At 32.0% G+C, this 115,343-nt stretch carries 113 protein-coding genes (2 of these 113 cut by a window edge); 79 read left to right on the plus strand and 34 right to left on the minus strand.

Features of this window, described 5'->3' with window-relative positions; all coding sequences use genetic code 11:
* The 8 genes from mnhA2 to AC3WQX_RS00600 all read left to right on the plus strand — a co-directional run.
* Nucleotides 1-1,084, plus strand: partial view of a Na+/H+ antiporter Mnh2 subunit A gene (gene mnhA2 / locus AC3WQX_RS00565; protein ID WP_049326448.1) — the 3' end only. Its footprint begins 1,319 nt before the window's first position; only the last 1,084 of its 2,403 coding nucleotides appear in the window; the start codon falls outside the window, past its left edge; it ends in the stop codon at nucleotides 1,082-1,084.
* Nucleotides 1,071-1,496 carry a Na+/H+ antiporter Mnh2 subunit B gene (mnhB2, locus tag AC3WQX_RS00570; protein ID WP_002433258.1) on the plus strand — a complete coding sequence of 142 codons (426 nt, stop codon included), beginning with the start codon at nucleotides 1,071-1,073 and terminating at the stop codon, nucleotides 1,494-1,496. Before mnhA2 ends, mnhB2 begins: the two co-directional genes overlap by 14 nt.
* Nucleotides 1,493-1,837 (plus strand): Na+/H+ antiporter Mnh2 subunit C, encoded by a 345-nt coding sequence (gene mnhC2, locus AC3WQX_RS00575; protein WP_002433087.1) that lies wholly within the window; start codon nucleotides 1,493-1,495, stop codon nucleotides 1,835-1,837. The genes mnhB2 and mnhC2 overlap by 4 nt, the downstream gene beginning before the upstream one ends.
* Nucleotides 1,827-3,326, plus strand: coding sequence for a Na+/H+ antiporter Mnh2 subunit D (gene mnhD2, locus AC3WQX_RS00580; protein WP_023350719.1), 1,500 nt, complete (start codon nucleotides 1,827-1,829; stop codon nucleotides 3,324-3,326). The genes mnhC2 and mnhD2 overlap by 11 nt, the downstream gene beginning before the upstream one ends.
* Nucleotides 3,327-3,809 carry a Na+/H+ antiporter Mnh2 subunit E gene (gene mnhE2, locus AC3WQX_RS00585; RefSeq protein WP_016898376.1) on the plus strand — a complete coding sequence of 161 codons (483 nt, stop codon included), beginning with the start codon at nucleotides 3,327-3,329 and terminating at the stop codon, nucleotides 3,807-3,809.
* Nucleotides 3,806-4,108, plus strand: coding sequence for a Na+/H+ antiporter Mnh2 subunit F (mnhF2, locus tag AC3WQX_RS00590; protein WP_002433104.1), 303 nt, complete (start codon nucleotides 3,806-3,808; stop codon nucleotides 4,106-4,108). The genes mnhE2 and mnhF2 overlap by 4 nt, the downstream gene beginning before the upstream one ends.
* Nucleotides 4,083-4,553, plus strand: a complete 471-nt coding sequence (gene mnhG2, locus AC3WQX_RS00595) for a Na+/H+ antiporter Mnh2 subunit G (protein WP_023350718.1) — start codon at nucleotides 4,083-4,085, stop codon at nucleotides 4,551-4,553. The genes mnhF2 and mnhG2 overlap by 26 nt, the downstream gene beginning before the upstream one ends.
* 488 nt (nucleotides 4,554-5,041) lie before the next feature.
* Nucleotides 5,042-7,081, plus strand: coding sequence for a cation:proton antiporter (locus tag AC3WQX_RS00600; protein ID WP_002452630.1), 2,040 nt, complete (start codon nucleotides 5,042-5,044; stop codon nucleotides 7,079-7,081).
* 608 nt (nucleotides 7,082-7,689) lie between these two features.
* On the opposite strand, the gene mntC is transcribed toward AC3WQX_RS00600, so the two are convergent.
* From mntC to AC3WQX_RS00615, 3 genes are read right to left on the minus strand one after another with little or no spacing between them, the layout of a single operon-like run.
* A complete protein-coding gene (mntC, locus tag AC3WQX_RS00605) occupies nucleotides 7,690-8,619 on the minus strand; it encodes a manganese ABC transporter substrate-binding lipoprotein MntC (RefSeq protein ID WP_492739687.1) in 930 nt (309 codons plus the stop codon).
* Entirely contained in the window at nucleotides 8,616-9,452 is an 837-nt protein-coding gene (locus AC3WQX_RS00610) for a metal ABC transporter permease (RefSeq protein WP_002433425.1), read from the minus strand. The genes mntC and AC3WQX_RS00610 overlap by 4 nt, the downstream gene beginning before the upstream one ends.
* Nucleotides 9,453-10,205: a metal ABC transporter ATP-binding protein gene (locus AC3WQX_RS00615; protein ID WP_002432979.1), complete on the minus strand. Its 753-nt coding sequence runs from the start codon at nucleotides 10,203-10,205 to the stop codon at nucleotides 9,453-9,455.
* A 121-nt stretch (nucleotides 10,206-10,326) separates the two neighbouring features.
* Here AC3WQX_RS00615 and AC3WQX_RS00620 point away from each other — a divergent pair, with 121 nt between their 5' ends.
* Entirely contained in the window at nucleotides 10,327-10,974 is a 648-nt protein-coding gene (locus AC3WQX_RS00620) for a metal-dependent transcriptional regulator (RefSeq protein WP_023350716.1), read from the plus strand.
* Between the two features lie 52 nt (nucleotides 10,975-11,026).
* On the opposite strand, the gene AC3WQX_RS00625 is transcribed toward AC3WQX_RS00620, so the two are convergent.
* Nucleotides 11,027-11,773 (minus strand): M50 family metallopeptidase, encoded by a 747-nt coding sequence (locus AC3WQX_RS00625; protein WP_023350715.1) that lies wholly within the window; start codon nucleotides 11,771-11,773, stop codon nucleotides 11,027-11,029.
* Between the two features lie 228 nt (nucleotides 11,774-12,001).
* Here AC3WQX_RS00625 and tarA point away from each other — a divergent pair, with 228 nt between their 5' ends.
* On the plus strand, nucleotides 12,002-12,763 hold the full coding sequence (gene tarA / locus AC3WQX_RS00630; protein ID WP_002433311.1) for an N-acetylglucosaminyldiphosphoundecaprenol N-acetyl-beta-D-mannosaminyltransferase TarA: 762 nt from the start codon (nucleotides 12,002-12,004) through the stop codon (nucleotides 12,761-12,763).
* A gap of 444 nt (nucleotides 12,764-13,207) precedes the next feature.
* Here the strand turns inward: tarA and AC3WQX_RS00635 are convergent, their stop codons facing one another.
* The 3 genes from AC3WQX_RS00635 to tagH all read right to left on the minus strand — a co-directional run bounded on the left by AC3WQX_RS00635 (nucleotide 13,208) and on the right by tagH (nucleotide 15,809).
* Nucleotides 13,208-14,233: an NAD-dependent formate dehydrogenase gene (locus tag AC3WQX_RS00635; protein ID WP_002433219.1), complete on the minus strand. Its 1,026-nt coding sequence runs from the start codon at nucleotides 14,231-14,233 to the stop codon at nucleotides 13,208-13,210.
* Between the two features lie 217 nt (nucleotides 14,234-14,450).
* The gene (locus AC3WQX_RS00640; protein WP_030059007.1) at nucleotides 14,451-14,810 is read right to left on the minus strand and encodes a Na-translocating system protein MpsC family protein; all 360 of its coding nucleotides are present in this window, start codon (nucleotides 14,808-14,810) and stop codon (nucleotides 14,451-14,453) included.
* Nucleotides 14,811-15,014: 204 nt separating this feature from the next.
* Nucleotides 15,015-15,809, minus strand: a complete 795-nt coding sequence (gene tagH, locus AC3WQX_RS00645; RefSeq protein WP_002433506.1) for a teichoic acids export ABC transporter ATP-binding subunit TagH — start codon at nucleotides 15,807-15,809, stop codon at nucleotides 15,015-15,017.
* Nucleotides 15,810-16,133: 324 nt separating this feature from the next.
* On the opposite strand from tagH, the gene tagG reads away from it, so the two are divergent.
* The 16 genes from tagG to AC3WQX_RS00725 all read left to right on the plus strand — a co-directional run bounded on the left by tagG (nucleotide 16,134) and on the right by AC3WQX_RS00725 (nucleotide 33,470).
* Nucleotides 16,134-16,946, plus strand: a complete 813-nt coding sequence (gene tagG / locus AC3WQX_RS00650) for a teichoic acids export ABC transporter permease subunit TagG (protein ID WP_030059008.1) — start codon at nucleotides 16,134-16,136, stop codon at nucleotides 16,944-16,946.
* A 170-nt stretch (nucleotides 16,947-17,116) separates the two neighbouring features.
* Nucleotides 17,117-18,211, plus strand: coding sequence for a teichoic acid glycerol-phosphate primase TarB (gene tarB / locus AC3WQX_RS00655; protein ID WP_002433353.1), 1,095 nt, complete (start codon nucleotides 17,117-17,119; stop codon nucleotides 18,209-18,211).
* Nucleotides 18,208-19,275, plus strand: coding sequence for a glycosyltransferase family 2 protein (locus AC3WQX_RS00660; RefSeq protein ID WP_023350714.1), 1,068 nt, complete (start codon nucleotides 18,208-18,210; stop codon nucleotides 19,273-19,275). Before tarB ends, AC3WQX_RS00660 begins: the two co-directional genes overlap by 4 nt.
* A gap of 125 nt (nucleotides 19,276-19,400) precedes the next feature.
* Nucleotides 19,401-19,799 (plus strand): glycerol-3-phosphate cytidylyltransferase, encoded by a 399-nt coding sequence (gene tagD / locus AC3WQX_RS00665; RefSeq protein ID WP_002433252.1) that lies wholly within the window; start codon nucleotides 19,401-19,403, stop codon nucleotides 19,797-19,799.
* Nucleotides 19,800-20,154: 355 nt separating this feature from the next.
* A complete protein-coding gene (locus AC3WQX_RS00670) occupies nucleotides 20,155-21,882 on the plus strand; it encodes an ABC transporter ATP-binding protein (RefSeq protein ID WP_023350712.1) in 1,728 nt (575 codons plus the stop codon).
* A 299-nt stretch (nucleotides 21,883-22,181) separates the two neighbouring features.
* Complete coding sequence (locus AC3WQX_RS00675) at nucleotides 22,182-23,411, plus strand: NupC/NupG family nucleoside CNT transporter (protein ID WP_002433332.1); 1,230 nt, start codon at nucleotides 22,182-22,184, stop codon at nucleotides 23,409-23,411.
* Nucleotides 23,412-24,284: 873 nt separating this feature from the next.
* The gene (locus AC3WQX_RS00680) at nucleotides 24,285-25,118 is read left to right on the plus strand and encodes a YitT family protein (protein ID WP_002433225.1); all 834 of its coding nucleotides are present in this window, start codon (nucleotides 24,285-24,287) and stop codon (nucleotides 25,116-25,118) included.
* A 248-nt stretch (nucleotides 25,119-25,366) separates the two neighbouring features.
* Nucleotides 25,367-26,164, plus strand: a complete 798-nt coding sequence (locus tag AC3WQX_RS00685; RefSeq protein WP_002433244.1) for an ABC transporter ATP-binding protein — start codon at nucleotides 25,367-25,369, stop codon at nucleotides 26,162-26,164.
* A 27-nt stretch (nucleotides 26,165-26,191) separates the two neighbouring features.
* The gene (locus tag AC3WQX_RS00690; RefSeq protein WP_023350711.1) at nucleotides 26,192-27,196 is read left to right on the plus strand and encodes a FecCD family ABC transporter permease; all 1,005 of its coding nucleotides are present in this window, start codon (nucleotides 26,192-26,194) and stop codon (nucleotides 27,194-27,196) included.
* Entirely contained in the window at nucleotides 27,193-28,209 is a 1,017-nt protein-coding gene (locus AC3WQX_RS00695; RefSeq protein ID WP_023350710.1) for a FecCD family ABC transporter permease, read from the plus strand. The genes AC3WQX_RS00690 and AC3WQX_RS00695 overlap by 4 nt, the downstream gene beginning before the upstream one ends.
* 263 nt (nucleotides 28,210-28,472) lie before the next feature.
* Nucleotides 28,473-29,441 (plus strand): dihydroxyacetone kinase subunit DhaK, encoded by a 969-nt coding sequence (gene dhaK / locus AC3WQX_RS00700; protein WP_002433253.1) that lies wholly within the window; start codon nucleotides 28,473-28,475, stop codon nucleotides 29,439-29,441.
* Between the two features lie 41 nt (nucleotides 29,442-29,482).
* Nucleotides 29,483-30,058, plus strand: coding sequence for a dihydroxyacetone kinase subunit DhaL (gene dhaL / locus AC3WQX_RS00705; protein ID WP_023350709.1), 576 nt, complete (start codon nucleotides 29,483-29,485; stop codon nucleotides 30,056-30,058).
* A 2-nt stretch (nucleotides 30,059-30,060) separates the two neighbouring features.
* Nucleotides 30,061-30,438 carry a dihydroxyacetone kinase phosphoryl donor subunit DhaM gene (gene dhaM / locus AC3WQX_RS00710; RefSeq protein WP_002433105.1) on the plus strand — a complete coding sequence of 126 codons (378 nt, stop codon included), beginning with the start codon at nucleotides 30,061-30,063 and terminating at the stop codon, nucleotides 30,436-30,438.
* Nucleotides 30,439-30,501: 63 nt separating this feature from the next.
* Complete coding sequence (locus tag AC3WQX_RS00715) at nucleotides 30,502-31,002, plus strand: hypothetical protein (protein ID WP_002433134.1); 501 nt, start codon at nucleotides 30,502-30,504, stop codon at nucleotides 31,000-31,002.
* Nucleotides 31,003-31,176: 174 nt separating this feature from the next.
* The gene (locus tag AC3WQX_RS00720) at nucleotides 31,177-32,244 is read left to right on the plus strand and encodes a YkvI family membrane protein (RefSeq protein WP_002433414.1); all 1,068 of its coding nucleotides are present in this window, start codon (nucleotides 31,177-31,179) and stop codon (nucleotides 32,242-32,244) included.
* A 176-nt stretch (nucleotides 32,245-32,420) separates the two neighbouring features.
* Nucleotides 32,421-33,470 (plus strand): alpha/beta hydrolase, encoded by a 1,050-nt coding sequence (locus tag AC3WQX_RS00725; RefSeq protein ID WP_049326447.1) that lies wholly within the window; start codon nucleotides 32,421-32,423, stop codon nucleotides 33,468-33,470.
* Nucleotides 33,471-33,682: 212 nt separating this feature from the next.
* Here AC3WQX_RS00725 and AC3WQX_RS00730 read toward each other — a convergent pair whose 3' ends face one another.
* Nucleotides 33,683-34,189: a GNAT family N-acetyltransferase gene (locus AC3WQX_RS00730; RefSeq protein ID WP_002433205.1), complete on the minus strand. Its 507-nt coding sequence runs from the start codon at nucleotides 34,187-34,189 to the stop codon at nucleotides 33,683-33,685.
* Nucleotides 34,190-34,309: 120 nt separating this feature from the next.
* On the opposite strand from AC3WQX_RS00730, the gene graX reads away from it, so the two are divergent.
* From graX to AC3WQX_RS00765, 7 genes are all read left to right on the plus strand, one after another.
* On the plus strand, nucleotides 34,310-35,233 hold the full coding sequence (gene graX / locus AC3WQX_RS00735; protein WP_023350707.1) for an auxiliary protein GraX/ApsX: 924 nt from the start codon (nucleotides 34,310-34,312) through the stop codon (nucleotides 35,231-35,233).
* 16 nt (nucleotides 35,234-35,249) lie between these two features.
* Nucleotides 35,250-35,924, plus strand: coding sequence for a response regulator transcription factor GraR/ApsR (graR, locus tag AC3WQX_RS00740; RefSeq protein ID WP_002433229.1), 675 nt, complete (start codon nucleotides 35,250-35,252; stop codon nucleotides 35,922-35,924).
* Nucleotides 35,917-36,957: a histidine kinase GraS/ApsS gene (graS, locus tag AC3WQX_RS00745; RefSeq protein ID WP_002469826.1), complete on the plus strand. Its 1,041-nt coding sequence runs from the start codon at nucleotides 35,917-35,919 to the stop codon at nucleotides 36,955-36,957. Before graR ends, graS begins: the two co-directional genes overlap by 8 nt.
* A gap of 144 nt (nucleotides 36,958-37,101) precedes the next feature.
* Complete coding sequence (vraF, locus tag AC3WQX_RS00750; protein WP_002433512.1) at nucleotides 37,102-37,863, plus strand: ABC transporter ATP-binding protein VraF; 762 nt, start codon at nucleotides 37,102-37,104, stop codon at nucleotides 37,861-37,863.
* Nucleotides 37,853-39,742 carry an FtsX-like permease family protein gene (locus AC3WQX_RS00755; protein WP_023350706.1) on the plus strand — a complete coding sequence of 630 codons (1,890 nt, stop codon included), beginning with the start codon at nucleotides 37,853-37,855 and terminating at the stop codon, nucleotides 39,740-39,742. Before vraF ends, AC3WQX_RS00755 begins: the two co-directional genes overlap by 11 nt.
* A 602-nt stretch (nucleotides 39,743-40,344) precedes the next feature.
* The gene (locus tag AC3WQX_RS00760) at nucleotides 40,345-40,962 is read left to right on the plus strand and encodes a DUF47 domain-containing protein (protein WP_002433514.1); all 618 of its coding nucleotides are present in this window, start codon (nucleotides 40,345-40,347) and stop codon (nucleotides 40,960-40,962) included.
* 14 nt (nucleotides 40,963-40,976) lie between these two features.
* On the plus strand, nucleotides 40,977-41,987 hold the full coding sequence (locus tag AC3WQX_RS00765) for an inorganic phosphate transporter (RefSeq protein ID WP_002433186.1): 1,011 nt from the start codon (nucleotides 40,977-40,979) through the stop codon (nucleotides 41,985-41,987).
* A gap of 295 nt (nucleotides 41,988-42,282) precedes the next feature.
* Here the strand turns inward: AC3WQX_RS00765 and AC3WQX_RS00770 are convergent, their stop codons facing one another.
* Nucleotides 42,283-43,092: a LysM peptidoglycan-binding domain-containing protein gene (locus AC3WQX_RS00770; RefSeq protein ID WP_002433301.1), complete on the minus strand. Its 810-nt coding sequence runs from the start codon at nucleotides 43,090-43,092 to the stop codon at nucleotides 42,283-42,285.
* A 429-nt stretch (nucleotides 43,093-43,521) separates the two neighbouring features.
* Between AC3WQX_RS00770 and AC3WQX_RS00775 the strand changes: the two genes are divergently transcribed.
* The 9 genes from AC3WQX_RS00775 to AC3WQX_RS00815 all read left to right on the plus strand — a co-directional run bounded on the left by AC3WQX_RS00775 (nucleotide 43,522) and on the right by AC3WQX_RS00815 (nucleotide 52,337).
* Nucleotides 43,522-44,181: a Bax inhibitor-1/YccA family protein gene (locus tag AC3WQX_RS00775; RefSeq protein WP_002433380.1), complete on the plus strand. Its 660-nt coding sequence runs from the start codon at nucleotides 43,522-43,524 to the stop codon at nucleotides 44,179-44,181.
* A gap of 282 nt (nucleotides 44,182-44,463) precedes the next feature.
* Nucleotides 44,464-46,623, plus strand: a complete 2,160-nt coding sequence (locus AC3WQX_RS00780) for a helix-turn-helix transcriptional regulator (protein ID WP_492739692.1) — start codon at nucleotides 44,464-44,466, stop codon at nucleotides 46,621-46,623.
* A 125-nt stretch (nucleotides 46,624-46,748) separates the two neighbouring features.
* Nucleotides 46,749-47,108 (plus strand): transcriptional regulator, SarA/Rot family, encoded by a 360-nt coding sequence (locus AC3WQX_RS00785; protein WP_002433103.1) that lies wholly within the window; start codon nucleotides 46,749-46,751, stop codon nucleotides 47,106-47,108.
* A gap of 302 nt (nucleotides 47,109-47,410) precedes the next feature.
* Nucleotides 47,411-48,127 (plus strand): YebC/PmpR family DNA-binding transcriptional regulator, encoded by a 717-nt coding sequence (locus AC3WQX_RS00790; protein WP_002433248.1) that lies wholly within the window; start codon nucleotides 47,411-47,413, stop codon nucleotides 48,125-48,127.
* Nucleotides 48,127-48,594 carry a cupin domain-containing protein gene (locus AC3WQX_RS00795; protein WP_023350703.1) on the plus strand — a complete coding sequence of 156 codons (468 nt, stop codon included), beginning with the start codon at nucleotides 48,127-48,129 and terminating at the stop codon, nucleotides 48,592-48,594. The genes AC3WQX_RS00790 and AC3WQX_RS00795 overlap by 1 nt, the downstream gene beginning before the upstream one ends.
* Nucleotides 48,595-49,008: 414 nt before the next feature.
* Nucleotides 49,009-49,614 (plus strand): ribonuclease FAU-1 family protein, encoded by a 606-nt coding sequence (locus AC3WQX_RS00800; protein ID WP_002433428.1) that lies wholly within the window; start codon nucleotides 49,009-49,011, stop codon nucleotides 49,612-49,614.
* 93 nt (nucleotides 49,615-49,707) lie between these two features.
* Nucleotides 49,708-50,562: a LysR family transcriptional regulator gene (locus AC3WQX_RS00805; RefSeq protein WP_002433389.1), complete on the plus strand. Its 855-nt coding sequence runs from the start codon at nucleotides 49,708-49,710 to the stop codon at nucleotides 50,560-50,562.
* A gap of 122 nt (nucleotides 50,563-50,684) precedes the next feature.
* Nucleotides 50,685-51,842: a sugar efflux transporter gene (locus AC3WQX_RS00810; protein WP_162837217.1), complete on the plus strand. Its 1,158-nt coding sequence runs from the start codon at nucleotides 50,685-50,687 to the stop codon at nucleotides 51,840-51,842.
* Between the two features lie 6 nt (nucleotides 51,843-51,848).
* Entirely contained in the window at nucleotides 51,849-52,337 is a 489-nt protein-coding gene (locus AC3WQX_RS00815) for a DUF456 domain-containing protein (protein ID WP_023350701.1), read from the plus strand.
* Between the two features lie 69 nt (nucleotides 52,338-52,406).
* On the opposite strand, the gene AC3WQX_RS00820 is transcribed toward AC3WQX_RS00815, so the two are convergent.
* The gene (locus tag AC3WQX_RS00820; protein ID WP_023350700.1) at nucleotides 52,407-53,096 is read right to left on the minus strand and encodes a DUF1129 family protein; all 690 of its coding nucleotides are present in this window, start codon (nucleotides 53,094-53,096) and stop codon (nucleotides 52,407-52,409) included.
* 143 nt (nucleotides 53,097-53,239) lie between these two features.
* Between AC3WQX_RS00820 and AC3WQX_RS00825 the strand changes: the two genes are divergently transcribed.
* From AC3WQX_RS00825 to AC3WQX_RS00840, 4 genes are all read left to right on the plus strand, one after another.
* Entirely contained in the window at nucleotides 53,240-53,695 is a 456-nt protein-coding gene (locus AC3WQX_RS00825) for a GNAT family N-acetyltransferase (protein ID WP_049307064.1), read from the plus strand.
* A 57-nt stretch (nucleotides 53,696-53,752) separates the two neighbouring features.
* A complete protein-coding gene (locus AC3WQX_RS00830) occupies nucleotides 53,753-54,190 on the plus strand; it encodes an SA0632 family lipoprotein (protein ID WP_023350698.1) in 438 nt (145 codons plus the stop codon).
* Nucleotides 54,191-54,331: 141 nt separating this feature from the next.
* Nucleotides 54,332-54,628: a hypothetical protein gene (locus AC3WQX_RS00835; protein ID WP_002433439.1), complete on the plus strand. Its 297-nt coding sequence runs from the start codon at nucleotides 54,332-54,334 to the stop codon at nucleotides 54,626-54,628.
* A 121-nt stretch (nucleotides 54,629-54,749) separates the two neighbouring features.
* The gene (locus tag AC3WQX_RS00840) at nucleotides 54,750-55,310 is read left to right on the plus strand and encodes a GNAT family N-acetyltransferase (RefSeq protein ID WP_002432980.1); all 561 of its coding nucleotides are present in this window, start codon (nucleotides 54,750-54,752) and stop codon (nucleotides 55,308-55,310) included.
* Between the two features lie 273 nt (nucleotides 55,311-55,583).
* Here the strand turns inward: AC3WQX_RS00840 and AC3WQX_RS00845 are convergent, their stop codons facing one another.
* The 4 genes from AC3WQX_RS00845 to AC3WQX_RS00860 form a co-directional block, all read right to left on the minus strand.
* Complete coding sequence (locus AC3WQX_RS00845) at nucleotides 55,584-56,150, minus strand: LOG family protein (RefSeq protein WP_030059132.1); 567 nt, start codon at nucleotides 56,148-56,150, stop codon at nucleotides 55,584-55,586.
* Between the two features lie 13 nt (nucleotides 56,151-56,163).
* On the minus strand, nucleotides 56,164-56,610 hold the full coding sequence (locus AC3WQX_RS00850; protein ID WP_023350697.1) for a YaiI/YqxD family protein: 447 nt from the start codon (nucleotides 56,608-56,610) through the stop codon (nucleotides 56,164-56,166).
* Between the two features lie 6 nt (nucleotides 56,611-56,616).
* The gene (locus tag AC3WQX_RS00855) at nucleotides 56,617-57,303 is read right to left on the minus strand and encodes a hypothetical protein (protein WP_492739696.1); all 687 of its coding nucleotides are present in this window, start codon (nucleotides 57,301-57,303) and stop codon (nucleotides 56,617-56,619) included.
* 339 nt (nucleotides 57,304-57,642) lie between these two features.
* Complete coding sequence (locus AC3WQX_RS00860; protein ID WP_002433118.1) at nucleotides 57,643-58,515, minus strand: undecaprenyl-diphosphate phosphatase; 873 nt, start codon at nucleotides 58,513-58,515, stop codon at nucleotides 57,643-57,645.
* A gap of 225 nt (nucleotides 58,516-58,740) precedes the next feature.
* On the opposite strand from AC3WQX_RS00860, the gene AC3WQX_RS00865 reads away from it, so the two are divergent.
* Together AC3WQX_RS00865 and cydC are read left to right on the plus strand one after the other, a co-directional pair.
* Nucleotides 58,741-60,369, plus strand: a complete 1,629-nt coding sequence (locus AC3WQX_RS00865; protein ID WP_023350696.1) for an ABC transporter ATP-binding protein/permease — start codon at nucleotides 58,741-58,743, stop codon at nucleotides 60,367-60,369.
* Between the two features lie 2 nt (nucleotides 60,370-60,371).
* Nucleotides 60,372-62,063: a thiol reductant ABC exporter subunit CydC gene (cydC, locus tag AC3WQX_RS00870; RefSeq protein WP_023350695.1), complete on the plus strand. Its 1,692-nt coding sequence runs from the start codon at nucleotides 60,372-60,374 to the stop codon at nucleotides 62,061-62,063.
* 106 nt (nucleotides 62,064-62,169) lie between these two features.
* Here the strand turns inward: cydC and mgrA are convergent, their stop codons facing one another.
* The gene (mgrA, locus tag AC3WQX_RS00875; RefSeq protein WP_002433445.1) at nucleotides 62,170-62,610 is read right to left on the minus strand and encodes a global transcriptional regulator MgrA; all 441 of its coding nucleotides are present in this window, start codon (nucleotides 62,608-62,610) and stop codon (nucleotides 62,170-62,172) included.
* Between the two features lie 224 nt (nucleotides 62,611-62,834).
* Between mgrA and AC3WQX_RS00880 the strand changes: the two genes are divergently transcribed.
* From AC3WQX_RS00880 to AC3WQX_RS00900, 5 genes are all read left to right on the plus strand, one after another.
* Nucleotides 62,835-63,761, plus strand: coding sequence for a CobW family GTP-binding protein (locus AC3WQX_RS00880; protein WP_492739698.1), 927 nt, complete (start codon nucleotides 62,835-62,837; stop codon nucleotides 63,759-63,761).
* A gap of 17 nt (nucleotides 63,762-63,778) precedes the next feature.
* A complete protein-coding gene (locus AC3WQX_RS00885) occupies nucleotides 63,779-64,063 on the plus strand; it encodes a hypothetical protein (protein WP_002433193.1) in 285 nt (94 codons plus the stop codon).
* A 142-nt stretch (nucleotides 64,064-64,205) separates the two neighbouring features.
* A complete protein-coding gene (gene mdh, locus AC3WQX_RS00890; protein WP_023350692.1) occupies nucleotides 64,206-65,147 on the plus strand; it encodes a malate dehydrogenase in 942 nt (313 codons plus the stop codon).
* Between the two features lie 203 nt (nucleotides 65,148-65,350).
* A complete protein-coding gene (locus AC3WQX_RS00895) occupies nucleotides 65,351-66,907 on the plus strand; it encodes an SLC13 family permease (protein ID WP_002433438.1) in 1,557 nt (518 codons plus the stop codon).
* Nucleotides 66,908-67,047: 140 nt separating this feature from the next.
* On the plus strand, nucleotides 67,048-68,421 hold the full coding sequence (locus AC3WQX_RS00900) for a cryptochrome/photolyase family protein (protein WP_023350691.1): 1,374 nt from the start codon (nucleotides 67,048-67,050) through the stop codon (nucleotides 68,419-68,421).
* A gap of 90 nt (nucleotides 68,422-68,511) precedes the next feature.
* On the opposite strand, the gene AC3WQX_RS00905 is transcribed toward AC3WQX_RS00900, so the two are convergent.
* The 3 genes from AC3WQX_RS00905 to AC3WQX_RS00915 all read right to left on the minus strand — a co-directional run bounded on the left by AC3WQX_RS00905 (nucleotide 68,512) and on the right by AC3WQX_RS00915 (nucleotide 69,968).
* Nucleotides 68,512-68,790 carry a hypothetical protein gene (locus AC3WQX_RS00905; RefSeq protein WP_002433221.1) on the minus strand — a complete coding sequence of 93 codons (279 nt, stop codon included), beginning with the start codon at nucleotides 68,788-68,790 and terminating at the stop codon, nucleotides 68,512-68,514.
* Nucleotides 68,787-69,404, minus strand: coding sequence for a DUF1361 domain-containing protein (locus AC3WQX_RS00910; RefSeq protein WP_002433397.1), 618 nt, complete (start codon nucleotides 69,402-69,404; stop codon nucleotides 68,787-68,789). The genes AC3WQX_RS00905 and AC3WQX_RS00910 overlap by 4 nt, the downstream gene beginning before the upstream one ends.
* A 417-nt stretch (nucleotides 69,405-69,821) precedes the next feature.
* On the minus strand, nucleotides 69,822-69,968 hold the full coding sequence (locus AC3WQX_RS00915) for a hypothetical protein (RefSeq protein ID WP_153227382.1): 147 nt from the start codon (nucleotides 69,966-69,968) through the stop codon (nucleotides 69,822-69,824).
* A 240-nt stretch (nucleotides 69,969-70,208) separates the two neighbouring features.
* Here AC3WQX_RS00915 and norA point away from each other — a divergent pair, with 240 nt between their 5' ends.
* The 10 genes from norA (at nucleotide 70,209) to AC3WQX_RS00965 (ending at nucleotide 81,956) form a co-directional block, all read left to right on the plus strand.
* A complete protein-coding gene (gene norA, locus AC3WQX_RS00920; protein ID WP_002433129.1) occupies nucleotides 70,209-71,378 on the plus strand; it encodes a multidrug efflux MFS transporter NorA in 1,170 nt (389 codons plus the stop codon).
* Nucleotides 71,379-71,636: 258 nt separating this feature from the next.
* Nucleotides 71,637-72,116 (plus strand): hypothetical protein, encoded by a 480-nt coding sequence (locus tag AC3WQX_RS00925; protein WP_002433156.1) that lies wholly within the window; start codon nucleotides 71,637-71,639, stop codon nucleotides 72,114-72,116.
* Nucleotides 72,117-72,255: 139 nt separating this feature from the next.
* Nucleotides 72,256-72,738 (plus strand): Cys-tRNA(Pro) deacylase, encoded by a 483-nt coding sequence (gene ybaK / locus AC3WQX_RS00930; protein ID WP_002433340.1) that lies wholly within the window; start codon nucleotides 72,256-72,258, stop codon nucleotides 72,736-72,738.
* A gap of 219 nt (nucleotides 72,739-72,957) precedes the next feature.
* A complete protein-coding gene (locus AC3WQX_RS00935; protein WP_002433491.1) occupies nucleotides 72,958-73,716 on the plus strand; it encodes a DeoR/GlpR family DNA-binding transcription regulator in 759 nt (252 codons plus the stop codon).
* Complete coding sequence (gene pfkB, locus AC3WQX_RS00940) at nucleotides 73,713-74,633, plus strand: 1-phosphofructokinase (protein ID WP_002433113.1); 921 nt, start codon at nucleotides 73,713-73,715, stop codon at nucleotides 74,631-74,633. Before AC3WQX_RS00935 ends, pfkB begins: the two co-directional genes overlap by 4 nt.
* Nucleotides 74,634-74,638: 5 nt before the next feature.
* Nucleotides 74,639-76,621, plus strand: coding sequence for a PTS fructose transporter subunit IIABC (locus tag AC3WQX_RS00945; RefSeq protein WP_492739700.1), 1,983 nt, complete (start codon nucleotides 74,639-74,641; stop codon nucleotides 76,619-76,621).
* A 200-nt stretch (nucleotides 76,622-76,821) separates the two neighbouring features.
* Nucleotides 76,822-78,003, plus strand: coding sequence for an N-acetylglucosamine-6-phosphate deacetylase (nagA, locus tag AC3WQX_RS00950; RefSeq protein ID WP_023350686.1), 1,182 nt, complete (start codon nucleotides 76,822-76,824; stop codon nucleotides 78,001-78,003).
* A 236-nt stretch (nucleotides 78,004-78,239) separates the two neighbouring features.
* The gene (locus AC3WQX_RS00955) at nucleotides 78,240-79,592 is read left to right on the plus strand and encodes a hemolysin family protein (RefSeq protein WP_002432987.1); all 1,353 of its coding nucleotides are present in this window, start codon (nucleotides 78,240-78,242) and stop codon (nucleotides 79,590-79,592) included.
* A gap of 199 nt (nucleotides 79,593-79,791) precedes the next feature.
* Nucleotides 79,792-80,631 (plus strand): aldo/keto reductase, encoded by an 840-nt coding sequence (locus tag AC3WQX_RS00960; RefSeq protein ID WP_023350685.1) that lies wholly within the window; start codon nucleotides 79,792-79,794, stop codon nucleotides 80,629-80,631.
* A 215-nt stretch (nucleotides 80,632-80,846) separates the two neighbouring features.
* Nucleotides 80,847-81,956: a glycosyltransferase family 2 protein gene (locus tag AC3WQX_RS00965; protein ID WP_023350684.1), complete on the plus strand. Its 1,110-nt coding sequence runs from the start codon at nucleotides 80,847-80,849 to the stop codon at nucleotides 81,954-81,956.
* A gap of 52 nt (nucleotides 81,957-82,008) precedes the next feature.
* On the opposite strand, the gene AC3WQX_RS00970 is transcribed toward AC3WQX_RS00965, so the two are convergent.
* The 8 genes from AC3WQX_RS00970 to queC form a co-directional block, all read right to left on the minus strand.
* On the minus strand, nucleotides 82,009-83,058 hold the full coding sequence (locus AC3WQX_RS00970; RefSeq protein ID WP_023350683.1) for a sensor histidine kinase: 1,050 nt from the start codon (nucleotides 83,056-83,058) through the stop codon (nucleotides 82,009-82,011).
* Nucleotides 83,059-83,060: 2 nt separating this feature from the next.
* Nucleotides 83,061-83,750, minus strand: coding sequence for a response regulator transcription factor SaeR (gene saeR, locus AC3WQX_RS00975; protein WP_030059105.1), 690 nt, complete (start codon nucleotides 83,748-83,750; stop codon nucleotides 83,061-83,063).
* Nucleotides 83,725-84,198 carry a DoxX family membrane protein gene (locus AC3WQX_RS00980; RefSeq protein ID WP_002433139.1) on the minus strand — a complete coding sequence of 158 codons (474 nt, stop codon included), beginning with the start codon at nucleotides 84,196-84,198 and terminating at the stop codon, nucleotides 83,725-83,727. Before AC3WQX_RS00980 ends, saeR begins: the two co-directional genes overlap by 26 nt.
* 51 nt (nucleotides 84,199-84,249) lie before the next feature.
* Nucleotides 84,250-84,687 (minus strand): DM13 domain-containing protein, encoded by a 438-nt coding sequence (locus tag AC3WQX_RS00985; RefSeq protein ID WP_049326443.1) that lies wholly within the window; start codon nucleotides 84,685-84,687, stop codon nucleotides 84,250-84,252.
* A gap of 280 nt (nucleotides 84,688-84,967) precedes the next feature.
* Nucleotides 84,968-85,567 (minus strand): hypothetical protein, encoded by a 600-nt coding sequence (locus tag AC3WQX_RS00990; protein WP_002433459.1) that lies wholly within the window; start codon nucleotides 85,565-85,567, stop codon nucleotides 84,968-84,970.
* 99 nt (nucleotides 85,568-85,666) lie between these two features.
* The gene (queE, locus tag AC3WQX_RS00995) at nucleotides 85,667-86,380 is read right to left on the minus strand and encodes a 7-carboxy-7-deazaguanine synthase QueE (protein WP_002433181.1); all 714 of its coding nucleotides are present in this window, start codon (nucleotides 86,378-86,380) and stop codon (nucleotides 85,667-85,669) included.
* 3 nt (nucleotides 86,381-86,383) lie between these two features.
* The gene (gene queD, locus AC3WQX_RS01000; RefSeq protein WP_002433142.1) at nucleotides 86,384-86,803 is read right to left on the minus strand and encodes a 6-carboxytetrahydropterin synthase QueD; all 420 of its coding nucleotides are present in this window, start codon (nucleotides 86,801-86,803) and stop codon (nucleotides 86,384-86,386) included.
* A 1-nt stretch (nucleotide 86,804) separates the two neighbouring features.
* Nucleotides 86,805-87,476, minus strand: coding sequence for a 7-cyano-7-deazaguanine synthase QueC (gene queC, locus AC3WQX_RS01005; protein ID WP_023350679.1), 672 nt, complete (start codon nucleotides 87,474-87,476; stop codon nucleotides 86,805-86,807).
* Nucleotides 87,477-87,781: 305 nt separating this feature from the next.
* On the opposite strand from queC, the gene AC3WQX_RS01010 reads away from it, so the two are divergent.
* From AC3WQX_RS01010 to ltaS, 6 genes are all read left to right on the plus strand, one after another.
* Nucleotides 87,782-88,369 (plus strand): anthranilate synthase component II, encoded by a 588-nt coding sequence (locus AC3WQX_RS01010; protein ID WP_023350678.1) that lies wholly within the window; start codon nucleotides 87,782-87,784, stop codon nucleotides 88,367-88,369.
* Nucleotides 88,359-89,513: an aminodeoxychorismate synthase component I gene (gene pabB, locus AC3WQX_RS01015; protein ID WP_037560676.1), complete on the plus strand. Its 1,155-nt coding sequence runs from the start codon at nucleotides 88,359-88,361 to the stop codon at nucleotides 89,511-89,513. The genes AC3WQX_RS01010 and pabB overlap by 11 nt, the downstream gene beginning before the upstream one ends.
* 1 nt (nucleotide 89,514) lies before the next feature.
* Nucleotides 89,515-90,123 carry an aminotransferase class IV gene (locus tag AC3WQX_RS01020; RefSeq protein ID WP_023350676.1) on the plus strand — a complete coding sequence of 203 codons (609 nt, stop codon included), beginning with the start codon at nucleotides 89,515-89,517 and terminating at the stop codon, nucleotides 90,121-90,123.
* Between the two features lie 270 nt (nucleotides 90,124-90,393).
* Nucleotides 90,394-91,104: a 5-oxoprolinase subunit B family protein gene (locus AC3WQX_RS01025; RefSeq protein ID WP_002433099.1), complete on the plus strand. Its 711-nt coding sequence runs from the start codon at nucleotides 90,394-90,396 to the stop codon at nucleotides 91,102-91,104.
* A complete protein-coding gene (locus AC3WQX_RS01030; protein WP_023350675.1) occupies nucleotides 91,088-92,092 on the plus strand; it encodes a 5-oxoprolinase subunit C family protein in 1,005 nt (334 codons plus the stop codon). The genes AC3WQX_RS01025 and AC3WQX_RS01030 overlap by 17 nt, the downstream gene beginning before the upstream one ends.
* 588 nt (nucleotides 92,093-92,680) lie before the next feature.
* On the plus strand, nucleotides 92,681-94,621 hold the full coding sequence (gene ltaS / locus AC3WQX_RS01035) for a polyglycerol-phosphate lipoteichoic acid synthase LtaS (protein ID WP_002433215.1): 1,941 nt from the start codon (nucleotides 92,681-92,683) through the stop codon (nucleotides 94,619-94,621).
* A 177-nt stretch (nucleotides 94,622-94,798) separates the two neighbouring features.
* On the opposite strand, the gene AC3WQX_RS01040 is transcribed toward ltaS, so the two are convergent.
* Nucleotides 94,799-95,614 (minus strand): ZIP family metal transporter, encoded by an 816-nt coding sequence (locus AC3WQX_RS01040; protein WP_002433109.1) that lies wholly within the window; start codon nucleotides 95,612-95,614, stop codon nucleotides 94,799-94,801.
* Nucleotides 95,615-95,735: 121 nt separating this feature from the next.
* Here AC3WQX_RS01040 and AC3WQX_RS01045 point away from each other — a divergent pair, with 121 nt between their 5' ends.
* The 6 genes from AC3WQX_RS01045 to AC3WQX_RS01070 all read left to right on the plus strand — a co-directional run bounded on the left by AC3WQX_RS01045 (nucleotide 95,736) and on the right by AC3WQX_RS01070 (nucleotide 104,074).
* Nucleotides 95,736-97,625 carry an ABC-F family ATP-binding cassette domain-containing protein gene (locus tag AC3WQX_RS01045; RefSeq protein ID WP_171817101.1) on the plus strand — a complete coding sequence of 630 codons (1,890 nt, stop codon included), beginning with the start codon at nucleotides 95,736-95,738 and terminating at the stop codon, nucleotides 97,623-97,625.
* Nucleotides 97,626-97,635: 10 nt separating this feature from the next.
* A complete protein-coding gene (gene recQ / locus AC3WQX_RS01050; RefSeq protein WP_492739923.1) occupies nucleotides 97,636-99,417 on the plus strand; it encodes a DNA helicase RecQ in 1,782 nt (593 codons plus the stop codon).
* Between the two features lie 292 nt (nucleotides 99,418-99,709).
* Nucleotides 99,710-100,687 (plus strand): ABC transporter ATP-binding protein, encoded by a 978-nt coding sequence (locus AC3WQX_RS01055; protein WP_037560675.1) that lies wholly within the window; start codon nucleotides 99,710-99,712, stop codon nucleotides 100,685-100,687.
* Nucleotides 100,680-102,194, plus strand: coding sequence for an ABC transporter permease/substrate-binding protein (locus AC3WQX_RS01060; RefSeq protein WP_023350670.1), 1,515 nt, complete (start codon nucleotides 100,680-100,682; stop codon nucleotides 102,192-102,194). Before AC3WQX_RS01055 ends, AC3WQX_RS01060 begins: the two co-directional genes overlap by 8 nt.
* 146 nt (nucleotides 102,195-102,340) lie before the next feature.
* The gene (gene hisC / locus AC3WQX_RS01065; protein ID WP_023350669.1) at nucleotides 102,341-103,396 is read left to right on the plus strand and encodes a histidinol-phosphate transaminase; all 1,056 of its coding nucleotides are present in this window, start codon (nucleotides 102,341-102,343) and stop codon (nucleotides 103,394-103,396) included.
* A gap of 144 nt (nucleotides 103,397-103,540) precedes the next feature.
* Nucleotides 103,541-104,074, plus strand: a complete 534-nt coding sequence (locus tag AC3WQX_RS01070) for a 5' nucleotidase, NT5C type (protein WP_002433463.1) — start codon at nucleotides 103,541-103,543, stop codon at nucleotides 104,072-104,074.
* Nucleotides 104,075-104,248: 174 nt separating this feature from the next.
* Here AC3WQX_RS01070 and AC3WQX_RS01075 read toward each other — a convergent pair whose 3' ends face one another.
* The 4 genes from AC3WQX_RS01075 to AC3WQX_RS01090 form a co-directional block, all read right to left on the minus strand.
* Nucleotides 104,249-105,175 (minus strand): diacylglycerol/lipid kinase family protein, encoded by a 927-nt coding sequence (locus AC3WQX_RS01075; RefSeq protein WP_002433375.1) that lies wholly within the window; start codon nucleotides 105,173-105,175, stop codon nucleotides 104,249-104,251.
* Nucleotides 105,176-105,318: 143 nt separating this feature from the next.
* Nucleotides 105,319-106,824 (minus strand): peptide MFS transporter, encoded by a 1,506-nt coding sequence (locus AC3WQX_RS01080; protein ID WP_002433276.1) that lies wholly within the window; start codon nucleotides 106,822-106,824, stop codon nucleotides 105,319-105,321.
* A 319-nt stretch (nucleotides 106,825-107,143) separates the two neighbouring features.
* Nucleotides 107,144-107,644 (minus strand): preQ(1) synthase, encoded by a 501-nt coding sequence (queF, locus tag AC3WQX_RS01085; protein ID WP_002433157.1) that lies wholly within the window; start codon nucleotides 107,642-107,644, stop codon nucleotides 107,144-107,146.
* A 14-nt stretch (nucleotides 107,645-107,658) separates the two neighbouring features.
* Nucleotides 107,659-108,525, minus strand: coding sequence for a DMT family transporter (locus tag AC3WQX_RS01090; RefSeq protein WP_002433090.1), 867 nt, complete (start codon nucleotides 108,523-108,525; stop codon nucleotides 107,659-107,661).
* A 787-nt stretch (nucleotides 108,526-109,312) separates the two neighbouring features.
* Here AC3WQX_RS01090 and nrdI point away from each other — a divergent pair.
* From nrdI to nrdF, 3 genes are all read left to right on the plus strand, one after another.
* Entirely contained in the window at nucleotides 109,313-109,711 is a 399-nt protein-coding gene (gene nrdI, locus AC3WQX_RS01095) for a class Ib ribonucleoside-diphosphate reductase assembly flavoprotein NrdI (protein WP_023350668.1), read from the plus strand.
* A complete protein-coding gene (nrdE, locus tag AC3WQX_RS01100) occupies nucleotides 109,674-111,779 on the plus strand; it encodes a class 1b ribonucleoside-diphosphate reductase subunit alpha (RefSeq protein WP_023350667.1) in 2,106 nt (701 codons plus the stop codon). Before nrdI ends, nrdE begins: the two co-directional genes overlap by 38 nt.
* Nucleotides 111,780-111,891: 112 nt before the next feature.
* On the plus strand, nucleotides 111,892-112,860 hold the full coding sequence (gene nrdF / locus AC3WQX_RS01105) for a class 1b ribonucleoside-diphosphate reductase subunit beta (protein WP_002433452.1): 969 nt from the start codon (nucleotides 111,892-111,894) through the stop codon (nucleotides 112,858-112,860).
* 156 nt (nucleotides 112,861-113,016) lie between these two features.
* Here the strand turns inward: nrdF and AC3WQX_RS01110 are convergent, their stop codons facing one another.
* The 3 genes from AC3WQX_RS01110 to AC3WQX_RS01120 form a co-directional block, all read right to left on the minus strand.
* Nucleotides 113,017-113,331, minus strand: a complete 315-nt coding sequence (locus AC3WQX_RS01110; protein ID WP_002433075.1) for a CHY zinc finger protein — start codon at nucleotides 113,329-113,331, stop codon at nucleotides 113,017-113,019.
* A gap of 24 nt (nucleotides 113,332-113,355) precedes the next feature.
* Nucleotides 113,356-114,288: a UDP-N-acetylmuramate dehydrogenase gene (murB, locus tag AC3WQX_RS01115; protein ID WP_002433388.1), complete on the minus strand. Its 933-nt coding sequence runs from the start codon at nucleotides 114,286-114,288 to the stop codon at nucleotides 113,356-113,358.
* 131 nt (nucleotides 114,289-114,419) lie between these two features.
* The gene (locus AC3WQX_RS01120) at nucleotides 114,420-114,938 is read right to left on the minus strand and encodes a GrpB family protein (RefSeq protein WP_023350666.1); all 519 of its coding nucleotides are present in this window, start codon (nucleotides 114,936-114,938) and stop codon (nucleotides 114,420-114,422) included.
* Between the two features lie 120 nt (nucleotides 114,939-115,058).
* Here AC3WQX_RS01120 and AC3WQX_RS01125 point away from each other — a divergent pair, with 120 nt between their 5' ends.
* A protein-coding gene (locus tag AC3WQX_RS01125; RefSeq protein WP_030064715.1) for an EMYY motif lipoprotein crosses the window boundary here: on the plus strand, nucleotides 115,059-115,343 show its 5' portion. Its footprint extends 606 nt past the window's final position; the window shows 285 of its 891 coding nt (coding positions 1-285); its start codon is at nucleotides 115,059-115,061; the stop codon falls past the right edge of the window.

Consider the following 115,343-nt stretch of genomic DNA (forward strand, 5'->3'; position numbering starts at 1 on the left):
TATTTTTACTTTTACTTATGCACTTTACATGATTAAAGAAACATTTTGGGGACAATTTAATACTGAAAAGTTTACTAAGAAAAGTATTCACGAACCATGGTTGTTTAGTTTACCTGCTATGATTCTTATGGTACTTATACCAATTGTATTCTTTATACCTAACGTTTTCGGACATAATATACTTATACCAGCATTAAGATCGGTATCTGGTGTTGGAACTCAAGTAGACAGCGTAGCACCTCACATTTCACAATGGCACGGTATCAACCTTCCATTAATATTAAGTGTCATCGTTATTGTGTCAGGAATTATTTTAGCACTTGCTATAAATTGGAAATCATTGACACATCGAATGATTAAACAAGCTTCAATCACAGATACTTATCGACGTGTTTATAGAGAGTTTGAATCTTATTCAGGTTATGGAATAAGAAGCTTAATGAGTGCTAAACTCAATTATTATATTATGATTACGTTACTCATATTTGTAGCAATTATTGCATATGGCTATCTTTCGGTTGGTTTCCCTAAAGTTCATGATTTACATGTTTCATCTTTTGGACCGCTCGAGATTATCTTATCAATCGTTACAGTAATCATCGGTATTTCTCTTATATTTATACGTCAACGCTTAACGATGGTTATTTTAAACGGTATTATCGGGTTTGCAGTGACGCTTTACTTCATTGCAATGAAGGCGCCTGATTTAGCTCTCACACAATTAGTGGTTGAAACCATTACGACGATATTGTTTATCGTGAGCTTTTCAAGATTACCAAATATTCCAAGAGCAAAAGCAAACTTGAAGAAGGAAACGCTTAAAATTGTAGTTTCACTTATAATGGCTGTTTCTGTTGTTTCTCTAATTTTTATCGCTCAGCAAGCGGATGGTATGCCATCGATTTCAAAATTCTATGAAGATGCCTATAAATTAACAGGTGGCAAAAATATTGTTAATGCTATATTAGGTGATTTCAGAGCGTTAGATACTTTATTTGAAGGATTAGTATTAATCATTGCAGGTTTAGGTATTTACACACTACTTAATTACAAAGATAGGAGGGGACAAGATGAAAGAGAATGATGTGGTATTAAAAACGGTCACTAAGATTGTTGTTTTCATTCTATTAACATTTGGATTTTATGTTTTCTTTGCAGGACATAATAATCCAGGTGGTGGATTTATTGGCGGCCTTATCTTTAGTTCAGCTTTTATCCTTATGTTCCTTGCCTTTGATGTTAAAGAAGTATTGATTAGTTTACCTATAGATTTTAAGAAATTAATGATTATTGGATCATTAGTATCTGTGTGTACGGCAGTAGTTCCTATGTTCTTTGGTAAACCAATCTTATACCAAACTGAAGCTAATGTGGCTTTTCCATTATTAGGACATGTGCACGTTACGACTGTAACGTTATTTGAATTAGGCGTATTACTTACAGTGGTAGGTGTTATTGTGACAGTTATGTTGTCAATAAGTGGTGGTAAGTCATGAACTTGATACTTTTACTGGTGATAGGATTTTTAGTATTTATAGGAACGTACATGATTCTATCCATTAATTTAATACGTATTGTTATTGGTATTTCTATTTATACTCATGCAGGTAATTTAATTATTATGAGTATGGGCAAATATGGTCCACAAATGTCTGAACCATTAATTCAAAATAATCATTCGAATTTTGTAGATCCATTACTACAAGCCATTGTACTTACTGCGATTGTAATTGGATTTGGTATGACTGCATTCTTACTCGTATTAATTTACCGAACATATCGCGTGACGAAAGAGTATGAAATTAGTGCATTGAGGGGTGAAGAAGATGATGAGTAACTTATTGATTATGCCAATGCTTCTTCCTTTTTTATGTGCTTTGATTCTAGTTTTTATAAAAAATAAAAATCAAACATCGAAAATACTCTCAATTACGACTATGATTGTTTCAACTTTAATTTCTTTAGCATTGCTTATCTATGTTGTGAACCATAAGCCAATCACATTAGATTTTGGTGGTTGGAAAGCACCATTTGGTATTCAATTCCTTGGCGATTCACTAAGCTTACTCATGGTTACAGTATCGTCATTTGTTGTGACGCTAATTATGGCTTATGGATTTGGTCGAGGTGAAAAGCGTGTAAATCTTTTCCATTTACCAACTTTTATCTTATTACTTACTGTTGGTGTAATAGGTTCATTTTTAACCTCAGATTTATTTAATTTATACGTCATGTTTGAGATTATGTTACTCGCGTCATTTGTGCTTGTAACATTAGGCCAATCAGTTGAACAGTTACGTGCTGCCATTATTTATGTAGTACTTAACATTATTGGCTCATGGTTGTTTTTATTAGGTATCGGTATGTTATATAAGACTGTTGGTACCTTAAATTTTTCTCATATTGCATCACGCTTGAACCATATGGAAAGTAATCAAACTATCACGATTATCTCACTCGTCTTTTTAGTCGCTTTTAGTTCTAAAGCTGCTTTAGTGATATTTATGTGGTTGCCTAAAGCTTATGCTGTGCTCAATACAGAACTTGCAGCTTTATTTGCAGCGTTGATGACAAAGGTCGGCGCATACGCGTTAATCCGCTTCTTCACCTTATTATTTGATCATCATCCTGGTATCACACATCCATTACTCGTTTTTATGTCATGTATTACGATGCTAATCGGTGCATTTGGTGTAATCGCTTATAAAGATATTAAGAAAATTGCTGCTTATCAAGTTATATTATCGATTGGTTTTATTATCCTAGGATTAGGATCTCATACACATGCTGGAGTGAATGGTGCAATTTTCTATTTATCAAATGATATTATCGTTAAAACGTTACTTTTCTTTATTATAGGTAGTCTTGTTTATATTTCTGGCTTTAGAAATTATCAGTATTTAAGTGGTTTAGCCAAAAGGGAACCCTTCTTTGGTGTTGCATTTATTGTGATGGTATTTGCAATAGGTGGTGTACCTCCGTTTAGTGGTTTCCCAGGTAAGGTGCTTATATTCCAAGGTGCGATTCAAAACGGTAATTATATTGGTCTTGCTTTAATGATTCTGACTAGTCTTCTAGCGATGTATAGTCTGTTTAGAGTCATGTTTGTAATGTACTTTGGCGATACTGATGGTGAAGAGGTCAAATTCAAAGAGATTCCTCCTCATCGTAAAGGTATTCTTGGTATTCTAGTTGCCGTTGTACTTGCTATGGGTATTGCTGCACCAGTTGTCTTAAAAGTGACTGATAATGCTACAAACCTCAATATGAAAGAACATGTTTTCCAAGAGAATGTTAATTCGCATTTGAAGGAGGTTGAAAAATAGATGAAACAAGTCGTACTTAATATTGTCATCGCGTTCCTTTGGGTTTTATTCCAAGACGAGGATGAATTTAAATTTACAACCTTCTTCTCAGGATTTTTAATTGGTTTAATTGTCATCTATATCCTTCATAGGTTCTTTGGTGAAGAATTTTATCTCAAAAAGATATGGGTAGCGATTAAATTTTTAGCAATATATCTCTATCAACTATTAACATCAAGTATTAGTACGATTAATTATATTCTGTTTAAAACTAAAGAAATGAATCCTGGTTTACTTTCTTATGAGACTTCTCTAAAGAATGATTGGGCAATTACATTTTTAACTATTTTAATCATTATCACTCCGGGTTCAACAGTGATTCGCATTTCTAAAGATACGAATAAGTTCTTTATCCATAGTATTGATGTTTCTGAAAAAGACAAGCAAAATCTTTTAAGAAGTATTAAACAGTATGAAGATTTAATTTTGGAGGTGACACGATGATAACGTTAATCACACAATGTTTAATTATAAGTGCATTAATTATATTTGGTGTTGCTTTACTCGTGTGCCTTTTCAGATTAATTAAAGGACCAACAACAGCTGATAGAGTGGTCTCATTTGATGCGACAAGTGCAGTTGTAATGTCTATAGTTGGTGTGTTGAGTGTCGTATATAATTCGGTTTCGTTCCTAGACTCAATTATGCTCATTGCCATTATTTCATTTGTTAGTTCGGTATCTATTTCTAGATTTATCGGAGGAGGTCGAGTCTTTAATGGAAATAACAAAAGAAATCGTTAGTCTCATCTCAGCGATATTTATATTTTTAGGAAGTATCATTGCATTGATTAGTGCGAATGGTATTGTAAAGTTCCAAGACGTTTTTTTACGTAGTCACGCCTCTACAAAGAGTTCAACTTTATCAGTATTATTAACTATTATTGGTGTCTTAATATATTTTACGGTCAATCAAGGATTCTTTAGCGTTCGTTTACTTTTATCATTGGTTTTCATCAACCTTACTTCTCCTGTTGGAATGCATTTGGTAGCGCGTGCTGCCTATCGTAACGGTGCGTATATGTACCGAAAAGATGACGTCCCTAGGCAATCTTCAATATTGTTAAGTCAAAATGAGTTTAATTCACCTGAAGAATTAAAATCTCGTGCGAAACTAAGAGAACAACGTAGGGAAAAACTTTATTATAAAGAACGTGAAAAAGAGAGAAAATTTGACAATGAGAATTAATCATAACCGTTAACGTATAAGAGTTAATCTATATATGTTAACGGTTTTCTTTTTTTATATAAGACTGAAGTATGAATATGGAAGAGAAGAGAGCTATTTATTTAAGCATTGATACAATTAATGATAAAATTATAAATAAGAATAATTGTAAAATTAAGTAGTAAAATGTTGGTTCAATGAGATTACACATAAACATTTTCTCGTTTGATGAAACGAATTTGTGATTATCTTTAATGAAAATGTTCATGTTTGATTTCACTGATAACTGGAATATGCATCATTGAAATAGATAAAATATTCTAAATAATCAATTTATACTTAATATATTTAAGCAATAAGAATAAGCAATCTCTTTTTTTCTTCTTGTTATCTTCCTCTAATGTAGATCATTCAAATGATGCATCTCTCTTATATGCAATGTGTAAATAGGCATATATGTGCTATTTGTTACTTAATTTTCAATTAAAAAATAATAAAGAGGTGAAAGTTTGGAGATATTTGAAACTTTACTTATTTTTACTACAGTAGTTATCGTAAGCTCCTTTGTCCATACTTTCATACCAAAGGTACCTCTTGCGTTTATTCAAATCGTTCTTGGAATGATTTTATACCTCACTCCAATTCCAGTTGAATTTAACTTTGACTCAGAACTATTTATGGTCACATTAATTGCCCCATTATTATTTGTAGAAGGGGTTAACGTTTCAAGAGTACATTTAAGAAAGTATATTAAACCTGTAATGATGATGGCTTTAGGTCTCGTTATTACAACAGTGATTGGTGTAGGATTGTTCGTACATTGGATTTGGCCCGAACTACCGATTGGTGCAGCCTTTGCAATTGCAGCAATTCTCTGTCCTACAGATGCTGTAGCAGTTCAAGCAATCACTAACGGTAAGGTGTTGCCTAAAGGTGCGATGACGATTCTTGAAGGTGAATCATTACTTAATGATGCAGCCGGTATCATTTCATTTAAAATTGCTGTAGGCGTATTAGTCACAGGTACGTTTTCACTTTTCGATGCGGTACAACAATTTTTAATTGCATCTATAGGTGGGGCAATTGTAGGTTTACTTATAGGTATGGCACTTGTTCGTTTTCGTTTAACTCTAATGAGACGAGGCATTGAGAATATTAATATGTTCACATTTATACAGTTATTAACGCCATTTGTGACATATCTCATTGCAGAACTGTTTCATGCGTCAGGTATTATCGCAGCTGTAGTAGCCGGACTCGTCCATGGATTTGAACGAGATCGTATCGCTCAAACACGTACACAATTACAAATGAGTTATAACCACACATGGAATATTCTAGGTTATGTTTTAAATGGTTTTGTCTTTTCAATATTAGGTTTCTTAGTACCTGAGGTTATTGTGAAGATTATTAAGACAGAACCACATAATTTACTATTCTTAGTAGTTATCACTGTACTAGTCGCTTTAGCGGTATACCTCTTCAGATTTGTATGGGTATATGTGCTTTATCCTTATTTCTATTTATCAGTCAGTCCTTTCCAGAAAATGATATCAAAAGACGATGACGATAAAGCCCCAGAGAAAAAACCTAAGAGAAGCTTATATGCACTTATTATGACGCTTTGCGGTGTACACGGGACAATTTCACTAGCAATCGCATTAACATTACCTTATTACTTGGCAAATCATCATTCATTCCATTATAGAAATGATTTATTATTTATTGCGTCAGGAATGGTCATCATTAGCTTGGTCATTGCTCAAGTATTACTTCCTTTAGTTACGCCTAATAAACCAAAAGTGAAATTAGGTAATATGACATTCAAAGAAGCAAGAGTATATATTTTGGAACATGTGATTGATTATTTAAATCAGAAATCTACATTTGAAACAAGTTATCGTTATGGAAATGTGATTAAAGAATATCATGATAAACTCACGTTCCTTAAAACAGTTGAAAAGGAAGATGAAAACTCTAAAGAGTTAGAACGTCTTCAAAAAATTGCGTTTAATGTAGAAACAAAAACATTAGAACAACTTGTTGATGATGGTGAGATTACAGATAGTGTACTTGAAAACTATATGCGCTATGCTGAACGTACACAAGTCTACAAACAAGCGTCACTATTTAGAAGGATTACAGTTGTTTTAAGAGGAATGTTATTGAAACGCCGTGTTAAAACTAAAATAAATTCTGCATCTTCTTTAAGTGTTACAGATAACTTACTTGAATTAGGTAAAATAAATAAGTTAGTTCATTACAATGTAGTAAGTAGATTGTCTAAAGAGGCAACAACAGATAACAAACTAGAGATTGGTATGATATGCGATGGTTATCTTATGCGTATAGATAACTTAACTCCGAATAATTTCTTCAATTCTCAAAGTGAAGATACGATTACTAGAATTAAGTTGAATGCTTTAAGAGAACAGCGTCGAATTCTTCGTGAATTAATAGAAGATGAAGAAATTACAGAAGGTACAGCATTGAAGCTTAGAGAATCTATTAACTATGATGAAATGGTTATCGTTGATAGTATGACATGATAAAAAATATACGTTTGTTTACAAATTTTCTAAAAAAGAGCCCTCACTCATAAAGTGGTGAGGGCTCTTTTACATATATCATCATAAAAAAAGTTGCACTAATCTCAACATAATTAGTGCAACTAATGTCTCCATGGGGGAGGATTGAATATCCATGGAGGTAGCTTAGTGATAGATGAAGCTATCACATCAAGTGATTATTTGTGGCTTCAGTAACTACTCAGAGTTGAATAGAACTGTTATGTACTACTCGAGGATTGATTGAGATGTTAAGATTAGTAGCACATTGTTAGTTTCCTTCCATTGTTTATCGCTCGAAAACAACAAAAAGAATGAGTGATTTCCGCTAAAATATTTACTCTGTAATTCGTGAGAGAGTGGGGCTCAAATAAGTTTGCGAAATATCCCCTTAACTAACACCACCATATCGTGTGTAAAAAAGATGTAGTTTATATTATAGGAGGGTAATATAAATGAAAAAACACACGATATGGGACTGCTAGTTACAAAATAAAAATAATATATAAAAGTTCTAGAATTATCACGGATGAACATGACTTATGATTAATCTTCTACACTTTCTTACGTGTTCATCCGTGTATTTCTAGTTATTTCATACTGCCATGAATTGTCTCGATGTTGGATTTCATCATTTTGTAGTATGAATCACCTTTAGTGCCTTCTTTACCTATAGAATCTGTAAATACTTCTCCATAGATATCCTTATTTGTCTCTTCTGATAAACTTTGCATGGCTTTTTTATCCACACTTGTTTCATCTAATAGATGTTTGAGATGGTTGTCTTTAACGAAACGAATAGCTTGTTTCATTTGTCCTGGTGTACCTTGCTTTTCAGTATTGATTTCCCAAATATAGCCTGGCTTCACTTTAAATTGTTTAGCAAAGTATTTAAATGCACCTTCACTAGTCATCATAGCTCGATGCGCTTTAGGAATATCATTGAATTTGTTTTTACTCTCTTTATTTAACTTTTTGAGTTTAGCTAAGTAAGTTTTTCCGTGGTTTTTATACGTAGATTGATTTTGTTTATCATGTTGAATTAGAGTTTGTTGAATTGTTTTAACGTATTTAATACCGTTATCTAAACTTAACCAAGCATGTGGATCTTGTTTGTTCTTGTTACCATTTTCACCGTTTAAGTAAATAGGTGTAACATCTTTAGATGTAGCAACAACGCTCTTGTCTTTAGTAGATTTGCCTGCTTGTTTGAGCGCTTTTTCAAACCAACCATTTCCTGTTTCAAGATTTAACCCATTATAGAAAATAACATCTGCGTCAGTTAAAGCTTTAATGTCTTTGGGTTTTACTTCGTATTCATGAGGGTCTTGACCGACTGGTACAATACTATGGACTACGACCTTATCACCGCCGACATGTTTGACCATGTCATATAAAATTGAGTTGGTTGTTACAACTTTTAACTTACCTTCGGTAGAGCTATGATCCTTGTTATGTTGATTCCCACACGCGGCAAGAATCATGATAAATATTAATGCTAAAGCAAAAATCTTCTTCACGTTAAAGCGCCTCTTTTCTGTCTGTTATTCATTCTCGTAATTGCTAACGTTATAACGTAAATAGTAAATGTACAAATCACGATTGTAGCACCACTTGGGACGTTATATATATAACTAAAATATAGTCCGGTAATTGAACTGATAATACTAATAAGACTGGCAATGATCATCATGCTGTACAATTGTTTACTAATCAAAAATGCAGTTGATGCAGGAGTGATAAGTAAAGCCACTACAAGTATGATTCCGACCGTTTGAATACTTGCTACTGTGACAAGTGCTAGTAAAAGCATGACGAAATAATGGATGAGTGTTGTGTTTAAACCGCTCATACGGCTAAATGTTGCGTCAAAAGTAGATATCATTAAAGGTCGATAAAATACAACTATAAGTGTTAGCACACTCATTCCGATAATGATAGTTGTCCAAAATGATTGATTGGTTATAGCCAGTAAATTACCAAATAAAATATGGTATAAATCAGTCGTACTATTGATTAAACTAATAATAATGACGCCTGTTGCTAGAAATGCAGTAAAACTAATACCTATCGCTGCATCTGGTTTTGTCTTGCTTTTAGAAGTAATAAAACCAATAAAAAGACTGGCAATCATACCTGTTACTAATGCACCGATGAACATTGGAATATTGAATAGGAAGGATAGCGCAACACCTGGTAACACCGCATGGCTCATTGCATCTCCCATTAGAGACAGGCCTCTAAGTACGATAATACTTCCTACAGTACCGCACACAATCCCTACTAATATAGAAGTGATTAATGCACGATTTAAAAATTGATAACTGAGTAAATGATTAAAGAAGTCTAACATTTAACACGCACTCCCTTGTAACTGTGACGATTGAAGTGGTGATAAATCATTATCAAAATTCATGAAAGTTGCATTCAATCGTTCAGAAGTTAAAGCTTCTTTTGGTGGTCCTATATATCTTAAGGTTTGATTGAGTAATAAAATACGGTCAAAGTACTCCTCAGCTTTTGATAAATCGTGATGTACAATTAATATCAACTTACCTAAATGTCTAAGGTGCTTAATTTTTTTCATTATTAATTCTTCGCTATAGATATCAATACCTACAAAAGGCTCGTCAAAACAATAGATATCACTCTCGCTCATTAATGCTCTCGCAACAAGTACACGTTGTAATTGACCACCACTTAATTCTGAAATTTGTCTATGACGCAAATCATCTAATTCTAAATCTTTAAGTAATTGGTTGAGTTTAGCTCGCTCAGTAATTTCTGGACGTTTAAACCACCCAATGTCTTGATAACATCCTGAAAGCACCACTTGTTCTACTTTGATAGGGAAGTCTAAATCTAATTGAGCTTTTTGAGGAATGTAAGTAATATATCTGAGTTGAGTATGTATAGGGCGATCGTATAACAATCTAGTTCCCGTCGCTTTAAATTCCCCGATAAAAGCTTTGAGCATTGATGATTTACCTGCTCCATTGGGACCTACGATGCCGACGATTTCACCACATATAGGTAATGAGAATGACACGTCTTTAAGGACATGCTTTTTCCCTAAAAATAAATTTAATTGATCAATTTTTAGCAAAAATTATAACCTCCTAATAAAAAATTTAGGCTAACCTAATTTATTTTATAATAAACGTTGAAGTTTTAACATGTCAAGTGAATTCGTGATACAATAAGGTGAATGCGTGTGAGGTGAAATGATGTTAACTGAAGAAAAAGAGGATTACTTAAAAGCAATTTTAACGAATGACGGCGATGTATCCTTTGTATCTAATAAACAACTATCTCAATTTCTAAATATTAAACCCCCATCTGTCAGTGAAATGATAGGACGCTTGGAAAAGGAAGGTTATGTAGAAACTAAACATTATAAAGGTGCACGTTTAACTAAAGAAGGTTTAGACCGAACACTTGATATTATTAAACGTCATCGTTTACTAGAATTATTTTTAATAGAAATATTGCAATACAATTGGGAAGAGGTGCATCAAGAGGCAGAAATTCTTGAACACCGAATTTCTGATTTGTTTGTGGAACGCTTAGATAAAACGTTAAATTTTCCTAAAACATGTCCTCATGGTGGCGTGATTCCACGTGACCATCATTATAAAGAACTCTATACAACGTCTATCTTAGAATTCGAACCTGGTGACAATGTTATAGTCAAAAGAGTGCGTGATAAGACAGACTTACTTGTATACCTTTCAAGTAAAGATATCTATATCGGCAATACGGTAGAAATCGTTTCGAAAGATGATACTAATAAAGTAATTATTATTAAACGAAATGAAAATGTAACTATTTTAAGTTATGAAAATGCAATGAATATTTTTGCCGAAAAACAATAAAAGCTTAAGTTCTTAATGAGCGTTCTTTGAATCATTAAGAGCTTAAGCTTTTTTATAAAATCGTGTATTTAATGAGTAAATAGATCGTATAGAGGTTGAAGGCAATCCATATCGTACTATAAATGATTGTAGGTACTTTAGTGATATCAGTTAAAGCACTGCCGTCCCAACTTGGCTTAGGTCGTTGGAAGGTAAGATTAAATATTGTCCATGAAGATTGAATAATTTCACCTAGTAAAACGCCTAAAATAAGATGATAACTTAAAGAGACGATGTCATACACCATCATTGTATGGTTATGCTGGACTAAAAAGTATAAGAGTATACTGATTAACAGAATGACAATAATAGGTGATAGTTTTCGAGAGGTTAATATTAAAAAATAAATAAAAATCAAGAGATACGCGATTAGAAAAATACTTGGATGTTCAAAATGCGCAGCCACTAATCCAATTAAAAACATGATGGGTGGCATTAAGTAACCCCCAATTGTGGTTATGAATTGACCCAAATAACCTTTAGATTGAGTGATAGCATAGCCTTGTTGTAATGTTGTTTGTCTTTCAGTGGGACTTGTAACGATAACTAGATCTTTAGCTCGTCCACCTGCAAGACGATTAAATAATACATGACCAAACTCATGAGTTAAAACTGGTATATAGTTCAAATAGACATCTAGAAATCGAATGATACCGTTATGTCTGTTTTGATGAATAAAGATATATATTATTCCAATGGCAATGATGAGATAAATATTTAAATGAATAACTGTTGTGAAAAAGTTCTCTAGATAGGACATGATTAACCTCGAATAAATAAATTTAAATATGTTCATTTATTTAATATTATAAATGAAAAAGCAGGAATTAGCCTTTAGACTTTAGATGTAATTTAAGGATTAAAGATTTCTTGTTTAATTTTGGATGTGGTAAAATAGACGGTACATTTTTAAGCATAGTACTATTAATACTTCTATATTTAATTTTAATTAATAAATGACTACACGAAGTGAAGTGGGGCAAATTTGATGAATAACGAGCAATTTAATAACAGTAAAGTCAACGTGCTGGGCGTAAAATTCAATAATACTACGATGTTGGAAATGATTGAGAATATCAAATCATTTTTCGAAAATAAAACTGAAAGTAATTTATTTATAGTAACGGCTAATCCTGAAATTGTTGTTTATGCAACTGAACATCCTTCGTATATGGATTTAATTAATAGTTCGGATTATGTTGTAGCTGATGGAACTGGAGTGGTTAAAGCATCAAAGCGATTAAATCAACCTCTGAGACGTCGAGTACCAGGGATTGAGTTGCTTGAAGAATGTTTGAAAATAGCTCATGCAAATCATCAGCGTGTGTATTTACTTGGTTCAAAAAATGAAATTATCGAAGCGGCTGAACGTAAATTACACTTAAAATATTCTAATGTGACGTTCGCTTACCATCATGGATATATTAATCTAGAGGATGAAACGGTGGTCAAAAGAATAACTAGTTTTAATCCTGACTACATTTTTGTTGGAATGGGATTCCCGAAACAAGAGGAATGGATTCATAAACATAATTCCAAATTTAATCAAACTGTTATGATGGGCGTAGGTGGCTCATTTGAAGTTTTAAGTGGGGCGAAAAAGCGTGCCCCAAAATTGTTTCAAAAGCTGAATATTGAATGGGTATATCGTTTGCTTATAGATTGGAAGCGTATAGGTAGAATGATGAGTATTCCAAAATTTATGATAAAAGTATCTAAGCAAAAAAGAAAAAACAAAACTGATAAATAAGATAAAGCGAGAGATGGTTCAGGGAGGCCACCTCTCGCTTTCTATTTGAACAGGGATAACAATAATTTTAGGGATTTAACAACTCAATTATTTCTCAGGGGAAGGGGTAGAAAATAATTGAGATTATTTAATTTAATTCTGTAATATCAAGGGTAAGAAAAAGCTCTTTCAATGTCTTTTGTAAGCGAACAGGGATCTTACATGGCTGATAACATTTTTGATTTTGGGAAAGGTATAACGTTGATTAACTCGCCATAAGACATCTACTAAAGCTATCAAAGAGTACATGTACGCTATTAAGTCCAGAATGGCGCTTTTCATAGCGAAGTCTCTTTAAGTTATATCATCGTTCATTGAACTATACTTAGGGTTGTCATGATTTAAATAGTTGAGTGATTTGAATAAAGGTTTTTTAAAAATCTAATTAAACGTATTAAAGTGCTATTATTTAGCAGTATAGCTTGAGCTTGAAATTTTTCCGCTTGAAACGATAACATCTTTATCTTGGAAAGGTTCATTATTAAAGAAACGATTTAGAATATCTTTGACACCATCTTCAATACGTTTTTGAGATTCTAAAGTCATACCTGAATAATGAATAGTCATACCATTTCTAGGCATTGTTCTCCAAGGATGGTCAGCTGGTGCTGGTTGTGGGTACCATACGTCGCCGGCATAACCTTGAATTTGACCACTATTAACAGCGTTGACTAATGCTTGAGTGTTGACGATTTTACCACGAGCTGTATTAACTAAATAACTACCTTTTTTCATTTTATTTAATACATCTTCATTAAATAAATTATCAGTAGAAGGTGTTAATGGTGCATGAATCGTAATTGCATCACTTGTTTTCACAAGTTCTTCGAATTCAACGAATCTTGAGTTTTCGTTATCTTTTTGATTGATTGGATCATAGTGTTGGATAGTTACGTTAAATGGTTTTAAGCGTTCAGCAACTAATTGACCAATACGACCGAAACCAAAGATACCGATTGTTTTGTTTTGAAGTTCGCGAGCTTGGTTACCGACTTTAGATAAGTCCCATTCTCCTTCGACTGATTGACGGTGTCCTTCCATAAAGTTACGTAATACAATAAGTAAGTCCATTACGGCATGTTCAGCTACACTTACAGTATTACTACCTGTTACTTCTACTACACCGACATCATTTTTACTTGCTGCATCTAAATCAACATGATCAGAACCAACACCTGCAGTGATTGCTAATTTTAAGTTTGGTGCTTTCTCGATTCTTTCTTTAGTCATATAAGCAGGATAAAATGGTGCACTAATTACAATATCCATATCGCTTAAGTGTTTATCTAAGTCTTCTTCACCATTTTTTAAGATAACTAATTCATGGTCTGAATCTTTTAAGAAATCTCTAAGACCGATGGCTTTATCTGTATTTAATAATTGATTGTCTAAACCTTCTTCAGTTTCTGGGAATAATGCTACAATTTTCATACTCTATACACTCCTAAATTTAGAATTTTATCTAGTAAAAGTTCTAGCTATTCTATGATGAGAGCACTTATAACGTTTATAAAAAAATACTCAGCCTATTTGTCTAAACCACCTCCTTAAATGTATGAATTCTCATAAGCATTTAAAATGTAAGTGGGTTAGCAAACAGCACTGAGTACCTTACACCAATCCCATAGTATTGTTACTATATTATTTGTTATTCAATTGATTTATCAAAAACGAAGATTGAAACAACTTCGTCGTCTTCTAAATTAACATCTGTAAAAAGTTTTACGAAATTTGCTCCAACAAGTTCCTCCATTTCAACTGGAGGTTTTTGTTTATATAATTCTTTAATTTCTTCAGTACGTCCATATTTAAGCATACTCTGAAAATCTTTATTTCTCAAATAAAAGTTTTCAACTTTACTTAAACTACCTGTCATATGACAAATTGCCCAGTTATCTTTAAAAAAGACTTTAACTTGTTCGGGACCTTTACCAATATATGATTTACGGTAAGAACGTACTAAATTCGCAAATTGTTGGGTTTTCTTATTAGCTACTATCTCTTTCACCCTCTTTAATTTACGTTTCAGTTGTGACAACTTTGTGTATCTCTTAATTCCATCATAATACTACTTCTACTTTTTGAAAAGGGTTAAACTCAAATTAATTGAAAATAATTATCATATGAGAGTTGCAATGTTTTAAATCTTTAATTTAAAAGCACATAAAAACTGTCAACAACGTTTATTGTGACAGTTTAGTATGATATTTGCTTATTTAATAACAAAACGTGATTCATCTAATTCGCTTCTAAAGGCTTTTTGTTGTGCTTTAGATTTCTTCTTGAAGTCCTTTAAGAATTCTTCGTATTTTGGTAATACATCATCTAGTTCACCAAATTCTTTTAATTTGCCACCTTCAATCCAAGCAATTTTTGTACAGAATTCTCTGACTTGACGGAGATTATGGCTGACAAAGAAAATAGTTTTTTTCGCTTCTTTAAATTCATAAATTTTATCTAAACATTTTTGAGTAAATGTTTGATCTCCCACAGAAAGCGCTTCGTCAATAACCAAAATATCTGGATTAACAGTTACATTAATTGAAAATCCTAACTTAGCACGCATACCACTGGAATATTTTTTTACTGGTTGATAGATGAATTCACCTAATTCACTAAAATCAATAATTTTAGGCATTAACTCTTTGATTTCTTTACGTTTAAAGCCCATACACAACATTTTAAATTCAATGTTTTCTACTCCGGTCAGTTGACCGTTTAAACCTGCATTAATTGCAATTACACTGACATCACCATGTCGTTCAATTTCTCCAGAGGAAGGGGAAAGTGAGCCGCCTATCATGTTACTTAAGGTAGACTTTCCGGAACCGTTAATTCCTACTAGACCTATGACGTCGCCTTCATGTGCTGTAAGTGAAACACCATCTAAAGCGAAAAATGTTTTATTTTTATTTTTAGGGATTAAAGCATCTTTAATTCGATCTTTATTATTTCTATATATACGGTATTCTTTAGTTACATTTTCAATATTTACCGAAACGCTCATTTTAGTACCTTCCTTATATACATTTGTATAGATTATAATATACAACACATCAGTTGTTAAATTTATTAACCTAGTGTAAAGTGAATAGAAGATTTTGTTAAAATTATTAAATGTGAAAATACTACCTTTGTCATACTTCACATAAAAGTTAAATATTATCATTACTGTTTTTAACGATAATGATTGTATAATATAATATGCTTGTAATAAACAATAAGCTATTATTCTGAATAAAATGATTACAAAACATAAGTTTAAAAGACTATTTAATAAAGTTTTACAATAGATAGATTTCTATTGCATGAGAAAGCGTGGTTGGGTTTAATGTCAGCAGTTGGAACTGTTTTAAAGGAACACCTCAAAAACTTCTATTTAATTCAAAGACTGGCACAATTTCAAATTAAAATCTCAAATCACAGTAACTATTTAGGAATGGCATGGGAAATTTTAAACCCAGCGCTACAAATTATGGTTTACTGGCTAGTTTTTGGTTTAGGAATTAGAAGTAACGCACCAATACATGGTATCCCATTTGTATTTTGGTTGCTAGTGGGAATTAGTATGTGGTTTTTCATTAACCAAGGTGTTCTTGAAGGTACCAAATCAATTTCACAAAAATTTAATCAAGTTGCTAAAATGAATTTTCCATTATCTATTATTCCCACGTACATTGTAACTAGCAGATTTTACGGTCATTTAGGATTGTTAGCAATTATTATCATCGCATGTATGTTTAAAGGAATTATACCGAGTATTCATATTGTTCAATTATTAATTTATGTACCTTTTGCATTTTTATTAACTTCATCCGTAGCCTTGTTAACGTCAACGCTAGGAATACTTGTAAGGGATACACAAATGATAATGCAAGCACTCATGAGAATATTATTCTATATGTCTCCAATTTTATGGGTACCTAAAAATCATGGTGTGAGTGGTGTTATACATCAAATTATGATGTTCAACCCAGTTTATTTTATTGCCGAATCATATCGTGCGGCAATTTTATTCCATCAATGGTACTTTATCGATCATTGGAAATTGATGTTATATAACATTTGTATTATTATTTTGTTCTTTGTTATTGGCTCTATTCTTCATAAACGTTATAGAGATCATTTTGCTGATTTCTTATAAAGATTTATACCTTGCCTTGGTCCACTCTGGATCAAGGTTTTATTTTTGAAAAATAAAATCACACACTACAACTTTTTAATGAGCATCAAAGATACTATTATCATTTTCTAAGGAAGAGAGAATCGTTTATAATTTAATAATACGATTGAGTAAATAAAGACGGTGAAAACATGAGAATTCTAATAAAAAAAATATATATGTTTATAATTAAGGTGTTAAATTTTATATTTAAACCTAAGAAAATAAACCGAAATCATATAGTCGTTATGATGACCTTTAAACAAGATGTGTTTCCAATAATTGAAGCATTAAGTCAACAGAAGTACGATATTACAGTTATTGGAAAAATGAAGGATCAAGCGCATTTAAAAAACTTGAAAAATATAACATTCATACCTGCAGGAAATAAAAATGTGATTAGCCATATTAAGGCATTAAGCTCAGCTAAAGTCATTATTATTGACACGTATTATCTTATGATGGGCGGATATCATAAAAAGAAAGGGCAAGCTGTCATTCAAACTTGGCATGCAGCGGGAGCGCTCAAAGATTTCGGTTTGACCGACCATCAGGTGGACATGAATAATCAAACAATGGTTAAACAATATAAGCGTGTTTACGATGCAACAGACTATTATTTAATAGGTGGAGAAGAGATGGCTCAGTGCTTTAAGGAATCATTTGAAGCACGTCCTGATCAAATGTTAAAGTTTGGACTTCCTAGATTAGTAAAATATTTAAATATGGATATAGAAGAAGCACAACGTAGTTTGAAAGCGAAGTATCATATTAAAGATAAATTAGCGGTATACGTGCCTACGTATAGGGAATCTAAAATTGCAAATAGGACTATAAATAAAGAGAAGTTTGAACAAAACCTACCTAATTATACGTTATTAAGCCATTTGCACCCTTCGATTAGAAATCGACAATCATCACAAGATATTGATATATCTTCTTTAATGATTATGGCAGACGTCATTATTAGTGATTATAGTTCGCTACCAATTGAAGCAAGTTTGCTCAATAAACCTACCTTATTCTATAACTATGATGAGAAAGAATATGAAAATGTTAGAGGATTGAATTCATTTTATTATGAGATTCCAAATGACTACAAATTTACTGATGAAAATAGTTTAATTCAAGCACTTAAAGAGAATGATGTACCACTACAATCATTATTTAATACTTGGCATCGATATAATACGAAAGAAAGTTTAAACGAGTTAGTCAATTTTATAAATAAGTTGGTGAAATTATGAAATTAGCAATCATTATTCCGGTATATAATGCTGAAGATACTATAAAACGAGCAATACTTTCTGTGGATAGTAAGTCAGATTATGAAATTATCTGCGTAAATGATGGTTCGACCGATAATACAAAACGCGTGCTTACAGAACTTCAGAAAGAACACAAAAATATTAAAGTGATTAATCAAGATAATCAAGGTGCAGCACGTAGTAGAAACGTTGGATTAGAGGCAATGTCAGATGACGTTGAAGGATTTCTATTTTTAGATGCTGATGACGAGTTCTTACCTAGTAGAATTGATTTAATGGTTGAAGCATTTCAAAAAAATGAAGAGACTGATGTAGTTATAGGACAAATGGGCAGAGGTATCAATGGTGATTGGAAAGTGATTCCGACACATGATGATATTGTATTGGATGAGTTAGTCACGCTTGATCGCAAGCCTGAAATTTTACAGTCGATAGGTCCTGGCGCCAAATTATTTAGTGCCAAATATGCAGGATTACGTTTTGATGAGGATGTCGTATTCTGTGAAGAACACACGTTTATTGTGAGAGCATTTTCTAAAGCAAGAGATATTCAACTTATACCAAATATTGTTTATGGATATAATGAAAGAGAAGGGTCAGTTACAGCTCAACGTGCTGATACATTTCTCCCTTATATGAAGGACGCTTTAAAAGTGCGTCGACGTGTCATGGAGTTATTGTTACTCATTGAGGAAAAGACATACTACAGTTATCGTATGGATAATCTTATCGTAAGTTATTTAATACAAGCGCATTTAATGAAGAATAGTCAAATGACTCAATCGTTCATGGATAGTGTTACGACTTATATCAAAGCTATGCAACATACCCATTACTCAGGGAATGCAATGTTTAGAATTGTAAGAGCTGTTGAGCAAAGTGCAACAAATTGGACGAAAACGTTATATCAACAATGGAGAAAGACATTACAAGGTGTTGGTATAGGTCGACCTGGTTATTTACGTTTTAAAGTTTCAGTACTTCCTAGACGTGCATCATTTTCAGGGAAGCAATCATTAAAACGCATGTTAAATAAGAAATAATGCAATAAGAAAATTTGTATAAAATTATCCTTATCTTATATTGAATTAATGGTAAGGGTGGAATATTTATGCTACATTAAGATTGTAAATTTTTATTAAATTTTAAGTTAAGGAGAATACGTATCATGAAACGAGTAATTACTTATGGTACATATGATTTACTACATTATGGTCATATCGAATTACTGAGAAGAGCACGTGAAATGGGCGATTATCTTATCGTGGCGCTCTCTACAGATGAATTCAACCAAATAAAAAATAAAAAGTCGTACTATGATTATGAGCAACGTAAAATGATGTTAGAGTCTATTCGTTATGTAGATTTAGTAATCCCTGAAGAAGGATGGGGCCAAAAAGAAAAAGATGTTGATCGTTTTGAAGTTGATGTCTTTGTTATGGGTCACGATTGGGAAGGCGAATTTGATTTCTTAAAAGATAAATGCGAAGTGATTTATCTTAATCGTACAGAGGGTATCTCAACAACTAAGATTAAACAAGAATTATATGGAAAAGATGCTAAATAATTTTAAATCTATTTACATGCGTGTTACTGAGAGTAGCACGCATATTTTGTGTATAAGAATTAAATGATTATTGCGTAAAATTATAGGCGTGGACCTTCGTCAGTTGAACTAAAAGGTGTTATAATACTTAATGCGAAGTACAAAGTTATAATGAACGTAAATAGCTTAAGATAAAGGGAATTTTTAAGAATTATTTTACAGGACTTGTTAATCTTTTTTATTTAATATATTTAATAATGTAAAATCATTTTTGTAATTTAAAAGATTGTAAAGTGTATTATTATTTGGGGTAGAAATGGATTTATAGTATGATTGAGCAAAATGAAAATATGACAATTTAAGACGAGGTAAAATTATGAAACAACAAAACCCTTTATTTTTCTTATTTAAGAGGCTTTCATGGCCATATGGGTTAATCATTGCAGCGGTTATTATTACTTCGTTAGGAAGTTTGAGTGGGCTATTAGTGCCATTATTTACAGGACGAATTGTAGATAAATTCTCTGTAAGTAGTATTAATTGGGGCATGATAGGAATTTTTGGCGCAATTTTCTTAGTTAACGCGTTACTAAGTGGTGTAGGACTTTATTTACTTAGTAAAATTGGTGAGAAAATTATTTATGCCATTCGTTCTATATTATGGGAACATATCATCCAATTAAAAATGCCGTTCTTTGATAAAAACGAAAGTGGTCAGTTAATGAGTCGTCTTACTGATGACACAAAGGTTATTAATGAATTTATATCTCAAAAATTGCCTAATTTATTACCATCAGTATTAACTTTAATAGGTTCTTTAATAATGTTATTTATAATGGATTGGAAATTAACATTACTTACATTTATTACGATACCTATATTTGTTTTTATCATGATTCCACTAGGTCGAGTAATGCAAAAGATTTCTACAAATACGCAATCTGAAATCGCTAATTTTAGTGGTTTGCTCGGTCGTGTGCTTACGGAAATGAGATTGGTTAAGGTTTCTAATACTGAAAGATTAGAGCTAGACAATGCACATATTAATTTGAAAAAGATTTACAATCTTGGCTTAAAGCAGGCTAAAATTTCAGCCATTGTGCAACCAATTTCAGGTGTAGTTATGTTACTTACAATTGCGATTATTTTAGGCTTCGGTGCACTAGAAATTGGTACAGGTGCTATTACGCCAGGTACATTAATCGCTATGATTTTCTATGTTATTCAACTTTCAATGCCTTTAATTAATTTATCTACGTTGGTGACTGATTATAAAAGAGCTGTCGGTGCAAGTCAGCGTATACATGAAATCATGCAAGAACCAATTGAACCAACTGAAGCTTTATCTGAATCTAAAGATGAAATCGTTGAAGATGGAGAGCTAAGCTTTGAAAATGTGGATTTCAAATATGATGTTAAGAAAATCTTGAACGATGTTACGTTTAATATACCTCAAGGCAAAGTAAGTGCCTTTGTGGGACCTTCAGGTTCAGGTAAAAGTACAATTTTCAATTTAATTGAACGTATGTATGATATTGAAAATGGAGACATTAAATATAATCATCGCAGTATATATGATATCCCATTGTCTAAATGGCGTAATAAGATTGGTTACGTTATGCAATCTAACTCAATGATGAGTGGTTCAATTCGAGATAACATATTATATGGTATCAATAGGAAAGTAACAGATGATGAATTAATTGAATATGCTAAACTTGCGAATTGTCATGAATTCATCATGCAATTTGATGAAGGCTATGACACTATGGTTGGTGAAAGAGGCCTTAAATTATCTGGTGGTCAACGTCAACGTATTGATATTGCGAGAAGCTTTGTTAAGAACCCAGATATTTTACTATTAGATGAGGCTACTGCCAATTTAGATAGTGAAAGTGAAGTTAAAATTCAAGAAGCGCTTGAGACATTAATGGAAGGTAGAACAACAGTAGTCATCGCTCATCGACTTTCCACTATTAAGAAAGCAGGACAAATTATCTTTATTGATAAAGGTCAAGTCACTGGTAAAGGTACTCATGGTGAATTAATGGCATCTCATGAAAAATATAAAAACTTTGTCACATCTCAAAAATTATCAGACTAAGTTATAGCACGTTCCACTATAATGTGGGGCGTGTTTTTTAATCTCCTCCTAAATATTGTGAAATATTCGTAAAACCATTATTTTAACCTAAATTTACAAGTGGTATAATGTCTCTTGTAAGAAGTGGAACGTTAGATATACATAATGTTATAAAGTACGGGTTATGACCGGATTTAAACGATTTAAATGATATAAAGTTCAAATCTAGAAGCCCTTCTTGTAGAGTTTTGTAGTCTTACTACTATTTATATTGGATGTTTAAATAATTTTATGAAAATACATGAATAGGTAGGTGCCAAATGTTTTTACTAATTAATATCATTGGGTTAATCGTATTTTTGGGTATAGCGGTTATATTTTCAAGGAATCGTAAAAATATTCAATGGAAATCGATACTGATTTTAGTCATCTTGAATTTGTTTTTAGCATGGTTCTTTATTTATTTTCCATGGGGAAGAAATGGAGTCAAAGGTGCGGCAAATGGGATAGCATGGGTGATAGAATCTGCGCACAAAGGAACTGGATTCGCGTTCGCTAGTTTCACTACTGGAAAGCAGATGGATATGGCTATTAGCGCGTTATTTCCTATCTTATTAGTTGTACCGTTATTTGATATTTTAATGTACTTTAATATACTTCCAAAAATTATTGGGGGTATTGGTTGGTTACTTGCTAAGATTACTCGTCAACCAAAATTTGAATCATTCTTTGGTGTGGAAATGATGTTCTTAGGAAATACTGAAGCCTTAGCAGTTTCCAATGAACAACTGAAACGCATGAATGAAATGCGTGTATTAACTTTGGCTATGATGTCGATGAGTTCCGTTTCAGGGGCTATTGTTGGTGCTTATGTTCAAATGATACCTGGCGAGCTCGTTTTGACAGCTATTCCTCTAAACATAATTAACGCGATTATCGTGTCATCTATACTGAATCCAGTATCTGTAGAGGAAAAAGAAGACGTTATTTATAGTATAAAAGATCATCAAGAAGAGCGCCAACCATTCTTCTCTTTCTTAGGAGATTCAGTTTTAGCAGCTGGTAAGCTAGTGCTTATTATCATCGCATTTGTGATTAGTTTCGTAGCGTTAGCTGATTTAATTGATCGCTTTATTCATCTAATCACTGGGTTAATTGCCCATGGTTTTGGTTGGAAAGGTAGCTTTGGATTAAATCAAATTTTAGGGGTATTTATGTATCCATTCGCTTTATTACTTGGATTGCCTTGGAATGAAGCGTGGGAAGTTGCTCAACAAATGGCTAAAAAAATTGTTACTAACGAATTTGTAGTAATGGGTGAAGTTTCTAAGCAAGTCAATTCACTTTCACCACACCATAGAGCAGTGATTTCAACATTCTTAGTATCATTTGCTAACTTCTCAACTATAGGTATGATTGTAGGTACATTAAAAGGAATTGTTGATAAGAAAACATCAGATTTTGTATCCAAATACGTACCAATGATGTTATTGGCAGGTATTTTAGTATCATTACTAACTGCAGCATTTGTTGGATTATTTGCATGGTAATTAAATTTAAGAATTTAATTTTTCTAAGCGTCTGGGACATGATTCCCTAAAAGAGTAGCAGTAAAATGATTTCTAATTAAAATCATTTTACTGCTACTTTTATATTCATTACTTCGTATAGTATGGTTTCGTGTCGCAGTGTGTCCGTCTCAATCTAGGTTTAGGACTGGGACTGCTCCTTCAGGAATCTCGTCAAAGATACTACATATTACCATGTAATTTCACATCGATATACTTTAAAATATAAGGCACTTTCCTATCATTGAATAAACTTCACTAAACTGAATTACCGAGATGCCTTATGAATAAAAAACTATAATAAGACTCAATTTACACGATTAATAAAAACTTCAGTTCTTATCTCCCTAAAAAATATTTCGCAACATGTTAGAGAAATTGTTGGAACAATCCTTTTTATTATTTAATAGGAGGCTGAAAAGCTCTTTGAAATGATAAAAACCAAGCATAGAAAGTGAGGAGACACTTCTTATACTTGGCTTTTATGGGAAATGAATATTAATGTACTTGTAACGGTAAGGACTAGGTACTGTCACAGTACTTCGAGCAAAATTTGTTTTGTTACTATAAACAACACAAAGGAGATAACTTCTCTTTCAAGAAGTTAAAATAATTATAGCAGAACTTATGTCATAAGTAAATTAAAAATTCAGAATATTTTAATTTGTTCGTCGATTGGTGTTTTATGAATAAGCAAATGCTAGTTGAGAGAGAAATAACAGTAAAAATATAATTTTTTACATTATTTAATCAATGACTTTGTTAAATATAAAAGATTTTGTTGAAGTAGTGTTGTAGAATATTACACGCTTGTGCTACCATTTTTATATTAAGAGAAAATAAAGGGGTGGTTGAATGAAAAGAACAATCAGAGATATATTATTAGTTATTGCTGGTTCATTCATTTTCTCAGCAGGAGTTAATGCTTTTATTATTTCTGGTAACTTAGGTGAGGGAGGAGTTACCGGTATAGCAATTGTATTATATTACGCATTTCATTTATCACCTGCAATTACAAACTTTGTGGTTAATGCTGTATTAATCATCATTGGCTATAAGTTTTTAAGTAAACGTAGTATGTATTTAACAGTTGTAGCAACTATTTTAATGTCTATCTTTTTAGATCTAACTGAGTCATGGCACGTGCATACAGGTAATGTGATTGTTAACGCAGTTTTTGGTGGTACGTGTGTCGGTGTGGGTATCGGAGTCATAGTATTAGCTGGAGGTACAACTGCTGGTACTGTCATATTAGCTAGAATCGTAAATAAATATTTAGATATCAGTACTCCATATGCTTTGCTTTTCTTCGATTTACTTGTGGTATTAATTTCTTTAACTCAAATTTCATTAGATAAGGCTTTAGTAACTATTATTTCTTTATATATAGGTACTAAAGTCATGGAATATGTGATCGAGGGTTTAAATACAAAGAAAGCAATGACTATTATTTCGAGTACGCCCGATGAGGTAGCTAAAGCCATTGATGAACAAGTTGGTAGAGGTTTAACAATACTCAATGGTCATGGGTATTATACACGTGAAGAAAAAGACGTGTTATATGTAGTTATCTCTAAAACTCAGGTCTCACGTGCTAAACGTATTATTAGAAATATTGATGAAAAAGCATTTTTAGTTATTCATGATGTAAGAGATGTGTATGGTAATGGTTTCTTACTAGATGAATAATATTAAATTATTTAGTGAAAAAGCGGGACAGAAAGATTTTCTGTCCCGCTTTTCATCGTTACTTTTCAAAATAAATGATTTAACCGATTAATAAAAATATCTGTTAGTCATTAAAAGCTATAGATGTTATAATAATATCTATGATAATGATTATCAATTACGATTAATAATGAAATAATAAACACGAAAAAATAAATTCAATGTTTTTACGATATAAAATGTATTATTTAGATGAAAGTAGGGGAATTATGAGTCGTTTAAACGGTGAACAAGTTAAAATTGGTTACGGTGATACTACGATTATTAATAATTTAGACGTAGAGGTCCCAGATGGTAAAGTGACTTCTATAATCGGACCTAATGGTTGTGGCAAATCTACATTGCTTAAAGCGTTATCACGCTTGTTGTCTATTAAAGAAGGTGCAATTCATTTAGATGGTAAAAGTATCCATGCTCAATCAACTAAAGAAATTGCTAAGAAGATTGCGATACTTCCGCAATCACCTGAAGTTGCTGACGGTTTAACGGTAGGTGAACTCGTATCATACGGACGTTTTCCGCATCAGAAGGGCTTTGGCCGTTTAACAGCAGAAGATAAAAAAGAAATTGATTGGGCATTATCAGTTACTGGTACTAGTGAATTCCGTCATCGTTCAATCAATGATTTAAGTGGTGGTCAAAGACAACGTGTTTGGATTGCAATGGCATTAGCACAACGTACGGATATTATATTCTTAGATGAACCTACAACTTATTTAGATATTTGTCATCAATTAGAAATACTTGAACTTGTACAGAAATTAAATAAAGAGCAAGGTTGTACGATTGTAATGGTATTGCATGATATTAACCAAGCTATTCGCTTCTCGGATCATTTAATTGCTATGAAAGATGGCAATATTGTAGCAAATGGTACAACTCAAGAAGTACTTACTAAAGATAATTTAGAAAAAGTATTCAATATCGATGTGGTATTAGATGAAGATCCTCGTACTGGTAAACCTCTACTTGTTACTTATGATTTGTTTAGTAAGACTTACTCGTAAAAGAGAAGACAAAGGATTAAAAATACAATGTTAGAAAAAAAGAAAAATGAAAACTTTAAGTTTATATCGCTTTTAATAGGGGGAGTAATAGTGCTAATACTAGCACTATTTCTTTCTATTTTATTTGGGAAAGCACATGTTGATATTCCTACTATATTTGATGCAATTTTCAATTATAACCCTAAAAATCAAAATCATAATATCATAAGTGAAATTAGAATACCTAGAGATTTAGGTGCAATTCTTGTAGGGATGGCTTTAGCTGTAGCTGGTGCTGTTATTCAAGGTGTAACTAAGAATGGGCTTGCTGATCCAAGTTTAATTGGACTAAACTCAGGTGCAACGTTTGGTTTGGCAATGACCTATGCTTTTTATCCTGAGGCACCATTTTTATTATTAATGATATCTGGATTTTTAGGTGCACTTTTAGGTGGCTTCATCGTGTTAATGATTGGGCGGTCTAGGCGTGATGGATTTAATCCTATGCGTATTATCTTAGCTGGTGCAGCTATAAGTGCGTTATTAACTGCACTAAGTCAAGGTGTCGCTCTTATATTTAGGTTAAATCAATCTCTAACTTTTTGGAGTGCTGGGGGAATATCAGGTACAACATGGGGACAACTTATAAGGAGTGGCCCAATAATTATCGTTACGCTAATTATTATTTTAGTTATTAGCAAGCAACTTACTATTTTGAATTTAGGTGAATCACTTGCTAAGGGATTAGGCCAAAATGTCTCTATGATTCGCGGACTAAGCTTAGTTTTATCAATGATACTCGCTGGCGTTGCTGTGGCAATGGTTGGACAAATTGCTTTTGTAGGCTTAATGGTACCTCACATTGTTCGCTTTATTATAGGTACAGATTATTCAAAAGTGCTCCCACTGACTGCAATATTTGGTGGTGTATTAGTATTAGTTGCTGACATGATTGCAAGACTACTAGGCGAAGCCCCGGTAGGAGCAATTATTTCGTTTATTGGCGTACCTTACTTTTTATACCTTGTTAAAAAAGGAGGACGTTCAATATGATTGATCCGAATTTAAGACGTAAACAAATCCTTACTTTTATCGTATTTGCCATATTACTATTTGCAGCATGTACTTGGAGTATTGCTTCAGGGGAATATAAAATACCTGTGCCAAATTTCTTTAAAACTCTAATTGGTCAGGGTGATGATACGGACTCGCTTATTTTAATAGATTTCCGACTTCCTCGCATGTTGATTACAATTTTAGCAGGTGCAGCGCTAAGTATGAGTGGTGCCGTTGTTCAAAGTGTTACTAAAAATCCTATAGCAGAACCTGGTATTTTAGGAATTAATGCAGGCGGGGGCTTTGCGATAGCATTATTTGTAGCAATTGGACAAGTTAAACCGGATAATTTCGTTTATGTTTTACCTATAATTAGTTTAGTTGGTGGTGTCGCTACAGCTTTAGTTATATTTATTTTTAGTGTAAATAAATATAGTGGGTTAACCCCTGCCAGCATGGTATTAATAGGTGTAGGTATGCAAACGGCATTATATGGAGGCTCTATTACCCTGATGTCAAAGTTTGATGAAGATCAATCAGAATTTATGGCAACTTGGTTTGCTGGTAATATTTGGGGAGATGATTGGACATTTGTTCTTGCATTTATTCCTTGGATGATTATTATCGTGCCATATCTGTTATTTAAATCAAATGAATTAAATATTATTAATACACATGAACATGTTGCTAAGGGGTTAGGCGTTAAAGTTGAACGTGAGAGAATAGTGTTATTTTTTGTAGCAGTTATTTTATCTTCAGTCGCTGTTGCGGTTGCTGGTGCAATTTCATTTATTGGTTTGATGGGGCCACATATAGCCAAACGTATAGTGGGCCCTAGACATCAACTTTTTTTACCAATTGCCATATTAGTTGGTGCATTTTTACTTGTTTTTTCCGATACTTTAGGAAAGGTTATTCTCCAACCGTCTGGCGTTCCTGCAGGTATAGTAGTTGCTATTATAGGGGCACCCTACTTCTTATACCTAATGTATAGAACAAAAAGTGTATAGATTAGTTAAGTGATAGGTAAAATATTAAATTTGAATATCGAGCGTATTTATATTTCTTAAAATAATGCATAATATAAAGCTTTTAAATGGATGGATTTTAGAGTGAACATTCATTTAAAGGCTTTTTTTAATATATAAGTATGAACCCTCTTATTAATTAGTAAACATGATTTGTGAACATTTTATTGAAGACACACTTAATATTAGCGATTGTCTATAAAGCTGTTTTATACTGATGATAAATTGATAAGGAGGGATTTTTTATGAAGAAATTAATAAAAGATAGACAACAGTTTTTAAGTGATATGTTAGATGGCTTAAAAGTAGCAAATCCTGAATTAGATGTAATTGAAGATACAGTTGTAGTACGAAAAGATAAAAAACAAAATGGTGTAGCACTTGTATCAGGAGGTGGAAGCGGTCATGAACCTGCACATGCTGGTTATGTCGCGCAAGGTATGCTTGATGCTGCAGTTTGTGGTGAAGTTTTTACTTCTCCAACTCCAGACAAAATTTTAGAAGCTATTAGGGCCGTTCACACTGGTGATGGTGTTTTACTCATTGTTAAAAACTATGCTGGTGATGTGATGAACTTTGAAATGGCCCAAGAAATGGCTGAAATGGAAGATATTCAAGTTGAAACAGTAATAGTTAGAGATGATATTGCGATTAGTACGCCAGAACAAAGAAGAGGTGTAGCTGGTACAGTTTTAATTCATAAGTATGCAGGCTTTTTATCTGAAAAAGGAGTACCATTAACTGAAATAAAAGAAAAAGTAGAGTTAATGATGTCTGAAATAAAAACAATTGGTATGGCTTTAACACCTCCTATGGTTCCAACCACAGGTCAATATGGGTTTGATATTGATGACAATGAAATGGAGATTGGTATCGGCATCCATGGTGAAAAAGGTTTGCATCGTGAAGCTATACAACCAGTAGATCAAATTGTTTCAACATTAGTAGAAGAATTAGATAAAGAAATATCAGGAGAAGAATTTATAGTAATGGTTAATGGTATGGGTGGCACACCACTATCTGAACTCAATATTGTAACTAAATATCTCAAAGATTTATTTGATAAGAAGCATTATGGGGTAAAACATTGGTATGTAGGTGATTTTATGACATCACTTGATATGCAAGGCTTTTCTATCACATTAGTTCCTGCTAATGAAGAGTGGTTAACAGCATTTTTAGCACCTACAACAAGTCGTTATTTTAACTCATAAAAAATAATTGTGAATAAATATACAATATAGAGGTGTTAGCTATGAATGTAGAACAAATGAAAACTCAATTATTAAGTTTAGCGGATACTTTTAAAGATAAAGAATCAGAATTGACCGATTTAGATAGATCGATAGGTGACGGTGACCATGGCGTAAACATGGAAAGAGGTTTCTCTCATTTGAAAGATAATATCGATGATAAAGATATGGCTTCATTGTTTAAATCAACTGGAATGACATTGATGTCTAACATTGGCGGAGCATCCGGACCATTATATGGCTTTAGTTTTGTCAAAATGTCTAGTGTTGTTAAGGATGAAATCGATAAGGATAACCTAAAAGTATTATTAAAAACATTTGCAGATGCAATAGCTCAAAGAGGTAAAGTTGAATTAAATGAAAAGACTATGTATGATGTTGTCGAAAGGGCAAGCGAAGCGCTACAACATGATGAAAAAGTGACCTTAGATAAATTACAAGGTTATGCTGACGATACTAAAGATATGACAGCGACGAAGGGTAGAGCTGCTTATTTTAAAGAGGATTCTAAAGGTTACATTGATCCGGGTGCACAAAGTATGGTTTATATACTTAATGCTTTAATAGGAGATGAGTAAATATGCCTACAATAGTGTTAGTAAGTCATAGTGTTGATATCGCAAACGGGACTAAACAATTGCTTGAACAAATGGTGAGTGACGTTGACGTCTTAGCATGTGGTGGCACAGATGATGGTGGTATAGGTACTTCTTTTAATAGCATCCAAGATGCAATCAATCATTTAGAAGACGATGCGTTATGCTTTTTTGATCTAGGATCTGCTGAGATGAATTTAGACATGGCAATAGAAATGTATGAAGGCGACCATCAAGTTTTAAAAGTTAATGCGCCACTCGTTGAAGGTAGTTTTACTGCGTCTGTTAAGCTGTCTACTGGTGGTAGTGTTGAAGAAGCAATTGAAGAAGTTTATCGTACGTCTTTTTCAAGTGAAAATTAACTAAAATTATGATATTATAGTTATAATTGTTAAATAAAATCTGGATAATAGGAGGACATAGCCATGCAACACCTTATAAAGAGACATGTATTGAATGGCGAATTCGAGCAGATACGACAATTAATGTCCGAAACAGATTTTATGGAATTTGAAGAGGCATATATTTCTAGCGCTCATGAAGTAGAGAGTATGATGTTTTATACATGCATTTTAGATTTAATTAGAAATGAAGAAACATCTGAATTGCATGATTTAGCATTCTTACTACTTGTTTATCCGATGAGTGAATACGAAGGTGCTTTAGATTCTGCATACTATCATGCTGAGTCTTCCATAAAACTCACTAACGGAAATGAAGTTAAAAGTTTACTACAAATGCTATTGCTTCACGCAATTCCAGAGCCTGTTATTTCTGATAAGAAAGCATTTGATGTAGCTAAACGTATTCTTAAACTTGATCCTAATAATAATGTAGCACGTAATGTGCTTAAAGACACTGCAAAACGTATGGACAACATTGTTGTCGATATTAATGAATTAAACAAACATAGAGATGCACGTTAGTTAAACGTATTTATCTCTTTATAATGCCATTAGAGTTACCACACTTTAATGGCTATTTTTATACAAATTTCCCTACTTTTATGCATTAATGTATAAGTCTAATAGGTGGGGTTGAAAATAAAAAACAGTACGTTATAATTCTCACTGTGAAAATCTAAGGAGGTAATTTTTTAAATGGGGCTGAATAAAGAAGCAATAAAAATAGGATTTGCTTATGTCGGCATCGTTGTAGGGGCAGGATTCTCAACTGGTCAAGAAGTTATGCAATTCTTTACACCTTTTGGTTTATGGTCTTATATCGGTGTTTTAATCTCAGGTTTCATTCTAGGATTTATCGGTAGACAAGTAGCTAAAATTGGTACAGCCTTCGAAGCTACCAATCATGAATCTACTTTACAATATGTATTTGGTGAGAAATTTAGTAAAGTATTTGACTATATTCTAGTCTTCTTCTTGTTTGGTATCGCTGTAACAATGATTGCCGGTTCAGGATCAACGTTTAACCAAAGCTTTCATATACCTACTTGGCTAGGCGCCTTGATCATGACAATTGTAATTTATTTAACATTATTACTAGATTTTAATAAGATTGTTAGAGCTTTAGGGATTGTTACACCATTTCTAATTATAATGGTTATCCTTATTGCAGTTTATTATTTATTTACTGGTGATATCTCAATTGCCCAAGTAAATAATACAGTACCAGAAACAAGTGCATGGAAAGGTATATTCTGGGGACTTGTATACGGAGGTCTTGCTTTTGCAGTTGGCTTTAGTACAGTCGTTGCTATTGGTGGCGATGCGTCTAAGCGTAGAGTTTCAGGTGCTGGTGCGATGTTCGGTGGCGTTATTTATACCATCTTACTTGCACTAATTAACTTTTCACTACAAACAGAATATCCAAAAATTAAAAACGCAGATATTCCTACATTAGACTTAGCCAACTCAATTAATCCATGGATTGGTTTAGTATTAACTGTTATTATGTTAGCTGTAATGTATAACACTATTTTAGGACTTTGTTATTCATTCGCGGCACGTTTTACTGAACCATATAGCAAGAAATATCATATCTTTATCATTATTATGATGATTGCAGCTTATGTTTTAAGTTTCGTAGGATTCGCAGATTTAATCAACGTGTTATATAAATTTATGGGCGTTGTTGGTATGTTTATCGTTGTAGCAGTACTAATCAAGTACTTCAAACGTAAAAATGATGACAAGAAACACATTGCATAAGTTGTCATTTCGTATACACTTTACAATTTAAAATGATTGATTTAATCTTAAAAGCAATTCATCTTTCAATTAAAAGGTGAATTGCTTTTTCTTTATTTTTCAGAAAAAGTTAATGACCTAAGTCATCTAAGATATAAATTATTGAAAGAAGTCATGATTTGAGAGGATTACCAATAATGAAAGAAAAATATAAATGGTTGTTGATAACGTTATTCATCGTCATAATCATTGCAATCGTCTTGGGTTTTCTTTTGAAAAATCACTATGATAAAGGACAGGAAAAACAACAAGGTAGAGAGCATGTTCAAATTAATAATAAGAACGTGAAATTATTTCAAAATATTTCTTATGGCGAAGGATTACCTAATAGTAAATTAGATATTATTACGCCTTCTGATATGAGTAAAGATACCAAATTGCCAGTAATTTTTTGGATGCATGGTGGTGGGTTTATAGCAGGTGATAAGCAATATAAGAATCCACTTCTGTCTAAAATAGCTGAACAAGGATATATTGTAGTAAATGTGAATTATGCGTTAGCTCCACAATATAAGTATCCAACACCGTTAGTGCAAATGAATGAGGCAGTTAAATTTATAAAGCAGAATAAACACGAACTACCCATTGATTTCAACCAAGTTGTTATTGGTGGTGATTCAGCAGGAGCTCAATTAACGAGTCAGTACGTTGCAATGCAAACTAATAAAAGTTTACGCAAAGAAATGAATTTCAAACAACAATTCAAGCCATCACAAATCAAAGCGGCTATATTCTTTGGTGGTTTCTATGATATGAAAACAGTGAAGGCAACAGAATTTCCAAGAATTCAATTATTTATGAAAAGCTATACAGGCATGAATAACTGGGAAACTAATTTTAAGAATTTATCTCAAATGTCGACGATAAATCAAGTCACTAAACAATATCCACCAACTTACTTATCAGTTGGAGATGCTGATCCATTTTATAGTCAAAATGAAGAATTCTATAAAGCACTTAAATCAGAAAATGTACCTGTAGATACGCTATTTTATGATGGAACACACCATTTACATCATCAATATCAGTTTCATATAGATAAACCAGAATCAAAAGAGAATATTAAAAAAGTATTGTTATTTTTAAGTAGAAATACTTCATCTTCCGGCGTTGAAAGTGGAGAATCAACAGATGTGAAATCCGGTAATCAAACAAATAATAGTGTATCGCTATATCCATTTGAATAATATAAAGAAGGCAAATCGTTAAGGTTAGTTTAAAGCCTAACGATTTGCCTTTAATTTTATCAATTAAATAAGGTATGAATGCATATAGTTTTTAAATACTCACTAAGAAATTTTGGTTCAGAATAAAACTCAAGTAAAAGAGTCAAATTCACAACTTATAGTTATTATTTAAAACTTGTAATATGTGGTAAAATTTAAAATAAGACTAAAAATTAATTTAATATTTTAGCCATTACGTACTCATTGAAATAACGACCATTTATAAAAAGTTTATCTTTAAGTTCACCTTCGATAGTGAAACCTGTACCTTTAAAAAGTTCAATAGCTCGCGAATTTTCAGTGACAACTGTAGCTTCTATGCGTCTAATATTATGATTAAGTGACCAAGCTTCGATTGAATTGATGAGCGCTTGACCAACACCATGTTTTTGATAATACTTTTTTACACCAAGATAGACTACAGCCTCATGTTGTGTACGTTCGAAAGTCTCTGTATTCACAAATGCGTAGCCAACGAGTTGTTCGTCACTTTCTGCTACAAAAATTGCTTTTGAAGGTGTTGTGATGTAACTTTCTAAACTTTGACTAACAGAAGCAATGCTTGGTGAATACTCACCAGGATTATAAAACGTAAAATCTGATTCATCATAAATTTTGCTTAACAAATCTATAAAGTTTTCAACGTCTTTTATACTAATCTCACGAATTACGTGGGCCATGAAAACACTCCATTTTTCAATTAAGTAAATAGTTTCCTTCATTATAGTATAGTTTAGAGTTTTATGCTTGAATCAGTGATATTTTATTAATTATTAGAAAAAGTTAAGGAGTCGATAACCATGAAGCCTAAAGTTTTGCTTGCAGGTGGAACCGGCTATATCGGTAAATATTTGAGTAGAGTAATAGAAAAAGATGCTGAGCTTTACGCATTATCTAAATATCCTAAACCTGATAAAGGATCTACAGAAGAGATTACATGGTTGAAGAGTGATATTTTTAATTATGAAAATGTAGTTCAATCTATGGCAGGCATGGATGTAGCTGTGTTTTATTTAGATCCAACTAAAAACTCTGCAAAACTAACTCAAGCAACCGCTCGTGATTTAAATTTAATAGCTGCAGATAACTTTGGTAGAGCAGCAGCAATAAATCAAATTAAAAAATTAATTTATATACCTGGAAGTCGTCACGACAATGAAACGATGGAAAGATTAGGCGCTTATGGTGCTCCTGTAGAATGTACAAATGTAGAAGTGAAACGTCCGCATATTAATGTTGAATTACAAACTTCCAAATATGATGATGTTCGTACAGCGATGAAAATGGTCCTGCCGAAAAAGTGGACTTTGAATCAACTTGTAGACTACTATAGTCAATGGTTAGATGAAACTAAAGGTACGTTTGTACATACCAAAAAAGAAGATGAAGATTATATTATTTATCGTAAAAATAGTAGAAAACCTTTAGCAATTTTTAAGAAAAAACAGACTGCCGAAGATATCATTACGTTACATCTTGTTGGTGGTAAGTTAGCCAAACCCAATCTTAAAAAGCAAGGTAAGTTAGAATTTAGACTTCTTAAAGGAACGTCTTTAGTGATGGTTCACTTATATGATTATATACCTAAATTATTCTGGCCGATTTATTACTTTATTCAAGCACCTATTCAAGGTTTACTTATGCGAGGGTTTGAGATTGATTGCAGGATTAAGCATTTTCAAGGACGTGTTCAATCAGGTGAGAAATTTAAATATACTAAATAATTTCAGGTGATTTGTTATGCAAATACTATTGGTCGAAGATGACAATACGCTATTTCAAGAATTAAAAAAAGAATTAGAGCAATGGGATTTCAACGTAGTAGGTGTGGAAGATTTTGGTAATGTAATGGACACTTTTGAGAGATTTAATCCAGAAATCGTTATTCTAGACGTTCAACTCCCTAAATATGACGGGTTTTATTGGTGTAGAAAAATGAGACAAGAATCAAATGTTCCTATCTTATTCCTCTCATCAAGAGATAATCCAATGGATCAAGTTATGAGTATGGAACTCGGTGCAGATGATTACATGCAAAAACCTTTCTATACTAATGTACTTATTGCGAAGTTACAAGCTATTTATAGACGTGTCTATGAATTTGGCGTCGAAGAGAAACGCACTTTAAATTGGCAAGATACTGTAGTGGATTTATCAAAAGATAGCATTCAAAAAGCCGACAAAACAATCTTCTTATCTAAGACAGAGATGATTATTTTAGAGATGCTTATTAATAAAAAGAATCAAATTGTGACACGAGATACGTTGATTACAGCACTATGGGATGATGAAGCGTTTGTGAGTGATAATACACTTACCGTTAACGTGAATCGCCTTAGAAAAAAATTGGCAGAAATTGGTATGGATGATGCGATAGAGACGAAAGTCGGTAAAGGATATATGGCTCATGAATAACTTTAAATGGTTTTGGTTATTTGTTAGGTCTCGGAGTAATTGGATACTATGGATTATATTTTTAAATGTAATTATGTTGGGTATCGCCTACATTGATTATGATATTTCAGTTGAGAGTGTAGGCTATATTGTTGTGCTCAATCTAGGATTAAGTGTCCTTTTCTTAATATTTACTTTCGTAAAGGAAGTCCGCTTGTCAAAGCACTTTTATAAAAACAAAGAAATAGAGGAAATCAAACATAAAGATTTAGCGGAAACGCCATTTCAACAACTAACAATTGATTACTTATATCGTCATATCACAGCACAAAAAGATCAGGTCGTTGAGCAACAATTACAAATTAATAACCATGAACAAACAATCACAGAGTTTGTACATGATATTAAAACACCTGTGACAGCAATGAAATTATTAATCGATCAAGAAACCGATGAACAACGTAAAAAAGCGTTATTATTTGAGTGGTCGAGAATTAATGAGATGTTAGATAAGCAATTATATTTAACGCGTTTAGAATCAAAGAATCGTGATATGTACTTCGATCATGTGGAGTTAAAACGTATGGTGATTGATGAAATACAATTAACACGTCATATCAGTCAAGCGAAAGGGATAGGATTCGATCTAGACTTTGAAGATGTCGATAAAGTGTTTACAGATGTGAAATGGTGCAGAATGATGATTAGACAAATTTTATCTAATTCATTGAAATATAGTGATAATACTACAATTGAATTATCAAGTTATATGAAAAATGGTCACGTTGTTCTAAAAATTAAAGACCATGGAAGAGGAATAAGTAAGAAAGACTTACCTCGTATATTCGATAGAGGATTCACATCTACTCTTAATCGAAATGAAACAGCTTCTTCGGGGATGGGGTTATATTTAGTGAATAGTGTTAAAGATCAATTGAGCATTGGCGTGAAGGTTAAGTCTGTAGTAGGCGAAGGCACTACATTTTATTTAATTTTCCCTCAACAAAATGAAATTGTAGAGCGCATGTCTAAAGTGACAAGATTGTCATTTTAAACATGCGTTTTGTTACTTACAATTATCACAATTGTAATTTTTAGTCGTTATAATATAAGTGTATAAAGTGATGATAATTTGAACTTGTTTAGCTTTGGCTGAATTAGAGAGCATAAATGTTTAAAGTAAGTCAGGAGTGATGATTTGACTATATTAGAAGTTAAACAATTGTCAAAAATATATGGAAGTAAAAATGTAGCTCAAGAAGTATTAAAAGATATTAATTTGAGTGTAGATGAAGGCGAATTCATCTCAATTATGGGACCATCTGGTTCAGGGAAGACAACATTGTTAAATGTCCTAAGCTCAATTGATTATATGACAAAAGGTTCAATTACATTGAATGGTAAACAATTAGAAAGATTATCTAATAAGCAACTTTCTGAAATAAGAAAAAAAGATATTGGTTTTATCTTCCAAGATTATAATATCCTACATACTTTAACGGTAAAAGAGAATATTATGCTACCTTTATCTGTTCAAAAAGTTGGAAAAGAAGAAATGGCTAGACGTTATAATCGAATTGTTGAAGCGTTAAATATTAGTGATATTAGTGATAAATATCCATCCGAGTTATCTGGCGGCCAACGTCAACGTACTTCTGCAGCAAGAGCATTCATTAATTTACCTTCAATTATATTTGCTGATGAACCAACAGGAGCTTTGGATTCTAAAAGTACTCAAGACCTACTCAAAAGATTGACCTATATGAATGAAAGATTTCAAACAACGATTATTATGGTTACGCATGATCCAGTTGCAGCAAGTTTCTCAAATAGAGTCGTTATGCTAAAAGATGGACAAATTTTTACTGAAATATATCAAGGTGATGATGATAAACAAACTTTTTATAAAGAAATTATCAGAACACAAAGTGTACTTGGTGGAGTAAATTATGAGTTTTAATCAGATTATCTTTAAAAACTTTAAGCAAAATATTGCGCGTTATGCCATTTATCTATTATCACTAATTATAAGCGTGGTATTATATTTTAGTTTTGTTACATTAAAATATGCTCACCATCTTCATGGAAATCAATCCTACCCGATTATTAAAGAAGGTTCTCAAGTTGGTAGTTATTTTCTTTTTATAATTATTATTGTATTTCTACTTTATGCAAATTTTTTATTTATGAAAAGACGAGGGCGTGAGCTTTCACTTTTACAAATTATAGGACTAACGCGATCAAACATAATGAGAATGATTATGCTTGAGCAATTAATGACATTTGTAATAACAGTAATTATTGGTATTGCTGTAGGTATTTTTGGTTCGAAAATACTTTTAATGATTGTGCTTCGATTACTGGGCATAAATATTAGTGTGTCTATTATTTTTAATTTTCATGCAGTGTTAGAGACTCTTTTACTCATTTTGGTAGCGTATATACTTATTATTATTCAAAGTTACATTTTTATACGTAAACGTTCGATTCATGAGCTTGCACATGATTTTACTAAAAAAGAAGTAAATGATACTAAAATTACATTGAGTGAAGTTATCTTAGGTTTACTTGGGATTATTATGATTTGTGTTGGATACTTTTTATCAACTAAATTAGTTGAAAATGTTGATTCAATTTTACAACCTTTCGTTATTCTATTTTTAACTGTTTTAGGATCATACTTTTTCTTTAGAAGTACGGTATCTTTAATTTTAAAAACTATACAATACTTTAGAAATGGCAATGTCAGTGTGACAGATGTCATGTTTACATCATCTATCATTTACCGTATCAGAAAAAATGCTTTTTCATTAACGGTGATGGCAGTTGTGTCGGCGATTACAGTTTCTGTGCTATGTTTTGCGGCTTTAAGTAGAAGTACTTTAACGAATGAAGTCTTACTAAGTTCACCTCATGACGTCACTTTGAAAAGTCAAAAGCAGGCAAATCAGTTAGCATATGAATTAAACAATCGTAACGTTGAACATTACTATAATTATAAAGAAGTTGTCTATGCTCATTTGTATAAAGATCATATGTTTACAGAAGGTATTTCAAGGCCAAGTGTGATTGCTGTAACAAGTGATAAATACATCCCTAATGTTAATATTGGTAGTGGTCAAACAGATATCATAGTCCCTAGAGGTTCAATTAAAGATGTAGTTAAAGTTGATCGTAAAGGTTCAACTCTTATAGGTACAAAAAATAATTATGTTAAAGTAAAACTCAGAAAAGCAATTAATAAAGTTTACTTTATGTCTAGTGTAGATTTAGGTGGAGCAACACTCGTGTTAAATGATGAGGATTATCAGAGATTGAGAGAACACGCTAAAGGAAAACATATTGTATCTCAATATGGGTTTGATATAAAACACAAAAAGGACTTACCTGAATTGGAGAAAATCGTCCAAAGTATTAGTAAAGATATTGAAACACGTAGTGAAGCTGCAAGTGAAATATCGAGTTTAACTGGCGTACTATTATTTGTAACATCATTCCTAGGAATAACGTTTTTAATTGCTGCTGGCTGTATTATATATATTAAACAAATTGATGAAACTGAAGATGAGTTAGAAAACTATTCTATATTGAGAAAACTTGGTTTTACGCATCAAGATATGGCAAAAGGGTTGAAGTTAAAAGTCATTTTTAATTTCGGTTTACCTTTGATTATTGCGTTATTACATGGTTATTTTGCGTCGATTGCCTACATGCATTTAATGGGTGTAACTAATCAATTACCTATATTTATTGTTATGGCTTTATATACAGGTATTTACGCAGTGTTCGCGATTATAGGCTATAATCATTCTAAGCGAACAATTAGACATTCAATTTAATTCACCTATTATAGAATAGAATATTATGATTTATGAGGCTTAGCATCACAAGACAATTTGATGCTGAGCCTTAATTTATGGATAATGGTTACTTTTTAAATCACATAGCTTAAATAAATGCATTTGGAAGTGCATGTTTAGTTACATATCAATATTGTTTAGCATCATTTTATAAATATTTGAATTTTAAGAGAGAAATCGTTAACTTTGTAATGGAGTAGAATTTAAGCGCTCTAATTAATTTTTTGATTGATTTCTAAAATTAGAATTTCGTTTTAGAATTTGATCACTAATTTAAAAATAGGACTATGAACATCTTATTCAGGAAAATATGTAAAGTTTAAGTTTCTTATTTGTTAAGAATTTGTAAATAGAATTGTAGTTATGTAAATTTTGTGCTATTTTCAAGTAGGGACAAAACGGGATATTTAAGAACATCAGCTTGTTTTAACTTTATAATTAATTTACATATTTTTTACAATAAGAGTATTGCTTACTACTTTTTTTCTGAAAATTGTAAATATGTTCCTAAACCACTTGTCTTACGGATTAAAAATTTATGAATGTGATTGGTGACAATCGCTCAAAATGGAGGATTTTGAATGTTTAGTAAGAAAAAGGATAAGTTCATGGTTCAATTAGAAGAAATGGTATTCAACCTAGATCGTGCAGCAATTGAATTCGGAAAAATGGATTTCAACACACATTTAGATTTGAAAGCTTATTCTGATAATATTAAAACGTATGAGTCACATGGTGACGAGTTGATGCACCAAGTTATTACTGACTTGAATCAAACGTTTATTACACCAATCGAACGTGAAGATATCCTATCTTTATGTAATGCAATCGACGATGTTTTAGATGCGATGGAAGAGACATCTGCTATGTTTGAAATGTATTCAATTGAATATACAGATGAATACATGGCTGAATTTGTTGAAAATATTCAAAAAGCAGTTGCTGAAATGAAGTTAGCAGTAGGATTATTAGTAGACAAAAAATTATCTCACATGCGTATTCATTCTATTAATATTAAAGAATTTGAAACAAATTGTGACGGAATCTTAAGACAGTCAATGAAACACATCTTTAACAGTGAAACAGATCCAATCACATTAATTAAAATAAAAGATATTTATCAAAGTATGGAAGAAATTGCTGATAAATGCCAAACAGTTGCTAATAACTTTGAAACTATAATTATGAAAAATAGCTAAGGGAGTCCTCATTTATGTCATATATTTTAATCGTCACGATAGCTATAGTTATATTTTCATTAGTATTTGACTTTATCAATGGTTTCCATGATACTGCCAACGCTGTAGCAACTGCTGTTTCTACAAGAGCTTTAACTCCTAGATCTGCTATTTTATTAGCAGCAGTAATGAACTTTATTGGTGCCTTAACATTTACTGGGGTAGCCGGAACAATTACAAAGGATATTGTTGATCCATTTAAATTACAACATGGTCTAGTTGTTGTTTTAGCAGCAATTATTGCAGCAATTATTTGGAACTTAGTAACTTGGTTATATGGTATTCCAAGTTCTTCATCACATGCATTAATTGGGTCAATTGCTGGTGCGGCTATAGCTTCTCAAGGTTCATTTGCAGTACTACATTATCAAGGATTCACGAAGATAATTATTGTATTAATTATTTCACCAATCATTGCATTTTGTGTTGGTTTTATTATGTATTCTATCGTGAAAGTCGTATTTAAAAACGCAAATTTAACACGTGCAAATCGTAACTTTAGATTTTTCCAAATCTTTACTGCAGCATTACAATCATTCTCACATGGTACGAACGATGCTCAGAAATCAATGGGGATTATCACTTTAGCATTAATCGTTGCGAATCTTCAGACTGGTTCAAGTGTAGAACCTCAGTTATGGGTTAAAATCGCTTGTGCAACTGCAATGGGTCTGGGTACAGCAGTAGGTGGTTGGAAAATCATCAAAACTGTTGGTGGTAACATTATGAAAATTCGTCCGGCTAACGGAGCAGCAGCAGATCTTTCTTCTGCATTAACAATTTTCGTAGCGTCATCACTACACTTCCCATTATCAACGACTCACGTTGTTTCTTCATCAATCCTAGGTGTAGGTGCTTCTAACCGCGCTAAAGGTGTAAAATGGAGTACAGCTCAACGAATGGTTATTACTTGGGTAATTACGTTACCAATTTCAGCATTATTGGCTGGCATTGTGTACTTTATCATGCATCTATTTTTAAAATAAGATATAACATAACAATATTAGATATAAAGACTTGTAACTTTAATAAGCTTATAAGTAGCAAAATACCAACAAAATCAAAGGTTTTGTTGGTATTTTTGTGTTTTGAATAATAAATTTGTGAGGGGGATTAATGTTTATACCCAGGAAATATTTAACTGAATGGTTAAATTTTTCATTATTATTAGTAATGGCGGAGTATAAATAACTACGACATATATAATAGAAGAGAATTTGGCATAAAAAAACCACTTAAGACGGGTAGATGCCTTAAGTGGTAATCAATAAATCTATTGAATTAATGAATATAAGCGTAAAGTGATACTTCTGAAGCTGGAATTGTACGATAATCAGAGTTGTATGGTCCATTAGTATAGTTCATTTCTGAGATTAGAATACTTCCGTCTCCATTAACTCGTTCAACATAAGCAACATGACCGTATGGTCCTGGAGTGCTTTGCATAATAGCACCTACAGTTGGGTTATTATCTACTTGATAACCATCATTTGCTGCGTTTGCTGCCCAATATTTAGCATCTGACCAATATGTGCTAATTGGTTTACCAGCTTGTGCACGTTTATCGAACACGTACCAAGTACATTGACCTTCAGTATATAAGTTTTGGTGGTTAAATGAAGGTGAGTTGTAATCATTTCCTGTAGATGGAGTAGCTGTACCAGCTGCACCAGCGCCTGATCCACCATTAGGTACTTTTAATGTTTGGCCAGGTGTAATTAAATAACCATTTAAATTGTTTGCTTTCATTAAAGCGTTAACTGAAACACCATATTTATTGGCGATAATGTTTAATGATTCTCCAGCTTTTACAGTGTGTGTAGAAGCTGAACCTGTGTTAGAAGAAGCGTTTGAATTAGAGCTTTGTGAAGCACTTCCACCTACATTAATAACTTGTCCAGGGAACACCATGTTATTATTTAAATTATTATTTTGTTTAATGTTTTCTACTGAAGTATTATATTTTTGAGCAATACTCCATAAAGATTCTCCTGATTTAACTTTATGCTGGGTTGAAGCTTCAGCATCATGATGTGAAAGTACTGCGGCTGCACCTGAAGCGGCTGTTACTGCAAAGGCTAACTTTTTCAAAGTGACTCCTCCTTAAATGTAATTAAATTAAATTGATTGTGTTTATTATGTAGACATTTGTCCCCACAAGTCTTAAAACATGAACCTAACTCTTTAATTACTTTTGACTATACTTTCTTATTACGTACCCAATACTAACAAAAATAATAGCCTCTGTGGGCTTTGTTATTATCTTGTAATATTGTTAACAATTTTTACGAAAAGTACATATAACCTGTATTAGTTGATTTTAAAGGATTTATAGACTTTTTTGATTAAAATTAATTCATGAAAGTTTTATAAATTGTAATAAAGTAATATTAATTATAGATAAGTTTTCGGAAACTTCTTTATATTTAGATAATACTAAGTTAAACACTTTAGAATTTTTATTGGTTATTGTAAACTTTTAGTAATTGAGAATTTTTTAGTATAAAAGGAGATTAAAAAATGTCCCAATCGACTCAAAGTGCAAACAAATCACAAAATCACTCTAAAGATAAGCACCAATCCCATGCTTACGGTAAGGTATGGCTGTTCTTTATGTACTATTGGATTATTTTTGGAATAGGTTGTTACTTCGGTCAATACTTACCTATGTCTTGGAGAAAACCTCTATCTATAGCGTTATTTGTTATTTTACTGGCTACATTATTTATAAAACGGGCGCGTAAATATGGTCTCATCATCTCGCATATATACGCTATTATTGTCGGACTACTTTCATATGCGATGTTTACTGCATATCTACAAAATTTAGGTGCAGAAGTATTTTATAAAAATATTTTACTTGCAATAGGTGCATTTATAGCGTTTGGTATTGTAGGGTATTTCTTAATTAATGACGCATCAAGTATGGGAAAATATTTATTTGTTACTTTAATAGCATTAATTATTGCTAGTTTAATAGGATTATTTATTCATAACCCTATATTCCATACTGTAATCACAGTTATTAGCTTGTTATTGTTCCTATTATATACACTTTATGATTTCAATAGGATGAAAAGAGGTCAGTTTTCACCACGAGAAATGGGCTTTAACCTATTTATCAATTTATTAAATATAATAGAAGATATACTAAGATTAGCTAATCGTTTCAAAAATTAAATCTATAATGTTTAATATTCAAGATGTGGGCGTATTTCTTCCTAATGAGAGCATTTGAGTTATTAAATGGCTTGATAATTGTTTGAGTTATGGAATTTTAACGCCACATCTTTTTTTAATGTATAATTAGATAGAACAGATACATAAAAAATAATTGATTATATATATAATTTCGCTTTTGATATAATTTTCATATTGTGTTAAATTGGCGTTTATCGAATGTGAACAATGGTTAAGTATTATTTATAGTAGGCTATTTAAAATAGGAAAAGAGGTAAAGTAATGTCACATTCCTGTTTGCATATACTTTCTAAGAACGAGTATTCAACAACAAGATGCCAAGATGGGATACTCTTATTTTGGCCAATTGAGGGAAGTATGCATCTTCAACAATTCAGAAAGCAAAGAACGATTAATAATGAATTATATATTGTTAATAATATGGATGTTTTTGGAATCAATGACAATGGAACTACATTAGAAATGTACATTTCTAGTGATTGGTTTGCAGAATTAGGATATGCATTTTTTGATTATCACTACACTGCTGAGTTGATTAAATCTACAAATGAAATTAAATATTTGATGGCTCAACTTGCATTAAATTATATTGATGGGAACACTGAAAAAGAATATGAACTTATTAATAAAATTGTTGAAATGCTTGCTCAGGAAGCGAGTATAGATAAAAAAATAGCCGAAGATCAATACATTTATGCCTTTTATGGTGACTTAAAAGATGAATTAGATTACATATACAATCATATGAGTGAAAGGTTAACTTTAAGAGATATCTCGAACCAACTCTACATATCAAAATCTAATCTGTCTTCTCAAATTCACACTCTAATGGGAATGGGGTTTAAAAAATACGTTGATACATTGAAAATTAGTAAATCTATAGAAATGTTATTAACCACGAATAAAACGATTAGTCAAATTAGTGATGCACTAGGATTTAGTAACGCCTCGACTTATTCTAAATTATTCAAGAATTATCTAAGTGTGACACCTAATGAATATCGGACTATGAAAAAATATGATAAATATAATGGTTGTACAGATGAAACGGTGCCAGAAAACAAAAAAAGGCCATTAAAAAAACTCATCCGTTCAGTTATACCTAACGATGTTTCAGATATATATGATGAAATTAGAATTGATAATTCACAAATTGTAAATGCTTCTCCTTTTTATTCAGTCATCCAAATTCATACTATTGAAGAAATGAAGTTGCTATTTTTAGAAGGACTTTATCAGAAAATGGGTTATGAAGGGTCTAATATTATCTTCTACTTTATGCCTTATTTATATGAGTATGGCAAATTATTAACACAAAATGAAAAAAATTATATTAGCCAAACTATTATTGAAAATGATTTACATATAGCTTTCAATGTTAATGAAATTGAACATATAAATGACTTAATAGAGAGTTTTAAAACAAGTCTTAAGCAATTGGACAAGAAAAATCACAATTCTAATTATGAGATTCAATTTATTTTCAATTTAAATGATAAAGATATACGTAGTATATATAGAGATATTTTAAAAATGCAGAATACACACATAAATTATACTATCGGTTTAGATATTAGTTGTATGGTTGACGATCCAGCTCAATTTAAATCTTTAGAAGCGCAAATTAAAAGACTAAAATTTGATTATCTCTATATAGACAATGCACAATTGACATCTCCTTATTTAATGGATAGTAATGAAGGTCTTCTATTGAAAAATGTTCTACAGTTGAAACACTTAAGTGTAAATTTAAATCAATTTGATTTTAGTAAAGAAAACCTCATCTTTTTAAACTTAGTTAATCATCAACTGTTAAATAATGAAGAGATTGATTTAAGTCATAGTGCACCACTCTTATATCTGTCTGTTATTAAATTAAAAGAGCATTTTTCAGGGTACGGCTTAAATTTATTTTCTCATCCAGATTTATTTAATTCTGTTCATTTATTTGATGAAAATGGTTTTAAAACAACATATGGGTTAATATTTAATGATTTAAGTTGGATGATTAATCAAAACAAAGTTAAAAATGGGTTCTATAACATTATTGATAGTAGCGATAGATATCTCCTTTATTTATATGATTGGCGAGTAATTGAAAGCGAATCAAGTATAGACAACTTTAATAATATTGATATTTACATTAATTTTTGTGAAGAAGAACTTAAAGATGAATATATATGTATGATTGTTAAAGTTGATAATGAGAGTGGGAACATTAATCATATTATTCCACCTAATTTACGGAATAAATATCAATGGTCTACTAAATTTTTAATCAAAGTAGAAGATAATTTTAGACCTAATATTGAAATTTTTGAGCATGATTTTACAGAATCGTCATTAAAGCTAAGCTTGAAGTACAATTCGGCTTATCTTGTAAAAATCTATAAAAAAAATAACAAAATAAAAAAGGCGTAACACAATTCAATTTAAATTTATTGGTAATTTTGACATATGATTAAAAACAAATGCCAAAGACAATTATCCAGATATTTAGGATAATGTTACTATACATTGTCTACATATATTTGGAGGTGCGCGTCTTGAATGAACAGAAGCTAGAAAAACTACTAGGATTTTACAAACAATATAAAGCATTATCTGAATATATAGATAAAGAATATAAGTTGACATTAAATGATCTTGCTGTACTAGACTTAGCTAGAAAGTATTGTTCAGATGAACAAATACTTATGCAATCATTTTTAAAAATAGCTATAAGTGAATTAGAATTAAGTAGAACAAAGTTACTAGTATCAATTCGAAGATTAATAGATAAAGAGAAATTAAGCAAAGTAAGATCAACTAGAGATGAAAGAAAAATTTTTCTATATATGAGTGAAGAAAACTTGGAAATATTTAATGCTTTATTTGATGACGTTGAAAACTTTTTAAATATTTAATTAAGGGTGTCGATTTATAAATATTATAAATCGACACTTTTTATGTTTATTCCATGTATACATACATAAGTATTATGCTAGATAGAGACTGATATAAATCACAAAATTTTTAGCACAAAGATGAGAGGAACTAAAAACGCATCTTTGTTTTTAATAATAATTGTAGGAAACAGAATAAATTCAGTTAAATATCACTTTAAAAATATTGATATAGCAGTAGTTTACATCTGTTTAAGAGATTTTACAAAAATTACTGCTAAATATATAATGAAGAACATAGAGTACGAAAGTGAGATGACATTATGGGACGTAAATGGAACAACATTAAAGAGAAAAAGGCCCAAAAAGATAAAAATACGAGTAGAATTTATGCCAAATTCGGCAAAGAAATATATGTAGCAGCAAAATCTGGAGAACCTAATCCAGAATCTAACCAAGCACTAAGATTAGTATTGGAACGTGCTAAAACATATTCAGTACCTAATCACATTATTGATAGAGCTATTGATAAAGCTAAAGGTGCTGGTGAGGAAAATTATGATCATTTAAGATATGAAGGCTTTGGACCAAGTGGTTCAATGTTAATTGTTGATGCCTTAACAAATAATGTGAATCGTACAGCTTCAGATGTGCGTGCAGCCTTCGGTAAAAATGGTGGAAATATGGGTGTTTCTGGTTCAGTAGCTTACATGTTTGATCATACAGCGACTTTCGGTGTAGAAGGTAAATCTGCAGATGAAATCTTAGAAACGTTAATGGAACAAGATGTTGATGTGAGAGATGTCATTGATGAAGATGGATTAACAATTGTTTATGCAGAACCTGATCAATTTGCTCAAGTACAAGATGCTTTACGTGAATCCGGTGTTGAGGACTTTAAAGTAGCAGAATTTGAAATGTTGCCTCAAACAGATATTGAGTTATCTGAAGAAGATCAAGCCACATTTGAGAAGTTAGTGGACGCACTTGAAGATTTAGAAGATGTTCAAAACGTATTCCACAATGTAGATTTAAAATAATGAAAACTTCAAAAGAGTGGATTCAAGAACTTAAATTAATAGCTCATCCTGAAGGCGGTTATTATAGAGAAACACTACGTGAAGATACGCTTAATAGAGCACCTTATAGTAGTATATATTTCCTCTTAACACATGACAATATTTCTCATTTTCACCGAATTGACGCAGATGAAGTATGGTATCATCATGCCGGAGAAACATTAACTATTCACATGATTACACCACAAGGTAAGTATCATAGTGTGAAATTAGGTCAAAATATATCCGCTGGAGATGTATTACAATATTGTGTTCCTAAAGGTACAATATTTGCATCTTCTATAGATGATAATGAGGGTTATAGCCTTGTCGGATGCATGTGTCAACCTGCCTTCGAATTTGAACATTTCGAATTGTTGAAACAAGACCAATTGTTAAAGCATTATCCCGACTTAGAAAATATTATAAGAAAATACGCTGTATTGTAATAAATGAAGCCTTTAAATGGATTTAAACTTAGTCCGTTTAAAGGTTTTTTTAATATAAATTAAACTTTTAGTGTCAAAATAAGTTTGTTAATTGGCTGAGTCAAAGAGTTTTTTAGCAACATCTACAATATATTCAAGTTCTTTCATTACTTTTCTTCAATTAAATTATTTCCTTCTTTTGTTGAGGCAAAATAACATTTAAGACTTACCACTCATTAATTAGAAAATTCTGGAAATATCTAGAGTTAATATTAAAACATAGTAACATTATCAATTTTAAGTAAATTACATCAATTTATAGTAAAATAGTTTTAATATAATTTTGAAAATAACAGTGTAAAAGTCATTAATCTAAAACATTAAGATGACATTAACTAACCAGTTTTATATAATAAAAATAAGGAGTTGGTGACTGTGAAAGTAAAATATATAGACAAACGTCACTGGCGTCGCCTGGTAGAGAGAGAGTATACAGAGGTTAAAGTTAATAATAATAGATTTAAAGGTATTATCGGCTTGGTCACGATGAAAAAGGTTCGTGAGCCTTTAGAGGTGACGGTAGTTGGACAAAACATAATAGTTGCAGATGACAATTATAGATGGTTGCAAATACTACCAGAAAAAAAGCGATATAGTATTACAGTCATGTTTGATGATAAAGGCAATCCGCTAGAATATTATTTTGATATTAATATTAAAAATATCACTCAAAAGGGAAATGCACGTACGTTAGATTTATGTTTAGATGTGCTGGTGTTACCTACTGGGGAATATGAACTTGTAGACGAAGATGATTTGATGTATGCCTTGCAAAATAAGCAAATTTCTAAGAAACAATATCATGAGGCTTATATTATTGCTCATCAATTAATGATTGAAATAGAAGAGAACTTTTCAGAAGTTCAAGACAAGGTCATGCATTGTTACAATAAAATTTATCATAAATCTCTAAGAAATAAGCATAAACGTCCTTTTAAACCCAAAAATAAGCACAAACATCACCGACGTAAAGCAAAGTGAATGACAATAAAAGGATATGTGGTTGAAGGTTAATCAACTAAAGCTAAATCATCATAGCAAAGATTTAAGGATAGAAATATTTAGGGGGACGCTATGAAAATTGATGATTATCGATTACTCATCACTTTAGATGAAACAAAAACGTTACGTAAAGCGGCAGAGATATTATATATTTCACAACCAGCTGTAACTCAACGTCTAAAAGCGATTGAGGGTTCGTTTGGAGTAGAAATATTTATTCGTACAAAAAAACAATTGATCACTACAACTGAAGGCGCTATGATTATTGACCATGCGCGTGATATGTTGAAACGTGAACGTTTATTCTTCGATAAAATGCAGGCACATATCGGAGAAGTGAATGGTACGATTTCAATAGGATGTTCGTCTTTAATCGGCCAAACGTTATTACCCGAAGTATTGAGTTTATACAATACACAGTTTCCTAACGTAGAAATTCAAGTTCAAGTAGGATCTACTGAACAGATTAAAGCAAATCATCGTGATTATCACGTCATGATTACCAGAGGGAATAAAGTCATGAATCTATCAAATACACACCTATTTAATGATGATCATTACTTTATTTATCCCAAAGATCGACGTGAGGATGTTACAAAGTTACCATTTATTGAATTTCAAGCAGATCCTATTTATATTAATCAAATTAAGCAATGGTACAATGATAATTTAGGTCAAGATTATCATGCAACGATAACGGTGGACCAAGTTGCAACTTGTAAGGAAATGCTTTTAAGTGGTGTGGGGGTAACGATTTTACCTGAAATTATGATGAAGCATATCGATAAAAATATGTTTGAATTTGAGAAGGTTAGTATTGATGAAGAACCTCTCATACGATCAACTTATATGAGTTATGATGGAAGTATGTTGCAACTGCCTCAAGTAGATTCATTTGTAAATCTAATGTTGAATTTTATTCGATAAATTTTTAAAAGGTATTGCCATTTAGTCTATTGTAAAAAGTACAATTTAATAAAAGAATAGAGGTTTGAAAATTGTTTACAGCACTGTTTCATATTAAAAACTATAAACTGTTTGTTGTGAATATGATGCTACTCGGCATGGGTATAGCAGTGACTGTACCATACCTCGTCTTATTCGCTACAAAAGATTTAGGAATGACAACAACTCAATATGGTTTATTATTAGCATTAGCTGCAGTTAGTCAATTCGTAGTGAATTCAATTATTGCTAGGTTTTCTGATACACATAATGTTAATAGGAAAGTCCTTATTATTAGCGCGCTATTCATGGGTGCCGTAAGCTTTTCTATTTATTTTTATGTTCATCAAATCTGGTTATTTATAGTTCTATATGCAATTTTCCAAGGTTTATTTGCTCCAGCAATGCCGCAATTATATGCTTCTGCAAGAGAGTCAATTAATATCTCAAGTTCGCGAGATCGTGCGAAGTTTGCAAATACCGTGTTACGTTCCATGTTTTCATTAGGATTTTTATTTGGTCCCTTTATAGGGTCACAATTAATCGAATTAAATGGATATTCTGGGTTATTTGGTGGAACGGTAGCTATTCTATTGTTCACCTTAATTCTACAAGTCTTTTTCTATCAGAATTTACCCGTTGAATACCAAGTCTCATCGCAACATCATGTTGAGAAATCCGCTCCAAATATGTTTAAAGATAAAGCATTATTTATTCCGTTTATCGCGTTTATTCTTTTACATATTGGACAATGGATGTACACGATGAATATGCCGTTATTCGTCACAAATTATCTAAGAGAACGTGATAGTTATGTAGGATATTTAGCGAGTTTATGTGCTGGTCTTGAAGTGCCTTTTATGGTTATATTAGGTATTTTATCAGCCAAATTTCCAACACGAACTTTGCTACTTTTTGGTTCACTCTTTGGCGGCGCATTTTATTTTAGCATTGGTGTATTTAAAAACTTTTACATGATGTTAGCTGGTCAAGTTTTCTTAGCAATTTTCTTAGCTATACTATTAGGATTAGGAATTAGTTACTTTCAAGATATTTTACCTGATTTCCCGGGTTATGCCTCTACGTTATTTGCGAATGCAATGGTTATAGGTCAATTATGTGGAAATTTATTAGGTGGCGTTATGAGCCATTGGGTTGGTTTGGAAAATGTCTTTTTTGTATCAGCGACGTCAATTCTAATTGGTATGATACTTATTTTCTTTACAAAAGATCAAAAAATAACTGAAGAAGATATGGAGTAGATTTAGATGACAGCAGTTTTATGGATAATTATTATCCTCATGTTTGTCTTAGCATTTGTAGGCTTAATTAAGCCGATTATTCCATCAATGCTAGTCATGTGGATAGGTTTTATAATTTATCAAATAGGTTTTAACGATGGCCGTTTATCATGGATATTTTACGTAGCTATGATTTTATTTACTTTATTTATTCTCGTGGCTGATTTCATGATGAATAAATACTTTGTTAATCGATTTGGTGGAAGTAAAGTGGGCGAGTATACTGCGCTTGTAGGTGTTATCGTTGGGTGTTTCGTATTTCCACCATTTGGCATAATATTAGTTCCTTTAATTGCAGTATTTGTTGTGGAGTTATTAAATGGTTTTGATTTTAAGAAAGCTTTAAAGGTGAGTTTAGGCTCTGTTGTAGCTTTTCTAGCTAGCACAGTAGCTCAAGCAATCATTATGGTCATTATGGTAATCTGGTTCTTTGTAGATGTGTTCTTAATTAATTAATGCTTTGTTGAAAATAAAAGACTTACTTTCAGTAAAATTCTCCCGTGGGAAGACTGAAAGTAAGTCTTTTTACATGCGTGTGTTAGCGTCTCTATTATAGAAATGATGGTCAACATAAAATGCAATAGGCGTAATTAAAATTGCAATAATAATAAATGTCCAATTACTTACATTAATATAAGGCCCAAATGCTAAAAATGACTGAGGAATAAAAAATACATAAAACAGGGTAATTAATAGCAAAGCTATAACGCCATATGTTAACCACCAAACCCAATGTGAATTATTAAAGCATTGTAATTGAATTGTCCTAAAACTCATCCATATAAATAAGAATATTATAAAGAGACCTACGATTACAGTTATTGGGAAAGTATATAGATACAAGTAGTTACTATCTCCTCCAATAAAAAAGCCAATAAATCCCTTTAAGAAGCAAAACATGCCTATTAAAAATATAAAATTATGATATATATACTTAAAAATGTTCTTAATGGTTTCATTGGGTAGCGCTTTAATTTCTTTTTTAGCATGTGCTTTAGGATCATGATCAAAGAACTCCATCGCTAGCATGCCTTTATCTTCAGCACGAATCAAATGTTTCAAAATGCGATTTAACATAAGTTCTGAATCATGAGGATTCACGCTTAAGTCAGCGCGAATATACGTCATGTAATTCTCAAATATTTCACGATCGGTGTTGTTAAGTCGTAAAGATTTAACATTATTCTCCTTAGTTAATTGTGCTGTAGATTTCATGATAATTTAAGTGCTCCTTCATTTTCTAAAAGTAAAACCTCATAGACAATTCTTATTTATAAATAAAATATATGACGTGTTATTATGACTAATAATATCATATAAGTGTTATTAATATCATTAACAATTGAGGAGTTCTTTATATGAAGAAAATGACATTGGAAGATGAGAGTTGGATTAACGAAATAGCTAGAATACATGAACATTTAATCTCAGAAAATGAATTTAATTATCAAGTGACTTCAACATCGATGGCTTTAAGATATGAAATGATTATTTCAAGACTAAAATATGCGAATGATATTATTTTAATAAATGAACATGCGGGCAGTCTTAAAGGATTTATTTGGGCGCATTATGAACCGCAGCTCAAAATAGTACAAATTGAAGTACTATATGTAAAACCAGACTTTAGAAGACAAGGAATTGCTTCACAGTTAAAACGCGATATTGAGCAGTGGGCGAATTTAATGGATGCTATAAGTATTGAAAGTACAGTTAATAAAGAAAACAACGACATGGTAAAATTAAATGAAAATTTAGGCTATCAAACGTCGCATCTAAAAATGTCTAAAAAATTAAAGGGAAAAAATGAATAAATTAAAAAAGCATGTTAAAATAAATTGTATTTATAAGTTTAAACAAAGGAGTCTATCATGAAAAAATGGTTCACTTTACTCTTAGCATCAACTTTAATGTTAACAGCATGTGGTAAAAGTAACGAGAAAGCTTCTTTAGAAAAAAGCATTAACCAATTAGAAAAAGAAAATAAAGATTTAAAGAAACAGAAAAAAGATTTAGAAAACCAAAAAAACAAACTTAAAGATCAGCAAGATAATCTTCAAAAAGATATCAACGAATTGCCGGCTGAAGATTCGTCTAGTAACTCATCTGAAAAAGATTCATCTAATTCAAGTGAAGATAAAAATTCAGAAGATTCTTCAACGACTAATTCAGAAAAATCAACAAATTTTACAAAATCGAAGCAATCTAACCAAGGACAAACGCCTAACAAAGAGACACAAAAAAGTGACTCTACAAGTAAGAATAACGATTCTAAAACTACTTCCAATACACAAAACTCAGATCAATAAACGTTTGATGCAGTTTTGAATAGGGTAATATAATTGATAAATTACACAAAATCAATTTACAAAGTGAGTATTTAATACTATTTTGAATTAAATTTATGAAAGATGATTGATACTACACATCTATAAGAGGAGAGATTAACGATGCACGAACAAGATTTTAATATTTTAGAAGGACAAAATATTACGTTACCTGAATTGGGCAGAGAATTAGAAAATATTACTGGACGTACTATTATTGATTCAACTAGTGAAATTAAACGTGTGATTGCACATTTACCAAACTTTGAATCTGATACAGACACATTCGTTGCAACATATCGTTTAAACCATCAAAATGATTTTATTGATGCAACATTTACTGCACCTAAAGAACAACGTGATCGTTTAAAAGAAATTCCTGTTCACGTAAAATTAATTAGTTATATTTCTAAAGCATAAAATTTAACATAATGACAGAAATGATTAGCGCGATATGAATGTGGGGACAACTTCATAACGCGTTAATTTTGTATTAGAATAATATTGAATTAAGCTTTATGGGTAAAATGGAGTGTTTAACATGGGAACTTACATTGAAACTGAACGTTTGAAGTTGCGTGATTGGGAAGAAAAGGATTTATTACCATTTCAGAAAATGAATGCAAATCAGCAAGTCCGTAGGTATTTTCCAAGTTTATTAAGTTACCGTCGTTCAGAACTTGATATGAAAAAAATGGATGAAATTATCAAAGATAATGGAATCGGCCTTTTTGCGGTTGAATTAAAGGAAACGGGTGAATGGTTAGGGTTTATCGGAGTAAACTACATCCCCGAAGACAGCAAATATCCTTTTAAAGAACTACCTTTTTATGAAATTGGTTGGCGATTAATTCCTGAAGTTTGGGGTAACGGATTAGCTACTGAAGGTGCACAAGCTGTATTGTCTTACGCAAAAGAAAAAGGCATTACTGAATTATATAGTTTTACATCTGAAACAAATCTACCTTCAAGAAAGGTAATGGAGAAAATAGGAATGACCTTCCTAGATAACTTCGAATTTCCAAACCTAAGCAAATACCATCCCCTCAAACGCCATGTTAGATATTACATAGAACTACTTCCTTCACAAAGTGAAGGTTAGTAGTTCTTAGTGCAATTGCAAGAGCAATTGTAAACCTTGAAGATATTTCCTTCACAAAGTGAAGGTTAGTAGTTCTTAGTGCAATTGGGAGCGAGACAGAAATCAGTAAATATTGATTTCGTTGTCTTGCCCCCGCAAGTGCGATTAGGTTTTGAAGTACCATTTCTAAATGTGCTTCAAAGCCAATCGCATACTGCGATATAAACATAATAAGATGAAACCTTTTTAATATCAAAACGCGTCTATAGAATAACCTATAGACGCGTTATTTATTTAATCGTATGTACGTACGCCAAGTGGTTTGTAATTATTGAGACCTTCTAACAGCGCTTCTTTAGTATCAAATAATGGTGCTAATTTTTGATATTTTTTATCAATAAAGCCTTCTTTTATCATATGGTCAATGAGTGCTTGTAAAGGCTCAAAGAAGCCATTTAAATTAAAGACACCTATAGGTTTTTGATGAATACCAATTTGCGCCCAGCTATACATTTCGAAAAATTCTTCAAGAGAACCAGCACCTCCAGGAGCCATAACAAAGGCATCTGCTAATTCTGTCATTTTATTCTTTCTTTCATGCATTGAATCCACTAAAATAAGTTCACTTACTTTTTGACTCGTGATTTCTCGCTCATCTAACATCCTAGGCATAACACCAATAGCTTTACCGCCGTGATCTAGGACACCATCTTGAATAGCACCCATTATTCCTACTGATCCAGCTCCAAATACAAGTTCGTAGCCTTGTTCTGCCATATACTTTCCTAACTCATAAGCTTCTTTTACATATGAAGGATCTTTACCTTTGCTTGCTCCACAATAAACTGCAATTCTTTTAATCATGTGAGACCTCCTAAAGTTGTTTAATAACATTCGTAAATGTTTGTTCAAATTTTAATCTGTCATTCTTAGTAAAAGGCGGAGGACCTTTATGTCGGCCACCTTGCTTTCTAATTTGTGCATTAAGATAACGTTGGTCTAACAGAGTTTGAATATTATCAGCACGATATATACTTCCTTTATGATGCATTACAATATGTACTTTGTCTATAAGTAAACTAGCTAGGCCATAATCTTGAGTAATGACAATATCTTCCTTTTTAGCTAATTGTACAATTTTATAATCAACAGCATCTGGCCCATCGTCAACATACACAGTTTTTACATGTTCAGGCTGAATTTGATGAGAAAAGTGACTAAAACTTCTTAAAACGTTAACAAAAATGCCTGTCCCTTTAGTTAATTCAATCACTGAATTAACAACAGGACAAGCATCTCCATCTATGATTACTTTGACCATTAACAACTAACCTTGAGTGTTATCAGATTCTTTATTTTGTTTTACAACGCTGTCAGCCACGTAATCATCATATTTTTTAAATTCTTTTTTTCTAGCCTTTTTCTCTGCTTCTTGTTGTTTTTCTTCTTGTTTGTGACGTTTTTCAATATTTTTTTGAAGCTTTTTATCTAATTTTTTTACATCTTTACGATTATCTTTTTCAAGTTTTTCGCCTTTTTTCTCAGTTTTATCGTCCAACTTGCCTGGAGTAAGACCTACTTTTTCTTCGTACTTTTGAGATTTTTTCATATCTTTAATACGTTGTTTTTTATTTTCTTCACGTTGCTTTTCTTCTTCTTTATGACGTTTCTCAATATTTTTCTGAAGTTTTTTATTCATTTTTTCTGCTTCTTTACGATTTTGTTTAGCTAGCTTTTCGCCTTTTTTCTCGATGTAAGCAGGGTCGTTTTGTTTGGCGATTTTCTTCAATTCACGTTTGTTATCAAATTCTTGTTTTTTATCGCCTACATATTCTTTAACATCTGAAGCCTTGTTTGAAATAGTTGAAGTAGCTTTTGATGTAGCTTTAGTTGTAGCATCAGTAGCTTTACGTACATCAGGATGTTCTTTAATACGTTTACGTTCAACGACTAACGGTACAATAACAATAGGTAATACATTGATTAAAGTCTTAATGAGTCTCTTTTTGTCCATACTCGTTGCCTCCATTAATTTTACTATTCTTTTCCATACCCTATGATACATCATACTAAACGATTGTTATCAATGGAAACCGATAATTTAATTTTGGAAAACTAAAAAACACTAGCGAGTTTAATATAAACCTACTAGTGTTTATTGAAAATTATTAAATGAGTACTATCTAAAGTTAGCAACACTAAGGATTAAAAATCCAAGTGAATAGAGGATTACAATGGGCAGAGTCCATTGCATAATAAACACTAAGGATTGAAAATCCAAGTGAACAAAAGATTACAATGGACAAAGTCCATTGCATAAGCAACACTAAGGATTAAAAATCCAAGTGTTGCTTTAAATTCCTTTGCCAATGCCAAAACCAAAGTAAAGGATTGCAATAATTACAACTAATACGATTCGGTAAATCGCAAATGGAATTAATTTAACTTTATTTATTAAATGTAAGAATGTCTTAATAGCAATTAAACCAACTATAAATGCTGCTAAGAATCCTAGTAAATAGAAAGGTACATGAGCTAAGTGAATATACTCATAATGTTTTAGTAAAGATAAACCACTTGCTGCAAGCATAATTGGTACTGACATTATAAATGTAAAATCTGATGCTGCTTTATGATTTAATTTCATAAATACACCAGTTGAAATAGTAGAACCAGATCTACTGAAACCTGGCCACATTGCTATAGCTTGCGAGATACCAATGACAAATGCTTGGAAATAATTAATTTGATCTACTGTTTGAGGGTGTTGAACCTTCTCAGAATATTTATCAGCTAAAATCATGTAGATTGCACCAATGAATAAGCCAATCATTACAGTAGGAACACTGAATAAATATTTTTCAATTAAATCATCAAATAAGAACCCTAAAATACCCGCTGGAATCATACCTACTAATACATGCAATAAGTTCAAACGCTTAGGTTGGGAACGTCGTTGAACACTGCCTTCATTTTCGGGTTTATGATGACCTATATGTAATATTTCTAAGAAACGATCACGAAATACCCATGCCGCTGCAAAGACAGACCCAAGTTGTATAACAACTTTGAAGGTAAACGCAGATTGTTCACCTAAAAATTTAGTGGACTTTAACCACATATCATCAACTAGTATCATATGTCCTGTAGAAGATACAGGGGCGAACTCAGTAAGTCCTTCGACGATACCTAAAATGATGCCTTTTATCAATTCAAGTAAAAACATAATTTACCCACTTTCGTAAAACATTTATTTATTCTTTCATTTTTCAAAATTACCATATTATCATAGCATATTAAATTAATATGGTGGTAACCTAATCATCAACACTGGACCAAAGTATGACATAATAATTATTTTAATAATTGAAACAAAATACTCAAAAAATGAATGAGCGTATTAATTTAAATTTCTAACAAACCTTTTATAATGAAAGTAGGTGAGATTATTGTGAAAAAACTAACAAATTTAGTATTCAAATATAAAATATATCCCGCACTCATGTTAATCATGAGCGTTTTTTTATCTATATCGGTAGTTATTCAAAATGTTTCTATTGCCAAATTACTAAATCATATGTTGTACCATCATAAGCATTCACTTATAGGACTTTTTATACTGATTTTAGTTATTCTTCTTGCACGTGCAACTTTCAATATGTTGAATCAACGTATCGGTGATCACATGGCTACTAAAGTGAAATATGATTTAAGACAACAAGTGATAAATAAAAATAGTACACGAGCAATTGGAGAACAAATGAATATTTTAACAGAAAGTATTGATGGTATTGCACCATTCTTTCAAAGTTATTTGCCACAAGTATTTAAATCAATGATGATTCCAGTCGCGATTATAGTCGCTATGTGTTATGTACACTTATCAACTGCAATAATTATGATGGTTACAGCTCCATTTATTCCTATGTTTTATATCATTTTTGGTTTGAAAACAAGAGATGAGTCAAAGGACCAAATGACATATTTAAATCAATTTAGTCAAAGGTTTTTAAACACTGCCAAAGGTTTAATTACGCTTAAATTATTAAATCAAACTAAGAATACTGAAGCGCGCCTTTATGAAGATAGTACTAAATTTAGAGATTTAACTATGAAAATTTTAAAAAGTGCATTCTTATCAGGATTAATGCTTGAATTTATTAGTATGTTAGGTATCGGTCTTGTTGCGCTTGAAGCGGCGTTAAGTCTAGTCGTATTCAATAAAATTAACTTCATTACAGCTACTATTGCAATCATTCTAGCTCCTGAATTTTATAATGCTATTAAAGATTTAGGACAAGCGTTCCATACTGGTAAACAAAGTGAAGGTTCGAGTGATGTTGTTTTCGAGTTCTTAGACTTTGAAAATAAACCACCACACCCAAATCCAAATATAAAGGCTTATCAAAAATCACAGGTCAAAGTAGAAGACGTGTCATATCAGTACTCAAATAGTAATCAGAATGCTCTTACTCATATTAATATGGTGATATATTCAGGTGATAAAATTGCAATTGTTGGTCCAAGTGGTGCAGGTAAAACTACGTTAGCTCATATTCTAAGTCAAATTAAAACGCCAACAGAAGGCAGTGTATCATTTAATAAAGAAGATACACGTATTGGATTTCTAAGCCAAAATCCTTATATTTTTACAGATTCTATTAAAAATAATATAGCGATGTATAATAATGAAGTTTCTGATAAAACTATCATTCAAGTTTTAGAAGAAGTCGGTCTAAAAGATAAAGTGTTATCTCTGAAAGATACTATTTATACACCAATTGGAGAAGGTGGCGAAATGCTATCTGGTGGCCAAATGAGACGAATAGAGTTGTGTCGGTTATTAGTGATGAATCCAGATTTAGTTATATTTGATGAGCCGGCTATTGGTCTAGACATTGAAACAGAACGTACAATCCAAAATGTAATTCAAAATCATTTTAAAGATACTACGATGATCATTATTGCTCATCGTGATTCTACAATTAACAAAGCTCAACGTCGTATTTATCTAGAAGATGGGCATCTTATAAAAGATGACACGACGATATCAGTATCGCAAAGTGAGGTGGATGAATAAGCATGAAATCACAAATTCATTTTCGAAAAGATAAAGATTTACTTCTAGCTATTTTGGTTGGGGTAGTAGGTGGACTTGTGGCGTTAGCAATGTTCTATTTAAGTGGTTATATGGTGACACAAAGTGCATTAGGCGCACCCTTATATGCATTAATGGTTCTAGTGGTTTCTGTAAAAATGTTTGGCTTCCTAAGAGCGATTACACGATATATTGAGAGATTGTTATCACATAGAACGACTTTTACTATGCTAAGAGATGTAAGAATACAGTTTCTTAAAAAATTAATTCCATCAGTACCTGATGTTTATCGGAAATTTAATTCTAGCGACTTAATTTCTCGTATGGTAAGCCGAGTAGAGGCGTTACAAAATATTTATTTAAGAGTTTATTATCCCCCAATAGTGATAGGTTTAACTGCAACCGTGTCTGTAATTACATTTATTTTCATTTCACCGATGCATTCATTTCTTATTACGTTAAGTATGATCCTCACTCTTTGTATAGTTCCATGGCTAAGTGCTAAAAAAGCACGAACACTCAAAAGACAGGTAGCTCTACATCAAAGTCACTTTCTACAGCGTTTTTATGATTATAAAGAAGGTGATGATGAATTAAGACGCTTTCGCCAAAGAGATGAATTTAAAACAGATGTCATGCAACGTTTGAAACAATATGACACTATGCAATCAAAAGAACGTCGTTTTCTATCTTTATATGATTATATGTTAAATATTATAGCGATGATTTCAATATTTCTTAGTTTAGTTATTGGCGTGCAACAGGTTCAATCTGGACATTTGGATGTCGTTTATTTAACTAGTATTGTTCTAATGATATTAACTTTATTTGAACAGGCAGTACCAATGAGTAATGTTGCATATTATAAAGCTGATACTGATCAAGCGCTTGATGAAATAAATGATGTTATCAGTGTCCCTCAATCTAATGAGTTACATTCATTGAATCATGCAGATACGACAACGCCATTGTTTGAAATAAGTGATGTCACCTTTGGTTATTGGAACCAACAAACACCAGTGCTCAACAATATTGATTTAACTATTCAAGAAGGTGAGAAAGTAGCTATCATTGGTCCGTCAGGTTCCGGGAAAAGTACTTTACTACAAGTCATGTTAGGTCTATATCATGTTGATCAAGGTACTGTAAAATTAAAACACCAAATAGTTACTGATATTAATGAGGAAGACAAGTATTATAAGATGAATGGTATGTTACAGTCTCAACATATATTTGATGGGACGGTACGAGATAATTTATTTTCAGAAAAAGAGGATGCTATATTAAAACAAGCTCTTCAATCTGTAGGACTTGGGTACCTGGATCTAGAAAGAAATGTAACATTAGATGGAGAAAATTTATCTGGTGGCGAAAAACAACGGTTGAGCTTAGCTAGACTTTTACTCAGAGATTCAGCTGATATATGGATTTTAGATGAACCAACGACTGCATTAGATATAGAAAATACTACTAAAACAATGAATTTAATTGAAGCATCTTCAAAAACGTTAGTTATTGCCACACATGATTTAGATGTGCTTCCACGTTTTGATAAAATTATAGTTATGATTGATGGAGAAATTAAAGAAAGTGGTTCTTATGAAAGTCTATTAGAAGGTAATGGCTATTTATCTCAGATGATTGAGATCAACCATAGTTCTAAAAATGTACATTAATAGCAAATAAAGTCGTATCGGTAATCGATACGACTTTGTCTGTTGTTTCATTAAAATGTATATTAATTCCTTAGTTTAACTTTAATTTCATGACAGAAACTTTCTATTATTCTTTCGTTTCAGTAAATGCATCGATGACTTTACCTAATAAGCGATTAAGTTCTTTGACTTCTTCTTTAGATAAAGATGAAGCTGTTGCAACTTTCTCCGATGCTGTGCTTAATTCAGGTCTAATTGTTTCGCTCTTATCTGTTAAGTGAATAAATACTTCACGTTGATCCACTTCAGAACGTTCGCGTTTAATTAAATCAACTTGTTCCATTCGTTTAAGTAATGGTGATACAGTCCCTGTATCTAGTGCTAATTCTGTAACGACTTTTTTGACATTAACAGGTGACTCGTCCCATAAAATCGTTAATACAAGAAATTGTGGGTAAGTTAGGTTGTACTTTTTAAAGACTTTGTTAGAGTAGTAGCGATTAACTTGTCTTTGAGCATTGTACAAACTAAAGCATAGCTGCTCTTTTAAATTATGTTGATCAGACATTAAAGTTCTCCTCCAGACATTCTATCCGTTTTTTCTCTTTTTCGGATTGGAATCCGTCTATGTTGTACAAAATATAATTTATACAACACTTTGATTCAATGCCATGCTAAAATTAAAGTATGCTTAAAGTTTAGAAGATATCTTACATTAAATCAAGTAAAAAGATAATTAAATATATATGTTATCATTTTCAAAAATGCTTGTAATAGAAAAGGGAATATAATATGAGAAATAATAAAGATGAAAAAATAACAATTTCTATCATTAGCGGATTTTTAGGTAGTGGTAAAACTACTTTACTGATACATTATATTAGTGAAATATTAAAAACTGATGAGAAAGTTAAAGTTATTATGAATGAATTTGGCTCATTAGACGTTGATGGTAATCATTTAAGTAATATCGTAGATGTACGTTCAATATTGAATGGCTGTGTTTGTTGTGATTTAAAAATAGATTTAGTGAATCAAATTGAATCACTTGTACAAGGTAATGAAACGGATCATATCATTATTGAAGCTACAGGTATCGCACATCCTATTGAAATTATAATGGCCTGCCAAGACCCACGAATTGTAGAGTATGTACGCCAACCACAAGTCATTGGTGTCGTTGATGCAGAGCGCTTTATAAATAGAATGCAGTATTCGGAGTCAACGATGAGATTAATAGAAGAACAGCTTGAAGTGAGTCATATATTAATTGTGAACAAAACAGATTTGATTAGCGAAGACAAACAGCAACAATTAAAAGATGAATTAAATCTAATCAATGCACAGGTTCCAATTATTTTAACAAGTTATGGAAAGGTAAACATCGATGAAATATCACAATTTCGTGACGATGTCGTAACGACACACACACATTCACATCATCATGGTATAAATAGTATGCAATATACGTTTAGTGGACCAATCGATCGGCAACTTTTTTATCAATTTATTTTACGCTTACCTGATAACGTTTTACGTTTGAAAGGATACGTTCAATTCCGTGATACACCAAATGAAACTTATGAATTCCAGTATGCATATGGTATGCCAGATTATGGAGTTATTGATAAAGATTTGCCTCTAACCATTGTAATTATTGGAGAGCAATTAGACGTTAATAGGCTAAAAAATAAGCTCGATATGATACAATTTTCATAATTAAGGAGAGTATGGTTATGAATAATGAAGATAAACGTGAACAACAAATTAAATTTGAGAAAAACTTAATCACATTTCCGTATTTAGGATTTGCTATAGTTGTGTTGTTATTTAATATTTTTTATCCAGATATTAAAGTATCTATGGCTCTATTTGGATTATTCTTTGCATATAATTTAGGACTACTATTTATTGCTTTCATCAGACATTTCAAACGCACGTTAATTTTAACTTTAGTATTAACTGTTCTAAGTGGTGCAGCTTTCTTCACATTATTATATGTGTTTGGTTTAAGACATTAATTGTTGTTTAATCAAAAGTTTATTTAGTAAAAATGAATAATGATATTTGAGAAGTTTTGTTATTTCAATGTTATACTTTAATTGAAATAACAAAGCTTTTTATTTTTTAGATAGATAAATATAAATTAGGAGGCTATTGTTCATGAATACTAGAAGAAAAGTTTCAATCATTGGAGCAGGAAATACTGGATCAACTTTAGCTTTTGTATTGGCTCAAAAGGAATTAGCAGATATTGTAATGATTGATCGTCCGCAATCAGAGGGATTTGTTAAAGGAAAAGCATTGGATATTTTAGAAAGTGGACCTATTTTTGGATTTGATACAAACGTTCAAGGTTCTGTTGAAATTGAAGATATTCAAGATTCAGATATCGTCGTGATGACTGCAGGAATACCACGAAAACCTGGAATGACAAGAGATGATTTAGTCCAAACAAATGAAGAAATAGTTTATCAAACATCTCTTAATATAGCGAAGTACGCACCTAATGCTACGATTATTGTATTAACCAACCCAGTAGATGCTATGACTTATACTGCATTAAAAGCCTCAGGTTTTCCAAAAGAACGTGTAATTGGACAATCTGGTGTTCTTGATACAGCTCGCTATCAAAGTTTTATTGCTGACGAATTAAATGTTTCAGTAAAGGATATTAATGGTCTTGTGCTTGGAGGACATGGAGATACAATGGTGCCACTTGTAGAATCAACTCAAGTTAATGGCGTACCAGTCAAAGATTTAATTGCGGAAGATGTTTTAGATCGTATAGTAAAGCGAACAAGAAAAGGCGGAGCTGAAATTGTAGAATTATTAGGCAAAGGTTCAGCATATTATGCACCAGCTACGGCTATATATGAAATGATTGAAGCTATTTTAAAGGATCAAAAACGCTTGTTGCCAAGCATTGCATATTTAGAGGGTGAATATGGATTCTCTGATATTTGTTTAGGTGTTCCAACTATTCTTAGCAAGAAGGGTATAGAAAAAATTGTTGAAGTCAATTTAAATGACAAAGAACTAGAACAATTAAAATATTCAGCTGAGTCAGTCGAAAATGTGAAAAATGCATTAAAAAATAAATAGGAAGTTGAAATAAGCCTCTTTTGCATGGTTTCTAATCTTGAAAAAGAGGCTTATTTATCATTTTAATTTTAAAATTTGTACTAGTTATTTATTACAATTTACAAATATTTTGATGATTATGTGTATTTTATCACATCAGCAACTTATTAAAGCGCTTTCTTGATATAATCTAAGTGAAATCATAGTTTAAGGAGTCGATAGGGATGACTAAAGCGAAACCACAAACACATTCACAAAATCAGAATCAAAACACTCAAAGTAACAAGGGTTATAAACCTATATGGATTATTATAAGTTTTGCTTTACTGATTGGAATCTTACTATTACCAACTCCTTCTGGTTTACCTATTATGGCGAAAGCAGCGTTAGCAATATTAGCATTTGCTGTGATTATGTGGGTGACAGAAGCGGTTTCGTATCCAGTATCTGCCACACTCATATTGGGTTTAATTATTTTATTACTGGGATTTAGCCCTGTTCAGAACTTATCTGAAAAGTTGGGGAATCCTAAAAGTGGAGATGCTATTTTAAAAGGAAGCGAATTATTAGGTACAAACAACGCGCTTACTCATGCTTTTAGTGGATTTTCAACATCTGCAGTTGCACTGGTAGCTGCTGCATTATTCCTTGCCACAGCTATGCAAGAAACCAATTTACATAAACGTTTAGCATTAATAGTTCTTTCAATAGTTGGAAATAAAACCCGGAATATTGTTATCGGTGCGATAGTAGTATCTATTGTTTTAGCTTTCTTCGTACCTTCAGCTACCGCTCGTGCTGGCGCTGTAGTACCTATTTTATTAGGAATGATTGCAGCTTTTAAAATGAGCAAGGAGAGTAAGCTTGCTTCTCTACTAGTTATTACTGCAGTACAAGCAGTATCCATATGGAATATTGGTATAAAAACTGCCGCTGCTCAGAACATTGTAGCTATTAATTTTATCAATCAAAATTTAGGGCATGATGTTTCTTGGGGAGAGTGGTTTTTATATGCAGCACCATGGTCTATTTTAATGTCTGTAGCGTTATATTTCATTATGATTAAAGTAATGCCTCCAGAAAGAGATTCAATAGAAGGTGGAAAGGAATTAATCAAGAAAGAATTAAATGAACTAGGTCCTGTGAGTGCTAGAGAATGGCGTTTAATCGCTATTTCAATTTTATTACTCTTCTTTTGGTCTACTGAAAAGATATTACATCCGATTGATTCAGCATCAATAACATTAATTGCTTTAGGGATTATGTTAATGCCTAAAATCGGGGTTATTACGTGGAAAGGTGTTGAAAAGAAAATTCCTTGGGGTACCATTATAGTCTTTGGTGTAGGAATTTCTCTTGGTAATGTTTTATTAAAAACTGGTGCGGCACAATGGTTAAGTGACCAAACATTTGGGTTAATGGGGCTTAAAGGATTACCAATTATTGCAACAATTGCTTTAATCACATTATTTAACATATTAATTCACTTAGGATTTGCCAGTGCGACAAGTCTATCATCTGCTTTAATACCAGTATTCATTTCATTAACATCAACACTTCATTTAGGCGATCATGCAATTGGCTTTGTGTTAATTCAACAATTTGTAATTAGTTTTGGTTTCTTGTTACCTGTAAGTGCTCCGCAAAATATGCTTGCATACGGTACCGGAACATTTACAGTCAAAGATTTCTTGAAAACGGGGGTACCTTTAACGATTATTGGTTACATTCTAGTAATAGTGTTTAGCTTAACCTACTGGAAATGGTTGGGCTTAGTTTAAAAGATAAATTATAAAAAATAAGTAACATTTTATAGGCTGAGGCAAATGATTGTCTCAGTCTATTTTAATGAAATTCTCGTTGTGTTCAAGTCCTCTTTTCAGGGTAAATTAATAAAAAATTATGTTAGGTGGTAACAATCATGGCATTAGGAGTCATCTTAAATAGAGTCTTTAGAACGGATAACAATCCTTTATTTGAATATGTCTATCAAAATATGGAAGATATAGATCAATGCTATTACATTATTCCTAAAGAAGATTTTGGTAATGAAGCAAAAATGAAGCGTAATTATTATTATGGAACATTACAAAAATTTGTTCATGCGCTCTATGAAAACGATATTCAACCATTTTTAATGGATTATGATGAATTGGTTGATTTCTTTAAAGAAAAAGGAATCAATGAGGTGGTTATTGCTGGCGATATAATGAGTTATCACAAGGAAGAGTATGACATTTTACATCAGAGAGAAAATTTTAAAAAAGAAGATATATCGGTAACAACAATAAGAGCAAATCATTATTTTAAACCAAGTAAAACACGAAATAATAAAGGTGAACCTTATAAAGTATTTACGAGTTTTTATAAAAAATGGCGCCCTTATTTAATGAAAAGAACAGTTTATAATTATGATATTAAAGATTTAGCTAAAGTAGGGGTTAAATCAAAACAAAAATTAAAAGGGGACTATAGTCAAAGTGGTATAAGTGAGGAAACTGCCCAGTACAAATGGTCTGATTTTCTAGATAAAGACATAGAAGATTACGATTCAAATCGTGAATACTTGCCTGAAGTCCTTACGAGTCAATTAAGTATATATTTAGCATATGGAGTGCTCGATATTATTCAGATATTTAATGACTTATTAGATGGTTATGATAAAGATGAACAAAATTATGAAGCATTTATTCGTGAATTAATTTTTAGAGAGTTTTATTATGTCTTGATGACTCAATATCCTAAGACAGCACATATTGCATTTAAAGAAAAATATCAAAATTTGAATTGGTCTTATAATGAAGATAATTTTGATTTATGGAGAAAAGGTATGACAGGATTTCCGATTATTGATGCTGCAATGGGAGAACTTAACACTACAGGATATATGCATAACCGAATGAGAATGGTCGTGTCACAATTTCTTACAAAAGATTTATTTATTGATTGGACGTGGGGCGAAGAGTATTTTAGACAAAAGCTAATCGATTATGATGCTGCTTCAAATGTGCATGGTTGGCAATGGTCTGCTTCAACAGGAACAGATGCTGTGCCATATTTTAGAATGTTCAATCCAGTGCGACAAAGCGAACGTTTTGATAAAAAGGCATTATATATTAAAAAATTTATACCGACACTTAATGATGTTGATGCTAAATATTTACACGATACCTATAAACATGAGCGCCAAATTAAAGAACAAGGTATTGAGTTAGGAAAAGATTACCCAAAACAAATGGTAAATCACAGTGAGAGCCGAGATCATGTAATGTCGGAATTTAAAGCAATGGAATAAAAAAGTGTAAACAATTGAAAAATCACTCCATAAATGAACTTTATGGAGTGATTTTATGTAATTTCTGAGTTTTTTACACGTGCCTTTGTGTTAGCTTAATCTAAAAAGACAAATATAAACTGCTACATATTCAAAGAAAGTAATAATATACATATATTTGAGTCTAAGCTTAACTTTGAAAGGAACATCCCAATTTGGATAATGTCTTTCATAGTAAGCAATCTGCATGATAAATAGTCCTATACCTAATGGTAAAAACATGAGTTGAATACTTTTACTATAATTAAATCCAACGTCGTGCCAGAAATGACCAATAATGAGCTGTAAAATGATGAGAATGACGATTAATAATATAATACTGAATATCATTTTTGTAGTCTCACCCCTTTTACAAATAGAACAATCGTACTTTGCATAATTACCATTAAAAGTACAAACATGAACGTTTTAATATTAAACACAGAGAGTACTTGGGTAAAAATCTTTAAAGGTTCATCAATTAAATAAACCGTATGAAGTCTTAAAAATCGGCCGATATATATGCCTAATCCATTTAAGAACATAAGTACAATGATAAGTGTACGATTTAACCATAAGTGAGAAGTTAAATGTCCTATTTCCATAAAGATTAAAATCATAACATATATCGCTAAGAAAACGCCTAACATAAGGTAAGTAAAGTATACCCATTCAGTGAGATTCAACCCTACAAGAAAATTAAATTGAAATTGGTTCAAATGTATTAAATCTGTAATCATATAAAACGTATTAGGTACTAAAAGTAAAAATATCAATCCAAAGACAATAAATAATGGCCATTCGAATGCTTTCTTTGGTTTAAATAATTTTAAAAGTAAGCAAAGTTCAAAGGGCACATAGGCTAAAAATAAATTTAATGTCATGAAATTAAAAACTCTTGTTTCAGCAAGAGAAATAATAAATAAAATTATAAAGTATATCCTTGCAATGTAACGTGGTTGCATTATCATGCACTACTTTCTTAAAGATTTTAATAATTAATTGAATTGTCGAGTTTTAATGGTAACTGTAAATGCTTGTCATATCAAATAATATGAGGTTCACATAAAAATGTAGCCACAAATTCTTTCTAGAACTTGTAGTATACGAGTATTATAGATTTAATAAATTAAGTCCTATGACTAAATGATGTTTTAGATTAATAGCTATAGATGTCATTGTCATCATTCTTTATGCAGTAGTTGATATTTTAGCTATATAGAGATATACACGATGTGATTCATAGGTTTAAGGTATGAAAGTAGCTTATAAATGAGCAAATAGTTTATCATCAATAAATGAGTTATTATGTGATAAAGTAATTCATTCTAAATTTCATTGATATCTTTAGATTCTTATTTTTGAGCCTTAAAATTAAAAGTTTAAAGTCGCCTTATCGTACTTGCTTCTAAATGACTCACTGCTCCTAATCTTTCATTTTGTTGTGCAATATCAGTGATTGAACCTACACTATTTTCATCTCTCTCATCAAAGCACATGGTACTGCTATTCATTTGATGTTCCATCATTATAGACTTTTATTTATATTTATAGCAACTTAATTATACTAAACACAATTGCACTGCGCTTAAAACATTAGGAATATTTATTGTAAAATGTTAATGAAATATTATACAATGTAGAAACTTTAAGTTAATTAAACAAGACGCATTAATAAGTACATTTTTAATTTGATAGATAACAGATATTTTCAAACGTCGTGAATTAAAATGAGTTTTCAGTCTTACATGTAGAGAGGAGGGCATCTTATGAGAAAGCAATTATTTACATTGTACTTTAATATATTTCTAATTTTCTTAGGAATTGGCCTTGTTATCCCAGTATTACCAGTTTATTTAAAAGATTTAGGTTTAAAAGGGAGCGATTTAGGAGTATTAGTTGCCGCATTTGCACTGTCACAAATGGTTATTTCTCCATTTGGAGGTACTTTGGCGGATAAATTAGGCAAGAAACTTATCATTTGCATAGGCCTTGTTTTATTTTCAATTTCAGAATTTATGTTTGCTGCTGGACAGACTTTTACTATTCTTATGATTTCACGTGTGTTAGGTGGATTTAGTGCAGGAATGGTAATGCCAGGCGTCACAGGCATGATTGCTGATATTTCTAAAGGCGCAGATAAAGCTAAGAATTTCGGGTATATGTCAGCCATTATTAATTCTGGCTTTATATTAGGACCTGGGTTTGGTGGATTTCTAGCTGAAATCTCACATAGATTGCCATTCTATTTTGCAGGTTCTTTAGGAGCTATCGCGTTTACAATGTCTCTCGTTTTAATTCATAATCCTAAAAAAGAAACGACAGATGGCTTTCATCAATATCAACCTGAATTATTTACAAAAATCAATTGGAAAGTGTTCATTACACCCGTTATATTAACGTTAGTTTTGGCATTTGGTTTGTCAGCTTTTGAAACATTATTCTCATTATACACTTCTGAGAAAGCCAATTATTCACCTAAAGATATCTCAATTGCGATTACGGGTGGGGGCATCTTTGGTGCTGTATTCCAAGTTTTCTTCTTTGATAAATTTATGAAGTATATGACTGAACTTAATTTTATAGCAAGCTCCTTACTCTATTCAGCAATAGTTCTTGTGATGTTGATACTAGCCAATGGTTACTGGACAATTATGGTAATTAGTTTCATTGTATTTATAGGTTTTGATATGATTCGTCCAGCTTTAACGAATTATTTCTCAAATATTGCTGGTGATCGCCAAGGATTTGCTGGAGGTCTTAATTCCACTTTTACCAGTATGGGTAATTTTATTGGACCTTTAGTAGCAGGAGCCTTATTCGATGTAAACTTAGAGTTTCCATTATATATGGCTATAGCAGTTTCTTTAAGTGGTATTGTAATTATCTTTATTGAAAAGTGGCTAAGAACTAGGCGTAAGCAATCACAATCTTCATAAAAATATAAATCATTAAACACTCTAAGATTACGAAAAACGTACAACTTAGAGTGTTTTGTTAATTTATAGACATTGAGAACCGTAAATTTTAAGTACCTAAATAAGTTTATATGCGTCTTTTATGTAACAAAAGTAACAACTTCATTAATATAAATGTTACAAACATTACAATCTATTTAAATTGTAACCTACATATCTTTTTTCAAAAATTAATATGTTAAGATAGATGAAAATCTTAAGAGAAATGTGGGTAAGGGGATGAATTTGAAAAATATATTATTGAGTGTTGTAGCCGTAATACTATCAATTTGTTTAGTAGGATTAATTTTCCTAGCTACAAACCAAAATGCTTTAGCAAAAGTACATCAAACGATATGTACATTTTCAAAAGTAAATAAAGTCTCTTATATCGAAGATACATTTAATTTACATTCAAACTATACGGCTAAAGCATCTGAAAAAGATAAGAATGATAAAGATAATGAGATAACGTATAATAAATTCAATAATAAAACTACAAACAATCAAACATCTTATAAATTCACACCACAAGAATGCAACGTGATAGCTTTAAACTACGCAGATCATCATTTGAAAACTAATTATAAAATTGACCATATGCAGAGTGAATCACCTAAAGCTAAATATTCATTCTCAGATGCTAATGGTAAACAACACACAAATATTTCAGTAGACGAAGATGGCCATGTAAATAATGAACAATCTCATTCGAGATAATAATTCACTCTTTTAATAATTCTAGAAAGAGTGAATTTTTATATATGCAGAAAATATAGCAATTCGTTTAAAGAATACGAATTGTTGTTGGACATGTTAAAATATATTGAATCAAAGCTACAATATTGAGGGTGGAAAGATGGCTAAAACTAAAAAAACAAATGCGATGCGTATGCTTGATCGCGCAAAAATTAATTATGAGATGAATACGTATGAAGTCTCGGATAAACATCAACATGGTGAACAAATTGCTAAATTGGTTGGTGCAAATGTTGAAGAAGTCTATAAAACACTTGTGCTTGAAAACGCGAATCATGACCACTACGTCTTTGTAATTCCAGTCAATGCGTCATTAGATATGAAGGAAGCGGCTCATGTAGTAAACGAGAAAAAACTTCAATTAATGCCATTAGAGCAACTAAAACAAGTTACTGGCTATGTAAGAGGTGGTTGCTCACCTATAGGTATGAAACATTTATTTCCAACTACTATTGATGTTTCTGCCAAAAATTTAGACAAACTATATGTTAGTGGTGGTCAACGTGGTATGCAAATCATCATCCAAGTAGACGATCTTATAGAGATAACTCAAGCGCAAGTGGCACATATTACACATAAATAAGAGGGGATATGTGTAATATTATGATTGGTTTTGAAAGAATAGATTACTGATACTAAACTCCCGTATTTACGCGTTGATATTGATTATTTATAAAACATCTATTAATTTAGATGTTTTTTATTTTGTCACAAAATGAATGTTTTTGATTGTTTATGATAATTTATGATTGAAAAATGTAAGCGCACTCAATATAATGATAATTGAGATGGGGTGATAAAAGTGATTTCAGAAAAACGTCACGATTTGATATTGCAAGAATTAGCTAAAAAAGACTTCTTAACACTCCAAGAATTAATAGATAGAACAGGGTGCAGTGCTTCAACAATCAGAAGAGATCTATCCAAACTACAAAAGATAGGTAAATTGCAACGTGTTCATGGTGGAGCAACCCTCAATCAAAATCGTGTAGTAGAACCTGGATTGACTGAGAAGTTGACACAGAACCTACGAGAAAAGCAAGAAATTGGTAAACGTGCCGCTCAAGAAATCCAAGACAACGAATGTATTTTCTTAGATGCTGGTTCATCTACTTTGGAAATGATTCAATATATCGATGCGAGAGATATCATTGTTGTCACGAATGGGATGACACATGTGGAACAGTTATTAAAGAATGGGATAAACACTTTAATGATTGGCGGACAAGTGAAAGAAACAACAATGGCAACTGTAGGTGCAAACGCACTGGAAACGTTAAGAAGATATTGCTTTGATCGTGCATTCATCGGAATGAACGGTATGGATTCGAAGTATGGTTTTACAACACCAGATGAACAAGAAGCTTTAATTAAAGAGACGGCAATGAAATTATCCAGTGAGAAATATGTACTTGTCGATCAAACGAAATTTAACCAAGTTTATTTTGCAAGAGTACCATTACTAGATGGAACTAAAATCATTACTTCACAGAAAGCGCTAAAAAATAAAGTCACTGAAGCGTACACCAATCAATATCATTTTTTAGGAGGACAATCATGATATATACAGTTACATTTAATCCCTCAATTGATTACATCATGTTTACAGATGGTTTCGAATTAAAAGGATTAAATAGAGCAAAAGAAACGTATAAATTTGCAGGTGGTAAAGGGATAAATGTTTCAAGAGTACTAAAAACTCTAGATGTTGATTCAACTGCACTTGGTTTTGCTGGTGGTTTTCCAGGAAAATTTATATCAAAAACTTTAGAAGAAAGTAAAATTCATACAGATTTTATTGAAGTAGATGAGGATACTCGTATTAATGTAAAACTCAAATCTGGTCAAGAGACTGAAATAAATGCTCCAGGTCCTAAGGTGACACAAGAGCAATTTCAAGCTCTGATAACTCAAATCAAAAATACAACTAGTGAAGATACAGTTATTGTAGCGGGTAGTGTTCCTAATAGTATTCCAAGTGATGCTTATGCTCAAATTGCTGAGATAACTAAAAACACAGGCGCTAAGCTTGTAGTAGATGCTGAAAAAGATTTAGTTGATACAGTATTACCGTACCGACCACTATTTATTAAACCAAATAAAGATGAGCTTGAAGTAATGTTTAATACGACTGTATCAAGTGATCATGATGTTGTTAAATACGGTAAAGAAATTCTTAAAAAAGGTGCACAATCCGTGATCATTTCTCTAGGTGGCGACGGTGCGATTTATGTGGACGAACACCAAAGTATTAAAGCTGTGAATCCACAAGGTAAAGTCATTAATACTGTAGGCTCTGGAGATAGTACTGTTGCTGGAATGGTAGCAGGCTTGGAATCAGGATTGTCTATCCAAGATGCTTTTAAACAAGCAGTGGCCTCTGGAACAGCAACTGCGTTTGAAGAAGATTTAGCAACTAGGGATGCTATAGAAAAAATTAAATCTCAAGTTACGGTTTCTGTACTTGATGGGGAGTGAATTTAATGAGAATCACAGAATTATTAACTAAAGATACAATTGCAATGGATTTATCTGCATCAGATAAAAATGGGGTTATAGATGAATTAGTCAATCAATTAGATAAAGCAGGAAAACTTAGTGATGTTGCTTCATTTAAAGAGGCTATTCATAACCGTGAATCACAAAGTACAACGGGAATTGGTGAAGGTATTGCGATTCCTCACGCAAAAGTTGCAGCTGTAAAATCTCCTGCAATCGCATTTGGTAAATCTAAAGAAGGTGTAGATTATCAAAGTTTAGATATGCAACCTGCACATTTATTCTTTATGATTGCTGCTCCAGAAGGTGGCGCACAAACTCATTTAGATGCACTTGCTAAACTTTCAGGCATTTTAATGGATGAAAATGTACGTGAGAAGTTAATTAATGCTGAATCTCCTGAAAAGGTATTACAAATTATAGATGAAGCTGATGATGAAGCTACTAAAGAGGAAGAAGCAGAAGCGCAAGAAAATGAAGCAAATGCTTCAGGTGCTGTGGCAAGTACCTCAGCAAGTGAGCATGCTAATGATAGTAATGAGCCATATGTTCTAGCTGTAACTGCTTGTCCAACGGGTATCGCACATACGTATATGGCTAGAGATGCTTTGAAAAAACAAGCTGAAAAAATGGATGTTAAAATTAAAGTAGAAACTAATGGTTCAAGTGGTGTGAAAAACCATTTAACTGAACAAGATATTGAACGTGCAACTGGTATTATAGTTGCGGCAGATGTTCATGTAGAGACTGATCGCTTTAATGGTAAGAATGTTGTTGAAGTGCCAGTGGCAGATGGAATAAAACGTCCTGAGGAATTAATTAACACTGCATTAGACACTAGTCGCAAACCATTTGTTGCTCGTGGCGATAGTGCAAAAGAGAATGACGATAAAAACGAAGAGAAACTTAGCCCTGGTAAAGCATTCTATAAATACTTAATGAATGGTGTTTCTAATATGTTACCACTTGTAATTGCTGGTGGTATTTTAATGGCGATAGTATTCTTATTCGGGCCAAATTCATTTAATCCTAAAAGTTCTGAGCACAATGCGTTTGCAGAACAATTATGGAACATTGGTAAAAATAGTGCCTTCGCATTAATTATTCCAGTTTTAGCAGGTTTCATCTCTCGTAGTATTTCAGATAAACCAGGTTTTGCTGCCGGTTTAGTTGGTGGTATGCTAGCAATTTCAGGTGGTTCAGGATTTATCGGTGGTATTATTGCAGGTTTCTTAGCGGGTTACTTAACTCAAGGAATAAAATATATTACACGTAAATTACCGCAAGCAGTAGAAGGGTTAAAACCAACTTTAATCTATCCAGTGCTTTCAGTAACAATTACTGGTCTTTTAATGGTTTATGTCTTTAATCCTCCAGCTTCATGGCTTAATCATTTATTATTAAATGGTTTAAATAGTTTATCAGGTTCAAACATCATGTTATTAGGACTAGTTGTAGGTGCGATGATGGCAATTGATATGGGTGGACCATTCAATAAAGCTGCATACGTATTCGCTACTGCAGCATTAACTGAAGGAAATGCTGCGCCAATTACAGCAGCTATGATTGGTGGTATGATTCCGCCACTAGCTATTGCTACAACAATGTTAGTCTTTAGAAAGAAATTTACGAAAGAACAAAGAGGTTCAATCGTTCCGAACTATGTAATGGGATTATCATTTATAACTGAAGGTGCAATTCCGTTTGCTGCAGCTGATCCGTTACGCGTGATTCCATCAATGATGGTCGGTTCAGGAGTTGCAGGTGCAATTGCACTAGGTCTAGGCTCTCGAATTAACGCACCACATGGTGGTATTATCGTAATTCTTGCAACTGACTTCAGTCATGTCTTACAAACTATACTTGCATTAGTTGTAGGTACGTTAGTTTCAGCACTATTATACGGTTTCTTAAAACCCAAAGTTACTAAAAATGAAATCCAAGCATCTAAAGCTATGGATGAATAATATAAATTATGAAGAGCTCTTGCTAGAACATTGTTGTTTGGCAAGGGCTTTTTTAATGCATTTTTCTAAGTAGAGAAAATGCATTTAATATGAGATAGGTATCACGTATAAATAGAAATGAATGATAAGAGGCGCTAATAAAGATATAATAAAATAGCTGAAGAACAATATGACAATATAAAGAAAAGAAGGTTTAAAGAATGTCAGAATATGTAATAACGAATGGGAAAATATACACAGAGGAACAAACGATTGACAAAGGTTTTGTTCACATTAAAGAAGGCAAAATCTTAAGCGTCGGGTCCGGGCATTTTCAAGAGGAAGAAACGGATACTAATGAATCAATTCAATATATCGATGCTAAGGGACAACATATTTTACCAGGATTTATAGATATACATATACATGGTGGATATGGCGAAGATGCAATGGATGCCTCATATGACGGACTTAAACATTTAGCAGAATCACTACTATCTGAAGGTACCACTTCCTTCTTAGCGACAACGATGACTCAATCTACAGAGAATATTAACCGAGCTTTGAAAAATATTGTGACTTATAAAGCACATCAAGACATTGCTAACGCAGCAGAAATAGCTGGAGTTCATTTAGAAGGACCATTTATTTCAGAACATAAAGTAGGAGCGCAACATCCTAAATATGTTCAGCGTCCTTCCGCCGATCAAATTTGCGCTTTCCAAAAAGTGGCAGATGGTTTAATTAAAATCATTACATTTGCCCCAGAGGTTGAAGGAGCACAAGAAACGTTAAAGGCCTTAAAGGATAATATTATATTTTCTATTGGTCATACTGTAGCGACGTACGATGAGGCTAATGAAGCTGTTATGAGTGGCGCTAAACACGTGACCCACTTATATAATGCTGCTACTGGATTTGCTCATCGTGATCCAGGTGTTTTTGGTGCTGCGTGGTTAAATAAAAATTTGAAAACTGAAATGATTGTTGATGGTGTACATTCACATCCTGCTGCTATCGCTCTTGCTTACCAACTTAAAGGTAATAAGAATTGCTATCTAATTACTGATGCTATGCGAGCAAAAGGTATGCCGGAGGGTGAATATGATTTAGGAGGTCAAAACGTTATTGTAAAAGATAAAGAAGCACGTTTAGAAAGTGGCGCGCTTGCTGGCAGTATCTTAAGAATGAATGACGGCCTACGAAATTTGATTAATTTTACAGGAGACAGTTTAGAACGTTTATGGCGCGTAACTAGTTTAAATCAAGCTATTGCTCTAGGCATAGACGATGTTAAAGGAAGCATTGAGATGGGTAAAGATGCAGATATTGTTATATTAGACGATGAGTGCAATGTAAAAACAACAATTAAAAACGGTGTGCCACATCATTTTGGAAAGTAATGTGTAACATTGATTAGGACAATTGTTTTGATTATAATATAGCATTGAGTTTATATTTAACATTCTAGAAACGATGTATGATAAAATAGAAGAAATTACATTTTTTTCGGGGGGTGTCACGATGGGAAGGTCTTAACATGTAGTCGTCACTTATTTAATAACGATGATTTTAAAAACGTGTTACCTATGCGTGACACATATAATATGGAGGTGAATCCCTAGAAATAGGGAATTAATTGGAAACTTCGACCATAATTAGTTTAATCACATTTTTTCTTTTGATTGCATTAACTACGGTATTCGTTGGATCTGAATTCGCACTTGTTAAAGTGAGATCGACGCGAATTGAACAATTAGTTGAAGAAGGAAATAGAAGCGCAAAAATAGTCAAAAAAATGATAGCTAACTTAGATTATTACCTATCTGCATGTCAGTTAGGTATCACAGTTACATCATTAGGTTTAGGTTGGTTAGGGGAACCTACTTTTGAAAAGTTATTACATCCTCTATTCGACTTATTGCATTTACCTGATGCATTAACTACGACAATTTCATTTGTTATATCATTTATTGCTGTGACTTATTTACACGTGGTATTAGGTGAATTAGCACCTAAATCATTTGCGATTCAACATACTGAACAACTCGCATTACTTTATTCAAGACCGCTTTATTACTTCGGTAATATCATGAAACCATTAATTTGGTTAATGAATGGTTCGGCACGTGTGATTGTAAGAATGTTTGGTTTCGATCCAGACGCTCAATCGGATGCGATGTCAGAGGAAGAAATTAAAATTATTATAAATAACAGTTATAACGGCGGAGAAATCAATCAAACAGAGCTTGCATATATGCAGAATATCTTTTCATTTGACGAACGCCATGCAAAAGATATCATGGTACCACGTACGCAAATGGTTACACTCAATGAACCATTTAACGTGGATGAGTTACTTGAAACGATAAAAGAACATCAATTTACCCGTTATCCTATCACTGAAGATGGGGATAAAGACCATGTAAAAGGATTTATAAACGTTAAAGAATTTTTAACAGAATATGCTTCAGGTAAACCGATTAAAATTGCAAACTACATTCATGAGTTGCCAATGATTTCAGAAACTACTCGCATAAGTGATGCACTTATAAGAATGCAAAGAGAACATGTGCATATTAGTTTAATCATTGACGAATATGGTGGCACAGCTGGTATCTTGACTATGGAAGATATTCTAGAAGAAATCGTTGGTGAAATTCGTGATGAGTTTGATGATGATGAAGTGAATGACATCGTTAAATTGGACGATTCAACATATCAGATTAATGGTCGTGTACTATTAGATGACCTTAATGAACAATATGGTATCGAATTTGAAGATTCTGAAGACATAGATACAATTGGTGGTTGGCTTCAATCACGCAATACGAATTTACAAAAAGATGATTATGTTGATACTGAGTATGATCGTTGGGTTATTACTGAAATCGACAATCATCAAATTATTTGGATCAATTTAAAATATGAATTTAATAATCATCGACCATCTGTAGATGAAGAAGATGAAAGTGAAAATTCTGATTCATAATGCTTTTAAGACGCTTAAACTTAATGTTTAAGCGTCTTTATTTGTATCTCATATAGGCGATAAGTTATGCTTAATGACACAATTTAAAAGAAATATTTCAAATCATTCATGATGGAAGAGAACTACAAAATTAATTTTAATAAATTATATTTTTGTTCCAAACCTATGAAAAGTTTGGATAAAAAGGAGAGAAATATAAATGGTAAATGATACACAAGTTTTAAATAATGGATATCCAATGCCTTCAATTGGTTTAGGTGTTTATAAAATTACTGATGAAGATATGGAAAATGTAGTGAATACTGCTATAGAAACAGGTTATCGTGCTTTTGATACTGCATATTTTTATGGAAATGAAGTAGCATTAGGTAAAGCTTTACAGAATTCAGGAGTAGATAGAGAAGATTTATTTATTACATCTAAATTATGGAACGATTATCAAGGATATGACAATACGATTGAATATTTTAATCACTCCTTAGAAAACTTAGGTTTAGACTATATTGATCTATTTCTAATTCACTGGCCATGCGAAAAAGATGGTTTGTACATAGAATCTTATAAAGCCTTAGAAAAACTATATGAAGAAGGTAAAATTAAAGCTATTGGAGTTTGCAACTTTAAAAAGCATCATTTGGAAAAGTTAATGAAGGAAACGGAAGTAGTTCCTCAAGTTAACCAAATAGAATTACATCCTTATTTCAACCAGGAAGACGTTCAAGCATTTTGTGATGACCATGACATTAAGGTAACTGCATGGATGCCTCTAATGAGAAATAGAGGTTTATTAGATGATCCGACAATAGTAGATATAGCGAAACGTTATGATAAAACGCCTGCTCAAATTGTTTTACGCTGGCATTTAGCACATAATCGAATGATTATACCTAAATCTAAGACACCAGAACGAATTGAAGAAAACTTTGATATATTGGATTTTAACTTAGAACTCACAGATGTTGCGGAAATTGATAGTTTAAATAAAGGTGCACGTCAAGGTAAAGACCCCGATGAGGTGAGTATAGGAGATTTGAAATAGTATCAAGCATAGTGATGATTGACTGCATAAACTTTAAAAAGTTCTATTTTTTACATTATTTTTGAAGAAAATATATTTATTAATTTATAATAAAGGGTAGAAATAAGTATTGAGCTAAAGTTAAGATTATGTAAATAAATAGTTTTGGCTAGAATATACTATTAAGAAATTGATAAAATATTATTAAATCAATTTATAGAAAAGGATGTAATCAGATGAAAGTCAGAGTCATCGTTCCTTGTTATAACGAAGGCGAAGTCGTATTAAAAACTTATGACAAATTGACTGAAATTATGTCGAAGGATAGTTCAGTTAAAAACTATGAATACGATTTATTATTTATTGATGATGGTAGCAAGGACACTACGATTGACCATTTACAAAATCTTGCTGCTTACGATAGCCATGTTAAGTTTCTATCATTTAGTAGAAATTTCGGAAAAGAAGCTGCAATGATTGCTGGTTATCAAAATAGCACTGATCATGATGCTGTAGTGATGATTGATGGCGATTTACAACATCCTCCTGAATATATACCTCAAATGGTTGAAGGATATTTAGAGGGATATGATCAAGTTATTGCTAAAAGAGACCGTAAAGGTGAAAACTTCGCTCGCAAATCTATGTCTCGTTTTTATTATAAAATGATCAATACTTTTGTAGAGGATATTCAATTTGAGGATGGTGTGGGTGACTTTAGATTACTAAGCCAACGTGCGGTGCAAGCCTTAACATCACTTGATGAGTATAATCGTTTTTCGAAAGGATTATTTGAGTGGATAGGTTATAATACTAAGATATTCACTTATGAAAATGTGACACGTGAAGCAGGCGAATCGAAGTGGACATTCAGAAAACTATTAAATTATGGTATTGATGGTTTGATTTCATTTAATAATAAGCCATTGCGTATGATGATTTATTTAGGAATGTTTACTTTCTCAATTAGTATTTTATATATCGTCTATTTATTTATTAATATTTTAATTTCAGGTATTAACATACCTGGTTATTTCACAACTATTGCTGCGATCCTCCTATTAGGGGGGATACAACTTATATCTATTGGCGTGATAGGTGAATATATCGGTCGTATATACTATGAAGTTAAACATAGACCGAAATATATTGTACAAGCGACTAATCTTAAACCTATTGATAATGAATCTAGTCAGAAACAAACACATAATAAAGTTGAAACACCACAATATAAAAATAGAGATGACTATTATAAATTGAGTACTTATCGTAGGGAAAGTGCGCAAGTTAAGTCTAAAACCCAAGCTAGTCAGCAACAAGATCGTTATAAAGAACATGTTTATTAAAGGAAAGAGAGTATCAAAACAAAATTAGTTTTGATACTCTCTTTTGTAATTTTTACGAAAAGTTAAACTTTTTTAATGTAAGCATCATAGTTGTTCCCACATTAAGTTCACTTTCTACTGATATTGAGGCATCGATTTGTTGTGCAAGTTCACTGGCAATGTATAATCCTAGTCCCGAACCACCTGTTTTCGTATTTCTTGAATCTTCTACTCTAAATGTTCTTTCAAAGATGCGAGATTGAAGTTCATGCATAATACCAATGCCTTCATCTTTTATAGCTATATTAATGCTATCTTTATTAGCATTTTCAGAAATAATAATATCAATTCGACTTCCATAATTAGAAAATTTTAATGCGTTATCTAATAAATTAGTCAAAATACGCTCTAAAGGAGGACGATATTGATAAAAAGTGTCAATACGACTACAGAAATTAACTTCCAATGATCGATGTTCAAGTTTAATACGTTGTTCGTAGGTTTGTAATATATTTACAAGTAACTGATCCAATTGAATTAATTCTAATGGATAGGAACGACCTGTGTTAAGTGATATCACATGTGTCATATCATCAAATAAGGTGGATAGACGGTTGGCCTGTTTAATTAACGTCTCATAGGCTGCATGTACTTCTTGCTGTTCTTGGATGACTCCATCACGTAAACCTTCAGTATATGAAATAATTCCTGCAAGTGGTGTCTTTAAATCATGGGCAAGATTTTGAATAATTTCAGTTTTTTCCTGTTGTTCATTTTTAATCATGTCCATTTGTTTAGTGATTTCATCTGCCATTTTATTGAATGAGTCATTTAATTCTCTAATTTCTCTGGGTGATTGGAAAGTATCATCATCTATTAAATGCTCACCGTTGACGAACTGTTTCGTCTTAATGTTGAATTGTTTAATTTTCTGGATTAAAGGATTAATAAAGATACTGCATATTAATAGTGTTAAACAACTTGTAATCATTGTCGTAATGCTTAAGCTTAAGGTCATGTGACCATTGAACCACATAAGTTTATACGCAATGACCAGTATAATGGTTGTTAAGAGTACACTGGAAATAACGCCGATAGCGATTTGGCTACGAATAGAGAACATGCTTATCGGCTCCTTTCAAATTTATATCCTAACCCCCATACCGTTGTTATTGTATATGAGATGAAATGATGTTTCTCTAATTTTTCTCGTATGCGATGGATATGAACATTAACAGTATTTGCATCCTCGTAGTAATCATATCCCCAAACATTTTCTAAAAGTTCTGACTTGGAAATGACTTCATTTTCACGAGAGGCAAGGTACCATAATAATTCAAACTCTTTAATACGCATAGGAATTTCTTCACTATTTATGGTTAATGTTTTACTTTGATTTTTCAAAATGAGACCGTTAAATTCAAGTTGCTCGGTCTGATGATTAGATTGATATTTACTAATACGTGCAAGTAAATTATTTGTCCGTAATACTAGTTCTCTAGGGCTGAATGGTTTCTTAACATAATCATCAGCGCCTAATGTTAAAGCGTAAATTGTGTCGTGTTCTTGTGTCTTAGCTGTTAAGTAAATAAAAGGAATATCAAGTTGCTGTGCTTTCATTTCTTTTACAATATCGTAACCTGAAACTTCAGGCATCATAATATCTAAAATCATGACATCGATTTCTGATGACAGCAATTTGATGGCTTCTCTACCATTTGTTGTCGTTGTTACTTGATAACCTTCATATTCAAAATAAGTCTGACAAATATCTACAATATCTTGCTCATCATCTACGATTAGTAAGTGGGTCATGCTTGTCTTCACCTCGGTTGTTACGTACTCTTAATTGAGTGATAACTTCTTTAAGTGAAATCTTATTAATTAGTGAGTGACTCATTAATAAGATTATAAAGAATGCTAATTGTAAAGGGTACGTAAAAATCATATCTGCTAAGATATAATTTATCATAACAAAGGCACCAAAGAAACTTGCAGTATAAGCCAAAACGCCTAAGATTAAACCTAGACCGATTGCCATTTCTCCTAACGGGATAATGAAGTTAAATAAACCTGTGGAATGGGAGACAATATTTTCGAAAAACCATTTATACCATTGCGGAGAATCTGTATTATCGCGAATGACAGGTACTAGACCATTAAGTGTGAAATCGCCTGTAAACTTCTCCAAACCTTGCCGGAAAATGACAATTCCAGAACCTACGCGAATGATAAAAATTATTAATAAACTTAACTTGTTCATAGTTTTTCCTCTCTCTTTCTCTCAATACAAACATATGAATATGTGATTAAGTTATTTTAATTTTGCGCCACCGAAAATGACATGAGCCTTTTCACAATAAATTGTTACTTCGTTGTATTTATTTAAATCAATGTTCTTTAAATCAAATGTTTGTTGAGATTTGTTGTAATCCACTGTTGAAATTTTCTTTCCTGATTTAATATTGCCATCTTTCGTTAAGTATACATATAGGTCTGGTCCTTTAGATGACTTATAGTCTTTAAGCATCAATTTGCCATTTTCAATTTTTGCTGTACCTTCGACCTTTTCGCCATTTTTAGATTTAAATGTACCAGATAATTTTTTTGAATTATCAGTTTTAACTTTGCTTTCTTCTTGTTGTTTATCTTTGTCGTGAGCATGTTCATTATTTGAATTAGAATTTCCACAAGCTCCTAAAGTAAGGGATGTCACAATTGCGCTTACTGCTAATAAATATTTGGTATTCATGATGTATTCCTCTTTTCTATTTGTATTTAAGATAAGTTTAATCGGAGTAACAAATATAAACCATTAACTTTTTATTAACTACATTTAAAAAAGAATTAAATCAAAATAATTTTTATTTATAGATTTAAGTATTAATGTGATTTTAAAGATTAAAATGAAAAGTGGAGGATTAGAAGGTAAAAAAAGACTGAGATAACAATGATTATCTCAGTCCAAATATAGATGTTGGAAATAGGTGAGGAAATTAAGAGTTCTTATTACGATTAACAAAGTATAAGTATTATAAGTTTCCTTTCACAAAAAAGATACCTTGCCACAAAATATATGCTATGAATAGGAAGTAAATAATCACAAATACATACCAAAATGGTGTCAAAATCATCATTAAAGTCAATGATAAAATTATAATAATTGTACCAGTGGTGATAGGTCTTTTAACTTTTCGCAATAAAGACAGGTGTTCGATTTCAGATAACTTAAAGGTTCCTACAAATAGTAATACAGCGCCAATAATAAATATCGCTGGGGCTAAATAAGGTAAAGACATGTATACAGATTGTTCACTAGAAATATCAGTGATAAATTGAGCTAAACTGATGACTATGGCAAATATAGTAGCGATAAATTTTTGTTCTTTTATCAAAAATGGATATAATTTGTGATTTAAATATATCTGTAAAAATGTCCATACTAAAAATAAAATTGTAGTGAATAAAGTTATGAAATTAAACTTATCAATCACAAATATATCAATCACACAGTTGATTGATATTGATAATAATATGGAGCTAAACTTAAGTTGTTTGTATTGATGCCGATATAAGTCTAAACCGGTAACGAGTATGACAACGGCAATATTAATTAATATAAATATAATCATGTTGAACTCCTATCCATAATTCTTCATCTCAACATTATATCAATTAACATAAACTTAATCATTACATAACACTCAAGAAACTTTAACTTATTAATTATTTTAAACTCCTTTTTTATTACTCCACAATAATGTATGTAATTGTGGAAGTACATAAACATGGTTCATCTCATCACTTTCCATCACTCTGTCTACTAGTTTTTCATATCTTTCTAATAATTTATCAGTATGGTTTTCGACTTCATCTTCTAAATAGGGATTACCCACTTGAAGGTAAAATGGAATTGAAGGGTAACGATGGTGAATCATTGTTGCAAATTCATAATCTTCTTCATTAAATATAACAACTTTTAAATTAAGTGTGTCATGTACACATTGATCAATAACTGAATCTAATGTATTTAAATTTGGTTTCATCATTGAACTAGGTGGTTTAGGACTAATGGTTAAATCATTAATTTGAGTCATCCATGGTTGGAATTTACTTCCTTGTGTTTCTAATGCTGTATAAATATTTTTCTCTTCAAACAAATCTACTAAATCTTGAATTCCTTTAATTAGGGCTGGATTACCTCCTGAGATAGTGACATGATTAAAATGGTTGCCACCTACTTCGAGTAATTCTTCATAGATTTCTTCAGCCGTAAGTAGACGGATATCTTCCTTAGCACTACCATCCCAGGTAAATGCTGAGTCGCACCAACTACAACGATAATCACAACCAGCTGTACGCACAAACATCGTTTTACGGCCAATTACACGACCTTCGCCTTGAATCGTAGGTCCAAATACTTCTAAAACAGGAATCTTAGCCATAAATTACTGAGCATCCTTTGGTCTATAAACTACATAGCTTGTTGGTGTTTCACGTAAGAATACTTGAACACATTTAGGCTGATTATCACGTTTACTCAAGTAGTCTTTTACCATAGTATAAATTGTTTGTGCGACAATTTCTGTAGATGGATTTTTGCCTTTAAATGGTTCTAAATCATTTAATAAATGATGATCGAATTGATTGTGGATTAACTTTTTCAAATCGGCAAAGTTTACAAGGAAACCATTATGATCTAATTCATCCCCAGCTATAGTTATGTTTACGAAATACGTATGACCATGTGTCCTCATACATTTTCCAGCATCTTCACAAGGGATATAATGTGCAGCAGAAAAATTAAAGTCTTTATTTAATTCGAATTGGTAGGGGTGTTCTACACTTGGATATATTTGTTGTAACATATTACTCGACTCCTTTGCTTTCTAAATAATGATGTAAACCACGTGCTCTTAACTTGCAAGCAGGACACTCTCCACATCCATCTCCGATAACACCGTTATAACACGTTAGTGTATTATGGCGTACATAATTTAATACACCTAATTCATCACTTAATTCCCATGTTTGAGCTTTATCTAGCCACATTAATGGAGTATGAATGACAAAATCTTTATCCATTGAAAGGCTCAATGTCACATTCATTGATTTAATGAAACTGTCTCTGCAATCTGGGTATCCTGAAAAGTCAGTTTCGCATACGCCAGTGATGATGTGTTTAGCATTAAGTTGGTAAGCTAAGGCTCCGGCAAATGATAAAAACAATAAATTACGTGCAGGAACAAATGTATTAGGTATACCATCATCATTTTCTTCAATCTCTAAATCATGTTGTGTTAATGCATTAGGTGTGAGTTGAGATAAAAGAGACATATCTAAGATATGATGTTTTAAATTTTGTTCATTTGCAATTTTTTTAGCGACTTCAATTTCAGTATCGTGTCTTTGACCATAGTTAAATGTGACAAGTTCTACTTCTTTAAAATGTTTTTTTGCATAAAATAAACAAGTCGTACTGTCTTGACCACCACTAAATACTACGATAGCTTTGTCTTTGTCTAAGGTACTTTTAGTCATAGCAATTACTCCTCATCATTAAAATTTGACATAAAAAAAGTCTATCTCTATAAAAAAGATAGACACGAGGATGTAAGAACACATATAGTTTTAATCATATAACCAAAAGTATATGTATACTCACATTCATTGGAGTTGAATACTCGTCTAGTTTTTTATAGAGGGTTTCGGCTAGGAACCTCTTTTTATTAATTTTGTACGCAAAATAGAATAAACGATATACTGTATAAAATCAAGTCACGTTCTGTGATAATAGAGTGACAAATATAATAAAATAATAAAATTTAATTTTTCGGAGCAAACTTATGATTGTAATGATAGATAACCATGATTCTTTTACTTATAATTTAATAGATTATCTTAAAGTTCAAACGACTGATGAGGTTAAAGTTATATCAGTTGATGAAGTATCAATTACAAAGCTTAAAAAGTTGAGTCCTAAAGCTATTATTATTTCACCTGGGCCCGGTAAACCAAGTGATTATCCGGTACTTTCAACCATTATTTCTCATTATGACCAACTTATGCCAATTCTTGGCGTTTGTTTAGGCTTCCAACTCATTGTTGAATATTATGGTGGTCGTATTATTCATAGCCCTAAACCTATACATGGTCATACCACTACTCTACGTCATACCAATGAAGGTATTTTCAAAGGACTTCCTCAAGAGTTTAACGTGATGAGATATCACTCATTAATGGTAGATCCAGAATACATACCAAACACTTTAAAGGTCACTGCGACTAATGATGAGAATGTTATTATGGCAGTTCAACATCAATATTTATCCATTTACGGTGTGCAATACCACCCAGAATCTATTTTAAGTGAATATGGCCATGACCAACTTAAATTATTTTTAAATGAGGCAGGCGTTGAATATGCATGTTGAATTCAATTACCGATATTTTGAAGATGAAGAAAGTTGTACGGATTATCATATTCTGATGGAAGAATGTTTAGATTCTAAGATTGCATACAGTGTTGAGGAAGTGGGGAATGTTATTCATTTTGCTGAAAATGAACAGCAAAAAGGTTACTATGTCGCAGTCTATATAGCGTATGAAGCGGCTCCCTATTTTAATAAGCATATGTGTGTAAATACAACAGGAGAAGCAAAGATTTTAGCAGCTGCATACTCATTCAAGTGTGGTCGAGATGTAGAGAGAAATCGTCGTCAGGATGGTGCTCATACAAATAATGCTTTATCGCATCATTTTAAATTCATAGAAAGTGATGAAGCAATGATTGACAAAATAAAGCACATTCAAAAAGCCATAGTAGATGGCCATACATATCAAGTTAACTACACTACGCGATTAATTTCAGATATTCAGGTACCTATTAAAGCACTATATGACAAACTGAATAATCAACAAAATGGTAGTTATACAGCTCTAATCGATACACCATATATAAAAGTAGCGTCTATTTCTCCAGAGTTGTTCTTTCAAAAAGGAAAATTTGGAGGTAAGAGCAACGTCATTGTAAGTAAACCTATGAAAGGAACTATGCCCAGAGGTCGAACTATAGAAGAAGACGAAACATTATATAATAAATTAAAGCATTCCGATAAAGATAGAGCCGAAAATGTCATGATAGTAGATTTGTTAAGAAATGATATTTCTCGAATTTCACAAAGTGGCACAGTTAATGTATACAAACCATTTATGATTGAGCGTTATAACACAGTATTTCAAATGACGAGCATGGTTACTGGACAGCTGGAGTCAGAAATGAAGCTCATAAATATTTTAACTGCTTTATTTCCTTGTGGATCAATTACAGGCGCACCTAAATTAAGTACCATGAAATATATTGAACAATTAGAATCATCCCCTCGCTCAATATATTGTGGAACGATAGGTATGTTACTACCAGAAGGACGTATGATTTTTAATATTCCAATACGTACGATTGAATATAGAAATCAAAGTGCAATCTATGGCGTTGGCGCTGGTATTACTATTGATTCTATCCCTGAAAATGAAGTTCAAGAATTTCACGACAAAACTAAAATCTTGGAGAATTTGTAAGATGCAATTATTTGAAACAATGAAACTTGAAGATGGTTGTATATATAGAGAAGTTTATCATTTAAAAAGAATTACAGAATCGAGCAAAGAGTTAAAATTTAATTTTGATCAACAGCAATGGTATGAGTTAACTCAAATGATAAAGACGACATATCCAAATGGCAAATATCGTTTGAAGTTAACTTTAGAACAAAATGGGCAATTAAATTATGTACTCGCACCTTTAGCAGATAAGACATTTTTTACAGCAAAAATGGTTCAAAGATCTCATATAGTAAAAGAATCGATTATTGTTAATAAAACTTCTGAACGTCATTATCTAGAACATAGTCATGAAACAGATTTAATACTTTTATATGATGAAAATGGAAAAATTTTGGAATTTGACATTGGCAACATTATGATCGAGGAAGGAAATGAATGGTACACACCATGTTATAACGATGACTTTCTACGAGGTTGTATGCGTCAATCACTTATTGATCAAGGTAAATTAAAAACGAAGAATATAGATATAGATGATTTTAGAAAGAAATTACAAAGAAAACAAATTAATGTCTATTTAATCAATAGTCTACGAGAGGTTGCCGATGTCAAAATTTATCTATAAAATTAATATGAAAGAAATTTGAATATTTAAAAGAAGAGGTAGCCTATGACAATCTTATGGTTAGTTATCTTAGTTGTGCTCGCAATTTTAAATAAATATATTGTTCAAAAATTGTTATCGCAAAATAAAATGCTTTACGCACGAATTTGTGCAACGATAACTAGCCTATGTGCATGTCTATTGGTTTATCTTTTAATAAAATCGTTGATGCCGCATGTCATTGATTTAATGAATGTGTTTTATCATTACTAATTTGTATGAGGTGGAAATATGAAAATATACAGTCAAGGCGACCAAGCTATTGTTGTATCTATTGAAAAAGATGTATCTCAAAACCTTACAGAGGATTTATTAGCATTAAGATCATATTTAATTGATAAAGCATATCCATTTATTACTGAAATTGTACCTACAGAATCTGATTTGATGATTTGCTATGATGCTAGAGACATGATTAAACATCACAATATTCAATCACCATTTTTATATATGAAAGCTTTAATTGATTCAATACAAATGGAAATTAACCACCATGAGGGTGAACAACAACTTATTGAAGTACCCATCGTATATGGTGATGAATTTGGTCCAGACCTCCCTGAATTATTGAAGCATCTTAAACTTAAATTATCGGACTTTATACAATTACATACCGGTGCGAACTACTTTGTTTCAATGATGGGATATTCTCCTGGGTTTCCGTATTTAACGGGTATGCATAAAAAGTTACATGTTAATCATACGAGTAAACACAAAAAATTTATCCCAGCTGGTTCAGTCATTCTTGAGGGGAAAAAATGTGGAATTGTAACTACTGATACGTATAACGATTGGTTGGTCATAGGATATACACCACTTAAATTATTCTTTCCTAATCAAGAAGATTTTACGTTATTTAAATTAGGGGACAATGTAACTTTCAAAGCGAAAGAGAAAAACGATATAGAGCTAGGAGATTTTAAACATGTCAATCATAATTGAAAATAGTGGGCTATTTAGTAGTTTTCAAGATTTTGGGCGAGATGGTTATGAACATGACGGCGTAATACCTGGTGGGGCTTTAGATGATTTAGCTCATGAAATTGCAAACCGACTTGTAGCCAATGACAAAAATGAAGCTACGCTTGAAATGACACATAAAATGGCAACGATTCGTTTTACTGAACCTGCGTTGATTGCTTTAACTGGTGGTAATTTCAAAGCCGAAACTCAAAATATAAAAGTATACCCTAATAAATTATATCTTATAGAAAAAGGGGAAGTACTTAAATTTAAAGAAACAAGTCGCACCTCACGTGTATATCTAGCAATTGGTGGAGGATTTAAGTTAGATAGATGGCTTGATTCTACGTCTACAGATTTCAATGTTAAAGTAGGTGGTTTTAAAGGGAGAAAATTGGAGAACGGGGATGAAGTAGAATTAAAACGCGACTATTCTAAACGTCATATTAAATTATTTGAGAACTTAGCTAAAACACGGACAACGGATTGGGGAATAGATGGATATGCACTATCCTTTAACTACATTTCAGACGTATTTCATGTAGTTAAGAACAAAGGTACCGAGGATTTTAAGAAGGATGCTATTCAACGTTTTACGTTAACTGATTATAAAGTATCTAGTAAAACGAATAGAGTAGGAATGTTATTAGATGGTCAGAAAATCAAAGCCTATTATGATGATATGCCGGCACATCAATCAGTTAAAAAAGGAACAATACAAGTTAAAAGAGATGGTACACCTATCGTTTTATTAAATGATCACTATACATTAGGAAGTTATCCTCAAATTGGAACAATAGCAAGTTATCATTTAACAAAGTTAGCTCAAAAACCTCAAGGGTCTAAATTAAAATTCCAATTTATAGATATTGAAACAGCGGAGAAGAATTTGATTAAGTATAGTAACTGGTTAAACCAGCTGTTTCATGGTATTGAGTATCGTATGCAACTTGAAATGATGAAATAGCTAGTTGAAGATGATAAATTAAAGTTTTTTATTAGCTAGTACTAAAGTATGATGAAATGATTGGGATAAATAATTATAATTAGATATTGTTTTATAAAATCTTTGAGTCGCACAACTATTTGATTTATTTGTATTAGTGACAACAACATACATTTATATCGTGTTTTTACTTGATATTTGTAACACATTACTATATATTTATAAATTGAACTATGTATTATTGTTACAATATGATTACAAACATCATAATTTCTTAATAAAAAGTTAACATCTTTAAAGTATGAGTTAGTACTAAACTTTATTACGAACTAGCTTACATTGAATTATTAATAATGAATTTTATAAAATGAATAAATAGTTATCAAACACTGAGCCAATGGAACATTAAAGGAAATAAAAATAACCAGTAAATATTGAATTGTCGGAAAGCGACAATATATCATTTTGATAATTAAGTATTAAATCCAAAGTACGTATTAAGTTTTATAATTAATTTCTGATTATCAACTTTGAAATTTTTTATTTGATTATTAAACATTGTGATAAATGTATAAAAATGATTTATTACTATTAACGGAGGAAACAAACATGAGTTTACCCAAAAAGAAAATTAGTCTTTTTGCGTTCTTCTTATTAACGGTATTCACGATTACCTTGAAGACGTATTTTTCATATTATGTTGATTTTTCTTTAGGTGTTAAGGGATTAGTTCAAAACTTAATATTACTTATGAATCCTTATAGTTTAATTGCACTAACTTTGAGTGTGTTCTTATTCTTTAAAGGTAAGAAAGCTTTCTGGTTCATGTTTATTGGGGGATTCCTATTAACGTTTCTACTTTATGCAAACGTTGTATACTTCCGATTCTTCTCAGACTTTTTAACATTTAGCACATTGAACCAAGCAGGTAACGTTGAATCAATGGGTGGCGCTGTCGGAGCATCATTTAAATGGTACGACTTCGTTTATTTCATTGATACGATTATTTACCTTATTATTTTAATTTTTAAACGTAATTGGTTGGATACAAGAGCATTTAGTAAGAAATTTGTTCCAGTTGTAATGGCAGCTTCAGTGGCATTATTCTTTTTAAACTTAGCATTTGCAGAAACAGATAGACCTGAATTATTAACTAGAACATTTGACCATAAATATCTTGTTAAATACTTAGGTCCTTATAACTTTACTGTTTATGATGGCGTGAAAACAATCCAAAACAATCAACAAAAGGCACTTGCTTCTGAAGATGATTTAACTAAAGTTTTAAATTATACAAAGCAAAAGCGCACTGAACCAAATCAAGAGTATTATGGTGTAGCGAAAAAGAAAAATATTATTAAAATACACTTGGAAAGTTTCCAAACTTTCTTAATTAACAAAAAGGTAAACGGTAAAGAAGTTACCCCATTCTTGAATAAATTATCAAGTGGTAAACAAGACTTTACTTATTTCCCTAACTTCTTCCATCAAACTGGACAAGGTAAAACATCCGATGCCGAGTTTACTATGGATAATAGTTTATATGGATTACCACAAGGTTCTGCATATTCACTTAAAGGCGATAACACTTATCAATCATTACCAGCTATTTTAGATCAAAAAGAAGGTTACACTTCAAACGTAATGCACGGTGACTATAAAACATTCTGGAACCGTGACCAAGTGTACAAACATTTTGGTATTGATAAGTTCTATGATGCAACATATTTTGATATGTCTGATGATAATATTGTTAACCTTGGTCTTAAAGATAAACCGTTCTTTAAAGCATCAGCCGACTATCAATCTAAAATGAAAAAACCGTTCTACTCTCATATGATTACATTAACGAACCACTATCCATTCACATTGGATGAAAAAGATGCATCAATTGATAAACCTAACACAGGTGACACAACAGTAGATGGTTACATTCAAACAGCACATTATCTTGACCAAGCTTTAGAAGAGTACATTACTGATCTTAAGAAAAAAGGTCTTTACGATAATTCAGTTATTATGATTTACGGTGACCACTATGGTATCTCTGAAAATCATAACAACGCTATGGAAAAACTATTAGGTGAGAAAATCACTCCAGCTAAATTTACTGATTTAAACCGTACTGGTTTCTGGTTGAAAATACCTGGTAAATCAGGTGGCGTAAATAAAGAGTATGCTGGCCAAATGGACGTTATGCCAACAATTCTGCACCTAGTAGGTATCGACAGTAAGAACTACTTAATGTTTGGTACAGACATGTTCTCTAAACAACATAATGATGTTGTACCATTTAGAAACGGTGACTTTATTACTAAAGATTATAAATACGTAAATGGTAAACTTTACTCCAATAAAGATAATGAATTACTAACGAAGAAACCTAAGGACTTCGACAAGAATAAGAAACAAGTTGAGAAAGATCTTGAAATGAGTGATAGCGTTCTTAACGGTGACTTATTCAGATTCTACAAAAATCCTGACTTCAAGAAAATTAACCCATCTAAGTATGAATACAAAACAGGTCCTAAAGGTAACGAGAAAAAATAATACTACACATCAATCTGGATTGAGTAGCTAAACCAAGTTTACTCAATCCAGATTTTTCCATTTCACAAAAAAGAGGGCTATCAGATTCTTCGCTTATCGCGAAACAATTTATCTGATAGTCCTCTTTTGTATATAAGCAAAAATTAATCTAAATTAATTAATGTAACTTAAATAAAACTAACCAAGTGCAACATCAAGTATCATCATAATCGTAAACCCAATCATTAAGCTCATTGTAGCTAAATCAGTATTATTACTTGATTGAGAATCTGGGATAAGTTCTTCAACGACGACAAAGATCATCGCACCAGCGGCAAAGGCTAATGCATAAGGTAAAACGGGATTTACAACTAAGATAGCAGCTGCACCAATTGTTGCAAAAATAGGCTCAACAATAGCTGAAGCTTGCCCATAATTGAAAGATTTCAATCGAGAAGCACCTGCAGCTCTTATTGGCATGGATAATGCAGCACCTTCAGGAATATTTTGAATACCAATACCTATAGCAAGACCTATTGCACCTAAGAAAGTGGCTTGTCCATTACCTGAGACAACGCCCCCAAACGCTACACCAATTGATAATCCCTCGGGAATATTGTGTAGCGTAATTGCTAATACAAGTAATGTATTTTTACCGAGTGATGTTTTCACACCTTCACGCTGTTGATTTTTATCTTGAGCATTTTGATGAATATGAGGAATAACATAATCTAATGCTCGAATAAAGAAGCCACCAAGAATAAAACCTATTGCAGCAGGAAGCCATGGAACCGAACTTCCTTTACTCGACTCAATAGCAGGTTCTAATAACGACCAAAAACTTGCCGCTATCATAATACCTGCTGCAAAACCTTGCATTGAGTTTAAAACTTTATCATTTACCTTCTTAAACACAAAAACAGCTGCCGCACCAAGCGCAGTTAATAACCACGTGATGATACCAGCTGTGAGTGCTTGAATATATGGTGGCAGATTTTCAAAGAATTGTGCCATAAGTATGTCTCCTTGTATCATTTAAGTCTAAAAAGGTGTATAATATATAGAACTGAATTAAGCTTAACAAAATTATTTTAAAAATTCGATAGTTGACAATATTCTTTATTTGAAAAGGAAGATAAGCATGGAAGCATATAAAATTGAACATTTAAATAAATCCTATGCAGATAAAGTCATATTCGACAATTTAAATTTATCTATCTCAGAACATGAAAGAATTGGTCTTGTAGGAATTAATGGTACAGGGAAGAGTACATTACTCAAGGTTATCGGTGGCATAGATGAAGATTTTACTGCAGATATTACTCACCCTAATAAATATCGAATACGTTATTCATCTCAGAAGCAAGATTTAGATGGAGATATGACAGTATTTGAAGCAGTATTAAGTTCGGACACACCTACATTAAGTATTATTAAAGCATACGAAAGTGCTGTAAATGCTTATGCAGCTGATCAAAGTGAAACAAAATTAAATACTATGATGCGTGCGCAAGAAGCAATGGATAGGAATGAAGCGTGGGACTATAATGCTGAAATTAAAACGATATTATCAAAATTAGGTATTAATGATACTAATAAATATGTTCGAGAGCTTTCAGGTGGTCAACAAAAACGTGTTGTTCTAGCTAAGACGCTTATTGAACAACCAGATTTATTGCTACTTGATGAGCCCACAAACCATTTAGATTTTGAGTCCATTAACTGGTTAATTAATTATGTAAAACAATACCCGCATACTGTTTTATTTGTAACCCACGATCGTTATTTCCTAAATGAAGTATCTACTCGTATCATTGAATTAGATAGAGGGAAGTTAAATGCATACCCAGGTAATTACGAAGATTACATAGCAATGCGTGCTGAAAATGAGATAATTGAACAAAAGCAACAGCAAAAGCAAAAAGCACTATATAAACAAGAATTAGCTTGGATGCGAGCGGGAGCTAAGGCGAGAACAACTAAACAACAAGCACGTATTAACCGATTTAATGATCTTGAATCAGAAGTAAAGAGTCACCATTCTCAAGATAAAGGAGAATTGAACCTTGCATATTCTAGGCTTGGTAAACAAGTTTATGAATTAGATCATGTAACGAAGTCGATTAAAGACAGAGTATTATTTAAAGATATTACTGAAATTATTCAAAGTGGGCAACGCATAGGCGTTGTAGGGCCTAATGGCGCAGGTAAAACAACATTACTAAATATACTAAGTAATGAGGACCATGACTTTGATGGAGAGTTAAAGATTGGGCAGACTGTTAAGGTAGCCTATTTTAAACAAACAGAGGAAACGTTAAATCGCGACATTAGAATGATTGATTATTTACGTGAAGAAAGTGAAGTGGCTAAAGAGAAAGATGGAACTTCGATTTCTGTCACTCAATTATTAGAGCGATTCCTATTTCCAAGTTCTACTCATGGTAAGAAAATTTATAAACTATCCGGTGGAGAACAAAAAAGACTTTATTTATTACGTCTATTAGTACATAAACCTAATGTACTTTTACTAGATGAGCCAACAAACGAATTAGATACTGAAACGCTCACTATTTTAGAGGATTATATCGATGATTTCGGTGGTTCTGTAATAACTGTTAGTCACGATCGATATTTTCTTAACAAAGTTGCACAAGAGTATTGGTATATTCATGATGGTTACATGGAAAAAATCAAAGGTACATTTGAAGATTATGAGGCTTATAAGAAAGAACAAGATAGGCAAACATCATTAGCTAAACAATCTGCACAACAATCTAAACAACAGGCGCAAACAAGAAAGAAATCAGGGTTATCTTATAAAGAAAAATTAGAATACGAAACAATTATGACACGTATTGAAGAGACGGAAGAAAGATTGGAAGTCATTGATGAAGAAATGGTAGCCGCCAGTGCGGATTATGGCAAAATCAAAGAACTAAATGAAGAAAAAGAACAACTTGAACAAACATATGAAGCAGACATCACAAGATGGAGTGAACTTGAGGAAATAAAAGAACAATAAGGAGAATGAAATCATGCAAGAAACTTTATCGCATTATTTTGGTTACGAAACATTTCGACCTGGACAAAAGGAGATTATAACCAAAATATTAGACCATCGCAATACGCTTGGAGTTCTTCCAACCGGTGGCGGTAAATCAATATGCTATCAAGTACCAGGACTAATGCTTGGAGGCACGACGATTGTTATAAGTCCACTTATTTCATTAATGAAAGACCAAGTTGATCAGCTCAAAGCGATGGGCATCAAAGCTGCTTATTTAAACAGTAGTCTGACTCAGAAGCAACAAAAAGAGGTTGAACAAGAACTTAAGCAGGGTGACATTCAATTCTTATATGTAGCACCTGAGAGATTTGAGAACTCTTATTTCTTAAATTTACTTCGAAAAGTCAATATTCATTTAGTTGCATTTGATGAAGCACATTGTATTTCTAAATGGGGTCATGATTTTAGACCAAGTTATCAAAGTGTTATTCACAGAGTATTTTCTTTACCTCAAGATTTCACGATTGTAGCGTTAACAGCTACCGCTACGGCTGAAGTTCAACAGGACATTATGGAAAAGTTAAACATCGGCAAAAATGACGAAATTAAGACGAGCACGAAACGTCGCAATTTAATTTTCAGAGTGAACCCAACGTACCAACGTCAAAAATTTGTAGTGGACTACGTGACTAGTCATGAAGGACAAGCAGGTATTATTTATTGTTCAACTCGTAAACAGGTTGAAGAGTTAAATGAAGCTTTAGAAAATGAAAACGTTAAAAGTACAATTTATCATGCTGGTCTCACAAATAAAGAACGTGAAGAAGCGCAAAACGATTTTCTATACGATCGTGTAGAAGTGGTTGTCGCTACAAATGCCTTTGGAATGGGAATAGACAAATCAAATGTGCGCTATGTGGTTCATTATAATATGCCTGGAGATATAGAAACTTATTATCAAGAAGCTGGACGTGCTGGTCGTGATGGTTTAAAAAGTGAATGTATCCTATTATTTAGTGAACGAGATAAGGGCTTACATGAGTATTTTATTACTGTTTCACAAGCAGATGATGATTATAAGGATAAAATGGGTGAAAAACTCACTAAAATGCTTCAATATACGAAGACTAAGAAATGTCTCGAGGCAACGATTGTGCATTACTTTGAACCAAATGAAAATTTAGAAGAATGCGATCAATGCAGTAATTGTGTACAAGAAAATAAAACATATGATATGACACGTGAAGCTAAAATGATAATAAGTTGTATAGCTAGAATGAAACAACAAGAGAGCTATAGCGTTATTATTCAAGTATTAAGAGGCGAAATTACAGACTATATAAAATACAATGATTACGATCAACTTACAACTCATGGGTTGATGAAAAACTACACTACATCTGAATTAGCGCATTTAATTGACGAGTTACGTTTTAAAGGTTATCTCAATGAAAATGATGAAATCCTCATATGTGATAATTCAGTTAAAGATTTACTTAATGATAGTACGAAAGTTTATACTACGCCGTTTAAACAAAAAAGCAAAGAAAAGGTTTATATCAATACGGTCGAAGGTGTCGATCACGCACTTTATAGTGAACTTGTTGAAGTACGTAAACAACTTAGTGATAAATTAGATATCCCTCCAGTGAATATTTTTTCTGATTATACACTTGAAGAATTTGCGAAACGTAAACCAGAAACTAAACAAGAAATGATTTCAATAGATGGAGTAGGAAGCTATAAATTGAAGCATTACTGTCCAAAGTTTTTAGAAAAAATACAGACCTATAAAACAAGTATATAATACATTATCCTAACAACGACAAAGTCTATCTTATCTAGATTTTGTCGTTGTTTTTAAATTAACGCGTAATTTTTGAACTATTGATGATATCAAATTTGCAAAAATAAAATACTCTCTTCTAAAACGCCTATAAGTATATTTGATTCATATACTATTTTTAATAAGTGTAGAAAATTTGAAAAATTCAATAATATAAAGCTTAATAAAATGTTATTTTCTCATTAAAAGTGATTTAATAGGGAATATAGATTAAAAATTGTCTACTATTAGTAGAATGAACGAAGGTGAAATTGTGATTAAATTTAAGAATGTTACGAAACGATATGGGAATAATACAGCAGTAGATAATGTAAGTTTTAATATTAAAGAAGGGGAATTTTTCGTGTTAATTGGACCATCAGGGTGTGGAAAAACGACAACACTTAAAATGATTAATCGCTTAATTCCATTAAGTGAAGGATATATTTATTTTAAAGATAAACCTATTAGTGATTACCCAGTATATGAAATGCGTTGGGACATTGGATACGTCTTACAACAAATTGCTTTATTTCCACATATGACTATAAAAGAAAATGTTGCACAAGTACCTCAAATGAAGAAATGGAAAGATAAAGATATCGATCAACGTGTAGACGAATTATTAAATATGGTTGGTTTAGAACCTGAAAAATTTAAAAATCGAAAACCTGATGAATTGTCAGGTGGACAGCGACAACGTGTAGGTGTGGTAAGAGCCTTGGCAGCAGATCCTCCTGTCATTATTATGGATGAACCATTTAGTGCATTAGATCCTATAAGTAGAGAAAAATTACAAGATGATTTAATTGAGCTACAAACTAAAATTAAAAAGACTATTGTCTTTGTTACACATGATATTCACGAAGCAATGAAATTGGGAGATAGAATTTGCCTATTAAATGATGGTCATGTTGAACAAATTGATACACCGCAAGGTTTCAAAGATCATCCTCAAACTGACTTTGTAAAACAATTTATGGGAAGTCACCTTGAACAACAATCTCAAAACAGACTGACTAATATAAAAATTAAAGAATTAAATATACATCGTCCTTTAGAAGGAATGTCAGATACATCAAGTTATCCTGAAGTGAATGAGAATCAGAAAGTAGAGGACATCTATCATCTTCTAGCACAAACAGATGCTGTTATTGTTAATGATAGTAACAAGCAAAATCAGTATTTACTAAAACGTGAAGACATCTTCAACTATTTAGCTGAAAGAAAGGAGAACGTCACACATGCATGAGTTTCTAAACACGTTAAGTGATAGAAAAGGACAACTTCTTTCTACGATTATTGAACACATCCAAATTTCATTTATCGCATTATTAATTGCAACTATTATTGCAGTACCTTTAGGAATACTATTAACGAAAACTAAAAAAATATCAGAGATTGTAATGAATATCGCTGCGGTATTACAAACTATTCCTTCTCTAGCATTATTAGGTCTGATGATACCAATATTTGGAATTGGACGAGTGCCTGCAATCATTGCTTTAGTTGTATATGCTTTACTGCCTATATTGCGTAATACATATACTGGTATAGAAGAAGTAGATCCATCTTTAGTTGAAGCGGCTAAAGGTATTGGCATGAAACCATTTAGAAGACTTACGAAGGTAGAGCTACCTATTGCGATGCCTGTTATTATGGCAGGTATACGTACTGCAATGGTATTAATTATCGGAACTGCTACTTTAGCAGCACTTATTGGTGCTGGTGGTTTAGGGGATCTTATTTTACTAGGTATAGATCGTAATGATAGTTCACTTATTTTAATTGGTGCGATTCCAGCAGCTTTATTAGCTATTATTTTCGATTTAATATTAAGATATATGGAGAAGCTTTCATATAAGAAAATATTAATTACTCTTGGTGCAATTGTACTAGTTATTTTATTGGCAATTGTAATTCCGCTGTTTGCACAAAAGGGTGACAAGATTACGCTTGCGGGTAAATTAGGTTCAGAACCTTCAGTTATTACTAACATGTATAAAATCTTAATTGAAGATGAAACAGATGACACTGTTGATGTTAAAGACGGAATGGGTAAAACATCGTTTTTATTTAATGCCTTGAAATCTGATGATATAGATGGTTATTTAGAGTTTACGGGTACTGTGTTAGGTGAGCTTACTAAAGAAGACTTAAAATCTAAAAAAGAACCAGCAGTATATCAACAGGCAAAGACAAGTTTAGAGAAGAAAGATCACATGACGATGCTTAAACCAATGAAATATAATAATACGTATGCGTTAGCAGTTAAACGAGACTTTGCAAAGAAAAATAATATTAAGACAATCGGCGATTTACAAAAGGTTGAAGATAAACTTAAACCAGGATTTACATTAGAATTTAACGATCGTCCTGATGGTTTTAAAGCCGTTAAAAAGGCGTATAATCTTAATATTTCTAATGTGAAAACAATGGAACCAAAGCTACGTTATACAGCTGTTGAAAAAGGAGACATTAATTTAATCGATGCGTATTCAACAGATGCTGAATTAAAACAATATAATATGGTTGTGTTGAAAGACGATAAACACGTATTCCCACCTTACCAAGGTGCACCAATGTTTAAAGAAAAATTCCTTAAAGAACATCCTGAAGTTAAGAAACCACTGAATAAATTAGCTGGAAAAATTACAGATGAACAAATGCAAGAAATGAACTACAAAGTAACAGTTAAAAAGCAAGATCCTTATAAAGTAGCCAAAGATTATTTGAAAAAAGAAGGGTTAATTAAATAATATTTATTGAATTCCTGACACGATGAAATGTCAGGAATTTTTATTTATTAGCCATTAAAGGTTCATTGATTTTAAAATGCATTATTGTTTATAATTAATATTAAGTTTTTGAAAATTTCAGTCAATTTAGAGGGGGATGCTCAACTATGAAAAGTCAGTTAGATCAATTATGTGCATATGAACCTGGTCTTTCTCCAGAAGCATTAAAAAAAGAGTATGGTATTGAGGGTGAATTATTCAAATTAGCATCAAATGAAAATTTATATGGACCTACGCCAAAAGCCAAAGAAGCAATCAAGCAACATTTAGATGAGCTATATTATTATCCCGAAAGTGGCTCACCAAGTCTAAGAAAAGCTATTAGTAAACATTTAAATGTCGACGAATCACGTATTTTATTTGGGGCCGGCCTTGATGAAGTAATATTAATGATTTCAAGAGCGGTGTTAACACCTGGAGATAAAATTGTGACGAGTGAAGCTACTTTTGGACAGTACTATCATAATGCTATCGTCGAGTCAGCCGAGGTTGTTCAAGTTCCACTTAAAGAGGGTGGGTTTGATCTAGAAGGTATCCTACAAAGTATTGATGATCATACAGCTCTAGTTTGGTTATGTAATCCTAATAACCCAACTGGTACATATTTTGATCAAGAAACGCTAAATGATTTCTTGGAACGTGTGCCGAGTCATATTCCGGTATTAATTGATGAAGCGTATGTTGAATTTGTAACTGCACCAGATTTTCCTAACACTTTAGAGTTACAAGAAACATTTGAGAATGCTTTTTTACTGCGCACATTTTCTAAAGCTTATGGCTTGGCTGGATTAAGAGTAGGTTACGTAGTTGCTTCTTCTGATGCTATTGAAAAGTGGAACATCATTAGACCACCATTCAACGTTACTAGAATCTCAGAATATGCAGCAATTGCTGCACTAGAAGACCAAGCGTATTTGAAAGAAATTACTCATAAAAATGCTATAGAACGTGAGAAATTTTATCAAATTCCTCAAAGTAAGCACTTTTTACCAAGTCAAACTAATTTCATCTTTGTAAAAACCAACAATAGTAAAGCGTTATATGATGAGTTACTAAAGGTAGGATGTATTACTAGACCTTTTCCGGATGGTGTAAGAATTACGATTGGATTTCCTGAACAAAATAAGAAGATGTTAGAAGTATTAAAAGACTTCAATTATTAAGATGTTCTAATATTTATATATTTAAAAGTTAAAAGGGTGTAGTGCAGAATGAAGATTTTTGAATGAATACTGTGCTACACTTTAATATTTGCTATACTAAATCATGTATTTAAGTTTCAAAATCATTAGGGAGTGTACTTTAGAATGTCTCGAAAGAAAATAGCTATAGATATGGATGAAGTCTTAGCTGATACGCTAGGTGAAATTATTGATGCAGTAAATGAGAGAGCAAATCTTGGGATTTCCATCGAATCTTTAAATGGTAAAAAATTAAAACATATGATGCCTGAACATGAAGGATTAGTGACTGAAATATTAAGAGAGCCAGGTTTCTTTAGACGTTTGAAAGTGATGCCACACGCTCAAGACGTAGTTGAAAAATTAAATCATCATTATGACGTATATATAGCTACAGCAGCAATGGATGTGCCAACATCATTTCATGATAAATATGAATGGTTATTAGAATTCTTCCCATTCTTAAACCCACAACACTTTGTATTTTGTGGGAGAAAAAATATTGTGAATGCTGATTATTTAATAGATGATAATCCAAAGCAACTTGAGATTTTTGAAGGTAAATCAATTATGTTTACAGCATCTCATAATATAAATGATGATAGATTTGACCGTGTAAGTGGTTGGAAAGACGTTGAAGATTATTTCTTAGGTAACTAGAATTTCTTTATAAAACATATAAACGGCAACTTCTAATTGTTATTTCAATAGAGGTTGCCGTTCACTATTATTCAAAACTTTATGTTTTCTTATTTAAAATTGATTTATATTCATGAAGTTGCGAGTAAATAATTAACTTTATTTAAATCAAATACTTAGCCTAAATAAATCAACTTATGATTTACCAAATTCTGGAAAAGTAAGAAGTTGTATTGCTTTAGGTAAAACTTCAATTTCAATAGGTGTTTCTAAACTAATCTCACCATCTATATCGACTTTCATATTAGGTTCAGTGGATAGAGAAATATGTTGACCTGGAATATGGTCTATGCCCTCAGTAATTTCATTCCAATTCATACTATCTCTTTTCTTAAAAATATCATTTAAAATACTAAAACTTTGATCATCGAATATAAACGTATCAACTTTTCCATCTTGAGGAGAGAGGTCAGTTAAAGGAACGCGTCCGCCACCGATATTTGGGCCATTAGCTATAAGAAGCATAGAGGTATTACCAGTTTCTTCTCTTCCATCAACGTTGAGTTTAAAGTTGAATTTACTAGGATTCATTAGTGTTTTTACTGTTGATCCAATATAACTTAGCTTGCCAAAAACATCCTTAGAACCTTCTTGGACATTCTCAGCATTTTGAACTATTAGCCCTAAACCAACAAAGTTAAGGACAAATGTATCATTAACTTTCATTACATCATATGAACCAACTTGTGCTGAAAGTAATTGGGAACTTGCATTTTTAAAGTTAGAGTCTAAGTTTAATGTTTTAGTGAAGTCATTAAATGTTCCACCTGGGATAATACCCACTGGTAATTGTAAATCGTGTTGCATGACACCGTTTACCAGTTCATTAACAGTACCATCTCCACCTAAAATAAATAATATATCTATTTCTGAACCATATTTATCATTCTTAATAGATTCACAGTATTTGATAATGTCGCCTTCGTTTTCACTTAACTGAATTGATAAGTGCTTACACATTGAACTAAGTGATTTGGTTACCTCACCAAGTCCTTCATATATATCTTTTAAGCCACTATGCTCATGATAAAACAAGACACCATGGTTATATTTATTTTCCATTTTGAATGCCTACTTTCGTAAAATTCTCTTAGTTTAAGGGTTACCCTTTTTCGAGTAACAAAAGCAAATAATTAGAAATTATAACTATTATAAAATAAAAAAACCACAAGTCGAAAATAATCGACTTGTAGCTAGAGATACGATTAACGAATGCCTTTCATCGCTTTTATAATTTTAGGACTGAAAGCAAGAATAATAAATGTAATTACAGCTGTAGTAACACCTAAGAAAATGAAGTAATTCGTTTGACCCAATGGATCTATTAATTTAACTAATGTACCATTAAATGCTTGAGCAGATGCGTTTGTTAATAACCATAAACTCATCATTTGAGCATTGAATGCTTTCGGTGCTAATTTTACTGCTGCACTATTACCAGTAGGAGAAAGACACAACTCACCAACGACACATATGATGTATGAGAGAATTACCCAGTTTACTGAGAAATGCGCGTTTCCGTAAATATTACCAATAATACCCATCATAATATATGATGCGCCAGCCATTAAAGCGCCTATAACAAATTTCATTGGTAGGCTAGGTTGACGTTTACCTAATTTTTGCCAAACTGCAGATACGACTGGTGCAAATAATAAGATAAACAAAGGATTTATTGATTGGAAGATGGCTTCACCGAAGTTTGTTTTCCAACCAAATAAATTTAATTTCATATCTGAATGCTCTATACCATAAATATTTAATACGTTAGAGCCTTGTTCTTGTATTGCCCAGAAAAGCATACCTAAAATAAATAAAGGAATAAAAGCTTTTACACGTGAACGTTCAATATCAGTTACTTCTTTACTACGAATCATAGTAGTGAAATAGATTATTGGTAATGCAATACCTAAAACGAGTACTGAATTACTAACTAGATCGAATGATAGTGTATGAGTTATGTAAGAAATGATAACTACTATCGCTATAACTGCTGTAATGGTCGCTATAATTATACTGTATTTTTTCTTTTCAGTTGGTGATAGTGGATTTGTTGGTTTCATGCCTACACTACCTAAATTTTTGCGATTAAATAATACGTACCAAACTAAACCTAATGCCATACCAATAGCAGCAATTAAGAATCCGCCATGGAAGTTTCTAACATTAATGAAGTGTTGCAAAATAATAGGTGAAACAAGTGCGCCAAAGTTAACAGACATATAGAAGATAACAAATCCTGCGTCCATTCTCACGTCATTTTGTGGATACAAACGACCTACAATATTTGAAATATTTGGCTTCATTAAACCTGAACCAACAATAATAAAGAACATAGAAGCGAATAGGCCAAACATTGCAAATGGTAAACTTAAACAGATATGTCCGATAATTATTAAAACTGCACCTATTAAAGTTGCACCACGTGTCCCTGTAATTCTGTCCGCAATCCAACCTCCTGGAATAGAAGACATGTATATTAAAGCCCCGTATACAGACATGATAGACATTGCCGTAGTTTTATCGATTCCAAGTCCATGATCTTGTATCGCAAAATACATATAAAAAATAAGCATCGCTCTCATGCCGTAGTAGCTAAAACGCTCCCAAAACTCTACGAAAAAGAGTACGCCTAAACCTCGAGGATGCCCAAAGAATCCATGTTGAGGTATTTCTTGAACTGCTTGCTCATGGGAATTATTCGTTGTCATAATATCATCCCATCCTTTCTTCCCCTAATACCATATTTAATTGTTTAAAAACGATTGTACTATTGTAAATAATAAGTTTCAACAATTTTCAAAAAATAAAAATAATATGAATATTCAGTCAATTTATAGATTTTACTACATTTATAAGATAATATGTGTCTTTATTTGATTAATTATAAGCATGTGTAGAAATAAATCAATATAAATAAAATACGCTTTAACGCGTCAAAGTGCAATACTTTTTTATCAAATTTGAAAATAATTTTTTATAACAAAAATCCTCCATTAAACATTTAATTTTAATGGAGGATAGTGGTATTTATCGATTATCAATCTTTTCAGGATACATATCGTGATTCATCAAACGATGTTCAGCCATCTTTTCATATTTAGAATTAGGACGGCCATAGTTTGTATATGGGTCAATTGAGATGCCACCTCTAGGTGTGAATTTACCCCAAACTTCAATATAATGAGGATCCATAAGTTCAATCAAATCATTCATAATTATATTCATACAATCTTCGTGGAAGTCACCATGGTTTCTAAAGCTAAATAAATATAGTTTCAATGATTTAGATTCAACCATTTTGACATTAGGGATATATGAAATATAAATTGTTGCAAAATCTGGTTGGCCTGTAATAGGGCATAACGATGTAAACTCTGGACAATTAAATTTGACGAAGTAGTCACGACCTTGATGCTTGTTATCAAAGGTTTCTAGAACATCTGGTCTGTAATTAAAATCATACGTATTGTTTTGATTTCCTAGTAAAGTAATATCTTGAAGTTCATTTTTTTGACGCCCTTGTGCCATTTAATTTAGCTCCTTTAACTTTCTTTTATATTTGATTCTCGTCGTGCCTTTTCAAACATATAGTAACTTGCGCTAATAATAACAACATAACCTAAAGTAGCTAACATATCTGGTGTTTCTCCGAATAAGATGAAACCAAATAATGCTGTGAATATTATAGAAGCATATGTGAAAATTGAAATGTCTTTAGCAGGCGCAAAGCTATATGCAAGTGTGATACCTATTTGTCCAACAGCTGCAGATAAACCTGCACCAAGCAAGTATAAAACTTGGACAGTTGTCATAGGTTCAAATGTGAAAATTGAGAATGGTATTAAGACAACAACTGAGAATAATGAGAAATAAAATACAATTGTATAAGGTTTTTCACGTGTACTAAGTGCACGAACACATGTGTAAGCTGACGCAGCAAATATACCTGAAAATAAGCCGGCTATTGATGGAATCACTGATGATGAAAATTCAGGTTTAACAATGAGTAACATACCTAATATAGCGATAATCATCGCTGATATTTGATATTTACGAACCTTCTCATGTAAAAAGATTAAACTTAGGAGAATTGTCCAGAAAGGATTCAATTTCATAAGTGTATCGGCATCACTAAGTACCATATGGTCAATAGCGTATATATTCAGTAATACTCCTATGAGACCTAGTGTAGAACGTGAAATCAATAAAGGTTGGCTACTCAGTTTACCAAATATAGGTTGCTTATATTTTATGATAAAAAATAGAGGTATAAACATAGCTACTAAATTTCTAGCTAAAGATTTTTGGAAGACAGGTAAGTCTCCAGCAAGTCTGAAGAATACAGACATAAAACTAAATCCAATAGCAGAAATTAATATAGCAATAATACCTTTTACTTTTGGATTCAATATTATCGCCTCAATACAATAAGATTAACGTAACTATATTAGCATAAATAAAGGAGCTATGCATGAGTACTTGCAAATTAAAAAGAGACGTTTTATAATAATAACACGAACACATGTTCTGTTAGTAAGTGCTAGACTATTAAGCAACTCAATTGTGGGTAATGAAAGTGATTAATATTCAAATTGGTATATATATGTTGCATACTATCATATTGAGATTTTACCAGGTCACACAATGAACAGGTACGTCTAAATTTTAGTAAAATGCAAGCAAAGAAACTTGAAAAAATTTTTTTATTCAGAATATTAGTCTTTAAACACGTAGTGGTGCACTTTCTAAAAATTTTAGTTTTTTCGTCATTAAACTTTAACTTTCATTAAACATTCTACTTATGTATAATGAAACACAGAATATAGTATTAACTTTTAAAACCAAACACTATATATAGTGTTTAGAGTTTAAAAGTTAATACTGGGAAATTAATTAATTTTAATGCAAAATCACACTAATTCAAATGATAAATCATTGCAAAATTAGTAATCAGTTACAAATAAAGCAATTTATCATTTAGTATTATTTAAGTTTTAAGTACTATATGTAGTGGTTATAAACTTAAAGACATACTAAAGGCATTAAAATAAACTTTCTTTTACAAGAAATAAGAATATTTAGAAATTAAAAATCATAACGGTTTACACCTCTATACTAGTGGTGCTTTTATTTTTTGAGTTTGTGAATGCTCAATATAGACACGACAACTAAAGATTGAAGAAAGAAGGTGATCCAATGAAAGTAGTATATTTCTCATTTTCTGGAAATGTTAGACGTTTTATAAAGCGAGCAGAAATTGATGACACGTTAGAAATTACTCAAGACAATTGTACGGAACCAGTAAATGAACCATATATCTTAGTTACTGGCACTATTGGATTTGGAGAAGTGCCACAACCTGTTCAATCTTTTTTAGAAGTTAATCACGCTCAATTACAAGCGGTAGCTGCAAGCGGAAATCGTAATTGGGGGCAAAATTTTGCTAAAGCAGGCCGTACAATCTCAGAGGACTATGATGTTCCTCTACTTATGAAATTTGAAGTACAAGGTACGAACAATGATGTAATTGAATTTAAGGATAAGGTGGGTAATTTCAATGAAAACCATGAACGAGAAGAAATACAATCATATTGAACTAAATAATGAAGTAACAAAGCGGAAAGATAATGGTTTCTTTGATTTAGAGAAGGATCAGGAAGCATTAAAAGTTTATCTTGAAGAAATCCACGATAAAACAATTTATTTCGATGATGAAATTGAACGTTTACATTACCTTGTGGATAATGACTTTTATTTCAATGTATTTGAGAAATACTCTGAAGAAGAATTACGAGAAATTACTGAATATGCTAAGTCAATCCATTTTCAATTCGCTAGCTACATGTCTGCAAGTAAGTTCTATAAGGACTATGCTTTAAAAACAAACGATAAAAGTCAATTTTTAGAAGACTATAATCAACATGTTGCAATTGTTGCCCTTTATTTAGCTAATGGTGATACTAAACAAGCAAAACAATTTATTTCTTCTATGGTTGAACAACGTTATCAACCAGCAACGCCTACTTTCTTAAACGCAGGTCGTGCACGTCGCGGTGAGCTCGTTTCATGTTTCTTATTAGAAGTTGATGATAGTTTAAATTCTATTAACTTTATTGATTCAACAGCGAAGCAACTAAGTAAAATTGGTGGCGGTGTCGCTATTAATTTATCAAAATTACGTGCCCGTGGAGAGGCAATCAAAGGTATTAAAGGTGTTGCTAAAGGTGTATTACCAGTAGCTAAAGCACTTGAAGGTGGATTTAGTTATGCCGATCAATTAGGTCAAAGACCTGGTGCAGGTGCTGTATATTTAAATATTTTCCATTATGATGTGGAAGAATTTTTAGATACTAAAAAGGTCAATGCTGATGAAGATTTACGTTTATCTACAATTTCAACAGGTCTTATTGTTCCTTCTAAGTTCTTTGATTTAGCTAAAGAAGGTAAAGACTTCTATATGTTCGCCCCACATACTGTAAAACAAGAATATGGTGTGACATTAGATGATATTGATTTAGAGAAATATTATGATGATATGGTTGCTAATCCTAACATTGATAAGAAGAAAAAAGATGCACGTGAAATGTTAAATACAATTGCACAAACTCAACTACAATCTGGTTATCCGTATTTAATGTTTAAAGATAATGCAAATAAAGTACATGCCAACTCCGATATTGGTCAAATTAAAATGAGTAATTTATGTACAGAAATTTTCCAATTACAAGAGACATCTATTATCAATGACTATGGTACACAAGATGAGATTAAACGTGATATTTCTTGTAATCTTGGCTCTCTAAACATTGTTAATGTTATGGAATCAGGTAAATTCAGAGATTCTGTTCACACTGGTATGGATGCACTTACTGTAGTGAGTGATGAAGCTAATATACAAAATGCTCCAGGTGTTAAAAAAGCTAATAGTGAGTTGCACTCAGTAGGTCTAGGTGTAATGAACCTTCATGGATATTTAGCAAAAAATAAAATCGGTTATGAGTCTGAAGAGGCGAAAGACTTTGCTAATATATTCTTCATGATGATGAACTATTATTCTATAGAACGTTCAATGGAAATAGCTAAAGAACGCGGAGAAAGCTATCAAGATTTTGACCAATCAGATTATGCTAATGGCAAATATTTTGAATTCTATACTTCACAAGAATTTGAGCCACAATTTGAAAAAGTTCGCCAGCTATTCGATGGTTTAGATATTCCAACTTCAGAAGATTGGAAAGCTCTACAAAAAGAAGTAGAACAATATGGTCTTTATCATGCTTACCGTTTAGCTATTGCACCTACTCAAAGTATTTCATATGTGCAAAATGCAACAAGCTCTGTAATGCCTATTGTAGATCAAATTGAGCGTCGTACTTATGGAAATGCTGAAACATTTTATCCAATGCCTTTCCTATCACCTGAAACAATGTGGTATTACAAATCAGCATTTAATACTGATCAAATGAAATTAATCGATTTAGTTTCAACAATACAAACACATGTAGACCAAGGTATTTCAACAATTCTATATGTAAATTCAGAAATTTCTACACGTGAACTTTCAAGATTATATGTTTACGCACATTATAAAGGACTAAAATCACTTTATTATACACGTAACAAATTACTTAGTGTAGAAGAATGTACAAGCTGTGCAATCTAATATTTTAAATTAAATAAAATGCTAGAAATTTCAATCACTGCTAATTATGTTTATCATATTTAGTGTGGTTGAAATTCTCTATGCAATACATAATAATGACAGGAGGATTTACATGAAAGCGGTCAACTGGAACACCCAAGAAGATATGACGAATATGTTTTGGCGTCAAAACATCTCACAAATGTGGGTCGAAACAGAGTTTAAAGTTTCAAAAGATATAGCAAGTTGGAAAACATTGACAGATTCTGAAAAAGAAACATTTAAAAAGGCTTTAGCAGGATTAACAGGGCTAGATACGCATCAAGCAGACGATGGAATGCCTTTGATTATGTTACATACGACTGATTTAAGAAAAAAAGCTGTATACTCATTTATGGCTATGATGGAACAAATTCACGCTAAAAGTTATTCTCATATCTTCACAACATTACTTCCGTCTAGTGAAACGAACTATTTGTTAGACACATGGGTAATTGAAGAACCTCATTTAAAATATAAATCAGATAAAATTATCGACAACTATCATAAGCTTTGGGGAAAAGAAGCATCAATTTTTGACCAATATATCGCAAGAGTATCAAGTGTATTCTTAGAAACGTTCTTATTTTACTCTGGTTTCTACTATCCGCTATACCTTGCTGGTCAAGGTAAAATGACGACTTCTGGTGAAATTATTCGTAAAATCTTATTAGATGAATCAATTCACGGTGTTTTCACTGGTTTAGATGCTCAAAGCTTACGCAATGAGCTGTCAGAGAGTGAAAAGCAAAAAGCAGATCAAGAAATGTATAAGTTATTAAACGAACTTTATGATAATGAAGTATCTTATACACACTTATTATATGATGATATTGGTTTAACTGAAGATGTACTTAACTATGTTCGTTATAATGGTAATAAGGCTTTATCTAACTTAGGTTTTGAACCTTATTTTGAAGAACGTGAATTTAATCCAATTATCGAGAATGCTTTAGATACATCTACTAAGAACCATGACTTCTTCTCAGTAAAAGGTGACGGCTATACGTTAGCATTAAATGTTGAAGCACTACGAGATGAAGACTTTGTATTCGATGAATAATAAATATTAACCTAATAAGAAGAAAAACCTTTAGTTTACAATACTTACCGTGTTGTATAACTAAAGGTTTTTTGATTTTTATATAATAAAAAGGTTAAACAAACTCAATTGCTTAACCTTAGTTACAAAATGACTATTAAAAACTTTTAAAGTAAGTTATATTTCAAAATACAAATGATAGTGAAATTTACATCTACTATTAAAATGTGCTTTGCATTTAGGACACACTTCAACCATCATGTAGTCGTGAATACTCATTTCATGGTTGCACACACCACACATAATAACTTTTTTATCAAATTCTTTCTCAGTCCATCTTTGTATAGAATGTGATTCATGTTCATCATGACATTTATAACAAGGATAATATTTGTCACAACATTTAAATTTAATTGCAATAACATCTAAAAAAGAGTGATAGTGAGTACATCTTGTCTCTTTATCAATGACTGAACCGTGAATATTAGGCATAGATTAGATGTACCTCCTTATAAATTAACTTTTAGGGTGTTCTCCAATAATACGTACTTCTGTATTTAATTCTACATCAAATTTATCTTTAACAGTTCTTTGTACGTGGTGAATTAAATCTTCGTAATCTGTTGCCGTACCTTTATCTACATTAACCATAAAGCCAGCATGTTTTTTAGATACTTCTACGCCACCGATGCGATGACCTTGTAAATCAGAGTCTTGAATTAATTTACCAGCGAAATGGCCAGGAGGTCTTTGGAATACACTTCCACAAGAAGGGTATTCTAATGGTTGTTTTGATTCTCTTCTTTCAGTTAAATCATCCATTTTAGCTTGAATTTCATCTAAATGACCTGGCATTAAAGTGAACGCTGCTTCAAGTACAACAAGATGTTTCTTTTGAACAATACTATTTCTGTAATCTAGCTCTAATTCTTCATTAGTTAACTTGATTAAATCACCTTTCTCATTAACGCATAGCGCATAGTCGATACAATCTTTAACTTCACCGCCATATGCACCAGCATTCATAAATACAGCACCACCGATTGAACCTGGAATACCACATGCAAACTCTAAACCAGTAAGAACATGATCTCGTGCAACTCTTGAAACATCAATGATTGCAGCGCCACTACCAGCGATAATCGCATCGTCAGAAACATCAATATGATCTAATGATAGTAGACTTAGAACGATGCCTCTTATTCCACCTTCACGTATTATAATATTTGAACCATTACCTAAATATGTAACAGGAATATTATTATTATAAGCGTAAGCTACAATTGCTTGCACTTCTTCATTTTTTGTTGGGGATAAATAGAAATCTGCCTCTCCGCCAGTTTCAGTATATGTATAACGTTTGAGAGGTTCATCAACTTTAATTATATTGTCGGGAATAATCGACTTTAAATCATTTAAGATGTCACTTTTATTCAACGGTTTGTACATCCTTTCTCATCTTCTTAATATCATTATTATTATATCAACTTTAATAGTTATTTGCGAAATTTGAATATATTATTTTACCATTAAATAGACAAAGTAAGAATTCTCGTATTGATGTGTAGTAAATGCTCTAATTAATTTGAGTCTCTACTTAAATCCTCAAAGATACTTTGTTTTTGATTTTCATACATACGAATGGCTCGCACATGTTTCAATATATTTTGTTTTTTCGTGGAAAATAATTGAGAAAATTTCTTATCTTGTGTTAATAATTGGTCAACCTTTTGATACTGTTCAAAAAGAGGGGTATCTAACTGTATAATATGTAATCTTACTTCTTGCTTAAGTTCACTAAGATTATTGAATCGAGCCATCACTACTTTTTTCTTATAGGAATGGTGAAGTCGGTAAAAACCAGCATAATTCAAACGTTTTTCATCTAGAGCAGTAATATCGTGTAAATTATTGACTCCTACAAGTACATCCAATATGGGTTCTGTAGCATAATTAAAATGACGTGTGCCACCAATATGTTGAGTGTATTTAACTGGTGAATCTAATAAATTAAACAATATATTTTTGACGTTTTGGTATTCTTTAGCGAACGATTCATTTAAGTCCTCTTTGACTAAAGGTTGAACATAAGTATACATGATTTACTCCTTGTGAATTATAATTTCTCAATTTTACAGTAAAGTCTGACATACTATAACACAATTCATTTTCATAATAAATACGTTTATGTATAATGTTTAATGATAAGGAGTGCAGATATGAAAAAATTACTATTTATTGCAACAATTGTCATATTTATAACCACGCTAACAGCCTGTGGAAATAAAACTAACAAAGATTTTAATGATTTTGACAATAAACTCAGTGATGTTAAGAAAAAGCAAAAAAACGTTGAAGAAGTTATAGATAAAATACATTTAAAAGAGTTAGATAACTTAAGTAAAACGGATACGACAGATAAAAACAAAAAAGAATTTATTGCACTTCAAAAAGATATTAATAACTATCTCATGCCGGAATTTAAGAAATATAAAAAGGCTGCT

It is taken from the genome of Staphylococcus sp. FW104-15G4D (assembly GCF_058790135.1).

Coding starts and splice junctions, on each gene's coding strand:
- mnhB2 (WP_002433258.1), top strand. CDS start 1,071: ATGAAAGAGAATGATGTGGTATTAAAAACGGTCACTAAGATTGTTGTT.
- mnhC2 (WP_002433087.1), top strand. CDS start 1,493: ATGAACTTGATACTTTTACTGGTGATAGGATTTTTAGTATTTATAGGA.
- mnhD2 (WP_023350719.1), top strand. CDS start 1,827: ATGATGAGTAACTTATTGATTATGCCAATGCTTCTTCCTTTTTTATGT.
- mnhE2 (WP_016898376.1), top strand. CDS start 3,327: ATGAAACAAGTCGTACTTAATATTGTCATCGCGTTCCTTTGGGTTTTA.
- mnhF2 (WP_002433104.1), top strand. CDS start 3,806: ATGATAACGTTAATCACACAATGTTTAATTATAAGTGCATTAATTATA.
- mnhG2 (WP_023350718.1), top strand. CDS start 4,083: ATGGAAATAACAAAAGAAATCGTTAGTCTCATCTCAGCGATATTTATA.
- AC3WQX_RS00610 (WP_002433425.1), bottom strand. CDS start 9,452: ATGTTAGACTTCTTTAATCATTTACTCAGTTATCAATTTTTAAATCGT.
- AC3WQX_RS00620 (WP_023350716.1), top strand. CDS start 10,327: ATGTTAACTGAAGAAAAAGAGGATTACTTAAAAGCAATTTTAACGAAT.
- AC3WQX_RS00625 (WP_023350715.1), bottom strand. CDS start 11,773: ATGTCCTATCTAGAGAACTTTTTCACAACAGTTATTCATTTAAATATT.
- tarA (WP_002433311.1), top strand. CDS start 12,002: ATGAATAACGAGCAATTTAATAACAGTAAAGTCAACGTGCTGGGCGTA.
- AC3WQX_RS00635 (WP_002433219.1), bottom strand. CDS start 14,233: ATGAAAATTGTAGCATTATTCCCAGAAACTGAAGAAGGTTTAGACAAT.
- tagH (WP_002433506.1), bottom strand. CDS start 15,809: ATGAGCGTTTCGGTAAATATTGAAAATGTAACTAAAGAATACCGTATA.
- tagG (WP_030059008.1), top strand. CDS start 16,134: ATGTCAGCAGTTGGAACTGTTTTAAAGGAACACCTCAAAAACTTCTAT.
- tarB (WP_002433353.1), top strand. CDS start 17,117: ATGAGAATTCTAATAAAAAAAATATATATGTTTATAATTAAGGTGTTA.
- AC3WQX_RS00660 (WP_023350714.1), top strand. CDS start 18,208: ATGAAATTAGCAATCATTATTCCGGTATATAATGCTGAAGATACTATA.
- tagD (WP_002433252.1), top strand. CDS start 19,401: ATGAAACGAGTAATTACTTATGGTACATATGATTTACTACATTATGGT.
- AC3WQX_RS00670 (WP_023350712.1), top strand. CDS start 20,155: ATGAAACAACAAAACCCTTTATTTTTCTTATTTAAGAGGCTTTCATGG.
- AC3WQX_RS00675 (WP_002433332.1), top strand. CDS start 22,182: ATGTTTTTACTAATTAATATCATTGGGTTAATCGTATTTTTGGGTATA.
- AC3WQX_RS00680 (WP_002433225.1), top strand. CDS start 24,285: ATGAAAAGAACAATCAGAGATATATTATTAGTTATTGCTGGTTCATTC.
- AC3WQX_RS00685 (WP_002433244.1), top strand. CDS start 25,367: ATGAGTCGTTTAAACGGTGAACAAGTTAAAATTGGTTACGGTGATACT.
- AC3WQX_RS00690 (WP_023350711.1), top strand. CDS start 26,192: ATGTTAGAAAAAAAGAAAAATGAAAACTTTAAGTTTATATCGCTTTTA.
- AC3WQX_RS00695 (WP_023350710.1), top strand. CDS start 27,193: ATGATTGATCCGAATTTAAGACGTAAACAAATCCTTACTTTTATCGTA.
- dhaK (WP_002433253.1), top strand. CDS start 28,473: ATGAAGAAATTAATAAAAGATAGACAACAGTTTTTAAGTGATATGTTA.
- dhaL (WP_023350709.1), top strand. CDS start 29,483: ATGAATGTAGAACAAATGAAAACTCAATTATTAAGTTTAGCGGATACT.
- dhaM (WP_002433105.1), top strand. CDS start 30,061: ATGCCTACAATAGTGTTAGTAAGTCATAGTGTTGATATCGCAAACGGG.
- AC3WQX_RS00715 (WP_002433134.1), top strand. CDS start 30,502: ATGCAACACCTTATAAAGAGACATGTATTGAATGGCGAATTCGAGCAG.
- AC3WQX_RS00720 (WP_002433414.1), top strand. CDS start 31,177: ATGGGGCTGAATAAAGAAGCAATAAAAATAGGATTTGCTTATGTCGGC.
- AC3WQX_RS00725 (WP_049326447.1), top strand. CDS start 32,421: ATGAAAGAAAAATATAAATGGTTGTTGATAACGTTATTCATCGTCATA.
- AC3WQX_RS00730 (WP_002433205.1), bottom strand. CDS start 34,189: ATGGCCCACGTAATTCGTGAGATTAGTATAAAAGACGTTGAAAACTTT.
- graX (WP_023350707.1), top strand. CDS start 34,310: ATGAAGCCTAAAGTTTTGCTTGCAGGTGGAACCGGCTATATCGGTAAA.
- graR (WP_002433229.1), top strand. CDS start 35,250: ATGCAAATACTATTGGTCGAAGATGACAATACGCTATTTCAAGAATTA.
- graS (WP_002469826.1), top strand. CDS start 35,917: ATGAATAACTTTAAATGGTTTTGGTTATTTGTTAGGTCTCGGAGTAAT.
- AC3WQX_RS00755 (WP_023350706.1), top strand. CDS start 37,853: ATGAGTTTTAATCAGATTATCTTTAAAAACTTTAAGCAAAATATTGCG.
- AC3WQX_RS00760 (WP_002433514.1), top strand. CDS start 40,345: ATGTTTAGTAAGAAAAAGGATAAGTTCATGGTTCAATTAGAAGAAATG.
- AC3WQX_RS00765 (WP_002433186.1), top strand. CDS start 40,977: ATGTCATATATTTTAATCGTCACGATAGCTATAGTTATATTTTCATTA.
- AC3WQX_RS00775 (WP_002433380.1), top strand. CDS start 43,522: ATGTCCCAATCGACTCAAAGTGCAAACAAATCACAAAATCACTCTAAA.
- AC3WQX_RS00780 (WP_492739692.1), top strand. CDS start 44,464: ATGTCACATTCCTGTTTGCATATACTTTCTAAGAACGAGTATTCAACA.
- AC3WQX_RS00790 (WP_002433248.1), top strand. CDS start 47,411: ATGGGACGTAAATGGAACAACATTAAAGAGAAAAAGGCCCAAAAAGAT.
- AC3WQX_RS00795 (WP_023350703.1), top strand. CDS start 48,127: ATGAAAACTTCAAAAGAGTGGATTCAAGAACTTAAATTAATAGCTCAT.
- AC3WQX_RS00805 (WP_002433389.1), top strand. CDS start 49,708: ATGAAAATTGATGATTATCGATTACTCATCACTTTAGATGAAACAAAA.
- AC3WQX_RS00810 (WP_162837217.1), top strand. CDS start 50,685: ATGATGCTACTCGGCATGGGTATAGCAGTGACTGTACCATACCTCGTC.
- AC3WQX_RS00815 (WP_023350701.1), top strand. CDS start 51,849: ATGACAGCAGTTTTATGGATAATTATTATCCTCATGTTTGTCTTAGCA.
- AC3WQX_RS00820 (WP_023350700.1), bottom strand. CDS start 53,096: ATGAAATCTACAGCACAATTAACTAAGGAGAATAATGTTAAATCTTTA.
- AC3WQX_RS00825 (WP_049307064.1), top strand. CDS start 53,240: ATGAAGAAAATGACATTGGAAGATGAGAGTTGGATTAACGAAATAGCT.
- AC3WQX_RS00830 (WP_023350698.1), top strand. CDS start 53,753: ATGAAAAAATGGTTCACTTTACTCTTAGCATCAACTTTAATGTTAACA.
- AC3WQX_RS00835 (WP_002433439.1), top strand. CDS start 54,332: ATGCACGAACAAGATTTTAATATTTTAGAAGGACAAAATATTACGTTA.
- AC3WQX_RS00840 (WP_002432980.1), top strand. CDS start 54,750: ATGGGAACTTACATTGAAACTGAACGTTTGAAGTTGCGTGATTGGGAA.
- AC3WQX_RS00850 (WP_023350697.1), bottom strand. CDS start 56,610: ATGGTCAAAGTAATCATAGATGGAGATGCTTGTCCTGTTGTTAATTCA.
- AC3WQX_RS00855 (WP_492739696.1), bottom strand. CDS start 57,303: ATGGACAAAAAGAGACTCATTAAGACTTTAATCAATGTATTACCTATT.
- AC3WQX_RS00860 (WP_002433118.1), bottom strand. CDS start 58,515: ATGTTTTTACTTGAATTGATAAAAGGCATCATTTTAGGTATCGTCGAA.
- cydC (WP_023350695.1), top strand. CDS start 60,372: ATGAAATCACAAATTCATTTTCGAAAAGATAAAGATTTACTTCTAGCT.
- mgrA (WP_002433445.1), bottom strand. CDS start 62,610: ATGTCTGATCAACATAATTTAAAAGAGCAGCTATGCTTTAGTTTGTAC.
- AC3WQX_RS00880 (WP_492739698.1), top strand. CDS start 62,835: ATGAGAAATAATAAAGATGAAAAAATAACAATTTCTATCATTAGCGGA.
- AC3WQX_RS00885 (WP_002433193.1), top strand. CDS start 63,779: ATGAATAATGAAGATAAACGTGAACAACAAATTAAATTTGAGAAAAAC.
- mdh (WP_023350692.1), top strand. CDS start 64,206: ATGAATACTAGAAGAAAAGTTTCAATCATTGGAGCAGGAAATACTGGA.
- AC3WQX_RS00895 (WP_002433438.1), top strand. CDS start 65,351: ATGACTAAAGCGAAACCACAAACACATTCACAAAATCAGAATCAAAAC.
- AC3WQX_RS00900 (WP_023350691.1), top strand. CDS start 67,048: ATGGCATTAGGAGTCATCTTAAATAGAGTCTTTAGAACGGATAACAAT.
- AC3WQX_RS00905 (WP_002433221.1), bottom strand. CDS start 68,790: ATGATATTCAGTATTATATTATTAATCGTCATTCTCATCATTTTACAG.
- AC3WQX_RS00910 (WP_002433397.1), bottom strand. CDS start 69,404: ATGCAACCACGTTACATTGCAAGGATATACTTTATAATTTTATTTATT.
- AC3WQX_RS00915 (WP_153227382.1), bottom strand. CDS start 69,968: ATGATGGAACATCAAATGAATAGCAGTACCATGTGCTTTGATGAGAGA.
- norA (WP_002433129.1), top strand. CDS start 70,209: ATGAGAAAGCAATTATTTACATTGTACTTTAATATATTTCTAATTTTC.
- AC3WQX_RS00925 (WP_002433156.1), top strand. CDS start 71,637: ATGAATTTGAAAAATATATTATTGAGTGTTGTAGCCGTAATACTATCA.
- ybaK (WP_002433340.1), top strand. CDS start 72,256: ATGGCTAAAACTAAAAAAACAAATGCGATGCGTATGCTTGATCGCGCA.
- pfkB (WP_002433113.1), top strand. CDS start 73,713: ATGATATATACAGTTACATTTAATCCCTCAATTGATTACATCATGTTT.
- AC3WQX_RS00945 (WP_492739700.1), top strand. CDS start 74,639: ATGAGAATCACAGAATTATTAACTAAAGATACAATTGCAATGGATTTA.
- nagA (WP_023350686.1), top strand. CDS start 76,822: ATGTCAGAATATGTAATAACGAATGGGAAAATATACACAGAGGAACAA.
- AC3WQX_RS00960 (WP_023350685.1), top strand. CDS start 79,792: ATGGTAAATGATACACAAGTTTTAAATAATGGATATCCAATGCCTTCA.
- AC3WQX_RS00965 (WP_023350684.1), top strand. CDS start 80,847: ATGAAAGTCAGAGTCATCGTTCCTTGTTATAACGAAGGCGAAGTCGTA.
- AC3WQX_RS00970 (WP_023350683.1), bottom strand. CDS start 83,058: ATGTTCTCTATTCGTAGCCAAATCGCTATCGGCGTTATTTCCAGTGTA.
- saeR (WP_030059105.1), bottom strand. CDS start 83,750: ATGACCCACTTACTAATCGTAGATGATGAGCAAGATATTGTAGATATT.
- AC3WQX_RS00980 (WP_002433139.1), bottom strand. CDS start 84,198: ATGAACAAGTTAAGTTTATTAATAATTTTTATCATTCGCGTAGGTTCT.
- AC3WQX_RS00985 (WP_049326443.1), bottom strand. CDS start 84,687: ATGAATACCAAATATTTATTAGCAGTAAGCGCAATTGTGACATCCCTT.
- AC3WQX_RS00990 (WP_002433459.1), bottom strand. CDS start 85,567: ATGATTATATTTATATTAATTAATATTGCCGTTGTCATACTCGTTACC.
- queE (WP_002433181.1), bottom strand. CDS start 86,380: ATGGCTAAGATTCCTGTTTTAGAAGTATTTGGACCTACGATTCAAGGC.
- queD (WP_002433142.1), bottom strand. CDS start 86,803: ATGTTACAACAAATATATCCAAGTGTAGAACACCCCTACCAATTCGAA.
- queC (WP_023350679.1), bottom strand. CDS start 87,476: ATGACTAAAAGTACCTTAGACAAAGACAAAGCTATCGTAGTATTTAGT.
- AC3WQX_RS01010 (WP_023350678.1), top strand. CDS start 87,782: ATGATTGTAATGATAGATAACCATGATTCTTTTACTTATAATTTAATA.
- pabB (WP_037560676.1), top strand. CDS start 88,359: ATGCATGTTGAATTCAATTACCGATATTTTGAAGATGAAGAAAGTTGT.
- AC3WQX_RS01020 (WP_023350676.1), top strand. CDS start 89,515: ATGCAATTATTTGAAACAATGAAACTTGAAGATGGTTGTATATATAGA.
- AC3WQX_RS01025 (WP_002433099.1), top strand. CDS start 90,394: ATGAAAATATACAGTCAAGGCGACCAAGCTATTGTTGTATCTATTGAA.
- AC3WQX_RS01030 (WP_023350675.1), top strand. CDS start 91,088: ATGTCAATCATAATTGAAAATAGTGGGCTATTTAGTAGTTTTCAAGAT.
- ltaS (WP_002433215.1), top strand. CDS start 92,681: ATGAGTTTACCCAAAAAGAAAATTAGTCTTTTTGCGTTCTTCTTATTA.
- AC3WQX_RS01040 (WP_002433109.1), bottom strand. CDS start 95,614: ATGGCACAATTCTTTGAAAATCTGCCACCATATATTCAAGCACTCACA.
- AC3WQX_RS01060 (WP_023350670.1), top strand. CDS start 100,680: ATGCATGAGTTTCTAAACACGTTAAGTGATAGAAAAGGACAACTTCTT.
- hisC (WP_023350669.1), top strand. CDS start 102,341: ATGAAAAGTCAGTTAGATCAATTATGTGCATATGAACCTGGTCTTTCT.
- AC3WQX_RS01070 (WP_002433463.1), top strand. CDS start 103,541: ATGTCTCGAAAGAAAATAGCTATAGATATGGATGAAGTCTTAGCTGAT.
- AC3WQX_RS01075 (WP_002433375.1), bottom strand. CDS start 105,175: ATGGAAAATAAATATAACCATGGTGTCTTGTTTTATCATGAGCATAGT.
- AC3WQX_RS01080 (WP_002433276.1), bottom strand. CDS start 106,824: ATGACAACGAATAATTCCCATGAGCAAGCAGTTCAAGAAATACCTCAA.
- queF (WP_002433157.1), bottom strand. CDS start 107,644: ATGGCACAAGGGCGTCAAAAAAATGAACTTCAAGATATTACTTTACTA.
- nrdI (WP_023350668.1), top strand. CDS start 109,313: ATGAAAGTAGTATATTTCTCATTTTCTGGAAATGTTAGACGTTTTATA.
- nrdE (WP_023350667.1), top strand. CDS start 109,674: ATGAAAACCATGAACGAGAAGAAATACAATCATATTGAACTAAATAAT.
- nrdF (WP_002433452.1), top strand. CDS start 111,892: ATGAAAGCGGTCAACTGGAACACCCAAGAAGATATGACGAATATGTTT.
- AC3WQX_RS01110 (WP_002433075.1), bottom strand. CDS start 113,331: ATGCCTAATATTCACGGTTCAGTCATTGATAAAGAGACAAGATGTACT.
- murB (WP_002433388.1), bottom strand. CDS start 114,288: ATGTACAAACCGTTGAATAAAAGTGACATCTTAAATGATTTAAAGTCG.
- AC3WQX_RS01120 (WP_023350666.1), bottom strand. CDS start 114,938: ATGTATACTTATGTTCAACCTTTAGTCAAAGAGGACTTAAATGAATCG.